The organism is Desulfotruncus alcoholivorax DSM 16058 (genome assembly GCF_000430885.1).
Lineage (GTDB): Bacteria > Bacillota > Desulfotomaculia > Desulfotomaculales > Desulfallaceae > Desulfotruncus > Desulfotruncus alcoholivorax.
In genome coordinates, this window is the sequence record NZ_AUMW01000009.1 from 1 (window position 1) to 115343 (window position 115343).

The 115343-nt window shown below is 47.4% G+C and carries 129 protein-coding genes and 1 riboswitch; of the genes, 85 read left to right on the forward strand and 44 right to left on the reverse strand.

Annotated elements, in window-relative coordinates:
• The 9 genes from H569_RS19135 to H569_RS21185 form a co-directional block, all read right to left on the reverse strand.
• A partial coding sequence (locus tag H569_RS19135) for a transposase (protein ID WP_034629480.1) occupies window positions 1–234 on the reverse strand: 234 nt, incomplete at its 3' end.
• Between the two features lie 83 nt (window positions 235–317).
• Window positions 318–1664: an SIR2 family protein gene (locus H569_RS0104270; protein WP_027363990.1), complete on the reverse strand. Its 1347-nt coding sequence runs from the start codon at window positions 1662–1664 to the stop codon at window positions 318–320.
• 221 nt (window positions 1665–1885) lie between these two features.
• Window positions 1886–2413, reverse strand: a complete 528-nt coding sequence (locus H569_RS19140; protein ID WP_207637519.1) for a GerMN domain-containing protein — start codon at window positions 2411–2413, stop codon at window positions 1886–1888.
• A 109-nt stretch (window positions 2414–2522) separates the two neighbouring features.
• Complete coding sequence (locus H569_RS0104280; RefSeq protein WP_027363991.1) at window positions 2523–3005, reverse strand: hypothetical protein; 483 nt, start codon at window positions 3003–3005, stop codon at window positions 2523–2525.
• Between the two features lie 198 nt (window positions 3006–3203).
• The gene (gene uppS / locus H569_RS0104285; RefSeq protein ID WP_027363992.1) at window positions 3204–3878 is read right to left on the reverse strand and encodes a polyprenyl diphosphate synthase; all 675 of its coding nucleotides are present in this window, start codon (window positions 3876–3878) and stop codon (window positions 3204–3206) included.
• Window positions 3879–4041: 163 nt separating this feature from the next.
• A complete protein-coding gene (gene htpG, locus H569_RS0104290; protein WP_027363993.1) occupies window positions 4042–5916 on the reverse strand; it encodes a molecular chaperone HtpG in 1875 nt (624 codons plus the stop codon).
• Between the two features lie 371 nt (window positions 5917–6287).
• Window positions 6288–6686: a hypothetical protein gene (locus H569_RS0104295; RefSeq protein ID WP_238492460.1), complete on the reverse strand. Its 399-nt coding sequence runs from the start codon at window positions 6684–6686 to the stop codon at window positions 6288–6290.
• 725 nt (window positions 6687–7411) lie between these two features.
• Window positions 7412–7957, reverse strand: a complete 546-nt coding sequence (locus H569_RS0104300; protein WP_027363995.1) for a BRO family protein — start codon at window positions 7955–7957, stop codon at window positions 7412–7414.
• A 97-nt stretch (window positions 7958–8054) separates the two neighbouring features.
• Window positions 8055–8870 carry a helix-turn-helix domain-containing protein gene (locus H569_RS21185; protein ID WP_051273237.1) on the reverse strand — a complete coding sequence of 272 codons (816 nt, stop codon included), beginning with the start codon at window positions 8868–8870 and terminating at the stop codon, window positions 8055–8057.
• 213 nt (window positions 8871–9083) lie between these two features.
• On the opposite strand from H569_RS21185, the gene H569_RS0104310 reads away from it, so the two are divergent.
• The 4 genes from H569_RS0104310 to H569_RS0104325 are packed head-to-tail and all read left to right on the forward strand — an operon-like array spanning window position 9084 to window position 9955.
• Window positions 9084–9281 carry a hypothetical protein gene (locus tag H569_RS0104310; protein WP_027363996.1) on the forward strand — a complete coding sequence of 66 codons (198 nt, stop codon included), beginning with the start codon at window positions 9084–9086 and terminating at the stop codon, window positions 9279–9281.
• A gap of 56 nt (window positions 9282–9337) precedes the next feature.
• Entirely contained in the window at window positions 9338–9553 is a 216-nt protein-coding gene (locus H569_RS0104315) for a hypothetical protein (RefSeq protein WP_027363997.1), read from the forward strand.
• 8 nt (window positions 9554–9561) lie between these two features.
• Window positions 9562–9753, forward strand: a complete 192-nt coding sequence (locus H569_RS22710) for a hypothetical protein (RefSeq protein WP_027363998.1) — start codon at window positions 9562–9564, stop codon at window positions 9751–9753.
• Entirely contained in the window at window positions 9746–9955 is a 210-nt protein-coding gene (locus tag H569_RS0104325) for a hypothetical protein (protein WP_027363999.1), read from the forward strand. Before H569_RS22710 ends, H569_RS0104325 begins: the two co-directional genes overlap by 8 nt.
• A 92-nt stretch (window positions 9956–10047) precedes the next feature.
• Here the strand turns inward: H569_RS0104325 and H569_RS0104330 are convergent, their stop codons facing one another.
• Entirely contained in the window at window positions 10048–10488 is a 441-nt protein-coding gene (locus tag H569_RS0104330; protein ID WP_027364000.1) for a hypothetical protein, read from the reverse strand.
• A 129-nt stretch (window positions 10489–10617) separates the two neighbouring features.
• Between H569_RS0104330 and H569_RS0104335 the strand changes: the two genes are divergently transcribed.
• The 30 genes from H569_RS0104335 to H569_RS23315 all read left to right on the forward strand — a co-directional run bounded on the left by H569_RS0104335 (window position 10618) and on the right by H569_RS23315 (window position 30439).
• Window positions 10618–12723, forward strand: coding sequence for a Mu transposase C-terminal domain-containing protein (locus tag H569_RS0104335; RefSeq protein ID WP_027364001.1), 2106 nt, complete (start codon window positions 10618–10620; stop codon window positions 12721–12723).
• A 15-nt stretch (window positions 12724–12738) separates the two neighbouring features.
• The gene (locus H569_RS0104340; protein WP_027364002.1) at window positions 12739–13713 is read left to right on the forward strand and encodes an AAA family ATPase; all 975 of its coding nucleotides are present in this window, start codon (window positions 12739–12741) and stop codon (window positions 13711–13713) included.
• 144 nt (window positions 13714–13857) lie between these two features.
• Window positions 13858–14019: a hypothetical protein gene (locus tag H569_RS22415; RefSeq protein ID WP_157833459.1), complete on the forward strand. Its 162-nt coding sequence runs from the start codon at window positions 13858–13860 to the stop codon at window positions 14017–14019.
• Between the two features lie 40 nt (window positions 14020–14059).
• Window positions 14060–14506, forward strand: a complete 447-nt coding sequence (locus tag H569_RS0104350; RefSeq protein WP_027364003.1) for a helix-turn-helix transcriptional regulator — start codon at window positions 14060–14062, stop codon at window positions 14504–14506.
• A 1-nt stretch (window position 14507) separates the two neighbouring features.
• Window positions 14508–14720, forward strand: coding sequence for a hypothetical protein (locus tag H569_RS0104355; protein ID WP_169726447.1), 213 nt, complete (start codon window positions 14508–14510; stop codon window positions 14718–14720).
• On the forward strand, window positions 14717–15154 hold the full coding sequence (locus H569_RS0104360; protein WP_238492461.1) for a hypothetical protein: 438 nt from the start codon (window positions 14717–14719) through the stop codon (window positions 15152–15154). The genes H569_RS0104355 and H569_RS0104360 overlap by 4 nt, the downstream gene beginning before the upstream one ends.
• 27 nt (window positions 15155–15181) lie before the next feature.
• Window positions 15182–15670, forward strand: coding sequence for a host-nuclease inhibitor Gam family protein (locus H569_RS0104365; RefSeq protein WP_027364006.1), 489 nt, complete (start codon window positions 15182–15184; stop codon window positions 15668–15670).
• A gap of 101 nt (window positions 15671–15771) precedes the next feature.
• Window positions 15772–16158, forward strand: coding sequence for a hypothetical protein (locus H569_RS0104375; protein ID WP_027364007.1), 387 nt, complete (start codon window positions 15772–15774; stop codon window positions 16156–16158).
• Entirely contained in the window at window positions 16064–16852 is a 789-nt protein-coding gene (locus H569_RS19150) for an ATP-binding protein (protein WP_081410874.1), read from the forward strand. The genes H569_RS0104375 and H569_RS19150 overlap by 95 nt, the downstream gene beginning before the upstream one ends.
• Window positions 16853–16866: 14 nt before the next feature.
• Window positions 16867–17271: a regulatory protein GemA gene (locus H569_RS0104385; RefSeq protein ID WP_034629484.1), complete on the forward strand. Its 405-nt coding sequence runs from the start codon at window positions 16867–16869 to the stop codon at window positions 17269–17271.
• Window positions 17272–17509: 238 nt separating this feature from the next.
• A complete protein-coding gene (locus H569_RS19155) occupies window positions 17510–17818 on the forward strand; it encodes a Mor transcription activator family protein (protein ID WP_051273241.1) in 309 nt (102 codons plus the stop codon).
• 53 nt (window positions 17819–17871) lie between these two features.
• Window positions 17872–18174, forward strand: coding sequence for a hypothetical protein (locus H569_RS0104395; RefSeq protein WP_027364009.1), 303 nt, complete (start codon window positions 17872–17874; stop codon window positions 18172–18174).
• A gap of 86 nt (window positions 18175–18260) precedes the next feature.
• The gene (locus tag H569_RS0104400) at window positions 18261–18578 is read left to right on the forward strand and encodes a hypothetical protein (RefSeq protein ID WP_027364010.1); all 318 of its coding nucleotides are present in this window, start codon (window positions 18261–18263) and stop codon (window positions 18576–18578) included.
• Between the two features lie 16 nt (window positions 18579–18594).
• The gene (locus H569_RS19160; RefSeq protein WP_051273243.1) at window positions 18595–18903 is read left to right on the forward strand and encodes a hypothetical protein; all 309 of its coding nucleotides are present in this window, start codon (window positions 18595–18597) and stop codon (window positions 18901–18903) included.
• The gene (locus tag H569_RS0104410; RefSeq protein WP_027364011.1) at window positions 18903–19451 is read left to right on the forward strand and encodes a phage protein Gp27 family protein; all 549 of its coding nucleotides are present in this window, start codon (window positions 18903–18905) and stop codon (window positions 19449–19451) included. Before H569_RS19160 ends, H569_RS0104410 begins: the two co-directional genes overlap by 1 nt.
• Window positions 19452–19453: 2 nt before the next feature.
• Window positions 19454–21217 (forward strand): phage terminase large subunit, encoded by a 1764-nt coding sequence (terL, locus tag H569_RS0104415; protein WP_027364012.1) that lies wholly within the window; start codon window positions 19454–19456, stop codon window positions 21215–21217.
• On the forward strand, window positions 21218–22783 hold the full coding sequence (locus H569_RS0104420) for a DUF935 domain-containing protein (protein ID WP_238492462.1): 1566 nt from the start codon (window positions 21218–21220) through the stop codon (window positions 22781–22783). It begins immediately after the preceding gene.
• Window positions 22776–23498 (forward strand): phage head morphogenesis protein, encoded by a 723-nt coding sequence (locus H569_RS0104425; protein WP_027364014.1) that lies wholly within the window; start codon window positions 22776–22778, stop codon window positions 23496–23498. Before H569_RS0104420 ends, H569_RS0104425 begins: the two co-directional genes overlap by 8 nt.
• Window positions 23499–23751: 253 nt before the next feature.
• Window positions 23752–24786 carry a phage protease gene (locus tag H569_RS0104430; RefSeq protein WP_051273245.1) on the forward strand — a complete coding sequence of 345 codons (1035 nt, stop codon included), beginning with the start codon at window positions 23752–23754 and terminating at the stop codon, window positions 24784–24786.
• Window positions 24786–25193 (forward strand): hypothetical protein, encoded by a 408-nt coding sequence (locus H569_RS0104435; protein WP_027364016.1) that lies wholly within the window; start codon window positions 24786–24788, stop codon window positions 25191–25193. Before H569_RS0104430 ends, H569_RS0104435 begins: the two co-directional genes overlap by 1 nt.
• Before the next feature lie 14 nt (window positions 25194–25207).
• The gene (locus tag H569_RS0104440; protein ID WP_027364017.1) at window positions 25208–26098 is read left to right on the forward strand and encodes a Mu-like prophage major head subunit gpT family protein; all 891 of its coding nucleotides are present in this window, start codon (window positions 25208–25210) and stop codon (window positions 26096–26098) included.
• A gap of 34 nt (window positions 26099–26132) precedes the next feature.
• A complete protein-coding gene (locus H569_RS19165) occupies window positions 26133–26360 on the forward strand; it encodes an HI1506-related protein (RefSeq protein ID WP_034629488.1) in 228 nt (75 codons plus the stop codon).
• Entirely contained in the window at window positions 26360–26785 is a 426-nt protein-coding gene (locus H569_RS19170) for a gp436 family protein (protein ID WP_051273246.1), read from the forward strand. Before H569_RS19165 ends, H569_RS19170 begins: the two co-directional genes overlap by 1 nt.
• Window positions 26785–27264 carry a phage virion morphogenesis protein gene (locus H569_RS0104455; protein WP_027364018.1) on the forward strand — a complete coding sequence of 160 codons (480 nt, stop codon included), beginning with the start codon at window positions 26785–26787 and terminating at the stop codon, window positions 27262–27264. The genes H569_RS19170 and H569_RS0104455 overlap by 1 nt, the downstream gene beginning before the upstream one ends.
• Window positions 27261–27761: a hypothetical protein gene (locus H569_RS0104460; protein WP_027364019.1), complete on the forward strand. Its 501-nt coding sequence runs from the start codon at window positions 27261–27263 to the stop codon at window positions 27759–27761. Before H569_RS0104455 ends, H569_RS0104460 begins: the two co-directional genes overlap by 4 nt.
• Complete coding sequence (locus tag H569_RS0104465; RefSeq protein ID WP_034629491.1) at window positions 27754–27966, forward strand: hypothetical protein; 213 nt, start codon at window positions 27754–27756, stop codon at window positions 27964–27966. The genes H569_RS0104460 and H569_RS0104465 overlap by 8 nt, the downstream gene beginning before the upstream one ends.
• The gene (locus H569_RS0104470) at window positions 27966–29381 is read left to right on the forward strand and encodes a DUF2586 domain-containing protein (RefSeq protein WP_027364021.1); all 1416 of its coding nucleotides are present in this window, start codon (window positions 27966–27968) and stop codon (window positions 29379–29381) included. Before H569_RS0104465 ends, H569_RS0104470 begins: the two co-directional genes overlap by 1 nt.
• Window positions 29382–29399: 18 nt before the next feature.
• The gene (locus H569_RS0104475) at window positions 29400–29831 is read left to right on the forward strand and encodes a hypothetical protein (protein WP_027364022.1); all 432 of its coding nucleotides are present in this window, start codon (window positions 29400–29402) and stop codon (window positions 29829–29831) included.
• A 72-nt stretch (window positions 29832–29903) separates the two neighbouring features.
• Window positions 29904–30230 carry a DUF6848 family protein gene (locus H569_RS0104480; protein ID WP_027364023.1) on the forward strand — a complete coding sequence of 109 codons (327 nt, stop codon included), beginning with the start codon at window positions 29904–29906 and terminating at the stop codon, window positions 30228–30230.
• 83 nt (window positions 30231–30313) lie between these two features.
• Window positions 30314–30439 (forward strand): hypothetical protein, encoded by a 126-nt coding sequence (locus tag H569_RS23315; RefSeq protein ID WP_257720087.1) that lies wholly within the window; start codon window positions 30314–30316, stop codon window positions 30437–30439.
• A 9-nt stretch (window positions 30440–30448) separates the two neighbouring features.
• Here the strand turns inward: H569_RS23315 and H569_RS0104490 are convergent, their stop codons facing one another.
• Entirely contained in the window at window positions 30449–30661 is a 213-nt protein-coding gene (locus tag H569_RS0104490; RefSeq protein ID WP_027364024.1) for a hypothetical protein, read from the reverse strand.
• Window positions 30662–30718: 57 nt separating this feature from the next.
• Between H569_RS0104490 and H569_RS19175 the strand changes: the two genes are divergently transcribed.
• The 26 genes from H569_RS19175 (at window position 30719) to H569_RS0104630 (ending at window position 53507) form a co-directional block, all read left to right on the forward strand.
• Complete coding sequence (locus H569_RS19175; protein WP_051273248.1) at window positions 30719–33289, forward strand: phage tail tape measure protein; 2571 nt, start codon at window positions 30719–30721, stop codon at window positions 33287–33289.
• A gap of 16 nt (window positions 33290–33305) precedes the next feature.
• The gene (locus H569_RS21190) at window positions 33306–34019 is read left to right on the forward strand and encodes a hypothetical protein (RefSeq protein ID WP_051273250.1); all 714 of its coding nucleotides are present in this window, start codon (window positions 33306–33308) and stop codon (window positions 34017–34019) included.
• Window positions 34012–34821 carry a hypothetical protein gene (locus H569_RS0104505; RefSeq protein ID WP_027364025.1) on the forward strand — a complete coding sequence of 270 codons (810 nt, stop codon included), beginning with the start codon at window positions 34012–34014 and terminating at the stop codon, window positions 34819–34821. The genes H569_RS21190 and H569_RS0104505 overlap by 8 nt, the downstream gene beginning before the upstream one ends.
• Window positions 34822–35334: a DUF2577 family protein gene (locus H569_RS0104510; protein WP_027364026.1), complete on the forward strand. Its 513-nt coding sequence runs from the start codon at window positions 34822–34824 to the stop codon at window positions 35332–35334.
• Window positions 35335–35347: 13 nt separating this feature from the next.
• Entirely contained in the window at window positions 35348–35776 is a 429-nt protein-coding gene (locus H569_RS21195; protein WP_051273252.1) for a GPW/gp25 family protein, read from the forward strand.
• Window positions 35773–36921 (forward strand): baseplate J/gp47 family protein, encoded by a 1149-nt coding sequence (locus tag H569_RS0104520; RefSeq protein ID WP_027364027.1) that lies wholly within the window; start codon window positions 35773–35775, stop codon window positions 36919–36921. Before H569_RS21195 ends, H569_RS0104520 begins: the two co-directional genes overlap by 4 nt.
• A complete protein-coding gene (locus H569_RS21200; RefSeq protein WP_027364028.1) occupies window positions 36918–38777 on the forward strand; it encodes a hypothetical protein in 1860 nt (619 codons plus the stop codon). The genes H569_RS0104520 and H569_RS21200 overlap by 4 nt, the downstream gene beginning before the upstream one ends.
• Window positions 38777–39160, forward strand: a complete 384-nt coding sequence (locus H569_RS0104530; protein ID WP_027364029.1) for a phage tail-collar fiber domain-containing protein — start codon at window positions 38777–38779, stop codon at window positions 39158–39160. Before H569_RS21200 ends, H569_RS0104530 begins: the two co-directional genes overlap by 1 nt.
• Before the next feature lie 12 nt (window positions 39161–39172).
• The gene (locus tag H569_RS0104535) at window positions 39173–39601 is read left to right on the forward strand and encodes a hypothetical protein (protein ID WP_027364030.1); all 429 of its coding nucleotides are present in this window, start codon (window positions 39173–39175) and stop codon (window positions 39599–39601) included.
• Between the two features lie 15 nt (window positions 39602–39616).
• Window positions 39617–39994 carry a hypothetical protein gene (locus H569_RS0104540; protein ID WP_027364031.1) on the forward strand — a complete coding sequence of 126 codons (378 nt, stop codon included), beginning with the start codon at window positions 39617–39619 and terminating at the stop codon, window positions 39992–39994.
• Complete coding sequence (locus tag H569_RS0104545) at window positions 39994–41523, forward strand: hypothetical protein (protein ID WP_027364032.1); 1530 nt, start codon at window positions 39994–39996, stop codon at window positions 41521–41523. The genes H569_RS0104540 and H569_RS0104545 overlap by 1 nt, the downstream gene beginning before the upstream one ends.
• A gap of 78 nt (window positions 41524–41601) precedes the next feature.
• Window positions 41602–41952: a diversity-generating retroelement protein Avd gene (gene avd / locus H569_RS0104550; protein ID WP_034629496.1), complete on the forward strand. Its 351-nt coding sequence runs from the start codon at window positions 41602–41604 to the stop codon at window positions 41950–41952.
• Window positions 41953–42271: 319 nt separating this feature from the next.
• A complete protein-coding gene (locus tag H569_RS19195) occupies window positions 42272–43312 on the forward strand; it encodes an RNA-directed DNA polymerase (protein ID WP_034629499.1) in 1041 nt (346 codons plus the stop codon).
• A gap of 31 nt (window positions 43313–43343) precedes the next feature.
• The gene (locus H569_RS0104560; RefSeq protein ID WP_027364034.1) at window positions 43344–43775 is read left to right on the forward strand and encodes a hypothetical protein; all 432 of its coding nucleotides are present in this window, start codon (window positions 43344–43346) and stop codon (window positions 43773–43775) included.
• Window positions 43776–44492 (forward strand): peptidoglycan-binding protein, encoded by a 717-nt coding sequence (locus tag H569_RS0104565; protein WP_027364035.1) that lies wholly within the window; start codon window positions 43776–43778, stop codon window positions 44490–44492.
• 30 nt (window positions 44493–44522) lie between these two features.
• Window positions 44523–44840, forward strand: a complete 318-nt coding sequence (locus H569_RS0104570) for a hypothetical protein (protein ID WP_027364036.1) — start codon at window positions 44523–44525, stop codon at window positions 44838–44840.
• A gap of 390 nt (window positions 44841–45230) precedes the next feature.
• Complete coding sequence (locus H569_RS0104580) at window positions 45231–45668, forward strand: DsrE/DsrF/DrsH-like family protein (RefSeq protein WP_027364037.1); 438 nt, start codon at window positions 45231–45233, stop codon at window positions 45666–45668.
• 248 nt (window positions 45669–45916) lie between these two features.
• Complete coding sequence (locus H569_RS0104590; RefSeq protein ID WP_309294771.1) at window positions 45917–46234, forward strand: DRTGG domain-containing protein; 318 nt, start codon at window positions 45917–45919, stop codon at window positions 46232–46234.
• Between the two features lie 22 nt (window positions 46235–46256).
• Window positions 46257–46682, forward strand: coding sequence for an ATP-binding protein (locus tag H569_RS0104595; RefSeq protein ID WP_027364039.1), 426 nt, complete (start codon window positions 46257–46259; stop codon window positions 46680–46682).
• Window position 46683: 1 nt separating this feature from the next.
• Window positions 46684–48018 (forward strand): [Fe-Fe] hydrogenase large subunit C-terminal domain-containing protein, encoded by a 1335-nt coding sequence (locus tag H569_RS0104600; protein WP_027364040.1) that lies wholly within the window; start codon window positions 46684–46686, stop codon window positions 48016–48018.
• Complete coding sequence (locus tag H569_RS0104605) at window positions 48015–48362, forward strand: DRTGG domain-containing protein (protein ID WP_027364041.1); 348 nt, start codon at window positions 48015–48017, stop codon at window positions 48360–48362. The genes H569_RS0104600 and H569_RS0104605 overlap by 4 nt, the downstream gene beginning before the upstream one ends.
• A 105-nt stretch (window positions 48363–48467) precedes the next feature.
• A complete protein-coding gene (gene nuoE, locus H569_RS0104610) occupies window positions 48468–48965 on the forward strand; it encodes an NADH-quinone oxidoreductase subunit NuoE (RefSeq protein WP_051273254.1) in 498 nt (165 codons plus the stop codon).
• Window positions 48966–48970: 5 nt separating this feature from the next.
• On the forward strand, window positions 48971–49543 hold the full coding sequence (locus H569_RS0104615; RefSeq protein ID WP_027364043.1) for an ATP-binding protein: 573 nt from the start codon (window positions 48971–48973) through the stop codon (window positions 49541–49543).
• Entirely contained in the window at window positions 49518–49877 is a 360-nt protein-coding gene (locus H569_RS0104620) for a (2Fe-2S) ferredoxin domain-containing protein (protein WP_027364044.1), read from the forward strand. The genes H569_RS0104615 and H569_RS0104620 overlap by 26 nt, the downstream gene beginning before the upstream one ends.
• Window positions 49878–49909: 32 nt before the next feature.
• Window positions 49910–51703 (forward strand): NADH-quinone oxidoreductase subunit NuoF, encoded by a 1794-nt coding sequence (gene nuoF / locus H569_RS0104625; RefSeq protein WP_027364045.1) that lies wholly within the window; start codon window positions 49910–49912, stop codon window positions 51701–51703.
• 82 nt (window positions 51704–51785) lie between these two features.
• A complete protein-coding gene (locus tag H569_RS0104630) occupies window positions 51786–53507 on the forward strand; it encodes an NADH-dependent [FeFe] hydrogenase, group A6 (protein WP_027364046.1) in 1722 nt (573 codons plus the stop codon).
• Between the two features lie 153 nt (window positions 53508–53660).
• Here H569_RS0104630 and H569_RS0104635 read toward each other — a convergent pair whose 3' ends face one another.
• The 6 genes from H569_RS0104635 to tatA all read right to left on the reverse strand — a co-directional run bounded on the left by H569_RS0104635 (window position 53661) and on the right by tatA (window position 59689).
• Window positions 53661–54590 carry a selenium metabolism-associated LysR family transcriptional regulator gene (locus H569_RS0104635; protein ID WP_027364047.1) on the reverse strand — a complete coding sequence of 310 codons (930 nt, stop codon included), beginning with the start codon at window positions 54588–54590 and terminating at the stop codon, window positions 53661–53663.
• A 200-nt stretch (window positions 54591–54790) separates the two neighbouring features.
• Entirely contained in the window at window positions 54791–55981 is a 1191-nt protein-coding gene (nrfD, locus tag H569_RS19200; protein ID WP_081410877.1) for an NrfD/PsrC family molybdoenzyme membrane anchor subunit, read from the reverse strand.
• A gap of 21 nt (window positions 55982–56002) precedes the next feature.
• Window positions 56003–56776, reverse strand: a complete 774-nt coding sequence (locus H569_RS0104645; protein ID WP_027364048.1) for a 4Fe-4S dicluster domain-containing protein — start codon at window positions 56774–56776, stop codon at window positions 56003–56005.
• A gap of 13 nt (window positions 56777–56789) precedes the next feature.
• Window positions 56790–58370 carry a [FeFe] hydrogenase, group A gene (locus tag H569_RS0104650; RefSeq protein ID WP_027364049.1) on the reverse strand — a complete coding sequence of 527 codons (1581 nt, stop codon included), beginning with the start codon at window positions 58368–58370 and terminating at the stop codon, window positions 56790–56792.
• 211 nt (window positions 58371–58581) lie between these two features.
• On the reverse strand, window positions 58582–59370 hold the full coding sequence (gene tatC / locus H569_RS0104655) for a twin-arginine translocase subunit TatC (RefSeq protein WP_051273256.1): 789 nt from the start codon (window positions 59368–59370) through the stop codon (window positions 58582–58584).
• A gap of 61 nt (window positions 59371–59431) precedes the next feature.
• A complete protein-coding gene (gene tatA / locus H569_RS19205; protein WP_051273258.1) occupies window positions 59432–59689 on the reverse strand; it encodes a twin-arginine translocase TatA/TatE family subunit in 258 nt (85 codons plus the stop codon).
• A 350-nt stretch (window positions 59690–60039) separates the two neighbouring features.
• On the opposite strand from tatA, the gene H569_RS0104665 reads away from it, so the two are divergent.
• The 5 genes from H569_RS0104665 to hydG are packed head-to-tail and all read left to right on the forward strand — an operon-like array spanning window position 60040 to window position 65498.
• On the forward strand, window positions 60040–60291 hold the full coding sequence (locus H569_RS0104665; RefSeq protein ID WP_027364051.1) for a TM1266 family iron-only hydrogenase system putative regulator: 252 nt from the start codon (window positions 60040–60042) through the stop codon (window positions 60289–60291).
• Between the two features lie 24 nt (window positions 60292–60315).
• Entirely contained in the window at window positions 60316–61773 is a 1458-nt protein-coding gene (locus tag H569_RS19210) for an aspartate ammonia-lyase (protein WP_034629503.1), read from the forward strand.
• The gene (gene hydF, locus H569_RS0104675; protein WP_027364052.1) at window positions 61766–62986 is read left to right on the forward strand and encodes a [FeFe] hydrogenase H-cluster maturation GTPase HydF; all 1221 of its coding nucleotides are present in this window, start codon (window positions 61766–61768) and stop codon (window positions 62984–62986) included. The genes H569_RS19210 and hydF overlap by 8 nt, the downstream gene beginning before the upstream one ends.
• Window positions 62987–63009: 23 nt before the next feature.
• Window positions 63010–64065: a [FeFe] hydrogenase H-cluster radical SAM maturase HydE gene (hydE, locus tag H569_RS19215; protein ID WP_034629506.1), complete on the forward strand. Its 1056-nt coding sequence runs from the start codon at window positions 63010–63012 to the stop codon at window positions 64063–64065.
• A 2-nt stretch (window positions 64066–64067) separates the two neighbouring features.
• Window positions 64068–65498 (forward strand): [FeFe] hydrogenase H-cluster radical SAM maturase HydG, encoded by a 1431-nt coding sequence (gene hydG, locus H569_RS0104685; RefSeq protein ID WP_034629508.1) that lies wholly within the window; start codon window positions 64068–64070, stop codon window positions 65496–65498.
• A 246-nt stretch (window positions 65499–65744) separates the two neighbouring features.
• On the opposite strand, the gene H569_RS0104690 is transcribed toward hydG, so the two are convergent.
• From H569_RS0104690 to H569_RS0104705, 4 genes are all read right to left on the reverse strand, one after another.
• On the reverse strand, window positions 65745–67343 hold the full coding sequence (locus tag H569_RS0104690; protein WP_027364054.1) for a methyl-accepting chemotaxis protein: 1599 nt from the start codon (window positions 67341–67343) through the stop codon (window positions 65745–65747).
• Window positions 67344–67472: 129 nt separating this feature from the next.
• A riboswitch (cyclic di-GMP riboswitch) is annotated at window positions 67473–67558 on the reverse strand.
• A 143-nt stretch (window positions 67559–67701) separates the two neighbouring features.
• Window positions 67702–68562 carry a methyl-accepting chemotaxis protein gene (locus H569_RS0104695; protein ID WP_051273262.1) on the reverse strand — a complete coding sequence of 287 codons (861 nt, stop codon included), beginning with the start codon at window positions 68560–68562 and terminating at the stop codon, window positions 67702–67704.
• A gap of 335 nt (window positions 68563–68897) precedes the next feature.
• Complete coding sequence (locus H569_RS0104700) at window positions 68898–69464, reverse strand: CBS domain-containing protein (RefSeq protein ID WP_027364056.1); 567 nt, start codon at window positions 69462–69464, stop codon at window positions 68898–68900.
• A 17-nt stretch (window positions 69465–69481) separates the two neighbouring features.
• Window positions 69482–69946 (reverse strand): CBS domain-containing protein, encoded by a 465-nt coding sequence (locus tag H569_RS0104705; RefSeq protein WP_027364057.1) that lies wholly within the window; start codon window positions 69944–69946, stop codon window positions 69482–69484.
• 230 nt (window positions 69947–70176) lie between these two features.
• On the opposite strand from H569_RS0104705, the gene atoS reads away from it, so the two are divergent.
• From atoS to H569_RS0104735, 5 genes are all read left to right on the forward strand, one after another.
• On the forward strand, window positions 70177–72027 hold the full coding sequence (gene atoS / locus H569_RS0104710) for a two-component system sensor histidine kinase AtoS (RefSeq protein WP_027364058.1): 1851 nt from the start codon (window positions 70177–70179) through the stop codon (window positions 72025–72027).
• Window positions 72005–73393, forward strand: a complete 1389-nt coding sequence (locus tag H569_RS0104715; RefSeq protein WP_027364059.1) for a sigma-54-dependent transcriptional regulator — start codon at window positions 72005–72007, stop codon at window positions 73391–73393. Before atoS ends, H569_RS0104715 begins: the two co-directional genes overlap by 23 nt.
• A gap of 251 nt (window positions 73394–73644) precedes the next feature.
• Window positions 73645–74034: a hypothetical protein gene (locus H569_RS0104725; RefSeq protein ID WP_027364060.1), complete on the forward strand. Its 390-nt coding sequence runs from the start codon at window positions 73645–73647 to the stop codon at window positions 74032–74034.
• Between the two features lie 15 nt (window positions 74035–74049).
• The gene (locus tag H569_RS0104730) at window positions 74050–74979 is read left to right on the forward strand and encodes a sulfite exporter TauE/SafE family protein (RefSeq protein ID WP_027364061.1); all 930 of its coding nucleotides are present in this window, start codon (window positions 74050–74052) and stop codon (window positions 74977–74979) included.
• On the forward strand, window positions 74979–75821 hold the full coding sequence (locus tag H569_RS0104735; protein ID WP_051273265.1) for a TIGR02186 family protein: 843 nt from the start codon (window positions 74979–74981) through the stop codon (window positions 75819–75821). The genes H569_RS0104730 and H569_RS0104735 overlap by 1 nt, the downstream gene beginning before the upstream one ends.
• 198 nt (window positions 75822–76019) lie before the next feature.
• On the opposite strand, the gene glnA is transcribed toward H569_RS0104735, so the two are convergent.
• The gene (gene glnA / locus H569_RS0104740) at window positions 76020–77342 is read right to left on the reverse strand and encodes a type I glutamate--ammonia ligase (RefSeq protein ID WP_027364063.1); all 1323 of its coding nucleotides are present in this window, start codon (window positions 77340–77342) and stop codon (window positions 76020–76022) included.
• Between the two features lie 297 nt (window positions 77343–77639).
• Window positions 77640–77795, reverse strand: a complete 156-nt coding sequence (locus tag H569_RS23555; RefSeq protein ID WP_114679251.1) for a DUF4309 domain-containing protein — start codon at window positions 77793–77795, stop codon at window positions 77640–77642.
• 211 nt (window positions 77796–78006) lie between these two features.
• On the opposite strand from H569_RS23555, the gene H569_RS0104750 reads away from it, so the two are divergent.
• Both H569_RS0104750 and H569_RS0104755 read left to right on the forward strand, forming a co-directional pair.
• Window positions 78007–78444 carry a DUF488 domain-containing protein gene (locus H569_RS0104750; RefSeq protein WP_238492464.1) on the forward strand — a complete coding sequence of 146 codons (438 nt, stop codon included), beginning with the start codon at window positions 78007–78009 and terminating at the stop codon, window positions 78442–78444.
• 141 nt (window positions 78445–78585) lie between these two features.
• Window positions 78586–80217 carry an NAD+ synthase gene (locus tag H569_RS0104755; RefSeq protein ID WP_027364065.1) on the forward strand — a complete coding sequence of 544 codons (1632 nt, stop codon included), beginning with the start codon at window positions 78586–78588 and terminating at the stop codon, window positions 80215–80217.
• Between the two features lie 13 nt (window positions 80218–80230).
• Here H569_RS0104755 and H569_RS0104760 read toward each other — a convergent pair whose 3' ends face one another.
• Window positions 80231–80833 (reverse strand): FmdE family protein, encoded by a 603-nt coding sequence (locus H569_RS0104760; RefSeq protein ID WP_034629511.1) that lies wholly within the window; start codon window positions 80831–80833, stop codon window positions 80231–80233.
• 211 nt (window positions 80834–81044) lie between these two features.
• On the opposite strand from H569_RS0104760, the gene dmpI reads away from it, so the two are divergent.
• Entirely contained in the window at window positions 81045–81233 is a 189-nt protein-coding gene (dmpI, locus tag H569_RS0104765) for a 4-oxalocrotonate tautomerase DmpI (protein ID WP_027364067.1), read from the forward strand.
• 463 nt (window positions 81234–81696) lie between these two features.
• Here the strand turns inward: dmpI and H569_RS0104775 are convergent, their stop codons facing one another.
• The 5 genes from H569_RS0104775 to H569_RS0104795 all read right to left on the reverse strand — a co-directional run bounded on the left by H569_RS0104775 (window position 81697) and on the right by H569_RS0104795 (window position 86923).
• The gene (locus H569_RS0104775; protein ID WP_027364068.1) at window positions 81697–82149 is read right to left on the reverse strand and encodes a hypothetical protein; all 453 of its coding nucleotides are present in this window, start codon (window positions 82147–82149) and stop codon (window positions 81697–81699) included.
• A 31-nt stretch (window positions 82150–82180) separates the two neighbouring features.
• On the reverse strand, window positions 82181–82930 hold the full coding sequence (locus H569_RS0104780; protein ID WP_027364069.1) for a hypothetical protein: 750 nt from the start codon (window positions 82928–82930) through the stop codon (window positions 82181–82183).
• Between the two features lie 99 nt (window positions 82931–83029).
• Complete coding sequence (locus H569_RS0104785) at window positions 83030–83230, reverse strand: CopZ family metallochaperone (protein ID WP_027364070.1); 201 nt, start codon at window positions 83228–83230, stop codon at window positions 83030–83032.
• A 32-nt stretch (window positions 83231–83262) separates the two neighbouring features.
• Complete coding sequence (locus H569_RS0104790) at window positions 83263–85659, reverse strand: heavy metal translocating P-type ATPase (protein WP_407638025.1); 2397 nt, start codon at window positions 85657–85659, stop codon at window positions 83263–83265.
• A gap of 343 nt (window positions 85660–86002) precedes the next feature.
• A complete protein-coding gene (locus H569_RS0104795; protein WP_027364072.1) occupies window positions 86003–86923 on the reverse strand; it encodes a 3-hydroxyacyl-CoA dehydrogenase in 921 nt (306 codons plus the stop codon).
• A 236-nt stretch (window positions 86924–87159) separates the two neighbouring features.
• Here H569_RS0104795 and H569_RS0104800 point away from each other — a divergent pair, with 236 nt between their 5' ends.
• Window positions 87160–88398: a (Fe-S)-binding protein gene (locus tag H569_RS0104800; protein ID WP_027364073.1), complete on the forward strand. Its 1239-nt coding sequence runs from the start codon at window positions 87160–87162 to the stop codon at window positions 88396–88398.
• A gap of 161 nt (window positions 88399–88559) precedes the next feature.
• On the opposite strand, the gene H569_RS0104805 is transcribed toward H569_RS0104800, so the two are convergent.
• From H569_RS0104805 to H569_RS0104820, 4 genes are all read right to left on the reverse strand, one after another.
• A complete protein-coding gene (locus H569_RS0104805; RefSeq protein ID WP_027364074.1) occupies window positions 88560–89882 on the reverse strand; it encodes an ammonium transporter in 1323 nt (440 codons plus the stop codon).
• Window positions 89883–89983: 101 nt separating this feature from the next.
• A complete protein-coding gene (locus tag H569_RS0104810) occupies window positions 89984–90322 on the reverse strand; it encodes a P-II family nitrogen regulator (RefSeq protein WP_027364075.1) in 339 nt (112 codons plus the stop codon).
• Window positions 90323–90576: 254 nt separating this feature from the next.
• Window positions 90577–93183, reverse strand: coding sequence for a bifunctional acetaldehyde-CoA/alcohol dehydrogenase (adhE, locus tag H569_RS0104815; protein WP_027364076.1), 2607 nt, complete (start codon window positions 93181–93183; stop codon window positions 90577–90579).
• An 18-nt stretch (window positions 93184–93201) separates the two neighbouring features.
• Entirely contained in the window at window positions 93202–93726 is a 525-nt protein-coding gene (locus H569_RS0104820; RefSeq protein WP_034629513.1) for a BON domain-containing protein, read from the reverse strand.
• A 214-nt stretch (window positions 93727–93940) separates the two neighbouring features.
• Here H569_RS0104820 and H569_RS19220 point away from each other — a divergent pair, with 214 nt between their 5' ends.
• Together H569_RS19220 and H569_RS0104830 are read left to right on the forward strand one after the other, a co-directional pair.
• On the forward strand, window positions 93941–94201 hold the full coding sequence (locus H569_RS19220) for a hypothetical protein (RefSeq protein ID WP_034629515.1): 261 nt from the start codon (window positions 93941–93943) through the stop codon (window positions 94199–94201).
• Window positions 94202–94213: 12 nt separating this feature from the next.
• On the forward strand, window positions 94214–94627 hold the full coding sequence (locus H569_RS0104830; protein WP_238492465.1) for a spore coat protein: 414 nt from the start codon (window positions 94214–94216) through the stop codon (window positions 94625–94627).
• Between the two features lie 187 nt (window positions 94628–94814).
• Here the strand turns inward: H569_RS0104830 and H569_RS0104835 are convergent, their stop codons facing one another.
• From H569_RS0104835 to H569_RS0104860, 6 genes are all read right to left on the reverse strand, one after another.
• Window positions 94815–95375 carry a TetR/AcrR family transcriptional regulator gene (locus H569_RS0104835; protein ID WP_027364079.1) on the reverse strand — a complete coding sequence of 187 codons (561 nt, stop codon included), beginning with the start codon at window positions 95373–95375 and terminating at the stop codon, window positions 94815–94817.
• A 25-nt stretch (window positions 95376–95400) separates the two neighbouring features.
• On the reverse strand, window positions 95401–96510 hold the full coding sequence (locus tag H569_RS0104840) for an ABC transporter permease (protein WP_027364080.1): 1110 nt from the start codon (window positions 96508–96510) through the stop codon (window positions 95401–95403).
• A gap of 116 nt (window positions 96511–96626) precedes the next feature.
• Window positions 96627–97544, reverse strand: coding sequence for an ABC transporter ATP-binding protein (locus H569_RS0104845; protein ID WP_027364081.1), 918 nt, complete (start codon window positions 97542–97544; stop codon window positions 96627–96629).
• A 1-nt stretch (window position 97545) separates the two neighbouring features.
• The gene (locus H569_RS0104850) at window positions 97546–98454 is read right to left on the reverse strand and encodes an ABC transporter ATP-binding protein (protein ID WP_027364082.1); all 909 of its coding nucleotides are present in this window, start codon (window positions 98452–98454) and stop codon (window positions 97546–97548) included.
• Window positions 98447–99448: an HlyD family secretion protein gene (locus H569_RS0104855; RefSeq protein WP_027364083.1), complete on the reverse strand. Its 1002-nt coding sequence runs from the start codon at window positions 99446–99448 to the stop codon at window positions 98447–98449. The genes H569_RS0104850 and H569_RS0104855 overlap by 8 nt, the downstream gene beginning before the upstream one ends.
• A gap of 449 nt (window positions 99449–99897) precedes the next feature.
• On the reverse strand, window positions 99898–100746 hold the full coding sequence (locus H569_RS0104860) for an MBL fold metallo-hydrolase (RefSeq protein ID WP_027364084.1): 849 nt from the start codon (window positions 100744–100746) through the stop codon (window positions 99898–99900).
• 303 nt (window positions 100747–101049) lie between these two features.
• Here H569_RS0104860 and H569_RS22420 point away from each other — a divergent pair, with 303 nt between their 5' ends.
• On the forward strand, window positions 101050–101193 hold the full coding sequence (locus tag H569_RS22420) for a hypothetical protein (protein ID WP_157833460.1): 144 nt from the start codon (window positions 101050–101052) through the stop codon (window positions 101191–101193).
• An 85-nt stretch (window positions 101194–101278) separates the two neighbouring features.
• Here H569_RS22420 and H569_RS0104870 read toward each other — a convergent pair whose 3' ends face one another.
• Window positions 101279–101473 (reverse strand): hypothetical protein, encoded by a 195-nt coding sequence (locus H569_RS0104870; protein ID WP_027364085.1) that lies wholly within the window; start codon window positions 101471–101473, stop codon window positions 101279–101281.
• Between the two features lie 202 nt (window positions 101474–101675).
• Between H569_RS0104870 and H569_RS21205 the strand changes: the two genes are divergently transcribed.
• Entirely contained in the window at window positions 101676–102977 is a 1302-nt protein-coding gene (locus H569_RS21205; RefSeq protein ID WP_051273271.1) for a glycosyl hydrolase family 18 protein, read from the forward strand.
• 72 nt (window positions 102978–103049) lie between these two features.
• Here the strand turns inward: H569_RS21205 and H569_RS0104880 are convergent, their stop codons facing one another.
• The 3 genes from H569_RS0104880 to H569_RS0104890 form a co-directional block, all read right to left on the reverse strand.
• Complete coding sequence (locus H569_RS0104880) at window positions 103050–103367, reverse strand: hypothetical protein (RefSeq protein WP_027364086.1); 318 nt, start codon at window positions 103365–103367, stop codon at window positions 103050–103052.
• A 303-nt stretch (window positions 103368–103670) separates the two neighbouring features.
• Window positions 103671–105200, reverse strand: a complete 1530-nt coding sequence (locus tag H569_RS0104885; RefSeq protein ID WP_027364087.1) for a long-chain-fatty-acid--CoA ligase — start codon at window positions 105198–105200, stop codon at window positions 103671–103673.
• Between the two features lie 18 nt (window positions 105201–105218).
• Window positions 105219–106772: an acyl-CoA synthetase gene (locus H569_RS0104890; RefSeq protein WP_207637520.1), complete on the reverse strand. Its 1554-nt coding sequence runs from the start codon at window positions 106770–106772 to the stop codon at window positions 105219–105221.
• Window positions 106773–107165: 393 nt separating this feature from the next.
• Here H569_RS0104890 and H569_RS0104895 point away from each other — a divergent pair, with 393 nt between their 5' ends.
• From H569_RS0104895 to H569_RS0104920, 7 genes are read left to right on the forward strand one after another with little or no spacing between them, the layout of a single operon-like run.
• Complete coding sequence (locus H569_RS0104895) at window positions 107166–108578, forward strand: OB-fold domain-containing protein (RefSeq protein WP_027364089.1); 1413 nt, start codon at window positions 107166–107168, stop codon at window positions 108576–108578.
• Window positions 108579–108591: 13 nt separating this feature from the next.
• Window positions 108592–109767: an acetyl-CoA acetyltransferase gene (locus H569_RS0104900; protein WP_034629519.1), complete on the forward strand. Its 1176-nt coding sequence runs from the start codon at window positions 108592–108594 to the stop codon at window positions 109765–109767.
• A gap of 13 nt (window positions 109768–109780) precedes the next feature.
• Window positions 109781–109999: a hypothetical protein gene (locus H569_RS19230; protein WP_034629522.1), complete on the forward strand. Its 219-nt coding sequence runs from the start codon at window positions 109781–109783 to the stop codon at window positions 109997–109999.
• A 32-nt stretch (window positions 110000–110031) separates the two neighbouring features.
• On the forward strand, window positions 110032–110481 hold the full coding sequence (locus tag H569_RS0104905) for an FAS1-like dehydratase domain-containing protein (protein ID WP_034629525.1): 450 nt from the start codon (window positions 110032–110034) through the stop codon (window positions 110479–110481).
• A gap of 37 nt (window positions 110482–110518) precedes the next feature.
• Window positions 110519–110947: a MaoC/PaaZ C-terminal domain-containing protein gene (locus H569_RS0104910; RefSeq protein ID WP_207637521.1), complete on the forward strand. Its 429-nt coding sequence runs from the start codon at window positions 110519–110521 to the stop codon at window positions 110945–110947.
• A gap of 27 nt (window positions 110948–110974) precedes the next feature.
• Window positions 110975–111799: an SDR family NAD(P)-dependent oxidoreductase gene (locus H569_RS0104915; RefSeq protein WP_027364093.1), complete on the forward strand. Its 825-nt coding sequence runs from the start codon at window positions 110975–110977 to the stop codon at window positions 111797–111799.
• Window position 111800: 1 nt separating this feature from the next.
• On the forward strand, window positions 111801–112943 hold the full coding sequence (locus H569_RS0104920; RefSeq protein WP_027364094.1) for an acyl-CoA dehydrogenase family protein: 1143 nt from the start codon (window positions 111801–111803) through the stop codon (window positions 112941–112943).
• A 61-nt stretch (window positions 112944–113004) separates the two neighbouring features.
• Here H569_RS0104920 and H569_RS0104925 read toward each other — a convergent pair whose 3' ends face one another.
• Window positions 113005–115080: a sigma-54-dependent Fis family transcriptional regulator gene (locus tag H569_RS0104925; protein ID WP_238492466.1), complete on the reverse strand. Its 2076-nt coding sequence runs from the start codon at window positions 115078–115080 to the stop codon at window positions 113005–113007.
• Between the last annotated feature and the right edge of the window lie 263 nt (window positions 115081–115343).

Genomic DNA, 115343 nt, shown 5'->3' on the forward strand with positions numbered 1-115343 from the left:
TAGGGTTATGGTTCCTACCCGGGTGGTTAGTTGGTGCGGGGATGTACCGTTACGGTACCCTTTCCTTTCGCTGGTACGCTCGTATGGCTCAGCTTGAAGTTGTTCGGTGGCTTGCGCCTGTAAGATTTGGTTCAATACGGATTCCAACAGGGCTGCTACTCCAGAATCTTTGTTATTGCTTAAAAATAGACGGTGCAAAAGTTCCTGATTTACGGTAATCTGGTATTGAGCCATGCAAATTCCTCCTTTGTTAGGTTTGTTTTGGCAATTCAATTCTAACTGAGGAATTTGTCTGGCTCCAGTATTTTTTTGGAAACCTATTTTACACAATTATACGGACTTAACTCCGCACCGGCCAATATTTGATAAGCCTTTTGCGCACCTTGATTGAATTTTTTATACCGGTCCCTTTCCTGGCACCAGATATCCTTAACGGCACCTTCGCACCAGGCACCCACCGGAATAATAAGTTTGCCTAGTTTCCTGGCGGTTTGATATTCTTTTTGCAGCATTTCCCTGTTAACTTGAATACCACCGCCACCGACAAAAATACAACACCCGCTTCGTTTAATCATATCTTCTCTATACTTTTGTAACAAATCCGGGGAACTGCCTGCAAATGGTGCCAGGCTAAACCTGGCAAAATACTCGGAGCTTTTACCGCTCCTGTATAACTGCTCCATTGCCCCTGCAAGCACATGGGCATCTATAGTTGAGTCAAAGCCGCAGGTTATATTGTAACCTTCCAGTATGGCATACTTGCCCAGCCGGCGTAAAAAATCATAAAAACTCCGCCCCGGTTCTGCATTTTCTTCACAATGCCCGGAAACATAAATATTTTTTTTATAGTATTCTTTCTCGATACTGCTTAATATATCAGCTATGCCGCCGTAATCATCAACCGGCACGGTTTGGATATTATACCGTTTAAGATCATCCACAAACAATTCAAATCGATTTTTTTCATAGAGATAATCGTCATCACCAGGCTGCGGGCGACGCATAATGGTGTAATGTTCCCTTGCATTCTCCCTGAAAATTGCTCTGATCTTGCCGAAAACCCTCTGCAAATTGGGATCATTAAAACTAAATCCCAAAAATAAAAAGGTATGTTCCACCAGGGCGCAGTAAAAAGCGCTGGACATGGCGGAGCGTCTGGTATCGTAAAACTCGTAATCATCCCTGGTCAGCACTATGCTGTTCAACTGGGATACGTCTCCATGCATCTTGTAGATGGTTACCGGAGCATTTACATTGGAATAAGCCAGGGCATCATCGTCCCGTACCACATTACAGCTAATGCCTGCCTGGCGAAAAGTCTCTTCAATAACAAGGTCATAATTGGTAGTCCAGATGTTTGATACCGGCAGCCTGGTAATAATCAGGTGACTGTCTGTTCCCGTTACATTCTTGCCGAAATGATTTAATATTTCTTGCGTTAAACCTCCACGGTTTCCCTTTCGCAATACGTACATTTGGGCCAGTCCTATCAGGTCATCCTCTTTCTCGACATTTAGGCCAATTTCTTTGGCCGGCTCCCTTAGAAGTTCCTTCCAGTCGAAAAAGCCCACCGGCTTGGACAGGCCTGCCCCTAAAAACAGCGCTGCCCTGCCACAGCGAAGCATATCTACGTATTTTTTAATCATTTGCTCCCGATCAATCATCCATTATTGACCCTTCCGTCTAAGCATAGTAAACCAAAGTATAGTAAACCGTCATATATATTTGAGAACTCTAAATTACCGCGCTGCGCTCGTAATGACAATTGTTAAACATCATAGGAAACGTAACAATTATTATTCCCGGGCACGGCTTTTTGAAATCTCAAAAATTTATAAAAAATAGCAGCCGGAATTGTTTTCCTGACTGCTATTTATCACATGATCTATTGTTTTACCAGACTGTAATCCGGCTCTATCGGTACTGAAGTATCCATATTACCATTTAAAATACTTTCTTGTTTGTTACCTTCCAGCAAGAATTGCACTTTTTTAATGCCCGGCAGCTTGCAGAGGGAGTCAACCACAGCATAAATGGTCATGGTTTCTCCTGCCGAACCACCCCAGTGATTATCACGAAACTCTTTGGAGAAATCAACATAGGCAACCCCGTCAACGACCTTGGAGGAAAGAAGTTTAGTTCCATCAGGAATCACCTGCCCCAGGTTTTTATTTGCCGGACCTTTAATTAATTCACGAATAACGGCACTTTCCATTGTTTCATCTTTACCTTTTGATACTTCCCGCACCTCGGGAACGAGATTCATCGACTGGTCGTCGCTGAAGTAAATAGTGACTTTTGGGACTGCACTGGTATCAGGATTATTCCCCAGTTCACTTTCCTGATTCACCCCGGGGTTTTGTGAGCCCGGAGAATTAGCAGGCTTTTTGCCGCAAGCGGCAAAAGACAACATTAGCAGCACCGCAAGCAGGGCAACGATCCCTTTTGACCAAAATCCGTTTGTTTTTCTAATTTCTAACATCTCCTTTCATAGAATCTCAACCCAGAAAAATTTAAGCAGTTTAGCCCATTCTTTGCCGCCTGGCTAAATAAGTAACAGCCACCAATATTACTGCCGGTAAACCCAATAATAAAGGTGTAATAACAGTATTTTTTTGTTGTGCCAAATCCGCCAGTTTAAATACCAAAGCAGCCAGGGTAGAAACATTTACGGCCAATGCCTTATTTGCTTCCAGGTAAGCACCGGCAATTAATATTGATAAATAATATAGCAACAGGAAAAAGTAATTGGGATAGATCCGAGAATGGTAATTGATTAAAGCTATTAATACAACATCACCAAAAAAAGAAGCATAATAGATTTTTTTATTTTGCATAAAAGGAAATTCCCTGAGCCGGATCCATATCACATAAACAACCATAAGGCCCAGCAGCGTCCCATATCTTTGCGCGCCTGCGTTTTCGATTCTTAAACCAAAAAAGAGAAGCACAACCAGCGCTATGTTTCTGGCAATCACCAGGTAATTTAACAGCTTTGGATTCAAGTTACGACCTCCGGATAACCACTTAACCCATTTTAACAGAGATCAGCCTGATGGTATATCCCCATCCTTAAAAATTGTGGTTGAGAATGCCGGTGGCTCCCCGCTGCGTTCGGAACTTTCGCGAGTCCAATCCGATACACCGGCACAAAAGAGAAACCCCGTAACCGGGGCGGGAACTAAAAAGGTGGTATTTTTTCGTTAACCGCCCAGGGTGATATCCTGGGTTTCATACCACTGCAATGCTTCATAAAAATGGTCCTTTTTAAAATCAGGCCATAAATCATCTATAACATAAAAGTCGGAATAAATGGATTGCACGGGTAAAAACCCGCTTAACCTTCTCCTGCCTCCCCAGCGGACAATTAGATCAATTCTTGATATATCCGATGATGCAATATAATGGTTGATATTGCGTGATTTTTTAGCATCATTATGATCGCCGGCATTAATAAAATGACTCAGGTCCCACTTCCACCCGTAATTGACAAGAAAATTAATTTTAATTAAACCTTTGCCAAAGGTTTTCCTTTGCTTGAATTCCAGAAGCTCTTTGGGAAAAAGCGAAGAAGAGTAATCACCAAGAACCAGCAGGGACGCATCCCGGTTGGCAAGCATTTGTACAGCATCCACGCAAGCCTTTTGGAATGCCTTAGTCTGAACAGCCGGCCTTTTGGTATTGTCCTGGGTAAAACCGTAAAAGGTTAGTTCCGGTATACCCAGTTCCAAACACATTTCGTACAGCATCATGCCCGGGCCCAGTCCATTCTGATACCCGTCCTGCTTGGCCAGGCCGTTCTGAACAGCCCACCTCCGGTTCCCGTCAGGTATTACCCCTACATGCTTCGGCACTCTTCCAAATCTCGGGCATGTCATATTGCTCCTCCAAATCTAAAGTTATGCAATTAATAACATGCCCATTTTGTCTTAAACTATCCATTTCAATTAATATTGTCTAAACCTGTCCTATCGTGAAAAATTGTGGTTTTAGTACCGGTGGCCCCCGCCATACTTTTTCATTGATCTGCCGGCGCCGCGCTTACTCATTGATAGCCCGCTCCAGTATGCGGTACATCCGGTCAACCATGGCGCGCGGGTCTACAACCAGGCCTGCCGCCGCCAGGGCGTTATCGTAAATCTGTTCCGCTGCCAGCCTGGCAAATTCCTCATCCTTCTGCCTGAGCAAATCCAAACCTATAATTATTTTATGCCGCGGGTTGATCTCAAGCGCTTTCCCGCCCATGGAGCCGAAATCCTTGTTGACCGCCTGCATAACCCGCTGCATGCTGCTGGTCATAAAGCCATTAAGATTAATGATCATGGCCGGGCTGTCGACCAGGCGCTTGGACTCCCTGACTTCCTCCACCCTGTCCCCCAGGGTTTGCTTCAACCAGGCTGTCAGGTTGCGTAAATCCAGGCCTTCAAGGGTTTGCTCTTCTTGATTGGCAGCTTCCTGATCCAACTCAGGCAGTTCCAGATCGGCCTGATCGGCTGAAACCAGTTTCTTACCCTTATATTCAGCAAGGTTGGTTAGGACAAAATCATCCACCGGCTCGTGGGTATAAATCACTTCTATATCCCTTATCCTAAATGCTTCCAAGTACGGCCCGGCCTCAATCAGTTCGCGGCTGGGACCGTTGATGTAGTAGATATTTTTCTGGTTTTCCGGTGCCCTTTCCACGTAATCATCCAAGGATATATATTTCCCCGGCTCAGATTTTGATGACTCAAATCTTAAAAGCGGAGCTATATCCTTATTGTAGGTGAAATCCGAAGCCGCTCCTTCCTTCAGGAAAATTCCAAATTTATTCCAGAATTCGTTATACTTTTCTGTGTTCTCTTTAGCCCGCTCGCCCAAAAATTTTAAGAACCGCCCCGTGATAACCTTGCGCAGCTTGGCCACCAGTGCGCTGTCCTGCATGGTTTCCCTGGAGATATTGATAGGTATGTCTTCACTGTCGACCACGCCCTTTAAGAAGCGAAGCCATTCAGGCAATAGCCCTTCGGCTTTTTGCTGGATCAATACTTTTCTGCAATACAGTGAAACTCCCGGCTCCATTTTGCCAAAGCCGAATCGTTCCAAATTCTCACCGGGCACAAAAAGCAGCGCGTTAATAGCTACAGGCGCATCGGCAGTAAAATGCAGTCTGAAAAGCGCATCGTCAAACGCATTGGCGATAAACTTGTAGAATTCGGCATATTCCTCTTCTTTTATTTCATTTTTATTACGGGTCCAGATTGCCTGCACCGTATTAACCTTTTCCCCCTCCAGCATAATGGGAAAGGGAACAAAATTGGAGTACCGCTGGACTATTCTTTTAATATTATCCTTTGAGGAGAACTCAGCTGCGTCATCCTTCAACTCAAGCATAATTGACGTACCACGGCTAAGACCATCAACCGGGGTAATGGTAAAACTGCCCACACCATCTGAAACCCACTCGTACCCCTGGGACCCGGCGCGACAAGACCTGGTAAGCACCCTGACTTTTTTGGCCACCATAAAAGCGGAATAAAAACCTACCCCAAATTGTCCAATTAAATTTAGATCCTTCCTATCCGACTCTACGAGGTGCTGGAAAAAAGCTTTAGATCCGGAATGAGCAATAGTGCCCAGGTTTTCTACCAGCTCGTCCCTGGTCATCCCAACTCCGGTGTCTTTTATGGTTAAAGTTTTGTCCTGATCATTTGGCTCAATAGTAATTTCGTAAGGCAAACCGGGGTCCAGCATGTCCTTATCGGTGATACTTCTGTACCTTAATTTTTCAAGGGCATCAGCAGCGTTGGAAATCAGTTCACGCAAAAAGATCTCCCGGTCGGTATAAAGTGAATTAATAACTATATCCAGCAGTTGCTTGACTTCCGCCTGAAATTCCAGCGTTTCGTTCTGATTTACCGCATTTTCAGCCGCCATATTTTCTACCTCCTCTTATTGTAGAAAAATTAACAGTAAGCCAAAAATTTTGTTAGCACTCCAACTTAATGAGTGCTAATTTTTTTGATATTACAATGACTATATCCTAAAATCAACCTTTAGGATAATTAAATTCTGTTAATTATTCCCCTTTCATAAGAATTATCTCCATCTAACTTTAAATTATATACTAAAAGAACGTTCAAACAGGCACTCTAAATGATAACTATCTCATTAATGGATGGCAACGGATGCTGCAAAAATTGCAAGGATAACTTGTGTAATAATTATTAAATTAATTAAGTAATAGCACGTGTATCAATAACGATCACACATGCTATTTTATTTTTGCTTTGCCAACGCGAATAAGATCAACCATTAACGCCGGGCGAACTATCAAGCCAGTTAAGGACTGCGGCTGTAACAAGACCGTAGATGATGGCGCCTATAACGTTAGATAATTGTGTATTTGGCCCTGTCTGGTATAAATGAGGGACTTGGAACAATACCGGAATAGAGAAAAGAATAAAAGAAACAATAAATCCGTAAAATGCACCTTTTATTAGGTAACCTCTCGAAGTAATTGTTAAAAACAGAAAAGATAAAATGATTCCTAAAAAACCGGACCATAATATTTGTGTAATTAAAGATACTATAGTTTCAGCCATATTTTCAGGCAGTTCGCCGTAGATCATCATAGCTGCCCAATCAAGGTAACGGAATGAGCCAAAATGCAAAAAGCGATTAGAAATCATGTCCCATACATTCATACATATACCGCCTGTAATTCCTGCTATCGTTCCTCTGAAAGTCCTGTCCATAGCTGTTAAGTATCAAATTATTTGAGAAAAGTGAGATTAGGTGAGACTAAGCGGGAAATGACGTGAAATGCAGTTGTATCAAGGGTTTAGATGTGATTTTGGTAACTGGAAATTCTCATTTTATGTGAGACAAAAATATGTCGAATGTTTGAAATTTGACCTGTCGTTGTATTTTGATGTTAACGGTAACAGGCTATATAAAAATGGGTGTTACTAAATTTTTAAGGCGTTTAGAAAAGTAGATATAATGCGCGTTACGTGGTGTTACTTAGTGTTACCAAGGCGTTACTGGATTAAAATTTTTATGGTCCGGTGGCGCTTTTTTATTTCAAAAAATAGGTCTGAGGTTGTAAACCTGAGGTTGTAAACTTGTAAAGTTGTAAACTTACCGTCAAAACGTTGCTACGCAAGGGATGCGGCGTTTAAATCTCTAAATGGTAACAATTCCCTGGAAATTGATTTCGACATGAAATTTTGCATAATTATGCGTATATTTTGCATAAAAGAATGTGTTGGTACTTTTATCAAATATCACTATGTAATTTATCTATTAACCTATAAAGACTAGCACGACTACCAACGCGCCAATCATGCTTATTTGCTTCTTTTTCTAAGTCTCTTATTGCTTTTGCTTTTGAGAGTCTGTGGTTTTCCTTAAATAATTCCCTTAAAAATTAGGCTGCTTCCAAGTCGGTGGCCCTGGCCTTAGAAGATGCTTTTGGCAAGTAGACTATTTTGCTCTGTTGCACATCGGCCAGGCGCTTAACTTCAAAGGCCAGCTCATCCAGGCGGCGCTGCACTTCTTGTAGTGCTTCGATCGGTACCAGCCGCTGACTCTCAACTGCTTCGTACAGATCAATAAGCATTTCCTGTACCTGTATAGCCTTTAGTTGGTTTGACTTCATGCAGATTTTTAAGGCCCCGCGCTTAGTAAAGAATCGTACCTGTTGTTCGCCCCCAGGTGTGGTCAAGTTGACTACCCCTGTATCGTAAGGAGGCGTCATATTGATGCCCCCTTTATGGCTATAGTCACATTGACGCTCCATTTCCTTAAAGCTATCTTTGTTACGGTTAAATAAAATGCGAACAGACCTTTCATGTGCATATCCCAATGCTTTTGCCAATACATTAGCGGTGACTACCGGTTGACCGTCAACAGATACCACTGCTAATTCTCCAGCCTGGGCAAGTACGGGAAGTAGATCATTATTATTTATCAAAGTGTTTCACCTCTCTTGAGTGGCCAGACCTCTGCCATAAATTATAACATAAAAAAACCGGAATATTTTCCGGTTTTTGTCTAAATAAAAAGCTCTACTAGGTTTCGCGGAGCTTGACTTCTCCTTCTGCTTTTTTAATAACATGGACCACTTTGCCAATGACGGAGATATTTTTAGGTGGTTGGATTTCAATGGGCTTGTACTTTGGATTTGCTGACTTGAGAAGTATTCTTTCGCCCTGTCGGTAAAAATATTTTATAGTAGATTCATCGCCGATCCGGACAAGGGCTGCTTCTCCTTGATCCACCATTGGTTGATGTCGGATAACAACAAAGTCACCGTCATTGATTCCCATACCTATCATGCTATCCCCTTTTGCTCGGACTATGAATGTCTTATCCATAGCGAACCGCTTGTCCACAGGAACATATCCTTCCAGGAGTTCATTAACCAGAATGGGCCGGCCGGCGGCTGAGTTACCTAAAAGCGGTAAGTAAACCTCGTCTGTTTCTCTAACCAATTCTTCCGCAACCTCCATGTGGTGCGTCTTTTTTTTGTGCTTCATTATTGGTGGACTTTCGTTTTGTATACCCTTTTCCTTTTTATGACGATACTCAAGAAACTCAATAATGGTTTGTAATTCCTTTTTTACCTCCTCGCTAAGCCCATTAATAAAGTCGGTAATATCGTCCTGGTCTGTGTTTTGAGGCTTATTGTCATTTCCTAAAAGCAACCAGTCAATACTTACTTTGAATTTTTTAGCAATATTAATAAGGGCCTTGGCACTAGGTAATACTTTTCCTAGTTCCCAAGTAGCTACATTTCCGGGAGATGCCTCTATTATCTCTGCAAATTGAGCCTGCGACAATCTGTGTTTACCCCTAAGAAGTTTTAACCGTTCAGAAATACTCATCTAAATTAATTCCTCCACTTCAAAATTGGAGTGTCTTGTGTTGATAATGGCTCTAATGTTTGATTTTCCTCTAAATTTGAAGCATTTATGTTGACGTTCGCTCTAATATTGAAGTATAATCATTAATAGGAAATATTTCCGCTTTTCATTCTACCATGAAAGCGGAAACCATTCCATTAAAACATATGTCGAAGCACGCCAGGGGGTGATGGTTTGAAACCCAAAGAATTGACACTATTCGGGATAGAAGTTAAAAAAAGGCTTTTGGAATTGCGGATGAGCCAGAAGGACTTTTGTAAGAAGCACAAAATACCGGAAAACCGCTTTTCGGAAATTATGTATGGCACCATACCTGGCAAAAAGTATCGTGATAAAATCGCCAAGGTGCTGGGTATTAAAGAGTCAGCTTAACACGAACCTAAGCGAAATATGTAAGAAAAAATGTTAAATGGTTGGAGGGGTTATGAATGGATAAGAAGGTTGCAAAGTTAGCTTTTGAAAGCTTGTACGGTCCAACTATTGAGTCGGTTTGTAGAGAGTTTGCAATGTCAAGGAAGTATCAATTTTCTGGCGGTCAAAATGAAGCTAATGCCGATGGGCAATTATTAGTCCTTTACCGGTTAGCACTACAGACCAAAGACGCAGCTTTAATCGCTGAAATGGAAGCTTTAGCAGGTTATTAAAACTGGAGGTGGTTGAAACAAGAAAATTTGGCATTGATCCTCTGGAGATTGCACCGGTTAACCCAATAGATTATCGGTGTGTAAACGGCAAGTGGGTTTATGATCCCGGCTGGTGGAGGGAGATACCTTTACAGCACAGGGATAAGGCGAAGGAGAAAAACCAGAGGAGCAAAACTGCAAGGAGGCGCAGCCGTGGTTAAGGTGTGTGAAAGGGTCCATAAGGTTGTATGGGACATAATGACTATGCCGTGTGAGCTTAAAGCAATAGCCAGGGAGCATGAAGCGGAAGGTTACAAGGTTGAGCGTGGCGCGGCCGGGGTGGTGATACTGAAGCTGGATAACGGCGAAGTGCACTACGTGCCGGCCGGCGCTGAAATTAGAAGAGTGATTTTTGCCTATTAAATGCGAGGGGGTTGAAGGCTTGAATAAAAAAGAAAACGCCCAAAGAGGGCGCGTGCTTACTTTGTTAGAGCTGGCAAAAGAACTTGAAATGTTTATCGAATCATACTCAAAGAAAATTCAGACACTGACAAACCCTTCCTTTCCAAAGGATCAACGAATATTTGCCAAGTATTATCGATCGCTTCAGCAAATGCAAGTCCAATAGGTTTAGTTGATTCAATTTTTACAGCATCAATTTTGTTTTTATCCAAAACAGTTGAAATTACAGCTAGTCGTTCAAATAAGAAAAATTTAATGTCAATGGGTTGAGACTTAATTACTTTTCGCATCTGATGTTCATTTATGCAACTTTTAAGCTGATTAATAACATTATTTATCCCATGCTTTAACTCTAACCTTTTTAGATCAACTGCTTCATGTGTAGGAAAGCAGGACGCATAATTGTCAATACCTTTAATATCAGCTTTTGTATAGCAACTTCTTAATAAGTCTTTGCAAGCGTGTGAAAGATAAAAAGTTTTAAAACCATCCACATATTTCACCCCCTCCCCTGTTGGTTTGGTTGGCACCTTGAAAGTTCGGCATGGGAGGCGGGTGCCCCTATGGGGGGATACTAGTGAGAATTTTCGATACATATAACCACCTTTAGAGGGGGGGAGAAAGTGAACACAGCGCGGCAGGAAATTGAAACCTGGCTTACTACCAGCCAGGCGGCACAGCTTGAAGGTATATCGCGCCAGGCGGCATATAGGAAGGCCAGCAATGGCGAGTGGATAGCGAGAAAACAAAAGATTACCACCGGTTGTGGTGGTGGCGGAAAGGGATATATGGTTGCACTCTCTTCCCTTTCCGCCACGGCCCGCCGCCGGTTCTATTTTAAAAACGGGCAGGAGCCGGCACCTGTGGAGCTGGTTAAAGATAAGCCGGAGGAAAAGCAGGAACCGGCTGCAAGCAGCGATACCCAGGTAATGAATTTGGCTGAGATTGAGGCTTTGGTGGGTAAAGTCCAATTTAGAAAAATGCTGAAAAAGGCTGAGTTTGATGCTAAGCCTGTGTTGGAATTTTTAGATGCTACAGGAAATAAGACTGACGCGGCGCTTGAGATAGCTGACAGGTACGGCATATCAACGGCCACGTTATACCGCAGAGTTAAAGATTACAAGCAAGGAGGTGTGGCAGCTCTTATGAGGCAGTTACCCAGTTTGGGCAAGGGCAAGATGCGCAGATCAGTGGACAATGATGTTGAAAAATTTGCCCGCGCTGAATGGCTGCAGCTGAACAAGCCCAAGGTGGCCCATGTGCATAAAAAGGTCAAGAAGTTCTGCGAGCAAAACGGGTACCCGGTACCCAGCCGGGCCACTATTTACCGGGTAATTGAAGACTTAAAGGAAAACGAGCCGGATTTGGTTTGTCTGGCCCGCGAAGGTGAAGAGGAATACATGAAGAGGTTTGCCGAGAAAGCCGTCCGGAATGATCCAGAGTACGTCAACCAGATATGGGAAGGCGATCATCATTTAATGGACGTTTTCGTGGCCTATCAAGGCAAGCCGGTAAGGCCCTGGCTGACCGCCTGGCTGGACGTGGCCTCCAGGACAATAACCGGCGTGACTTTGGCCCTGCAATGCAACGGCAGGACCATTGCCCTGGCGCTTAGACACGGGATGTTGCGCAAGAAGATTTCCGGTTGGGACGGGGCTATTAGTAAGCCGATGGCCGGCGCGCTCTATTCGCTGGGTTGGGATATAGCTGAGCTGGATGATTACGCCGGAACTGAAACGCCGATTTGCGGGATTCCGGAAGTTCTGTATATCGACAATGGTAAGGATTATGTGGCTCAGGTTAAGAAGGGGCGCAAAAGTAAGGATTGGGAATATTCGCGCGAGGTGCGCAGCGCCTGCGACATTCTTAACATCAAGGCCATGTTTGCAACCGCATACAGCCCGTGGGCCAAGGGTCATATGGAAAGATGGTTCGGTACCCTGACCGGTCAATTTTCCAGGTACCTGCCCGGCTATTGCGGGTCCGATAATAAGAGCCGCCCATACGGACTTGATGAAAAGAAAATGGCCGAGCGCGGCGAGCTGTTGGAACTGGAAGAGCTGTATGCTCTACTTGAAATTTACATTCATATCTACCATAACACGCTGCACAGCTCACTAGGCATGAGTCCCTATGAAAAGTACGAAAGACTGCCCAAGGCCAGACAGGGACTCCCGGAAGAACGGGTACTGGATATTTGCCTCATGGACGTGGACAAGGCCAAGGTACACGAAAGCGGCATCCAACGTTTCGGCACAGTGGGCAAGCGCCGCTGGTATACGCATCAGGCATTGGAAAGCTATGTCGGGCGTCAGGTGGTCATCAGGTACGATCCCAACCGGATCGGCGAGCTGCTGGTGTTTGATCCTACCACCGGAAAGTATGTATGCACAGCAACTAACAGGGAGTTAATGCAGTGGGGCGCATCACAAGACGATATCAAAGAGTTTCTTAAAAGGCGGGCACGCAGGAAAAAACAGATCAAGGCACGCCTGGCCGAGTATAAGGAAACTCTGGAGGATGTGGTGGCCAACCGCCAGGAAAGCGGCCCGGACCGGATCACCGGCAAGACCTCCGATCAGGGCGATGTGCGGATGATCACCGGTATGGAAGAAGCCTCTAAGGCAGATAAGAATACTACTGCATCCGGAAAGCGGGCTAAAAAGCAAGCTGCCAATAACGGCAGGTTCGATGAGTATATTAGGAAATTAGGCAACCAATCAAATTAAATAGGAGGGCTATTAATGGCTAATTTGGAAGATAACTGGTCTCATGAAAGGATTCTGTTAAAGAAACTCGTTAGCGAGGAAGGTACAACGGTTAGTGATATTGCCAGGGAAATAGGTTTATCCAGGCCGGCTGTGAGCCGGTATCTCAATGGTAATTATCCCGAGAGCGAAGAAATGCTAACGGCTGTACGCGGATATTTATCCAGGATCGGCAGATTGGGAGAAAGTAGTGATAATGCGGAAGTTGTTAAGCCAACTACACCGAAATTCAAGAAAAACATTAAAGAGTTAGGTTTTATTGTAACCGAAGATTCCAAGAGAGTGTATGGTACCTGCCAGGCGTGCCACCGAGACAACGAGTTCGGTTTGATTACCGGTAATCCTGGCACAGGTAAGACATTCGCTCTTGAAGCTTACCAAAGGGAGAATTTTTTGAATGTAGTTATAGTGACATGCGACAAAACAAGCACTGTTAAAAGCGTTTTGATTGACATAGCCGAGGCGCTAGAAACTGATCCTAAAGGCTCTTCATCAACGCTACTAAGAAAAATCGTTAAGGAACTTAAAAAACATAAGCGCCTGATAATAGTAGACGAGGCCGATTTGGTGACCGGACCTCAGGTGCTGGAAGTGATCAGGGCTGTCTATGACAAGTCAAAAAATTGCGGCATAATTCTTTGCGGCAACAATGTACTGGAAGAGCGGATTTTGATGTATGCCGAGGACAGGCCGGAAATGGCAAGGCTGAGAGATCGGATCGGATATTATTCCAACCTTAGCGGTATATCGGAAAATGAGGCCAACGAATTCCTGGACGGGGTTAACTTAGCTCCCGAAGCCAGAAAGATGTTGGCCAGCATAGGTCGCCGGCGCGGCATCAGGCAGCTGGTTAAGGCACTTGGACGCCTGCTGGATGTAACAGCCGGCGAACAGATCAAGCCTGACCTTGTCCAAGAGTTAGGCCAAATAGTGCTTAGCTTCAACGCCTAATGACGCGCAGATAAATACGCATCTAAATTGTATTGCAAATTACTGCAAATGGCAATTGAATATTTTACCGGTGCCGAAAGGCCCTCCCCTCGTCCGGGTTGGCACCCGGTACCTGAATGAGGAGCCACGAAAGGGGGATTGATTTTGACCAGAAAGCAGTTGAGTGCGGCAAAGTTGGAATGTAGAGATAGCAAGTGCAGGTATTATTATCGCTGCGCAATTTACTGGGGCCAAAGATGCAACCGAATGGGCGGCAGTAAAATTCCAAGGATCAAAGAGGTTAGGTTAAATTACTTTAACTTCTAGGTAGTGCCACCGGCCAAAACATTACCCGGAGGTGTGGAATGTGGCAGCAAAGAAAGACCTGATCGCTTGCATCAATATTGCAACCGGTGAGGGGTTTTGCAGGATCAAAGAGTTTTGGTTAAGTTTGGAGGTTGAGATTGTTTCAGCTGAAGACATGAAAGTTTTTGTTATACCGGTTCGTGAAAACAAAGAGGAAATTGCGCAGCCATTAAAGCAAGCGGCTATGGTCGCAAAGGATGCACCGATACCACTGCCAAAACCAGGTGAGTATCCCAATGTTGTTAAGCTTGGATCATGGACCAAACTTGAAAAGAAGCAGTTGGAATACCTGGTGGTGCAAGGTGTATCTGATGACGAGATAGCAAAGATGCTTGGTAGAACCCTGCAAGGGGTGAAGCGTATTAAAAAATCTATTATTAGAAAAAGAGTTTTCGGTAGTGGAGGTCGTAGCAAGCATGGTAAGGTGGTGAGCTTACTTGGCGGTTAATATGAGTTTTGGCGATACGGTTAGGGTAGCGGTTCGGAGCTTGCAGGGAAATTTGATAACACAAGATGAAGCAATTGAAACTATTATTGACGCCGCGCATAACCTGTGTGTTGATTGTGAAAATGAGACTAGAAATAATTTAAAGCTGGCAATGGCTACCCTGGAGCGAGCTGTGGAAGATGAAAGGCGCGGCCCGGCGGAGGTGACGGATTGAGTAATAGTTTAGAAAATAATGACAAGCCAAACGTTATAGACAAGGATGGTTGGCAAGCGATTAGAAAGTCTTTGGAAAACCTGCATACTCCGGTTGAGCTAAGATGTGACGGCTATAAAATAACGCTGGTTTTAACTCGACTTAGCCAGTTTTCGAATGGCATTGTGGTCTACGTTAATAACAAGATAAATATTAAATGGCTAACTAACGATTGCGAAGAACGGAGGCGATTTTACAGGCCGATACAAAGGTCACTATATACCCCAAAGCAGAAAAAGGCTTTAGGTAAAGTATCAAAGAGGATGCGCAAGCTCTCCGGGATACCTGATCCAGACGCTAAATTTACCAGCTACCGTCACTATTGGACGTCTTTTAATTCTTTAAAAAACCATTTAATTAAAAATAACAGTGTTATTGAATTGATTAAGGCATAGGAGAGCGAATAGCGAAGGAGGATGATTATGGCGAGAAAAAGGATGGAGGGGACTGCCCTTAAAAGCTGGGATGAGGTGAATTTAAACCTCAAAGAAATTTGCGAGTGTGAACTGGAACTGGAGTCCATTGAGGGTGAAATGAACACTAAAATCCAGGACTTAAAGCTTGATGCAGAGATGAAGGCCAAGCCGATCCAGGAGCGCGTTGCCAGGTTGGCCCAGGAAGTTAAAGAGTTTACCGAATTAAACCGTGATGATATTAAGGGTAAAAGCAGGAATTTGAATTTTGGCAAGGTTGGTTTCCGGCAAAGCACCAAGATTTTGGTGCGCAGCGCCAAGGCGGTTATAAACGCTTTGCGGTTACGCAAGATGGATGATTGCATTGTTGTTAAGGAGTCTGTTAATAAAGAGCGGCTGCGTGAGTACCCGGATGAGGTTATTGCATCCGTGGGCGCAAGGAAAACCGTGCAGGATGTTTTTTGGTACGAAACAGACCGGGAGAAGTTAATACCATGAGGTTGGCGGATAAATGCGCTTATGTTTTAATTGGGTTTACCGCCGGGTATCTTTTGGCCGCTGTGGTGGTGGCAAGGCACTGGATGCAGTGAGGTGCTAATATGGCAAGCACTAAGAAAAACCGGGGCTTTTCCGATTCGGAAAAAGCCCTGGTTGCATACTTAAAGGAAAAATTGGGCGAGCGCGGGGCGCACAAGTTTCCGCGCGACTGGCATTTAAAGCAGCTTACTACGGCAAGGCATATGCTGGCCGGGGATAAGGCCCCGTCGGTGGAGGAGTGGAAGGGCTGTATGGATTGGGCTTTTAAGGACAACTTTTGGGGCGATAAAGTTGACCACTTGGCCCGGATCGAAGCGTTTTGGCCAAAGTATATTTTGAAAGCTGGTGATAGTAATGGGCGGTCCGGTATCGGCAATAAAGGCGCTCCGCATCGTGGGAGCTACGGCCAGGGACTCAGCGCACTCTATGACGACGAGCTGCCAGTTTAATTTGTGTGACGGGACCGGGTGGATTATTGAGAATATTGATGGCACTGACACCTGCAGAGAATGCAGCTGCGTTAAGGCTAAAAGAAAGCAAGAGAAAATAGACAGGTTATTTCAAACGGCGAAGATTCCGCGCCGGTACCGGAGCAAGACGCTTGATAACTTTATTGTTGAGAGGCAGCCAAAGGCTCACCGCTCAGCCGTGAGATATGTTGACCGGTTTACGGAATTGCGCAATGAAAATAAGAATGGATTGTGTTTAGTCGGCCCGACCGGTACAGGAAAAAGTCATATAGCATTTGCAGTTTTAAATGCGCTGCTTGAAAAATCTGTTTCGGCTGTGGCCGGGGTGGTGCCTGATCTTTTAGATTCGCTGCGTCCTAAGTCTGGAAATGATAGACAAGCTGAAGCTGAGCAGCGCCTGGAGCTTTTAAAATCGGCCGACCTGGTTCTGCTTGACGACCTGGGATCAGAAAAAGGCTCTGACTGGTCGGTGGAAAGACTGTACCTGATTATTAACGCCAGGTATATTGAGCAGCTGCCAACGATTATTACGACTAATTTACCGCTGGAAAAGCTTATAATGGATAAAAAAGGCAACCCGGTGCTGGCATGGGAACGGATTGTCTCACGGATAAGAGAAATGTGCTATGTATTGATTATGGACGGAGAGGATTTCCGCTGTCCTTTACTGTAAAGGTGGTGTATATTGTGGCCGTGGTTAGTAAGGCTCAACTGAGAAGGATATGGGTGTCAGCTAAAGAATTAGAAATTGATGAGGATTTAATCAGGACAATAGTGAAAAATTTGACCGGCTCCGATAGTATCTCCGGCTTAACCAAGTCTCAGGCCGGCAGGGTTATTGATTATTTGGAGCAGCGCAAGGGTAATCAACCAGGTTTACATATGGCCTCAAAGCAGCAGCTTTGGAAAATTCAGCAGATGGCCAAGGAGCTTGGTTGGTCTGATAATCCCAAGCGGCTAATGGGTTTTGTAAAAAAGAATACCGGCATAGAAAATTTGAACTGGCTTGCTGCCGATATGGCCTGGCGCGTGATAGAAGGCTTGAAGAAAGTTAAGCAGCGTGAGGATCGTAAAAAGGATGCGAAGGGTTGAGGCTAATGACAATATGTATTTGGGATAAACCGCCAAAGCCAAGCCAGAGATATGGTTGGTGCAGTTATCACCGTTTATGGCTAACGTATAGGCAGGCCAGTAAGAAAAAATGTGTTGAAAATGGATGCAAGCATTTTCAGGAGAATTTTAACCATGAGCTATGGAGGCAGCGGGCGAAGTAAGGAACATGTCGATTGACAAAAAATGCTTTTGAATATATAAAAAGGTGGTGGTTTCAGTGGAAAAGTGGATGAGTGAGGTTCGCGCTGACGATCTGCCGGAGCCGTACCGTGAGCTTACTGACTTAATAGGTCTTGAGGCTGTTATGAAAATAGCTGATAGGTACCAGGGCACGGCTATGTATCTGCCTAAACTAGATATTATTATGCGTAGAATACGTGATGAAAAAATAAAAAATGATTTTAAGGAGATAGGAAACTTTAAAGAACTGGCCAGAAAGTACGGGTTAACCGAAGTTTGGATCAGGCAAATTGTGGCCGAGGATGAGAACTTGGGTCCTACTTTGCTTGATTTCGGGTTGGAATGAAATAGAAAATGTTAAAAAAATACGATTAGTTGCCTATGGAAGAGGTGGAATAAATGGGAGATAAAACGCAAGGCGTAACGAAAGTAGATAAATTTAAGATTAAGCTTCCTGACGGAAAGATAGTCACACATCCGGCATTCGTGAGGGATGGGGAGGAGATAGACTGCTTTTATGTAGGTCCTATAGTTAGCGAAGGAAAAGAGGTAGCTGAGATAGCAAAACGACAAAAAGAAGGCACCTTGCCGGAAGGAATGAGAATGCTAAACATGCTAGAAGCTGATGCCCTTGGCAAGGTGGAAAGAGGGGAAGTAGTGGGTGGATTGTGGATTCCTCCTGTCTTGAACTATAAAAATTAATTTAATTAAGAACTTTATTTGAATCAGGAAGTTGTTAAAAATAAAATCCCAGTATAGCTGGGATTTTTTATTTTTGGAGGTCTAAAATGACTGATTTACCTATTGAACTTTACAAGCCGGCGGTGACAATACTATTTGGTCTTTTATGTGGTTCGGCCGGGATTATCGCATACTTCCTGCGTGACATACGCCAGGCGGTAAAGGAAAAACATAAGGAGCAGGATGAAAAAATTAACAAGCTGCAAGAGGATTTTGCAGAAATGAAAGCGCAGCTGCCCCGTCATTATGTCCTGCGTGATGACTTCATTAGGGCCATAGCTGCCCTTGACTCAAAAGTTGACAATATCAGTAAGGAAATTGGAGAAATAAACAAGACCCTTAACCGGATGACCTTAACCGGATGATTGGAGGAGATAAAAAGTGAGTAATGGATTGCAGCGGTATGAAGCCAGAATTGTGCGCGGCCATCTAATGCAAGTTTTAAAGGTTGCGTATCCCGGACCGGCAAGCTTGGAACTGCTGGAGATTACGCTTAATGATCGCAGTTATTCAACTTCGCCTGCTATCCTCAAAGGATACCTGGATTACCTGGCTGATAAAGGTTATGTGAAAGTTTGGGAAGAGGAAGACGATCTAATGGGTGTCAATAGGACTTTGGCTAAACTCACTGCGGCAGGTGTTGACTTGCTTGAGGGAAACGTTCCGGCTGATCCCGGAGTGGTGCTGTAGTGGGCAGGAAAAAACGCAAACATTATAAGATAGAATCTCTACCCGACGAAGTTATTGAGGCTGTTAATCGAAAGCTTGTTGACGGCTACACTTACCAAGAGGTTGCCGACTGGCTTAATGGGATGGGCCATGATATATCCAGGAGCGCGGCGCATAGGTACGGTAGAGATTTTCTATCCAGACTTGAAAGACTGAAGGTTGTTAAAGAGCAGGCCAAGGCGATAGTTGACGTTAACCCGGACGCGCCGGCGACTGAAATAGCCGAGGCGGCAAACCAACTGGCAACGCAGCTGATTATGGAATTTTTAATGAAAGTTGATACCACTGACCTGGAAGGCGCAAAGATAACAGAAATTCTCAAAGCACTTGCGAATTTGGAGTCTTCCGGGGTGCGCCGGGAGACGTTGAAGTTTAACTTCAATAAGGGTGTTGACGCTGCGGCTAACCGGATTAAGGAGGCGCTGCGCGGCGAGATTAATTCCAATCCTGAACTCTTAAATAAGCTCACCAGCATAGTTGAGCAGCAGGCCAGAGAAGCGAGGCAATAAATATGGGCATTCTAAACGACCTTGTCGGTATTGGAGTAAAAGATAAAACCTCTGATGATTACGAAATAACCGTTAAGCTTTTTGAACACTATGTTAAGCGCGATATCAGCAAAGAGAGGCTGGAGCTATTAAAAGAATATCGCAATGGTGCAATGCTTACCGGGCCGGCTGGGTTGAGAAAGAAGCTTGCTGCTATTGACCTGGAGTATTTCGGCAGGGCATACCTGGGTCATTATTTTACCAGAGAAACGCCGGAGTTTCATAGGGAATTAGATAGAATCTGGCAAAACGGAGTGCTTAAAGGAAGGATACCTCTATCAAGTAATGAGGTTAAAAAAATACAGAGGATGCCCGGTTGTCGCCGTGCGGTGGCTGCGCCAAGGGGTCATGCAAAGAGTACTAACCTAACTTTTAAAGACACCTTGCATGCTATTGTCTATGAGTATAAGCCGTACATACTTATTCTTTCCGACTCATCCGATCAGGCTCAGGGATTCTTAGCCGACATCAGGGAAGAGCTAGAAGAGAACCAGGCTTTAAAGGAAGACTTTGGAGACCTCCAAGGTAATAAAGCCTGGCGCGAGGATGTGCTGCTAACTTCTACAAGAATAAAAATTGAAGCTATAGGTAGCGGCAAAAAAATACGTGGACGCAGACATAAGAACTGGCGTCCGGCGCTGATTGTTTTGGATGATATTGAAAATGATGAAAACGTCCGCACTCCCGAACAAAGAAAAAAGTTAGAGAACTGGTTTTTTAAAGCAGTCAGCAAAGCTGGCGACGATTATACGGACATTGTTTATATAGGGACAATATTGCATTATGATTCCCTGTTATCCAAGGTACTTAAAAATCCAGCCTATCAATCAGTTAAATATCAGGCAGTTATATCATGGGCCGAGAACAAAGAGTTATGGGATATTTGGGAAGAAATTTTTATTGACCTTGACAACGAAAACAGGGAACGAGACGCGCTGGAATTTTTTAAAGTCAATAAAAGAGATATGCTTGCAGGCACTAAGGTGCTGTGGGAGGACAAGCTTTCATATTACGAACTTATGGTTATGAGGATTTCTGAGGGTGAGGCTTCATTCAACAGTGAAGAGCAGAATGAGCCGATCAATCCCGAAGACTGCCTGTTTAACGAGGAATGGTTTGATTATTACAATGAGGCAGCTATTGACTTTAACGAAGACATATACCGGTTTTATGGTTTTGTAGACCCGTCCCTTGGCGGGAAAGGGCATAAAAAGAAAAGTGACTTCTCTACTATTATTACGCTGGCCAAAGATATTAAAACTGGTTACCTGTACGTATTTGATGCGGATATTGAGCGAAGGCATCCTGACCGAATTATTGACGATATTCTTGAAAAAGAACGCTATTTAAGAAAGTCATTTGGGCGCGGTTTTACATTATTCGGTTGTGAGACAAACCAGTTCCAGTGGTTTTTAAAAGAAGAGTTGGCCAAGCGCAGCGCAGAGGCCGGCATTTACTTGCCAATTGAAGAGGTTAATCAGATCAGTGATAAACATGGCAGAATTCAAACTTTGCAACCGAGTATTAAAAACCGGTATATCAAATTTAACCCACGTCATAAAAGGTTGCTGGAGCAACTGAGGCAATATCCAATGGCCAGTCACGATGACGGACCTGACGCTTTAGAGGCTGCGTTTAGTATAGCGCAAAAGTCTGCCAAGGCTGGCCCGGTGAAGTATGAAAAAGTTCAAAGTCGGCGCAATTTTAACGGCAAGGGGGCGTATTAATTGGCACAAATAGTTGGTCCTGACGGAAAGCCAATAAGTTCTAAAAAACCGATAACCAGAGAGATTGCGGTTGCCTCCGTGCGTGATAAGTTCTCCGGGTACCCGTCAAAGGGTCTTACCCCTGAGCGATTAGGCAGGATATTTCGCGAAGCTGACCAGGGAGACATTTACCGGCAGGCTGAACTTTTTGAAGAAATGGAGGAAAAGGATACTCACCTGTATTCCATTTTGCAGACCAGGAAAAACGCCGTGCTTGGATTGGATTGGGAGATTATGCCCTATTCAAATGATCCGCAGGATGTAAAAGCTGCTGATATGGTCAGGGAAATGTTTGAATTTGAAGGCTTGGAAGACGCTATGCTGGACCTTCTCGATGCCATCGGTAAAGGATTTGCCGTAACGGAAATAATGTGGCAGATAGAAAACGCCAGGGCCGTGGTGGAAAAGCTTAAATGGGTGCATCAAAAACGGTTTAGATTTGGTGACTTTGATGAACTGAGGTTGCTGACTGAAAGTGATATGGCCATTGGTATGGAGCTGCCGGAAAACAAATTTGTGGTGCATAAGTATAAGGCCAAGTCCGGGCACCCGTCCAGGGCCGGAGTGCTCCGGGTAGTTGCCTGGATGTACTTGTTCAAAAATTACGGTATCAAAGATTGGGTTGCTTTTGCTGAAGTTTATGGAATGCCGCTGAGGCTTGGCAAGTATGACCAATCGACTTCCAAGGAAGACCGGGACGCTTTGCGTCAGGCGGTGATGGAATTAGGCAGTGATGCTGCCGGCATTATCTCAAAGAGCACTGAAATTGAATTCGTTGAATCGGTCAGTCGCGCTGATAATATCTATGAGGCTTTGGCTGAATTTTGTAACCGCGAAATGTCCAAGGCAATACTTGGCCAGACTCTGACCACTGATGTTGGCAAAACAGGCAGTTATGCTGCCAGCCAAACCCATGAGGGAGTACGCCAGGATTTGGTTGAGGCTGATTGCAAGTCTCTGTCTGAAACCTTGCGCAAGCATGTAATTAAGCCACTGGTTAAATTTAATATTCCCGGAGCTAATCTGCGCCGGCTGCCCTGGCTGAAGTTTAATTATGAGCCTCCGGAAGACCTGGAGTTAACTTCAAAGATATATAAAACAGTTGTAATCGACATGGGGCTGCCGGTGGCTAAAGACCATGTGTATGACAAGTTTGGTATACCTAAACCTGAAAAGGATGAGGAATTATTAACAGCCCCCTCCCCTGCCCCGGCTGCGGCGCTGCCGATGAAGACGGGCAGCATTTTGGATGGATTGATTTTAGCGCTGGCTAATAAAGACAGCCCAATGGATGCGCAAAGAAATTTAGATGGACTTGCAGATAACTCGATCAAGATGGCCGTTCCTGTTTTAAAGCAGTTGGTGCAGCCGATTATTGAAGCTGTGCGCAGCGCATCTTCTCCGGAAGAACTGAGGGGTAAATTAATTCAAATATACGGAAGTATGCATACCGGTGAGCTTGATGACATTATAGCCAGGGCGATGTTTGTGGCTGACCTTTACGGAAGGCTGATGGCCGATGGCTGATAATATTTTTGATTCACTGCCGCTATTTGAGGAAGCTATCAAATTCTTTAAAGATAAGGTGCCGCTAACGCCAAAAGAGTTTTATCGGCTTGAACAAGAGTATAAAGCTAAGGCTTTTACGATAAGCGGAATTGTATCTCTGGATATTTTAAATGACATTTTAAATGAGTTACAAAAGGTGCTGGATGAGGGAATAACTTTTAACGAATGGCGCAAAAGCGTTAATGATCTATTGGAGCGTAAAGGATGGGACGGTCTTTCACCCTACCGGGCCGACAATGTATTTAGAACAAACATTCAGACTGCCTATTCAGTTGGCAGCTGGAAACGCATGAATGATGCTGATGTAGTTAAGAAACGTCCCTACGGTATGTACGATGCGGTTAATGACTCTCGAACAAGACCAACGCATTTAGCAATGGACCGCAGGGTATTCCCCCTGGATCACCCGATATGGGACACCTGGTGGCCCCCCAATGGATACCGCTGCAGGTGCGCGGTGCGCAGTTTGTCTGAAAGAGATGTACAAAGGATGGGGCTAACTGTTGAAACTAAAATACCGGAAATGGTGACGCCACCGGGGCAATTGGCAAGGCATTTAGTGCCAGACCCTGGCTTTGATCAAAACCCGGCAAAGAAAGCATGGGAGCCAGATATGAGCAAGTATCCGGATGATTTAAAAAGAGCATACTTGCGCCGGGCTGAAAGGAGTTGATAACACCATGTAACGCGCGTAAATAAAGGGTTTTTAAAATATTAAATTCTTTTGTAACGCTCATGTAACAGGCTAATGAGGTGCTTAAAAATCTAATATCTTTTTTAAGGCCGCTAGAATCTTTTTTAAGGGGAGGTTAACACTAATACAGTAGAAACTATGTGCTGTAAGTTAGTAACGCAAAATAACGCATATTATGCAAGAAATAACGCTATTTTGTAACACGGTAACAGTTAGTTAACGGGTTAGTCGATTGGAGGAGATTGCTTTCAAAAATAAACACAGGCTGTTACCACTAACAGGAACGCCTATTGAAGGGGCACCGGATGAGATACAAATTGTTCCATACGGAAATGTTCATAGCAAAAAAGGAGACTTTTTGGCAGACGAACTGGCGTACGAAGAAATAATGGCTCACTTCGCTAAGGAAAGCAATGACGTAGTGATTGACTATGAGCACCAGACACTTGAAGGTACTCAGGCTCCGGCAGCAGGCTGGATTAAGACGCTGATCAACAAAGGTGATCAAGGGTTGTGGGCAAGGGTGGAATGGACACCAAGGGCGTCTGAATATTTGGCGAATAAGGAGTATCGGTATCTTAGCCCGGTGATTTGGGTGCGCAATTCTGATAAACGCGCGGCAATACTGCACTCAGCCGCGCTGACCAATGTGCCGGCAATAGACGGAATGGTGCCTTTGGTTAATAAGGGCCTGGTGCCCAATGACGAGGAGGATGAAAAAAGAATGGAATTCAGGTTAATGGTTCTAAAGACGCTGGGACTTCCTGATAATGCAACAGACGAGCAGGTTTCGGCAGCACTGCAGAAAATGCAGGACGCCGCCCGCCGGCTGGAAGGTTTGACAACGTTTAAACAGGATGTTTTAAAGACTTTGGAACTTGATGATAATGCAACGTCCGATCAAGCCAGGGGTAAGATTGTATCTTTGAAAAACCCCTCCGGTTATGTTCCGGTAGAGCAGTTTAACGAACTCAAAAAACGGTTGGACCTGAAAGACCGTGACGAATTGGTGCAAATGGCGCTGAAGTCCGGTAAGGTAGCGCCGGCCCAAAAGGATTGGGCAGAGCAATACGCTTTGAAAGACCCGATTGGGTTTAAGGCGTTTCTGGAGCACGCACCCGTGGTTGTCCCTGTTGGTACGGAGATTGCCGGCGGCGATCCTCCCGCAAGTGGAGTGGGCAAGCCTGACGAAATGCAGATTTTAGTAAACAAAATGTTGGGCATTGATGATGATGCCTATAAGAAATTTTACGGGGGTGGAGAATAATGCCGGCATTAACCAAGGATAGGAACACGCCGCAGCGCAGCGGCGAGGTGCTTGCGCTTGATGTTGCGGCTAATGCTGAGATATTTGCTGGCTCTCTGGTAGTGCTGAATGCTACCGGATATGCTGCACCTGGATCAACTGCAGTTGGTCTGAAGGTTGCCGGTCGGGCTGAGGAGTATGTGGATAATTCCAGCGGGGCAGACGGAGACGCTATTGTGCGAGTTAAGCGCGGCGTGTTTAAGTTTGCCAATGATATTGGAGACCCGGTTGCCCAAGACGATCTGCTTGGCACCTGCTATATTGTGGATGACCAAACCGTAGCGGCAACAGACGGTGCCGGGACCAGGTCGGCAGCCGGCAAAGTTATTGCGGTAGAAGCTGACGGCGTTTGGGTCGAGATTGATTAAGGGGGAATTGAACTGTGATTGTTAACCAGGCAGCATTACAGAGTGTTTACAGGGGATTTAAGGTAATTTTCAACCAGGCTTTTACCAACGCCAAACCAATGTTCCAACAGGTGGCAACAGTGGTTCCCTCCTCTACCAAATCTGAGGAATATAAATGGCTTGGTAAGGTGCCGCGCATGCGCGAGTGGATCGGTGATCGTGTAATTCAAAACCTTTCGGCTTATGGGTTCACTATTAAGAACAAGCCGTTTGAAGCTACAGTAAGTGTGGACAGGGAAGACATTGAAGACGACACCATTGGCTTATATTCTCCAATGATTCAGGCGCTTGGCGAATCAGCAGCCATGCACCCGGATGAGCTTATTTTCGATTTACTGATTAATGGCTTTACGCACCTTTGTTATGACGGCCAGTATTTCTTTGACGAAGACCATAAAGACGGAAACGGTCCGGTGCAAAGCAATAAAGGTACGGCTGCACTATCACTGGATTCCTATGCTGCAGCCAGGGCGCAAATGATGACCTTAAAAGATGATCAGGGTAAGCCTTTGAATATTATGCCCAATCTTTTGGTAGTCAGCCCGCAGAACGACAAAACAGGACGCGAGATTCTTTTGGCCGAAAGAACCGCCGCTGGAGCAACAAACGTGATGAGGGGAACGGCAGAGCTTTTGGTTGTGCCAGCCCTGGCGGCACTGCCGGCAGCATGGTTTTTGATGGATACGAGCAAGCCGGTTAAGCCGCTTATTTTCCAGCGCCGCAAGAATCCTGAGTTTACATCTATGGACAAGCCGAATGATGAAAATGTATTCATGCGCAAAGAGTTTCTATACGGTGTGGACAGCAGGGATAACGCAGGATACGGGCTGTGGCAACTGGCTTACGGCAGCACGGGCGCAGCATAAGGACATTTAATATTAACCAGGAGGTATAAGGAATATGACTATTAAGATTATATCCTTGAAAGACAGGTTCCGGCGCTGCGGCGTTGAGCACCCGTCCAAGCCGGTTGTTTATCCGGATAATAAATTTACCAAAGAGCAACTGGAAAAGCTGAAGGCTGAGCCAATGCTGGTTGTGGAAGTCGTCAAGGAGGAAAAGAAACCTAATGGCGACAAAGGTGGAAGTTCCAATCCGGGTAATGGTAATGGTAAGGATGATAAGTAATGTACTGCACATTGGATGATTTGTTGGGCCGGGTACCGGAGCACGTTATTATTGACTGTACCGATGATGAGGATACCGGCCAGATAAATGAAGGCCGGGTTAATCAAGCAATCGAAGATGCGACAAGTGAGATTAATAGTTACTGTATGGCAAATTACGATGTGCCGTTTAACCCGGTCCCCAATGTAATTAAAAAGCACTGCGTGGATATAGCGCTTTATAATTTAATGTCCAGGCGCGGCTTTGATGAGGAAAAAGGTTCAGACCGGATTATCCAGGAACGCTACAAGTCGTCGGTTAGGGTGCTGGAAAACATAGCCCGTGGACTTATCACCCTGGGCGTTGCCAACCCGCCGCCTGAAAATGCGGTTTCGATTTTAAGTAACGGCAGAAAATTCAACAGGCACAGATTGGATGATATGTAATGAGTGGTATTCGTCTCGAAGGTGATTGGAGCAGGTTGGAAAGAGGTATGCACCGTCTGGCCAGGCTAAACTTTACAGCTTTGCATAAGGAGATCGGTGAGTACCTGGTAACGAGTACCGCTGAACGCTTCAAGACCGAGACCGGACCTGATGGCAGGAAATGGCCTCCATCTATCAGGGCCAGGACGGAAGGTGGACAGACGCTGACCGATACGACCACTTTGAAAAACTCCATTTCCTACCGGGCTAGGCCGGACAAGGTTATTGTCGGAACGATGGACAAGCGGGCATCTACACATCAAACAGGACGCAGGATTAAGGTTAAACGCTCCCGGTATCTGCACTTTAAAGTTGGCGGCAAATGGGTTAAGAAAAAAGAAGTGCAGATACCGGCCAGGCCGTTTATCGGCATTAATGATGACGACCGGACCGAGATTGACAAAATTATTAGTGATGCCATTGAGGAGTGCTTTAGATGATAAACGCCTGCCGGGATTACCTGGTTCAAAAACTGTACGCTGCTGGTATAGCTGATATACGTGTTGGAGCAGCTGAAGCCACTAAGCACCAGGCCAGGCTATTTGCCGAGATTGTTTTCGGGAAAGAATCTCTAAAGTATGACGGCAGCAAGGTGGCCGTATCGCAAGAAGGAGCAACCAAGACTTACAGGAGGAGGATTTATTCTCGAATTGTTCCGGCCAAAATTACTATTGCACACCGCGACGAAACGGAATTGCAGAGCATAACAGCTTTATTTCTGGCGAGCCTGGACAGAAGGCTGCTGGATGGCAATGGCAACTGCGTTTTAATTGATGTCAGCATGGGTGATCCTGAAGAGGATACCGGGGCAGCTTCCCAACGTGAACGAGCCGCCTATGTAATTGAGTTTTTAGGCGGTGTCTATAAGGACAATGTAACGCAATTATTAAACATGAATGAGGTTATGGTTATTGAGGGGGAAATTGAAAATGGCTAAAAAGGATGAGCCAACGCTTACTTTGAAGCAGGAGGACAAAACTTTCCCGGTTGAGGAGCTGGCTGACAAACATAATATGCCGCTATGGATGTTGGCAGGTTTGAAAGCTGCAAACAACTGGGGCCGTGGTAAAGAGCTTACCGAGGATGAGTTTTTAAAAGCCCGTGACAAATGGCTTGCCGGGCCGATAAGGAGGGTTAAATAATGCCTCTGCCGGATGTTAATATTAATATTTTGGATGGCGGCCTTGGTATGCTGCCATCAGGTTCAGCCGGGCTGCAGGCTAAGATCGGCGTATGTTCAGCCGGTACGGTTGGTCAGATTGTATCTGTCACAGACCCTGGAAAAATTAAAGATTTGTTTGGCACAGGTCCGCTGTGCGGTGCGCTTTATGACGCATTTGCCGCCGGGGCCAGGGTTGTGTATGCGGTTAAAGCCAGCAGCGATATAGCAGGTACCATTGGGAGTATTACGGCAACCAAGACCGGCCAGGGTAACATTACAGCCAGTGGCAGTCCGCTTGACGCTTATGAGGCGGTTGTGGTGATCGTTGATTCCGGTGCTAAAAATGCAGCTACCTTTAAATATAGTTTGGACGGTGGAGATAATTTCAGTGAAAAAATAACGGTTCCAACCGGGTTAAGTTATGTGGTGCCTGATACCGGAATTACTTTGGAGTTCACTGAATTTGCTACCTATCCGGACCAGTCATTTTTAGCTGACGACAAGTACGAATTTAAAACCAAAGCGCCTCAGGCAAGTGTAAATAGCGTTAATAATGCCATTGAGGTATTGCTGGATTCAAGCTATTTATATGAATTTATTCATGTTGTGGGAGAATCGGATGCGGCTATGTGGGCTGCTTTGGATGTGAAGGCTTTAGAAGCTGAGGCCAAATTTAGGTTTATTCACTTTCTGGCCGAGGCCGCAGCGCCTGCCGAAGGTGATACCGTTGACCAATGGGTTGCCGATCTGCTGGCAGCCAAGGCATCTTTTGCAAGCACCAGGGTTTCTATCTGCGCTGGCCAGCTGGAACTTATTGATATGGGTACCGGGCGCAGCGTAACCAGGAATGGAGCCGGGATATATTCAGGGCGTGTTAGTTCAATTCCGGTGCAGCAGTCACCGGGTAAAGTTATGACCGGAAGCTTGCCGGCGGTGATTGGTCTTAGACCGGTAGGAATAAATGACGGACACATACTGGCGCTGGATGAAGCAGGCTTTATAACTTTCCGGCAATATATCGGGCTGAACGGTTTTTATGTTACTAACGGCCGGATAGCTGCGGAAGTAATTAGCGACTTTAGATTTGTTGAAGTGCGCCGGCCAATGGACAAAGCTTGTTCACTGGTAAGGACTGCCGGATTAAGGTATGAGCATGCAGAGATTGACCCTTTAAACCAGGATAAGAGCTTATCGGCGATTGAGGCAAGCCTTACAGCACCCTTGGATATTATGGCTGGGAACGGTGAAATTGCCGGTGGCAGAGTGGTGATCCCGCGCGATCAGGATGTACTTGCCACTTCTACCCTGAGGGTGAAAGTTCGTATAGTGCCGATGGCAACCATGCGCTGGCTTGAACTTGAAATCGGGTACGAGAACCCGTTCCAGCAGTCTTAATAAGGGGGTTTGGGTTAATTGATTAACGGTAAAAAGTATAGCTGGGAGGATATTTCAGTTATGCTCCCGCACGGAGAAGCCGTTGATATTCAAGGTATTGAGTATTCTGACGGTAAAGAAATTGAAGCCGTATACGGCAAGGGTTCTAATCCTACCGGTTACGGTGCCGGAAACTATAGCGCCGAAGGAAAATTAACACTGTTAAAGGAAGAGCATGACAAATTTATAGCTTACGCCAAAAGACAAAAAACCAGTCTTTATAAACTTCCGCCCTTTCCTATTACTGTCAGTTATGCCAACGAGGATCAGCCCACCAAGACCGATGTGCTGAAGAGCTGCAAGATCAACAAGGTAAGCCATTCCGGCAGCCAGGGCGATAAACAGTCCAAGGTTGAATACGAAATTAATATTTTGGGCGGAATTGTCCGGGATGGACTGGAGCCTAATTAAAACTTGAGTATTGGTTCATCAAGTTGTTTTGACTAAATTTAGGATTTTATCAAGTAATGAGGAGGATTTGGGATGGAACAAGTTATCTCACAGGAGCAAATTGAGAAGTGGAAACAGGAACATGGTGACGTGTATAAGATTGAGGGTGATGAAGATTCCCTTTTGCCGGTTTGTATTTTTAGGAAGCCGGGCCGCCCGGATTTATCCAGGTTCACCAAGGAGTCTTTGAAAGACGTTTATAAGTCCATGAATAATCTGGTATACGGCTGTTTATTGTACCCGTCGGCTGATGTAGTGCGTAAAGCGGCAGAAGAAAAACCGGGCATAATTATTGCCTATGGTGGGGAATTACAAAAGATTGTCGGGGTAACTCAGGATTTTTTATCGACCAAATTGTAAGCCGGGTTGAGCAGTTACGCGAAGACGGCTTACACCAGGCGGAGGCAATTATACGGTACCACTTTGGAATATCGCCTGGGCAATTGGCTAAAGCAAGTGACGAGGAGTTTTTAGAGCTGGCGGCCCTTGCTTACTTCTACGAGGACCGCCGCGCTTTGGCAGTTAAGCGGGGCGTATTGATGGCGCTGGATGAGGCTTTTGGGAAATAAAAAACCGGCTTATGGCAGCCGGTGCATATTTTGTTTTGCGTCTTCCCAGCCCGCTTTCATTCCACCAAAAAGAGCTGAAAATATACCAATGATACCACCTAATATAACTTTAATTCCAAATATTATAATTGGTATTCCATAACGAATCGTAGCATATGTAAATCCAATAACCGCACCAAGTCCAAAGCAAGCAGCTAGAATGATAAACAAGGTCATAAACATGGTAATCAATCCCCCCTTTTAAGGTAGTTTATACCAAAAGAAGGAAGGAGTCAATACATGGAAGCTTTATATACACTGTCAGCCATATTCAGTGTTGTAGACAGGCTTTCTGGTCCAGTTCGGAATATGGCCAGAACGGTGATGAATTTGGAAGCCACTATGCAAAGAGCTAATTCAATGATTGATTTTGGCAACAGAATGGCTGTATCCGGTACCATGATGCAGGGAGCCGCATCCCAAGTGATGAGCGGCTTGGGAAGCATATTGAACGAGACTATAGCATCCCAAAAGGGACTTGGTGAGCTGGCTTCAGTTGGTGTAAAAGACCTGGATGCAATATCAAATGCGGGAACTGAATTTGCCTCGAAATGGTCTGGCACTACCGTGCCTGAATTTATCTCAGCCGCTTATGATATTAAGGGCGGGATTGCATCCTTATCTGATAGCGCTGTGGGTGAATATACGGCTATGGCAGCGCTGACCGCTAAGGCTACAAAGGCTACTGTCGCCGATATGACCAGTCTTTTTGCTACTGGTTATGGGATATATAAAGATATGTATTCCTCTATGTCCGACGCTCAATTTGGAGAAATGTTTAGCGCCGGGATCGCAGCCAGTGTGAATCAGTTTAAGTCTACCGGTACTGAAATGGCGCAGGCGCTTACAACTCTAGGGGCTGCGGCAACTTCTGCCCAACGTCCTTTTGAGGAGCAATTGGCTGTATTGGGGATGCTGCAAGCGACTATGCCTGGCGGTGAGGCAGGTACAAAATATAGAGCTTTTGTACAGTCTGCAGCAAAGGCCGGAGAACAATTGGGCCTAAGCTTTGTGGATGCCAACAACCAGCTGCTGGGCGTTGTGGATATACTTAATTTAATGAGAAGTAAGTATGGAGAAACGCTGGATGCGGTTGAAAAACAACAGATCGCCAAGGCATTCGGTACTGATGAAGCTGTAGCCATGATTGACCTATTGTATGGTAAGGTGGGATCTTTACAGGATAATATCGGTGCTTTGGGTGTTGCAACCAGCCAGGGCACAGCTTATGTGGAAACTATGGCTACAGCTATGAATAATGACCTGGGGTCCGGGCTGCAATTGGTAAACCAAAACTGGGGCATATTTAAAAAGACCTTGGGAGATGAGCTGGCTCCTTTAATTGTAGCCTTTGTCCCAACAATTAGGGACATGATTAATTCCTTTAAAGGTTTGGCTAAAGCGCATCCAACTATTGTGCGTACAGCCTTATTGCTTGCTACTATCGGAGCTGTATCATTGGCTATACTTGCACCAATACTGGCTATTGGCTCAGGCTTGGTTATGGTTGTCGGATATACGCTCATTGCTTTTGCTAAGATACGACAAGCATTGATTTGGACAAGTGGTAGGTTTGGTCTTTTATCTAATGCTGCTAGAAGTTTAGGACGTGTCATAGTCACTCGCGCTGCCCCAGCCTTGACTACCTTTGCCTCCCGCCTGTTGTGGTTTTCCGTGGCCGGAGCAGCTAAAGCGTACCTGGCGATCCGGTCCCTTATCACCGGCATTGCGCAGTTTACAGTAACCGCAGCCAGGTCGGCAGCAACGGCGCTGCCAAAGCTAATAGCTAGCGTTTGGAGCTTCACGGCAGCCCTTCTGGCCAACCCGATCACGTGGATTGTACTGGCCATAGTCGGGCTGGGTGTGGCGCTCTTTGCACTTTGGAAAAACTGGGATGCGGTAACGGCTTTTCTAGGTAGAACCTGGGACGCGCTTAAGACCAAATTTGCCGCAGCCCGTGAATGGTTTTCCGGAGTATTCCAAAGTATCATCGGAGTTATTCAACAGTACGGCCCAATGGTGCTGGCGGTATTGATGCCGGTTATCGGCATCCCGCTGCTGATTGCTCAGAACTGGGACACGATAAAGACCACTGCGGCTAACATATTTAATAACCTGGTGCAGCTTATACCTCAAAAGATTTCAGAGATCATTCAGGCAATTAGGGCCAAGGGAGCTGAGTTTTTAGCATCTGGACAAGCGTTGATCCAGGCGTTCACCCAAGGGATTAAAAATGTAATCAACGCGCCGGCGGAAACTGTAAAGGCAGGTTTGGCGAAGTTGCGCCGACTCCTCCCCTTCTCGGACGCCAAAGAAGGTCCTCTCTCCGCTCTCACCCGCTCCGGCGCGGCCCTGGTGGAGACCTTCGCCGGCGGGATAGCATCAAGATCGAGCTTGTTAAAAACTGCAACCGCAGCCGTATTGGCAGGCGCTGCACTAACTGCGCCGATAAATGCAGACGCCGCGCAAGCAGTTAAAAATCAAAGTATAACCGTACAGGTTGCCCCGGAGCTGGGAGATATACCGCAGCTGCCGGACTTTCCCGACTGGCCTAATTTTCCGCAGTTTCCGGACTTCCCTGCCCCGGATGTTAGTTCCGGTGAGAGTTTGGATAGAAAATTATTTGGCACTTCCGGGTCAAGCATGCGCGAGTATGTGCGTGAAACATCCGTTCAAAAGGAGAAGGAAACATACCGGGAAAGCAGGCAGCGCCCCTTGGTTGTGGTGGTGCAAAGTGATAAGGCAAACAAAGGCAACTATGACGACGTTATTGATATGGCTTATAGATACCTTGCTATGAGCGGGGATTAAGTAAGGAGGCGGGATAATGCCACTGCTGATAACAACCGACACCGGACAAGTAAAAGTGGGTAGCGTTATCCTGCCTGGCGTATTTGAAAGCATTGAGATAACAGGCGCTGTCAAATTGGACCAGGTTGAAATACAAGGTAAAAAAGACAAGGTAACGCAGGCAGTTGGCTTTGATAATGCAACAGTTCGGTTAACTGTTAACCTTCTGCCAGAGACCGAAGGCGGTGACTGCACCGAACAGATTGCGCAATTTCAAAAAATATTCCGGAGTTCTCCTGATCAGGAGAAACCTGGTGTGTATCAATTAATCAATAAACATGCTGCTGCAAGAAACATTTCCGAAGTTATATTTACAAATTTCAGGAGCTATGAAGACAACAAAAGCGACAAAATAATAGTCATTTGCGAGTTCTCTGAACATATTCCCATTAAGGTTCCGGTGGCCACCAAAAGTTCTGCCGCAGCTTCTCCGCCCCCGGCAAAACCAAAAGCGCCGGCCACCAAAAGTTCTGCAGCTGCTTCACCGACCGCGGCGAAGCCAAAAGCGCCGGCTAAGCGGATGAGTGTTGCTGACTTTAGAATGCTGGAAAATAAGCCAATTAAGCCGATGAGCGTTGCTGATTTTAGAATGCTAGAAAATAAAACAAGTAAAACCCCGGCCAAAGATGAGCGCAAGCCAGGTTTGGGAAGCAGAATTTTAAGCTGGCTGAGAGGTGCGAATAATGTCTGATATGTTCTCACCTTTTGTTGAGTTAAACACAAGCGGTGGAACGGTCCGAAACCTTTTTTCCAAGTTGGACATATGGCTTTCACGTAAGGAGCCGGCAGACATTGCCGAGTTTACTTTTAAGCTGGGCCTGCCTGATTTGGGATTAGCAAAAGATTCTGCCATTGATATTTCAATAGGCTATGACGGAAATAATTCCTGGAAGGTATTCTCCGGGTATGTGTCCGAACCTATGTCTCCGAGGTTTCTCTGTAAAGATGAAGCTATAAAGCTTTTTAAGACAAATATAACTAAAACTTTTTTAGACGTGGTACCGCAGGATGTAATTAAGTTCGGGCTGCAGCAGGCAGGTGTTTCAACGTTTAGTTTAGTTGAGGACGTTTACCCAAAGAAACCAAGCTTTGTTGCAGCCGGCGAAAATGTTTCCGATCTGGTAAAGCGGGTAAACACAACCTGGGGTTTAAACTTTGATCATTACTTCGACGGTGAGAAAAAGTTTTACTGGGATGCGCCAAAGCCAAGGCCGGGACCTGTTTACAGCTACCAGTACGGTGAAAATATCATTGAGCTTGAATTCAGCGCTGACCGTGAACCTTCCGGCCAGCGTTCTGCAGGAGATACGGCAGGCGGTGGCAGGTTGCTGACAGTTTCCTCACCGTTTGTAGGGCATAGCCAGGAGATTGAAATAATTTGGCCGGAGGTGGCCAGCAGCAGGTACATTACGGAAACAGTGCATCACTTCATTAATGAGCAGGGTTCTTTGAGGACGGAAATTTTCTTCCGGGAGCTGGCGGAGGTGGCTTAATTGGACAGCCGGGTTGACAAGTTGATGGAGGTAATTAGAAAGACCGTAATAAAGCTCTTTCCGGAACTTGCCGGCAGGTATCACCTAAGCGCAAGCGCACGGATCACGGCGCTGGGTGATGGCATACAGGCGCAGCCACTCACCAATGAGGGTAGCGACGATGCAAAAACCCCGGTAGTAAAATGTCAGCCCCTTCCCTACTCTCTTAAAGTAGGTAATGTTGTCAAGCTTGCTTTTATGTATGGTGATCCATCCGAGCCTTTTTTGATCACCAGGTCCACTGCTGTGATCGGGGCCTATGCCGGAGGCAAGATTACTATTGATGGATACGGCACCAAAGACGCATTGGTGGCAGAGTATTTAAAAGATCATACCAGGGAGGGAGATTTGACCCTTCCCGATGCCACCTTATCGGTAAAGATAAAGTTTAAAGCACCCCTAAAAGACGGCGACCAGGTTGCAGCCGTTCCGATCGAAGAGGGAGAGCGGTTTATTGTGATAGCAAAGTTATGAGGCGGTGGTTAGAATGGAAGACCTGATGTTGGACGCGCAGGGAAATTTCGTGGTCGCGGCTGACGGTGATGCCGAGACTGTGACAGACCTGGACTGCTTGATCCAGGATGCAAAGCATTTGCTGCTTACATTCCCCGGGGATTTATGGGCGCATGAGGATTATGGTGTTGGTCTGCAGTTTTTTATTCAAACGGAAAACACAGAGCTAAACCGCCTTGAGCTAGAGCAAACAATTAAGAATAGGTTAAGCCAGGATGAGAGAATCAAAAAGGAATCTATCAGCGTTGAAATTAGTAGCTGGGATTTGCAAAGGATTAAAATAACGGTTCTCTTCTCTCCAACCGATGATGCCTTTAATGATGAGCAAGACATACCGCAAGAGGTTGCAATTGTTTTGTTGGTTAGCCAGGAAGGGATAAGTATTGAGGGGGGCAGTTTATGAAGCCGGAAGAATTAATACCAATCAAGACATTTACCGAGTTAATGAATTCAACTGTTTCGGCTTTACGTAATTCGGCTTTTAGGATAACCAATTTTCGCCCCGGTGGTGTATTCTACACATTACTGGAAAAGTGCAACCAGGGCGTGGCTGATCTTTATGCGCTGCTAAAAAGTATTGCCCCGCAAATGTACCTTGATACAGCTACCGAAGACTGGCTTGATTTAAAAGCTGCAGAATACGGAGTTTTAAGAAAGCTGGAGCAAAAAACAATAGGGTTGGTGGGGTTTTGCCGAAACGCTGACGGTCCAAATGTGATTATACCTCCGGGAACTGTGGTAACTACTGAAACTGACAGGTACGGAGACAGGTTGAAATTCACAACCACAAGTCAAGCCGTGCTTACTGAAGGGTCATTGAGAGTTGATGTTGAGGTTACTGCCGAATTTGCCGGGTCAATTTATAACGTTGGCGAAGGGATGATAAACAAGTTATTAACCAACGTTCCCGGTGTCGATTACGTTACCAACAGTGAATCATGGGTCACTCGTGAAGGAACTGATACCGAATCTGATGATAGCTTGCGCCAACGTGCAAAAGACAGGTGGAGTCAGTTGTCACAGGGTGCCGGTGATGATGCTTACATTTCATGGGCGCAGGAAATACCAGGCGTTGTAGTGGTTAATGTGGATAGCCAACACCCGCGCGGCCAGGGCACGGTTGATGTAATTATTACCGGCACTGCCGGAATACCTTCCGATGATTTGGTGTCTACCGTGCAAGAGTATTTGGATAAGAAAAAGTCTTTAATAGCTGATTTACTGGTAATTAAGCCTGAGCCTGTGCAAGTTGATTTTGAGGTTATTTTATACCTTGACCCTGATTACGGGGATGAATCTGAAATTCAAGCAGAGGCCGAGAGCGTTATTGATATTATGTTCAACTATGGAGATATTGAACATCCGGATATTAAAAAAGTATCTCCTGAATATGGGTTGCTGGTGGACCAGGTAAGGTTTAATTTGCTGAGCATTGACTATGTTATTAAGGCTAATATTATCTCACCGATTGATGATATAGCTGTAAGTAAGAGGCAGCTATTGGTTAAGGGAGCGGTTAATGTAACGGTTCAGAGGGTGGTTGCATGAATTTTACCGAGTACCTTTACAGCTTAGCCCATGTGATTTTTAAGAGAAAATCAAAGCCGGAGGACACAGATATATATAAATTGGCATCTGCGCTGGGGCCTGGGCTGGATGATTTACAGGAGTCAATATTTTTACTGCGTGAGCAGTCACTGGTGACCACGACAACCGGTGCAGCTTTGGACCTTTTGGGTAAAGACAGAAAGATGCCCCGCTACCGTGGCGAGTCTGATGAAGAATACCGTCTGCGTTTGCTTGCCGCAGTTGAGATATATTCGGAAACTGGCACAAAGCCAGGCATGGAAAAAATACTAACATTATTGGGTTACCTTGATAGTGAGGTTTACCCTTTGTACCTTGAAAAATACAAATGGAGGTTTCTTGATTCTAATACAAGCCTGGACGGTGGTATAACTCTGGAGGCGCTTGACCCCACTGCAAGACTTGACTATCTTAACCGGTGGGCTGAATTCTTGGTAAAGATTAACCTGGGCGAAGGTTCGTTTATGGAGACCCAGTACCTGGTTACCAAGCAAATGATCAACAAGGTTAAGCCGTCCGAAAGTAAGATTTATGCTTTACAGTTTACATTAACAGCTAGGTTTGTGCTGCCTTTTAAACTTAGCGATTGGTTGAATATAACCGGTTATTTTGGTAATGAATTTAACCCCGGAATTAAACTGTTGGACGGTAGAAAAACACTTGCTCCAAACCCGTTTTTATTTGATTTAAACGGTAATTTCAGGCTAAACGGTGAGCTTAATATTGATAATTTCAGCGGCTGGGCTGACGGCACATGGTATTTAGCGGACACAAGAACCAGGTCGGAAATTAATTTACTGCAGACGGCAAATACAAGCCCCAACGTGATCCTTGCTCTTGATGGCCGCTACTGGCTAAACAATAAGGTTGCCATAGGCCGGAATAGCCATCCTATAACGGGGCGCTCATTGACAAACGTAAGCACATTTACGGATACAAAAATTCGTAACCTGTCTTTAAAAACCAGGTTTATTTTATCTGTCAGCAGTCCGCACCCGCGACAGCTTTTAGACGCTTTTTATCACGGGCTGGGCAATGACAGAGGTCTTGACGGTCAATGGTATATATCGGCCAATAAGCATATAGATGGCGCGTTTATTCTATCATTTGGTCATACCAGGATAACAGACAAAATTAATTTACTGCAGACGGCAAATACAAGCCCCAACGTGATCCTTGCTCTTGATGGCCGCTACTGGTTAAACAATAAGGTTGCCATAGGCCGGAATAGCCATCCTATAACGGGGCGCTCTTTAATTAGACCAGGTGCGCTAGTTGGTATAACGATAAAAAATAGCCAGACCAACAAAATGAGGCTGGCAGCTGCCGCACATAGCCCGCACCCGCTTAATTTCCTTGATGCCTATTATCATAAATTGTCCGGAGACAGGCTTTTAAATAGCAGCTGGACTATGCTGGCCAGTAAGCTTTTAAACAGCGGTTTTCAGTTATCTATTGGCAAAGTCCGCATTGCCTTAGCAAGCTTTAAGGTTGGTGCTGGGGTAATTGCCGGCAGTAATTTTGATCTCAGTACCGGCAGATGGCTTCTTGACGGCGGAAATTACAAGTACCGTCTGGATGGATTTTTAAAGCTATCACCTAGAAATTGGCTTGACGGAAGCTTACTTTTGAAAGGTGGTGAGAAATTATGTTATCGGGCCGGGCTGAGTGAAAAGATTAATACCCTCAGCGGCAGAATATTGTGGGGTGGTGAGTTACTAAACGGTTTCCGGCAATTAAAAACTTACCCAATGAGGCATAATGCCGGAGTTAAGGTTATGAAGGATGGACGCATAATTGAGCAAGGAGTGATCTAATGAATTCCATTACCACTAAGCTGGCCCGTATATCAATAGCCAGGGCCAGGAATGGAGAGATAGTTTTACCGACTGTTACGCATATTGCAATGGGTACCGGCGGCCATGATCCCGACGACATTACCAAGCCTATTCCACCAACTGAAGACGACATTCAATTGGAGAATGAAGTCATAAGGAAGCCAGTGGCCAGTAAAGAAAGGATAAACGACACTGCGGTAAGGTATTCCGTTATCCTTGGCACTGATGAGGGCAACGGATATGCCTTTACGGAAATGGGCTTAATCGACAGCGCCGGACAATTAGCTGCCCGTAAGACAATGGGGGCAAAAACCAAAGAGCCTGATGTTGAGATGGAATTTTACTTCGACGAGGAATTTTAAGGAGGTATTTGAATGCCTGATCTGTTAGGTCAAAACACTTGGAAAGACAGAGTGCGCCAGCTGGAGGAGACCGATCCGGCTGCGCCGAGTACCTGGGACCCGATTCACCAGGACTTAATTAATAATGACGTATACCTTAAGACACGGTTTGATGCTACTAAGACTGAAGTTGAAAATGCCCGCGGAGGATATGCCAACCTTGATGCAAGGTTAGATCAAATGGAGTTAGAAACTTTATCCGGTACCGGAAATTTTGCCGGGCCAACAGGTGCTACAGTTACACATAACCTGGGGCATACAAACTACCGGGTGCGTATTACGCCCACTCAAAACCCCGGTGGTTACCTGGGTGAGGTTTGGGTTGTCAAAGCCGCTAATACTTTTGTGGTTTACAACAGCGGCAAGTGGACAGGTGGATTTGATTATCAAATTTTAACGTAAAAGGAGGTCTTTAATGTGCCTATTATTGAAGTAAACGGTCCAAACCCTGCCGTTAGTATCGACGGAAATAAGCTCACTATTCAGGCGTTTAAGCTTGGTGATGTGCAAATTCCACAAAAGGAATGGGATTTGACAAAGTTCCAGGATTACGATGAAAAAACGGTCCGCTTTTATGCCGGCGTTGATGGCCAGTACCACATTGATGACAACAGGGATATTTTTTGGCTGGTGGCAGAGGTTAAGCTGCCTGGCATTAAATATAAAAATGCTCCAACCGGTGAAGCTGATGAGAACGGTCAGGAGGTCATGGAGCAGGTGGTTGTCGTTCCCGATATGGGCCAGGATGCGAAAATTAAAGTATGGGCTTTGCCCGACCAGGGAGGTAATAAATAATGCCAACTATTAGCTTGCAGGAATTGCGAGATCAAATAATGTCTGGTACCAGAGAACAGGTATTTTTGCACAACAGTAAGTCTGATGGAAGCGGCGTCACAGTGGCCAGTCATATGGTGTATGTTCCTAAATTCAGGGTTCCGACAGGAATTTGGGAAAGTGGTAATTTCCCGCCTAAAGACTTGATGTTAGGCGGGTTCTGGTTTGATAAATACCAGTGCAGCCAGCCTGATGCAACATCATTGTCCAGGGGCACGACAGGAGCAAACGCGCCTGGTTTGGTTGCGGCTGCAAGCCGGGCCGGAGTGGTGCCCTGGACGGATATTGATTGGAATAATGCCAAAACGGCCTGCGCCAACCGGGTTATTAATGGCCGTGCTTGTCATCTTGTAACAATGAGGGAATGGGCTGCAGTTTGCTTTTTAATTAAGCTGCTGGGGCATGATATTCGCGGCAACAACTTCTGGGGGCGTGATTACCGCGATCCGGACAGCTACGAGTATTATGGAGTTACTGACCCAATTCTGGCAAGTTACAATGCCAGTTATTCCAAAGCTTGCTCCAGGGTCCTTACTGGAAGCGGACCTGTTACTTGGGCGCATAATGGAATGGCCAACGGTATTTTTGACATTGTCGGTAACGTTTTTGAATGGGTCGATTTCCTTATTAATGCCGGCGTTTACCAGCATCAAAAACAGGCGTTATTAAATGATGCTGATGGAATTACTGCTGCTGATTCAGCCATTGTTATTGATAATATTCAGGATATTGACAGTTGGCCTGCTGCTAATGGGTTAATCCTGATCAAGGCCGAGGGCGTTAATACGGATGAATATATCATTTATGGGAACATGGTTAAAAATGGTGATGGATCGGCTACATTAACAGGCTGCCTGAGAGGGCAAAACGGAACTGCAGCCAGTGCGCATGCCGATAACGCAACAATTATACAGTTAACTGATTACTGTATTATCCCCGGTGGTTATTCGGCTAAGATCAATGGTGTCGGCCTTAATAACACCGATGCTGTATCAACCTTTGATTATGAAAGCCTGGTTCTTGGGCCAGGAGCAGCTAACCCGGCTGTTAATGATGTACTACAAATTGAAAATGAGCAGGTAACCGTAACCGCAGTTAATGGGACAAGCTTAACGGTTACCAGGGGCAGTAATGGTTCTACCATAGCAGCCCATGCAGACGGAGTTGCCATAGCTAAGTTATCTCCGCAGATGAGCAATAACAGCCCTTCATCTACTGGTGATTATGGTGCATCACAATCGGCTAGCTTTTTGACATTAAGGACAGAGACAAACCTTGTTGGCATGGGTTTACCTGCTACTGTAAGCAGTGGTGGAAGTGAGGAATATAAGGACATTTTTTATACCAGCATTTATGGCCAGCGGGCCGCGCACCGTGGCGGCAATTGGAGCAATGGGTCGGGTGCCCGTTCCGGCTTTGCCTTGTATTTGTACTTTCTCCCGTCGAGCACGAGCCTCAGCGTCGGGTTTCGCGCCGCTTTGTCTTTGTAATCTGGAATCTGTTACCAGTTAATCTGAAGGCCGGGTGATAGCCCGGCCCCTTTAGGGAACAATTTGAGAGGTGACATAATGTCAGCACCAGAAGAATTAAAAATACGCCAAAAGGTTGAAGACATGATCGCATATGGATATATAGCTTTGCGTCAATTTCCTAAGTCAGAAAAATTCACACTTGCAGCTGGCATAAAGCAATCCATGTATAGACTGCTGAATTTGGTTATAGTAACAAACAAAAAATACTACAAAAAGACAACCATGCAGGAACTTGACACAGAGTTGGACTTCTTGCGGTCGCTTATCAGAATATCAATGCAGTTGGGCTTTCTACCATTCAAAAAGTATGAAAACTGGGCCATTATGCTTAATGAAATTGGCAGAATGATTGGTGGCTGGTTTAAGTCTATTAAAAGAAATGAATAAGCTTTTAGGGGCCAGGTTGTAATGCGCGGGCCGCGCTCCGTGGCGGCAATTGGAACAATGGGTCGGGTGCCCGTTCCGGCTTTGCCTTGAATTTGAACAATCTCCCGTCGAACACGAACAACAACATCGGGTTTCGCGCCGCTCTGTCTGGTTGCCAGAAGTTAATATCCTATTGGGTTATTATCCAGTGCTCAGATAAAGGAATCTGGCTCCTTGTCACACTGCTATGCAGTCGGCAAAAAATATTAACAGATTACAGTGGTTAGTAGGGGTGAAAATCCCGAAAACCGCTGTAATCGCAATAAATCATGGAGGGTGCATGCCAAAGACATATACTAATTTATTTGAGAAAATATACCAATTTGATCATTTATATGAGGCATACCTTATGGCAAGGAAAAATAAGCGTAATAATGGTGAAGTGATAGAGTTTACAGCTAATCTGGAAGAAAATTTGATCGAAATTCAAAACGAATTAATATATCGAAAATATAAGACTGGAAGGTATAGAGAGTTTTATGTCAATGATCCTAAAACAAGGCTTGTGGCCGCTTTACCATTTAAAGATCGGGTTGTTCATCATGCGTTATGTGCTGTAATAGAGCCGATTTTTGAAAGAGCATTTATCTATGATAGTTACGCCTGCAGAAACGGAAAAGGGACTCATGCGGCAGCAGATAGGACAACGTATTTTGTAAGAAAGTTGCAACATCTTTACCCTCAGATATATTGTTTAAAATGCGATATAAAACAGTATTTTCCGTCTGTTAATCACAATATTTTAAAGAAAATAATAAGAAAAAAGATAGCTTGCAAAAGCACCTTATGGTTAATTGATGAGATTATAGATAGTGTTGCTGATGATAAAAACATTAACTCAAAAGGCATGCCAATTGGTAACTTAACAAGTCAATTATACGCAAATATTTATCTAAATGAATTAGACCATTTTGTTAAAGAAAAATTACAAATAAAGCACTATGTTAGATATATGGATGATTTTATTATTCTATGCCATGACAAGACAATTTTATGGTCAATTAAACGGGATATAGAAGTATTTTTACGGCATTACCTTGACCTAGAATTGAATGGTAAAACAGGCATATTTCCAATAAGTCAGGGCATTGATTTTTGCGGTTACCGGATTTGGCCAACCCATCGGAAAATTAGAAAAAGCAGTATTAAAAGAATGAAACGCAAATTAAAAGCTTTTCAGCGTAAATTTAAGGCTGGAAAAATAAGCTTAGAAAAAATAAATGCTACAATTCAAAGCTGGCTTGGTCATGTTAAGCACGGAGATTCCTATAACCTAAGGAAAAAGGTACTAGAAAGCTTTATCCTTACCAATGAAAAATGATGTGAGATTTTTGTTAACCGGAGGTGAGATTATGCCAGTAGATCAATATTATTCAACCAGCAGTTTTTATGAGTCACCATTCGTGCCATTAATCATAGGCATGATTGCATTAATTTTTTTAGCGCCTTTAATAGATACACTTTATAAGATGATTGAAGCCTTTATCCAGAAGGCATTAAATCGTTTCAGTTTTTTGCCTGACAATGTAGCTGATGAAATAGCTTTTGTTTTAGTGGTTTCAATAGGTTATGTTGTCTGCTGGCAAGGAGAATTCGACTTTTTTAGTTACTTAAATTTTAACTTTGATTCACATTTAGGGTGGTTTCTGACATCTTTATCTGTTAGCGGTGGCACCTCAGCTTTAAGGAATCGCTTTGACCTTATGAATTTAATACCCATGAGCATTGGAAGCGGTTTGTCATCAACCATGATGCGGATTATCGGTAAGAAAGGAGAGAAATAGATGTTAAACACTATCAGGCGCGGAAGTCGTGGACAAGACGTGGCTAATTTGCAAACATACTTGAATGAACTGGGTTATAATCCAGGACGTGTTGACGGAATTTTTGGTCCAGCAACCGAGGCTGCTGTTAAGAAATATCAGGCAGCACACAGATTGGTTGTAGATGGCATTGTAGGCCCGAACACCTGGTTAGTTATATTAAATGGCACTCCTAAAATGTATAGCGGCCCTGAGCCGGTATACTACAGCCAGGTTGACCAGCGTTGGAAAAACATCATGTTTAGCAGTCATAATGACCCACGGCAGACAATAGGTAGTTCAGGTTGCGGGCCAACATCAATAGCTATGATTCTGGCTACATGGATAAATAGGTCAATTACCCCGGTACAAGCATGTCAAATGGCTTTAGAGGGTGGTTTTCGGACCTATAATAGCGGCACAGCGTGGTCATTTTTCCCGTGGGTTGCCTCAAAATTCGGTCTTCATTTTTTGCAGACAGCCTCAACGAAGACGGTTATTGACGCCATTAATAAAGGCTCCTTAGTCGTTGCTAGTATGGGTCCTGGGTACTTTACTAGGAGCGGCCATTACATTATGCTTTGGGACGTGCGTGATAATTTGATTATATGTCACGACCCGGCAAATAAGAGTAGGGATCAAGCTAGTTTCGATGTATTCAATCAACAAGCTGCACAGTATTTCTGTTTCAATAAGTAAAGAATTTAATATTATGGAGGTATGATAACTATGCTAATATTAGGTTTTTTAATAGCGCCAAAGGTCTTGGTATCTTTGGGTTCAGCTCTTGGATTGATTATAGTTGATTTTTGCCTTGGGGTCTTTTTAGCACTAAAGCAAGGTGACTTTGATGTTAGGAAATTGCCCAAATTTTTGGAGACAGGCGTCATACCTTATGTTGGTGCATTAGTGCTATTAGCTTTGTTTATAGGTATATCACCGGGCTTAGAGGCTATATTTTTTGCATGCACTGCGGCCATAGGCTTAAAATACTTAGCTGATATTAAAGACAAATTGGCCAGTATATTCACTGGCATCCAAATTTAAATAAACAATCCACATCATTTAAGTGAAAGTTAATCAAATGTAATTTCGACAATAATAAAAGCGGAGCTGGATAAATGTTACTCCGCTTTTATACAATTTATTTACCAAAGAACTTTTCTCATTTTATGTGAGATTTTTTCTCAAAAAGTCTGGGACGCTTCAATAGCGCACCTCAAATCGTGATATATTATTAATTTGCGCCATTTATCAATTTTTATAATTTTTTTTTGAAAAATGGCATTCATAAAGCCCGCACGTTTTCATCCCAAAGATATTCGTTTTTAGTAAATTAAACCTTCATAATCCTCCATGTTATTTATTTACATTTGACACATTCACCAATTAATTGTAATATTAATATATTATAAATTTTATATGTAGGTGATAGGGATGAGCAGAAAGGCCAATTTTATATGTTCCAGAAACACCATAGACGGCGTCTATCCACCTCTGATACTTGCGCTGCAAGCCCAAAGAGCCGGTGCGGACACCATGATCTTCTTTACCTTTGACGGCATAGATGTTATTAGAAAAAACGGCGCCAAAAAAATAAAATATTATCCTAACGGAATGCTTGGAGCGATTCCGGGTGTTCCCGGCGTATCGGCAAGAATGATCACCAAACTGGCTGAAAACCGGGCGGGAGTGCCAAATATTGAAACTTTACTGGAAATGTGCCAGTTGGAAGGGGTAAAGTTTCATGCCTGTTTGATGACTCTGCAAATGATGGACATAAAAGACGAAGAGCTAATTGATGGTGTTGTGGTTTCAGACGCCGCGAGCTATATTAAAACAGCCCTGGAATCTGATGTTAACCTTTTTATTTAAAGTTCGGTTAATATTTTGGATAACTATTATTGAATTTGAAAAACATAAACAATGCAGGTCTGCTTAAAGGCCTGTCTTTTTTTATGACAATTTCAAAAATGATTGATTTTTTTAAATATATTTATTAATATAGATATATAATAATATTTTATCAATATTAATAATTGCAATTTATTAATTACAGTCTTTTTTAATAAGAATCGTTTATCGGCAGGTGAGCGCTTATTAAATTACATGAAGTTAAGCAAATTCTAAACGCTGAAGTAATTTCCGGTGAAACAATGCTTGACCTGGAAGTGAGTTCCGGCTTCGGCTGCGACCTGATCAGCGACTCCCTATGTTTTTCCAGGCCGGAATGTCTTTTAATCACCGGGCTTACCAATATTCAGATTATTAGGGTGGCTGATATGATTGAAGCCAGAGCCATAATGTTTGTCCGGGGCAAAAAACCGGGACAGGAAATAATTCGCCTGGCTGAAGAAAAAAAACTGCCGCTGCTGGTAACCAACAGATTTCTTTTTGAAAGCTGCGGGCTTTTGTACCAACACGGCCTGCGCAGCTCTTGACTGCGTTGGAGAGTGATCAATTTTGAAACTGGAATTTAAGGTTCAGGGTATGGATTTCACCCGGGGCGGTGAAGCAACTGCCAAAATTAAAAAAGCCCTGCAGCTGGTCGGCATGGAAGTTGATACTATCAGAAGAGCAGTTATTGTAGCCTATGAGGCCGAGTTAAACATTGTAATTCACGCAAAACACGGCAGCCTGGTCACCCACATCCATCCCAACCGGGTAGAAATTGAAGCCGTTGACGAAGGCCCGGGCATTCCGGATATATCCTTGGCCTTACAGGAAGGATACTCCACCGCCCCACCCCACATCAGGGAAATGGGGTTCGGTGCCGGTATGGGACTGCCCAATATTCAGCGCTGCTCAGATGAATTGCATATTGACTCGGAAGTTGATTCAGGCACTACGTTAAAAGCAATTATTATTAATAAAAGCCGTGGTGAATGAAATGCAGAAATACTTTCATTCGGTTATGCTCGACCAGGAAAAATGTAAAGGCTGCACCAACTGTATCAAGCACTGTCCTACCGAGGCGATCAGGGTACGCGAAGGGCGGGCCAGGATCATTGAAGAGCGCTGTATTGATTGCGGCGAATGCATCCGCATCTGTCCCAACCGCGCCAAACTGGCCATAACCGATCCGCTGGAACGGCTGCAGGAATTTAAATACACTATTGCCCTGCCCGCCCCTTCCCTATACGCGCAGTTTGGCCCGGCAGTAATGCCCCATAACATACTGGCAGCGCTGCTTGACATCGGGTTTGACGATTATTACGAAGTTGCCGTGGGTGCGGAAATTGTCACTAATTGCCTGTGTAATTATTTAAAGCGGGATAAACCAAGGCCTTTGATTTCTTCGGCCTGTCCTGCGGTAGTAAGGTTGATGCAGGTACGATTCCCCGGTTTGCTTGAGCATGTTGTTTTAATCGACACCCCTATGGAAATATCGGCACGAATTGCCAGGGAAAAAGCTACCCGGGTACATGGTTACAGCAGCGAGGAAATAGGCGTATTCTTCATCACTCCCTGCCCGGCCAAGGTTACAGCAATAAAACAGCCTTTCGGCAGCCGTTCCTACGTTGACGGGGCTATATCCATGTCTTCCATTTACGGAGAAATTCTCGGCCGGCTGGAATCTCCGTCCACCAATATCGCCCCAGGCGGCTCGCCGGCCATCGGTGTGGGCTGGGGCAGGGCCGGAGGCGAAAACCACGGCATCAAAGACCATTCCTTACTGGCAGTGGACGGGATTCACAATGTTATTAATGTATTTGAGGAAATCGAGCGCGGGGGACTCAGGGACATCGATTACATCGAGGCCCAGGCCTGCACCGGAGGCTGCATAGGAGGCCCGCTGGTCCCCCAAAACCAGTTCGTTTCCCGGGTGCGCATGGAAAACCTGGTTAAAAAACTCAGCCAAAATAATTACCGCTGCCCGGAAATAGATTGCAATTATGATTTTTGCGAACTGCCGGGGCCAATATTACCCCGCCCCGCGCTTAAGCTCAGCAATGACATCGACCAGGCCATCAGCATGCTCGAGCAGGTGGAAAAAATCACATCCGAACTGCCCGGCCTGGACTGCGGCTCCTGCGGTTCGCCAAACTGCCGGGCACTGGCTGAGGACATCGTACGGGGCTACGCGGAAACTTCTTATTGTGTGTTCAAACTTAGGGAAAAACTACAACGCCTGGCCAGAGAAATAGTGGACCTATCTCACTTACAACCACCTGCAATGGGGCGGGAAACCCAAAAAAGCGACGAGGGGGACGAAAAACAATGAATTTGTGGGACCAAATAATTCAACAACTTGAATTAACCCTGCAGGCCGGCCCCCTGACGTTCGGCCAGGTCCGGGGCGCTTTTTGCGGTGACCTGTTAAGCGACGTCCTGGCCAACGCAGCCCCCGGCGATCTGTGGATTACCATTCACCACCACCGCAACATCGTGGCAGTAGCATCCCTGGTAAACCTGTCGGGCATAATTATTTCCAATAATCGACTCCCTGATCCCGAGACTGTGGAAGCAGCCATTAAAGAAGGGATACCCCTTTTTACTACCCCGCTAAATAATTTTATGGCCAGCGGGGAATTGTTTAAAATTTTATCTGATAATTCAATAATTTAAATGTTTTAATAATATGATTTTTTGGGATTTTTTATTGCTATCGTATCCGCTGAATTTACCTGCAGCAAAAATTTAAACAAGCATACTAAAAAGGAGGTTAAAAAGATGTCACATGGTTGTTCGTGTCACGCTCAGTTCGGCCGGGAACAGTTGGAGGAGATTGAAAAACTGCTGGAACCGTACAGCGGACAGCCCGGCAGTTTGATCCAGGCGCTGCACAAAGCTCAGAACGTGGCCGGGTATTTGCCCAGGGAAGCACAGGTGCTGGTGGCCGAAAAACTCAATGTTCCATTAACCAGGGTTTACGGAGTGGTTTCCTTTTACTCTTTATTTACCACCAAACCCAAAGGCAGGCACAAAATACATGTGTGCACCGGAACGGCCTGTTATGTCCGCGGAGCCAGCCGGTTATTAAATCAGCTGGAAGATCAATTACAGATTAAGCCCGGCGATACAACCAAAGACGGACAATTTTCCGTTGACGTGGTACGCTGCCTTGGCGCATGCGGGCTTGGCCCGGTGGTAACCGTGGACGAAGACGTTTACGGCCGTGTAAACAACGGAAAACTTGATGATATCTTATCAAAGTACAGCAGGGAGTGACTAAATTGGAGGAGCTTTCCCAGCATTTACTCGACGTGGCAGTTAATTCTCTGGAAGCCGGAGCCACTGAAATCACAATTAATATCAACGAAAACATGCGAGCCAACACCTTACAAATTGAGGTGACTGATAACGGCCCGGGCATTACCAAGGCAGATATAGCCAGAGTTAAAGACCCATTTTACACAACCAAAAATAATAAGCGGGTTGGACTGGGTATACCGCTATTTATGGAGGCAGTTGAGAGATGCGGCGGCTCCTTTGATATTCAAGCTCAATCACAGCAAGGCACAGTTGTAACCGCCACCTTCCCCCATAATCACCTGGACCGGGTCCCGCTGGGAGATGTGGCGGGAACCCTGATTACCCTGCTTGCGGCAAATGATTTTGATTTTCAATATTGCCATCGTTATAATGACAAATCGTTTTATTTTAACACCAGGGATTTTCGGGTTTTGCTCAGGGATATACCGGTAAAAACCCCGGAAATTATGGTGTGGCTAAAAAATTATTTACACAACAACATCATGGAATTAAGGAGGGGAAAAAAAGTTGAAGAGTTTAGAAGAACTGGATAAATTACGTGACCGTCTCCAACAAGAAATGAAAATCAGGGACAAGGACTACGATGTTGCCATAACCGTAAGCATGGGCACCTGCGGGATTGCCGCCGGCGCCCGGGAAATCGTCAAAGCGTTGTTGGAGGAATTGAAACAGCAAGGCCTCAATAATGTGGCGCTTACCCAGACCAGCTGCGTCGGTCTTTGCCAGCATGAACCACTGTTAGAAGTTACCAGGGGATCGGAAAAAACCACCTATGTTAATGTTGACCAGGAAATGGCCAAAGAAATTGTTCGAAAGCACCTGGTTGAAGGCACCATAGTAAAAGATTGGACAGCGCCGAAAAAATGATTTGTTAACTGACTGCACAAGGAGGAAAAATAATGGAAATGTACAGGTCCCACGTACTGGTTTGCGCCGGCGCAGGCTGCATTTCTTCAGACTGCAAATCGGTACAAAGCGCACTCCGGGAACATATTGAAAAAACCGGACTGGAAAATGAAGTCAAGGTTGTCGAAACGGGTTGTATGGGTCCCTGCGACCTGGGTCCGGTAATTATGATTTTCCCGGACGGCGTATTTTACCGCAAATTAAAACCGGAAGACGCGGTGGAAATTGTCAACGAGCACCTGATCAAGGGCAAAGTGGTAACCAGGCTGCTGCACCGGCCGGTAGGCAGCGAAGAACGGGTCGCCGACTTTGGCCAGTTGGAGTTCTTCAAGCGCCAAACCAGAATAGCGCTGCGCAACACCGGAATTATCAACCCGGAATCCGTTGAGGAATACATTGCCCGGGACGGCTACCGGGCCCTGGGAAAAGTCCTCTCTCAGATGACTCCGCAGCAGGTTATCGACACCGTAAAAGAATCCGGTTTAAGAGGCCGCGGCGGGGCGGGCTTCCCCACGGGAATGAAATGGGAGTTTACCGCCCGTGCCAACGGTGACACCAAATATGTTGTCTGTAACGCCGACGAGGGCGACCCCGGCGCCTTTATGGACCGCAGCATTTTGGAAGGCGACCCTCACTCGGTATTGGAGGCAATGGCAATTTGCGGCTACGCCATCAGAGCATCCCGCGGTTACATATATGTCCGGGCGGAATACCCCCTGGCGGTGGATAGGCTGGAAACAGCCATTAATAAAGCACGCGAATATGGCCTGTTAGGTGAAAATATTTTTGGCACCGGCTTTAATTTTGATATTGAAACCAGGGTCGGAGCAGGAGCGTTCGTCTGCGGTGAAGAAACCGCGCTGCTGGCCTCCATCGAGGGACAGCGCGGCGAACCACGTCCCAAGCCGCCCTTCCCGGCGCAAGAAGGTCTCTGGGGTAAGCCCACCGTCATCAACAACGTTGAAACCTGGGCCAACATACCGCCCATTATCTTAAACGGGGCCGGGTGGTTTGCGTCAATCGGAACGGAAAAAAGCAAAGGCACAAAGGTTTTTGCCCTGGCTGGCAAAGTTAATAATACAGGTTTGGTTGAAGTTCCTATGGGCACTACGCTCAGGGAGATTATTTTTGATATCGGCGGAGGGATACCTGGCGGGAAGAAATTTAAGGCGGTTCAAACCGGAGGACCTTCAGGCGGCTGCATACCGGAAGAATACCTTGACACACCGGTGGATTATGATTCCTTAACTAAACTGGGCACCATCATGGGTTCCGGCGGCATGATCATTGTAGACGAAGACACTTGCATGGTGGACCTGGCCAAGTTCTTCCTGGAATTCGTGCAGGAGGAGTCTTGCGGCAAATGCGCCCCATGCCGGATTGGCACCAAGCGTATGCTGGAAATACTACAGCGGATAACCTCCGGCGACGGCCGCCAGGGTGATATAGAACTGCTGGAGGAACTGAGCCGTGGAATAAAAAGCTCGGCCCTTTGCGGCCTGGGGCAAACCGCTCCCAATCCCGTACTGAGCACCCTTCGCTATTTCCGCCACGAATACGAGGCGCATATTAACGATAAAAAGTGTCCGGCCGGGGCCTGCCAGGCACTGCTCACCTACTACATCAACCCCGAAACCTGCCGGGGCTGCGGCCTGTGCAGCAAAGAGTGCCCGGCCGGGGCCATCACCGGGGAAAAGAAAAAGCCGCACGTTATCGACCCGGCCAAGTGCATCAAGTGCGGTTCCTGCAAACAGAAGTGCAAGTTTGGATCTATTATCACGGTTTAAAGGAAAGGGGACACACGCCTTCGAGGAAGGTCCCCAATTATATATTTGAAATACTGCCTCAGGCATAAATGGAGGAATAGTTATGTCACAGGTTAGCTTAACCATAGACGGCATCGAAGTCCAGGCCGCCCCCGGCACTTCCGTGCTGGAGGCCGCAAAAAAAGCGGGCATTAAAATACCCACTCTTTGTTACCTGGAAGAAATAAATGAAATCGGCGCCTGCCGGATTTGCCTGGTTGAAGTTCAAGGTGCCAGAACCTTGCAGGCATCCTGCGTCACCCCGGTGGCTCCGGGCATGGTGGTGCGGACCAATACCCCGGCCGTCCGGCACGCCCGCAAACTAAACCTGGAGCTGATTATGTCCAACCACCCGCAGGAATGTTTAACCTGCCCCCGCAGCACCAATTGCGAACTGCAGCAGCTGGCTTCGGAATTGGGCATTACCGAGATCAGATTTTCCGGCGCCAATCCTTCCTATGAGCCGGATCTGTCCAGCGCTTCCCTGGTGCGCGACCCCCGCAAGTGCATCCTGTGCCGCCGCTGCGTCAGCGTTTGCGAAAAAGTGCAGCAGGTAAGCGCTATTGCCCCACAGGAACGCGGCTTTAATACCATCGTCGCCCCGGCGTTTCTCGAGCCACTGGGCGATACCGCCTGCGTAAACTGCGGCCAGTGCGCCCTGGTCTGCCCCACCGCCGCCATCCATGAAAAGGATCAGACCGCCGAGGTGTGGGCTGCCCTGTCCGATCCCCGCAAGCACGTTGTGGTCCAAACCGCTCCGGCTGTCAGAGTCAGCATCGGGGAAATGTTCGGCCTTGAGCCGGGCAGCGTGGTCACCGGGCAGATGGTTGCGGCCCTAAGAAAACTGGGCTTTGATAAAGTCTTTGATACAGATTTTACGGCTGATTTAACCATCATGGAAGAAGGCAGCGAGCTGCTGCAGCGGATTCAGAACGGCGGCCGGCTTCCGCTGATCACCTCCTGCAGTCCCGGCTGGATTAAATTTATTGAGCATTTTTATCCCAGACTGCTGCCGCACCTGTCCACCTGCAAGTCGCCCCAGCAAATGTTTGGCGCCCTGGCCAAAACCTATTACGCTGAAAAATCGGGCATCGACCCGGCAGATATCTTTGTCGTGTCAATCATGCCCTGCACCGCTAAAAAATTCGAGGCCGGGCGGCAGGGAATGAACGGCAGCGGTTACCAGGATGTCGATGTTGTACTTACTACCCGGGAATTGGGCAGAATGCTAAAAGAGGCGGGAATAGACTTTAATTCGTTAACAGAGGAAGAATACGACCACCCACTGGGCATCTCCACCGGGGCCGGGGTCATCTTCGGCTCAACCGGCGGCGTGATGGAAGCCGCCCTCAGGACAGCTTATGAGCTGGTTACCGGCCGGACCCTGCCTACACTGGATTTTAAAGAAGTGCGCGGGTTGGCAGGTATCAAAGAAGCGTCAGTTGATTTAAACGGAACTGTTTTAAACGTTGCGGTAGCCAACGGGCTGGCCAACGCCAGGGAAATGATGGATAGAGTTAAAAACGGTAAACGGTACCATTTCATTGAAATCATGTGCTGCCCGGGCGGCTGTATCGGCGGGGGCGGACAGCCCATACCCACTAACAAAGAAATCCGTACTAAAAGAGCAGCCGGCATTTACAGCGCAGATGAAAGCATGCCACTGCGCAAGTCGCACGAAAACCCAGCAGTCCAAGCATTGTACAAGGAATTTTTGGGTGAGCCGCTGGGTCATAAATCCCACGAGCTGCTGCACACCCGCTATACAGCCCGGGGGAAATACTAATTGCCGATATAGACTCCCATGTCGCTAAACGTGGTACCAGCAGAGGATGAAAATATAGTTAATCTGTCATTGCGAGGAGCGAAACGCTCGCAATGACAGATTATAAGGCCCCCGGCTTACATCACAAGCGTGATTTAACCGGAGGCCTTATAACTATTTATGGTTATAGGGCATGTCACTGATTAGTCTTTGCACAATTTCTTCGTCCGAAATAAACACTCTAAAGGCCCTGGCGGCGAGGCTTTCTTTATCCGGGCGATTCCAGGCCAGGTAAAACTCATAGCTTAAATTTAACCCGTGTACCCGCACTTCTCCCAGATCACCTTTCTTCAACAACTCCCCTGCCGCCCAGCGGGACACAACCCCGATCCCAAGTCCCAGCCTAACCGCATTAATGACCGCCTGTGCGCTGCCCAATTCCAGTACGCTGGTAAACTGGTCCAGCGTTATATTGTGTTTTAAAAACTGTTGTTCCAGGGCTTGCCTGCTGCCTGACCCCACTTCACGTACAACTATTGATTCATTGGTCAGTGCAGCAAGCGGCACCTCCTCTCCGCATAACGGGTGCCACGGAGGCGTTATCACCAGCAGCCGGTCGGTCAGCCAGGGCCGGCACTCCACCCCGTCGGCTTTAACCGGATACCCGGCAATGCCGATTTCAACATCCCTGTCCTTAATCCACTGGGCGACTTGAGCACTGCCCCCTATTTGCAGGCTAACTGTTACAGCAGGGTGCTGCTCTCTGAAGCCCCCGATAATTACGGGCAGCAGGCATTCTCCCGCTACGGGGGCAGCGCCCAGTTGCAAGTGACCCGCCTTGACTTCCCTTAAATCATCAATACCGGCCCTGATCTTGTTATACTGGCGGATCATCTGCATGGCCACCGGGAAAAGCAGCCTGCCCGCTTCAGTTAACACCACCTTTTTCTCGGCCCGCTCAAAAAGAGAGATATTTAATTCTTCTTCCAATGATTTAATCTGGAAGCTGATGGCCGGCTGGCTCATATCCAGCTGCGCCGCCGCCTTGGTAAAATTCTTAAGCTGGGCAATCAGCAGAAAAGCCTCCAATTGTTTTATATTCAATTATGACCACCACTGTTTCGTTGATTTAGCTGGTATACTAGCCTATAATACCATAAAAATTTAAAAAAAACAGGCGAATGGAAAGGGGATTGTATCCATTCGCCAGTATACGGGATATCTGTCCCAGCCGGGTTATTGCGCAGCTACCGCCGGCCGGGCTATATTTAAAGAGGTCAAGAGACCTGCCAAGGCAAATAATATTATGCGGAATATTTAACGGCTTGATTTGTGGCTTTCTTTTCTTTAACCAGCGGCTTTGCGCCGGTTTGATGTCCCTGCAGGATATTAAAGTTTTCTACAATAAACAGGTACCCCAGTACACCGGTGGCCACCAGGCCGATACTCACAGCCCATTCAATAAAGGACGGGAAATAAAAGCCGCCCGAGGACTTGGCCATACCGGTGAAAACCACGTTCATCCGGTTGATGATGACGCCGGCCACCACTAATACGCTGAAGGTTGCCAAACCGGCTGTTGTTTTGCGCAGACCGGGCGTGAAACAAATAATCAACGGTATGATAATACCTGCCACCATTTCCAGCAGGAACATATTGCTTTCGAGATTCCCGCCAAACACCAGTCCTGTTGCACCGCGGTAGTATAGATCAACAATCTTCAACACCAGGTAAACCAGCATCAGGTAACCGGAGACTTTGATCAGGGACTGCAGCACCCCCAAATCCACCTTATGCCCGTGGGCCCGTGAACCCAACAGCGTTTCCACTGTAACCATGGCAGGGCCGACAAAAAAGGAAGACATCAGGAAAAACACCGGCAGCAGCATCGACCACCAGAGCGGGTACAGTTTGCCCACCTCGATCACATAAAGGGAACCCAGCGAGGACTGGTGCAGCGTGGGCAGTACAATCCCTATGATAAACAACACCGGCATGATTTTTTTGAAAAAGCCGTGCCAGGGCTTTTGCACTTTTTCAGTGGCAATTTCACCGAATTCCAGTAATTGAATCATTGTATAAAGAGAAACGCACCAGAAAACTTCAAACAACACGCTGGTATATCCCCATGATACAAAAGGGCGCCAGAAGTTGAACCAGCGGCCTATATCCATGAAAAGACCGGCCATAACCAAAAGGTAACCAATTAATGAGGTAAGCATGGCGCTTCTGGCAATTGGGGTGAACTTCTTTACCCTCAATACATGCACCAGCAAACAGGTGCTATAACCGCCACCGGCCAGAGCCACACCGGTCAACACGTCAAACCCGATCCAAAGGCCCCACGGCCAATGGTCGTTAAGGTTGGTGGCGCTGCCCAGGCCAAATACCAGCCTGTACAACATCAGCACCGCGCCAAGCAGGCCAAGCGCAGCCAGCACATACCTGGTTGGCGTCATTTTAAAAGTCCATTTATTGGCATTGACAGCGGACATCGGTTAAACCTCCCCAGCAGTTTATCTTTTCTCTTTTTCTTCCCTGGCAATTTCATTTCTCCGCCTGTTGTACACGTAAAGACCTGTGAGCACGGCACCCCAACCCAAACCAACTGCGGGAGTCAGTCTGAGGATACTTTCCGAGTACTGGGGCAGCGGCTTGGTCGTGACATTGGTCCTAAAGCCAAGCTGCTCAAAGGGCAAGTCGGACAGGTACAGCCATGAGGTGCCGCCCGCTTCCTTTTCCCCAAAGATGTGGTTTATGTACCCACCCCCGCTAATTCTTTCTTTGGCCGCCTTGATCATTTCCTCATGTTTGCCATAGGTTAAAGCTCCAGCCGGGCATACCTCCACGCAGGCCGGCTTTTCACCTTTGGCGACGCGGCCGGCACACATCTGGCACTTGCGCACCCGGGGGAAAGTTTTATCCCACTCATATTTGGGAATGCTGAAGGGGCAGGCCAGCATACAGTAACGGCAGCCCACGCACAGTTTCTCATCGTAAACAACGGGGCCTTCCTTGGTCTTTTTAATGGCCTTGGAAAAACAAGCCGAAGCACAGGCGGGCTCATCACAGTGCAAACACTGCTCTTTAACAAACCGCCATACTTTTTCGCTTCCTTTTTTGGATTCCACCTTTTTTACCGCAGTCCAGTTTTCCGCTGCCAGTACTGCTTCACTGCCGGTGGCGGGGGCATCCTGACGGTACTGCAGTTTGTTCCACAGCTTACAGGCAACCACACAACTTCCACAACCCACACAGCGGGTTATATCTACTAAAACAGCTTTAGACACTGTACCTCACCTCCTAAACCATTCCGGCCGCTTTGACTGAAGCTGCCAGGTGATTATAACTTTTCCCGCGGTCAACGTATTTTGTATGCAGCAATTCTTCAGCCAGTTCACTCATAGGATGTTTGAGGAAATTCCGGTACAGCGCCAAAACTTCGGAGTTCTCATGGCTTTCACGCCACTCCATCTTGGCGTCGGCCTGGTACAGGCTATTGATCCTCTGCACCCGCACTTGATCGGAGGGGGGTACTGCCGACCTGGGCTGTCCGCCACCACTGATACAGCCGCCGGGACACGACATAAACTCAACAAAGTGCCAGGGCGACTCGCCTTTGCGCACCGCTTCCAGTATCTGCCTGCCGTTGCTCATACCATGACAAACCGCAACTTTTACCAAACCGACACCGGGCACATCCACAGCAGCTTCTTTGACTCCGGTTAAACCGCGGACCGGTGTCAGCTGAAGCAAATTGGCGGGCGGTTCCTTTTCCGTAATAAAGAAATACGCTGTCCGCACCGCAGCTTCCATTACGCCCCCGGTGGCTCCGAATATGGTCGCCCCGCCGGTGCTTTTGCCCAGCAACGGGTCGTATTTTTCTTCCGGTAGCCTGGTTAAATCAATATTTTGCTGTTTTATCATCCTGGCCAATTCCCTGGTGGTCAGCACGGCGTCCATATCCCTCAGGACGGGGTTTTTCCAGTAACGGCCGCTGCTATTCATCTCCGGGCGGGTAATTTCGAACTTTTTGGCTGTGCAGGGCATAATGGCCACGGAGAATATTTTCTCCGGCTTGATCTTGGCAGCCTTGGCATAATACGTTTTTGCCAGCGCTCCCAGCATCTGCTGGGGCGACTTGCAGCTGGACATGTGGGGCAGAAGATCGGGGTAGAAATATTCGCAAAATTTAACCCAGCCCGGGCTGCAGGAAGTAAATTGAGGCAGTGGCCTTTTGATGTCCCCCTTAACCCGCTTGATTAGTTCTGTGGCCTCTTCCATAATGGTCAGGTCGGCCGTAAAGTTGGTATCGAAAACAGCGTTAAAGCCCAGCCGCCTGAGGGCCGCCACCTGCTGGCCCATAACCCAGGTGCCGGGGGGCAAACCAAATTCCTCGCCCAGCGCGACTCTGGTGGCCGGGGCCGTCTGGACAACAACAAAGGTGTCCGGATCATCCAGGGCTTGCTTGACCCTTTGGGTATCGTCACGTTCGGTAATAGCCGCGGTCGGGCACCACAGGGCACACTGGCCGCAGTTGATGCACACGGTTTCATCCACTATAGGAAATCCGTAATGACCAAAAACCGTCTGTGTATTTTTACAAACCTCCAGGCACTGGCCACAGAGTACACATTTCTCGTCATCCCTGACAATGGAGGGATTAGCGGGATCGATGGGCACCCTCCCCCGCACCTGGGCCGGCCAGGTGCCCGGCACCTGGTACTGCTGCGGCAGCCAGCCTTCGCCGCCGGCTTGTCCGGCAACAGAAACCGCGCCACAGCCTGCCAGGCTTGCTGTTATACCTGCGAGGCCCAGTCCACCCATCATGCGCAGGAAGGACCGTCTCGTAATTCTTTTATCCATCTTAAGTTGGTCTTCCATTTATGCTCCTCTCCTCGTAAACATCTACAAAGAAAAATTCTCACGTTACTAGTAACTGGCACTCGGTGGTTCCCTCCGCGCGCTGCGCAATTTCCCTTGTATCTTTTGTAGTTACTTGTAGCTAACGCTTACAACAAACTGCCTGGCAAAACTTTACGCCCTTCCGGGGTCAAGCTTTAGGGATATGACGGCGCGCGGCAACATGGGTTGCCTATTTAGCGGGAACCATAAAGTCCCTGGCCCTCTTCATCAATCTTTTTACCGGGGCCGGCAGGTCAAAGGTCTTGCCTGACATCTTCAATCCCATTGTCCATTCGGTGACGCGCACCACTGTGGCGCTGATTTCATACAGCAGGTATATAGGTGAAGCGAAAAGCAGCACCGAGAATATATCAGGACTGGCAACTACCGCCGAAGCAACTATCACAGCTGCCAGAACGGCAAACTTCCTGACCTTGACCATAGTCCGGTAAGAGATAACCCCTAACCTCGCCAGAAAATAACTGGCCAGGGGCATCTCGAAGATTAAACCAAAAGGAAGTAAAAAATTTAGAGTAAAAGAAACATAATTACCTATGGTGAGCATTGGTACCAGCTCAGCGCCGCCATAGCGCATTAAAAACGAAACGCACATTTTAAAAACCACCAGAAATCCAAAAGCAATGCCACCAATAAAAAGAACAAATGAAGTAAAAACAAAAAGGGTAAAATACACTCGCTCAACCTTGCGCAAGGCCGGTAAAATAAAACTCCAGAACTGCCAGAGAATCACGGGCAGGGAAGCCAAAAATCCAAGGAAAAATGCCAGCTTAATTTTTGTAAAAACAGCTTCCGTAACTCCGATATAAATTATCTTATTACCTGTTTTTGTCACGGGCTCGAGCAGGATTTTCAAAAATGCGTCGCTGAAAAACCAGCATACCACTGCCATGACCAAAGTCGAAACAATGGAAATGATCAGTAACCGGCGCAATTCCTCAAGGTGCTCTACCACGGTCATTTCTTCATGTCCGGATATTTGACTCTCCCCCTTCCCACTGTATTAAGAAATTTCTACCTAACTAATTGACTTCTTTGGATGCGTTGGCAGAAACATTTGAAGTGCCGGCGGCAGCGGAAGCGGCAGCAACACCATCAATGCTGTCGCTTTTCTGTTGGGCCTTATCGTCACCTTCTTCTCCTGCAAAAGCGTTTTTCATATCTCGCGCTGCGTTGCCCAAAGCTTTACCCACTTCCGGTAATTTTCCGGGCCCGAAGATAATTAAAACAACTACCAGGATTAAAATCAGGTGCGTCGGCTGAAAAAGACCGTTAAACATGCTATCTTCCCTCCTTTAAAAATTTTTTAATAGCTTAAAAACGGATCATAAATAAATTTAATTAAAAACCAAACTTTTTAATAAGATATAATTATTGTTTTTAATTAAATTTTTTTATTAATATTATTGCTTTTTTTCACAAAAATCAATATACTTTTAAAAAATCCTAAAAAATTTCAGAGCCTGACCGCCAGGGTTTAAATTCCCGCCGGAAGGGCTTATGTTGCTCGAACCCTGCGGCAGCGGCGCTTAGTTACTGCGGTCAAGGGGCAATGAGTTATTAGCATTGCCTTGCCGCGACCTGTTTTGCCGAACCAACAGGTCGTTATTTTTTGAGGAGTTGATGTTTTTTGGCCAAAGAGCAGCGGATCGGTGTGATTGGCATAGTCATTGAAGACAGGTCCCAAGCCCAGCGGATCAACAGCATTTTAAGCGCCCACGGCGATGTTATAGTAGGGCGAATGGGTATCCCCTACCGGGAAAAAGGGCTTTCGGTCATCTCATTGATCGTAGACGGAAATACTGACGAAATAGGAGCTTTAACCGGTAAACTGGGTACTGTTGACGGGGCAAAAGTTAAAAGCGCCCTGGTTACCAGGTAGCCGTTTAATAAAAGGGTGATGGCAATGACAAATTTTCGGCTGGAAAAAGATTTACTGGGCGAGCTGCCGGTGCCTGCCCGGGCTTATTACGGCATCCATACTATGCGAGCCTCTAAAAATTTTAATGTTAGCGGCTGTAATGTCCACCCCCAGCTGGTGCGGGCACTGGCCGAAGTAAAATGGGCCGCCGCCCGCGCCAACCACCAGGCAGGCTTGCTATCCGCCACTGTTGCGGAGGCTATATGTACCGCCGCCAGGGAAGTGGCCGAAGGTAAACTCGCCGATCAATTCATCGTAGACGCTTTTCAGGGCGGGGCCGGGACATCAACCAATATGAACATGAACGAAATCCTGGCCAACCGAGCCATTGAATTGCTGGGCGGCCAAAAAGGCGATTATGACATAGTCCACCCGCTCAATCACGTTAACCTTTCGCAATCCACCAATGACGTTTACCCCACTGCCCTCCGCGTGGCCGCCATCAGGCTGGTGCTGGATCTGAGCGAAGCTATGGCGGAATTGCAGGCGGCCCTGCAGGAAAAAGAGGCACAGTTTGCCGGAGTACTCAAGCTGGGGCGCACTGAATTACAGGACGCTTTACCGGTGACACTGGGCCAGGAATTCAGTGCCTACGCCGAGGCCATCGCCCGGGACAGGTGGCGGCTGTATAAGGTGGAAGAACGCCTGCGACAGGTAAATTTAGGCGGAACGGCCGTGGGAACGGGCTTAAACGCCCCCAAAAAGTATATTTATCAAGTATTGGAAGAATTGCGCCGGATTACTGGATTGGGCCTGGCCAGGGCTGAAAACATGATTGACCTGACGCAAAATGCCGATGTTTTTGCCGAGGTTTCGGGACTGGTGAAGGCAGCCGCGGTAAATCTGTCCAAAATCGCCGGTGACCTGATGCTGTTATCATCAGGTCCGGCCGGAGGGCCTGCGGAAATCAATTTACCCCCGCTGCAGGCGGGGTCCTCCATCATGCCCGGCAAGGTCAACCCGGTTATTCCTGAAATGGTCAGCCAGGTGGCCTGGCAGGCCATGGGGGCCGACCAGGTAATTTGCCAGGCCTGCGGGTCCGGCCGGCTGGAATTGAACTCTTTTTTGCCGCTGGTGGCACATAACCTCTTGCGTACCCTAGAGATGCTGGCTAAAACCGCAAGAATCTTTGCCTATGATTGCATTGCCGGCATCAGCGCCAACGAGCAGCGCTGCCTGCGCTGGCTGGACGAAAGCCTGACAATGGTTACAGCGCTGGTGCCATACCTCGGCTATGAGCAAGCCACTGAATTGGCTCAAAAAGCTCTTAAAGACAGAAAGACCTTAAGGGAACTGGTCATGGAAAAAGGACTTTTTTCCGAGGAAGAATGGCAGGCAATATTTAAACCGAGCCAGCTAACCCGGCCCGGCATTGCCGGGGCGCGCAAGCTCGCGGGCCGGCTGGAACAAAAAAGACCGGGGGGAGCTGAAAACAATGAATGAAACACCTCGCAGCGGCAGGCTTCATATTGCCCTGTTCGGCAGGCGGAACGCCGGAAAGTCAAGTTTAATCAACGCACTGACGGGGCAAGAACTGGCCATTGTCTCGCCGGTAGCCGGAACCACCACCGACCCGGTATATAAGTCCATGGAAATACTGCCCATCGGGCCGGTGGTGTTAATTGACACCGCCGGGCTTGACGATGAGGGCGAACTTGGAGCCAAGCGGGTTGCCAAAAGCATGGCGGTGCTCGCCAAAACCGACCTGGCCCTGCTGGTGATTGACCCGCAGCAGGGCATCAACCGGACCGAGCTGGAACTGGTTGAAACAATTAAACAAAAACAGCTGCCTTTAATTGGCGTTATAAATAAAACCGATCTTGATGAAGTAGATTCCGATTTTTCCGGACAGCTGCCCGCCATCCCCACTGTTAAAGTGAGCGCCCGCACCGGGCGCGGCCTGACCGAGCTGAAGCAGGCGATGGTGCAACTTGCCCCCAAAGACTGGACGGCGCCCACTATTGCCGGGGACCTGGTGCCGCCGGGCGAACTGGCGCTGCTGGTTGTCCCCATCGACCTGGCCGCGCCGAAAGGGCGGCTGATCTTGCCCCAGGTGCAGACAATCAGGGATATGCTGGACCACGAATGCCTGACTATGGTGGTTAAGGAAAGGGAATTAAAAGCCGCGTTAAACAAGTTACAAAAGCCCCCGGCCCTGGTAATCACAGATTCGCAGGTCTTTCTCAAGGTGGATGCGGACACACCACCCGGAGTGCCCATGACCTCCTTTTCCATCCTGTTCGCCCGCTATAAAGGGGACCTGGCCACTTTGGTTTCCGGCGCGCTGGCTGTGGAAGACCTGGAACCGGGGGATAAAGTTTTAATTGCTGAGGCCTGCACCCACCACCGGGTGGCTGATGATATAGGCACGGTCAAGATCCCCCGCTGGCTGCGGCAGGCGGTGGGCGGAGAGCTTGATTTTCACTGGTCCAGCGGCATCGAGCTGCCCTCCGACCTGGCAAGCTACAAACTAATTGTTCACTGCGGCGCCTGCATGATTAACCGGCGGGAAATGCTATCCCGGATCATGGCCGCCAATGCCGCGGGTGTGCCGGTTGTTAACTACGGGGTGTTGATTGCCTATGTGCTGGGGATTTTGCGCAGGGCCCTGGGGCCTTTTCCAGATGTACTGGCGCTGCTGGATAATCGTATTTAGTTAAAGAACGGAGCTAGCTATTGATGCATAACTTCAAAAACGCCCTGGCTAAAGCAAAGTCCGGGGAAATGCTTAACCGGCAGGAAATTTGCGCGCTGCTGGCAGCCGGCCCGGAGGAGTCTGAAGAGCTGTTCGGAGCCGCCGACCGGGTAAGACATGACCATGTCGGTGACGAGGTGCACCTGCGGGCGATTATCGAGTTTTCCAATTACTGCCGCAAGAACTGCCTGTACTGCGGGCTGCGCCGGGATAATCATTCAATTCCACGTTACCGGCTAACTGAACAGGAGATACTGGAGGCGGTAAAAAAAGCACGGGAACTGGGTTTCCGCACCGTTGTCCTGCAATCCGGCGAAGACTTATACTACGATGCCAAAACTATAGCCAAGCTGGTTGAAACGATCAAAAACCGGCACGACCTGGCCGTAACACTATCCCTTGGGGAGCGAAGCCGGGAGGATTACCTGGCCTGGCGCGAGGCGGGCGCCGACCGCTACCTGTTAAAACAAGAAACCGCGGATGAACACCTCTTTAGCATCATTAAGCCGGACGGGAACATGCAGCAGCGGGTTCAGTGCCTGCAGTGGCTGAAAGACCTGGGGTACCAAACCGGGTCCGGCAATATGGTTGGCTTGCCGGGTCAAACCCTTGCAACACTGGCGGAGGACATTATTTTAATGCGCAAGCTTGATGTGGAAATGGCGGGCATCGGCCCTTTCCTGCCCCACCCCGCCACACCGCTGAAAGCCGCAGCACCCGGGTCCCCGGCCCTGACTTTAAAAACACTGGCTGTAACCAGGCTGTGCCTGCCGCAGGCACACCTGCCCGCCACAACTTCACTGTGCACACTAACACCGGACGGGCGCAAGCTGGCGCTAAATTGCGGAGCCAACGTAATTATGCCCAACCTTACCCCGGCCGGTGTACGGGATAAATATCTCATTTACCCGCAAAAAGCGGACATCATTGAAAAACCCGAGGCGGCGCTAAATAATATTCAAGCGCTGCTGACCGAACTGGCAAGGCCGCCGGCACAAGATTACGGCCATGCCAAAAAACCACCTGGAAGGAGTTTTTAATAATGGAGACCAAACAGGAGACCATGCGCGCCGATTTCATCAACGATGAACAAATTAATGCCTGGCTGTCCGAAGCCGGGCAGGCCGGGAAAGAAGAAGCCCGGGCGATTATCCAAAAAGCCGGCGGCGCAAAAGGGCTGACGCCCTATGAATGCGCTGTGCTCCTTCATCTTGAAAACGATGAACTGCTGGAAGAAATGTACCGGACCGCATATAAAATTAAAGAAAAGATTTACGGCAGGAGACTGGTCTTGTTCGCACCTCTTTACATCAGCGACTTTTGCGTCAATAACTGCGTCTATTGCGGCTATCGCAGGGATAACAAATTTACCAGGCGCAGGCTGAGCATGGATGAAGTGCGGGAGGAAGTTAAAATATTGGAAGCCCTGGGCCACAAGCGGCTGGCGCTGGAAGCCGGGGAAGACCCGAAAAACTGCCCTATTGAATACGTTCTGGAAACAATTAAAACAATCTACGAAGTCAAGGAAGCCAACGGCAGCATCAGGAGAATCAATGTCAACATAGCCGCCACCACAGTGGATAACTACAGGAAACTGAAAGAAGCCGGCATCGGCACCTATATTTTATTCCAGGAAACTTATCACCGGGAAACTTACGCCGCCATGCACCCAACCGGGCCCAAGCGGGATTACGACTACCACACCACGGCTATGGACAGGGCCATGCGGGGCGGCATTGACGACGTCGGCGTAGGTGTGCTGTTCGGCCTGTATGACTATAAATACGAAGTAGTGGCTATGTTGATGCATGCCCTGCACCTGGAAGAAACTTTCGGCGTGGGACCCCATACCATCTCCGTACCCCGGATCAGGCCCGCTGAAGGCGTGGATTACGATCATTTACCGAACCTGGTCGATGACCGGGATTTCAAAAAAATAATCGCGGTGCTGCGCCTGGCCGTACCATATACCGGCATGATTTTATCTACCAGGGAAAGACCGGAATTTAGAGACGAGCTGCTTAATGTGGGCATATCACAAATCAGCGCGGGATCCTGCACCGGAGTGGGAGGATATAAGCAAGAGCATGACCCTAAAGCAGCCTGCGATAACACCTGCGATGAAGCGCCTCAATTCCAGGTTGAAGATCACCGCAGCCCGGACGAAGTCCTGCGCAGCGTGTGCAATTCCGGCTATATCCCAAGTTTTTGCACCGCCTGCTACCGCAGCGGCCGTACAGGCGACCGGTTCATGCCCCTGGCCAAAAGCGGCCAGATTCAAAATGTCTGCCAGCCAAACGCCATACTGACTTTTAAAGAGTACCTGGAGGACTATGCTTCGCCGGAAACCAGGGAAGTAGGGCGCCAAACCATTGCCAAACACCTCGGCGAAATCACCAACCCCCAAATACGCCGGCTGACCGAGGAACGATTAAAGCTGATTGAACAGGGGCAACGGGATTTATATTTCTAGTTAAAATGCCGCCCCTCCGGGCGAGTTGCCTTAGGAAATTATTACCCCGGAACTGAAGTGAAGCCTCTCTAATCAGAGGCTTCTTTTTACAATTAGGGGAGGAATGCATAATACACTATTAAACATTATTAACAATATATGGCTGCACACATTGGCAGTTAAACCCACATGAGCCCGTTGGGGCGCACCGGAAACGCCACCGCCGGCTTTCCCGCATCAATTTTAGGCGCAGTGATAGTTTAGTTTTTACATTTTAAATCTATCAACCAAAGCTTCCAGCTCCGCAGCAAGTTTGTTCAGGTTCTCAGTGGCAGCACTGACTTCCTCCATCGCCGCCGTTTGCTCCTCGGTAGTGCCGGCAACATTTTGGACCCCTGCGGAAACCTGCTGGACAGAAGCGGCTACATTTTGAACCCGATCGGACAGGTCCCGGACCGCTTTAATAATATCGGAGAAGTTTTGACCGGCCTCGGTTACAACCCGGCTGCCGCGGGCAACCTTTTCAGCACCGGCGGACATGGCTTGGACAGCTAGCTCCGATTGATCCTGAATCTCTTTAATCAGCTGGGTAATTTCTTTTGTCGACTGGGCGGACTGTTCGGCAAGCTTCCTTACTTCCTCCGCCACCACGGCGAAACCCCTGCCCGCGTCGCCGGCCCTTGCGGCCTCAATGGCGGCATTCAAAGCCAAAAGGTTGGTCTGGTCGGCAATATTAGTTATAACTTCAATAAACTGACCTATTTTATTAATAGCCGAACCAAGGGAAACAATAGACGTATTCACTTGTTCGGCAGATGTTGCTATCTCCTGCATCTGGCCGGTAACCATTTCGATCCCCCGGTAGCCATTCTGTGCATGTTCAGCGGCCACAGTCGCTTGTTGCGAAACATCCTGGGTATTTTGGGACATATTATCTACGGCGGCAGCTATTTCATTCATGGTTGATGCCGTTTCAGCCGCCCCGGCTGATGTTTGCTGGGCCTGGGAGGCAAGCTGTTGAGCTGATTCATTCAACCGGGCGGAGCTTTTTTGAATACCCTCCAGGACAGTTTTAAAATTATTTTTCATGTGCTGCAATGCGCTCAGCAGTTCGCCCATTTCATCATTGGAATTAATCTCCACGTGCCCGGTGAAGTCGCCGCCCGCCAGCTTATTGGCTTCCGCCACCAACATTAAAACAGGTTTGCGGACCATCCTGGTCAAGAAGAAACTCAGGATTACCCCGATAATAATCGCAATAACCGTGACAGTCAGCGAAGTGGCAATAACTTTACCGGCCGCTTCCTCTGTTGACTTTATTTTTGACTTAACAATGTTGTCATTTTCCGAAACGAAAGTGCCGACTGTTTTGGTTATCTCGCCGGTCATAGCTGCATAGCCTGCAGCTATACCGTTCATCTGTTTAAAATAAACGTCCGCCTGTTCTTTATTGCCGGCGTTTAATTCCTGGTGATACTGCCGCACTACCGGCGCCAATTCATTCAGCACGCCGTCCTTATATTTAGTGGTGGTGTTGATCAGGGTTTGAACATCTTCCCTTTTATCTGTTCTCGCTATTTGCAGCAACTGGTTTTCCAGTTCCAACGTTTTATTTGCGGCATCTTCAGTTTGTTTGTAATACTTTTCATCTCCGTAAGCAATAAAGCCCCTCATCGCCAGCGCAAATTCCTTTAAAGTACTTTCAATTTTCATTTCTAAAAGCAATCTTTGATTTGCAGCGTCTAAATCTTCAATCCGGGTTAGTGTGGATTTTTGGGAAATAAATGAGTTGCTCCCCAGTATAAAAATCATTACCAGCATTAGTATAAAACCCAGACTTATCTTGGCGCCTATTTTTAATCTCATATTCCACCCTCTCCCTTTTCCGGGCTATAGTAAGGTAATTGTTAATGCCGTTTTAAATCGCCGTGAAGCACCTCCTTGGTAATAAATTAACGGCCTTTTTAGGCCGCTAAATGATGCACTTAAGCATATTTAAGCAGCCTGGCGACCATAGCTTTTAAAGCTTTAGGCCCATAGCTTTGTGCCCCAATCTTTCGATTGGTTTACCCGTTTTTAAAATATAGAAAATATTCTTAACAGCACAATTAAATAGAAATTACTTAATTTAAAAAAAACAGGAAAAATTAAAATAATCCAAATTAAAATAATCCTTTAGTAAAGAGAAATATTATCGAAAAAACTTACATAGCCGGCGGTTCCCCTAATTCAACATTTGTTCTGATATTTGGGCCAGTTCTTCGGCCATAGCTCTAATTTTTTCCATATTGGCTGCTATCTCTTCCGTGGTGGCGGCTTGCTGCTGGGAGACAGCTGATATTTCATGTGTATGGGTTGCAAAGCCAAGTACTGTTTCCTGAATATGCTTTAGCTTATCACCGATTTCTTTAACAGACGTGTTTGTTTTGCTCGCCAATTTGCGTATTTCCTCCGCCACCACATTAAAGCCGCGCCCCTGGTCCCCGGCCCGGGCCGCTTCAATGGCAGCATTTAAGCCCAGCAGGTGGGTCTGGCTGGAAACCTCTTTAATTAAAGCAATAACAGAGTCCATGTCTTTGATGTCCTTTTCAATTCCGGAGGTGTTGTCGGCCAGTTCCTGTGCGGTCGCGGCCAATTCTTCCGATGCGCTCATTAAATTGCTGCTGGTTGTGGATATGTTACCAAGAAACGCATTTAAATCCACGGCCATATTGCTGATCTTTTCCTGCGTTTCTATGGAAATACCGATAGCGATAGCGCCGATGACATTCCCCGTATCATCGGTCACGGGAATGCCTTTTCCTATGTAGGGAGTGCCCAGCACCTCCTTGGGGATTCTTTTCACTGTCGTCTTTCCCGATTTCAAGCTGGTATCGGCAATACTACCGGCTTTGATAGGGTCGCCGTCATTTACAGGTAATTTCAGCTTTGTCCCTTGGTAAACACAAAGATATTTTTCCGTGCCAGCCAAGGTGAACACATTATCCAAACCCACTATTTGGTGCAGATAAGGCGCAACTTTTAATAACGCTTGTAGGTTATTAAATTTATTATTATCATTGTTTGAATTGCTTGGATCGTCCATTATTTACCCTCCCCGGAAATTTGTTTTTGCAATAAAATAGTAATTACTATAAAAATCAAAATAATCCTTTAATATTAAAAAAAGATAAAAATATTATCGGAAAAACGCACAGAACCACGAAACGTTACGCTTGTGGAGCTGATCCGTTAGGGTTACGATGAAACAGGAAACCCACGATTTCGTTTTGTAACAGGAAGCCCGTGCCTTTCGCGGAGCGAAGAGAGGAGTAGTTCAGACGGGACTTTACTTAATAACAGCAAGCAAAAAAGCCGGGCTTATACCCGGCTTTTTTGCTTACTTCTTTGTTTTTACAGTCATTAGTTTATACAATTCGCTTATACAACTGCATACCCCTTAGCCAGCTTTCCGGCTTCTGGATGTCCCGCCTCCGATTCTTTTGCAATTTTGAATCGGTTCAATTCATAATAACCGAAAAACAATTCCCGTGAATTTAATATTCCATAAACCTTCCCGCCTTCCGTCACAGGCAGATAATTATAGCCGCACCGGGAAAAAAGCTTTGCTGCCTTGTAAATTGAACAATTGTAATCAATACCTATGGCTCCTATAGGTCTCATAATTTCTTTTACCGTCAATTGGCCTCCGCTTGCCGCGTGTTCAAGAAAATACCAGCTGTCGTATTCAGCTTTATAATAAGTGTCATTTACCAGTTTTTTAACTTTTATCGCTTTTAAGATATTTCTGACAGTTAACAGCCCAGTATGTTCGTTCTTCTCATTAACTACCACCACCAGGCGATAGCCTTGCCAGGCGCCGCCTTTTTCCGATTTGTGCAGGGACTCTTTAATTACACGTAACGCCCCGGTTAAAGTCTCTTTTTCTTTAACAGTCGTGTATTGAGCAATTGGAGTCGCATAATAACCCGCAAACTCTTTGTTCATAGCAAGCCCCCCGGATGTTAAATCATTTCATCCATAAACCACAAGAGATCGATTGCCCTGATAACGCCCACTATCTTATCGCAGTCAACAACAACAACTGAATTAACCTGGTTATTAATGATCACATCCACTGCCTGATTAATATCGTCGGTAATATTGATTATCCTGTCATCCAAAGGCCGCATGAAGTTCCGAACTTGTAATGAAACATTTTTGCTTTTGATTAAAAACAAATTAGTCAAGATATTTAAACTATCTATATCATTTAACCCTAAAGCTTTCAGCAATGAACGCAAGGTAAAAAAACCCACTATTTCATTATAATCATTTTTAACAAGCAAGGCTTCATAGCCCCGCCAGGTGCCGTCTTTATCCCGAAAATTGCTGACAAGAATATCTGCGGCTTCGTTAATGGATTCATTTTCATTAATAACCGGGTAGTCGCCAGCAGGCACCATCACCTCGGCAGGCGTCGTATTCATTACAGCACCCACCTCGCCGTTATTGCAGTTATTATTGCGTTAATGTTATTTCGCAAGAATTATGCCACTTGGGCCCCAAAGCTTATTGGGGTCAACCACACGTAAAGCCGGTAATTATCCTATTGGAAATTTTTTTAGAGCATTTTTTGCCCGCAATATGAGCAAAAAATACCCACAATCCCCGCCAAAATGTTATAATAGTAACAAATAAAAAATAAGCGAGGAATATTATGATTACCTTAAATATTAAAAGAGGTTTCATTAATCAACTACTTGTTTTAATAGCAGTCCTGTTGCTGATCCCAATTATTCTGGCAATATATCTTTTCCACATGGTTCACGCAACCGAGCTGGGGATGATTAAAAGCCATCGCAAGGTTCTGGAAGAAGCTATGGATTACCTGGACAATTCTCTTGGCAATACGTCCTTTGAAGAAACCCTGGCGGGTCTAAACGTAGGGAATTTGCAAAGGCGTGACCAGGAAAAAGCGTTAAACCAGGCTTTAAAACCCATCGTAGATAGGGCGAGGAAGAAATACCCGGATCTGGATATCGGGTTTTACTCCAGTTCATTTGATGTTATCCTTGACGGTAATAACGATCATCTGCACGAAAACTTTTCCACCCGCCGCAAAAGGAATTTCGACGATACCATCGAAAGCAAAAAACCTGTATTTGAGGTTTTGGGACAGTCCGGCAGCGGACAGCTGGAAACCTACCGCCCGCTGGTAAGGAATGGGAAAATCATCGGCGCAGTTTGGGCCAATGAAAACATCAACCAGATCTACAAGAGAATTGACGCCATTCAGAAAGACGCCTACGGCATTATCTTAGTTGGTATTTTTCTCGGTTTTGGAGGAGCATTTAGCGTAATCAACAAATTTGCCCGCAGCGTCGACGATATCAAGGACGGCCTGGAAAAACTCGGCAATGACCCCACCTACGTCCTCCCCAAAGCATCCGGCGAGTTGGGGCAAATAACCGATGCAGTTAATGCCATGTTTAAAAAACTAATCGACGTACAGCAATATAACGATCTGATTCTGACCAATATTGACGATGGTACGGTTTCCATCGACACTAATGAAAACATTATTAGTTTTAACCCGGCGGCAGCCAGAATACTGAATCTTGATAATTCCTGTCTGGGAAGTAAAGTCGACGAGGTTTTTGACAACTCTACTCCATTTGCCGGCCTGTTAAAAAGCACCTTGGACAAGAAGCCGGTAAAGGACCTGGATGTCATTTACGGCAACTCGCCGGAAAAATCCCGGCACCTGCTTGTCAGCACCTCTCTGATGATTAACGTCAGACAGGAACTGGTGGGAGCGCTGCTCCACTGCAGAGACATAACAGAAATAGTTCGGCTGCAGGAAAGCGTCAGCCGCCAGGAAAGACTCGCCGCACTGGGTAAACTGGTGGCGGGGGTGGCCCACGAAATCAGAAGCCCGCTTACTTCCGTAACAGGTTATATGCAGTTTTGGAATAAAGGCCACGCCCCTTCGGCAAAGTCCCTAAACATTGTCAACCAGGAACTGCGCAGGTTGGCTACAATGACAGACCAATTACTGGAATTTGCCCGCCCGTCCAAAGCTGTTTTTACAGAATGCGACCTGAACAGGTTAATTAACCGGAGCGTTCAGTTTTTCGCCGACGCGCACGGCGGGGATGTTCAAATATACTGTAAAATGCAGGATGACCTGCCCCCGGCGTACGTTGACCCTCGTCAGATTGAGCAAGTGCTCTCCAATATTATGTACAACGCTTACCAGGCCATGGAAAGCGGGAAAGGGATCATGGAAATAACAACCTGGCACGAAAAGGAAACAGGCATGATCGGCACAGCCATAAAGGATAACGGCTGCGGCATGCCTGAAGAAGTGGTAGCCCAAATATTTGAGCCCTTTTTTACGACAAAATCCAAGGGCACCGGCCTGGGCATGGCCATAGCCCATGAAATCATTAAAGCACACAAAGGATCGGTAACGGTCGAAAGCGAGCTCAACCGCGGCACTATCATCAAGTTTTTTTTACCGGAATACAAGAGAGGTGACAGCTGTGTGGAAGGTTTTAATTGTTGATGATGAAGAAGGAGTTTGCGAACTGCTTCGAGATGTACTGGAGGACGCAGGCTTTGAAACCTGGATTGCTTACACTGCCAGGGAAGCGATCAGCATATTGGAAAGCAAAACCCCGGATACCATCCTGCTGGACATCAGGCTGCCTGATGCAGACGGCATTCAATTAATCAGCGAATTTAAGGATATGGGTATACAAGTGCCCATTATCCTGATGACGGCTTTCGGTACTACGGAAATTGCCATCCAGGCTATGAAGCAGGGCGCGCATGATTATCTCAACAAGCCTTTAAACCTGGATGAATTGCTGCTAACCGTTCAAAAAGCGGTAAAGATGCAGCAGCTGGTATCCGAGGTGGCCACCCTCAGGGAAGAACTCGACCAGGAAACTGATGCTGTTGATAACCTGATCGGCCAATCCAGGCATATGCAGGATGTTTTTAAGCTGATAGGCAAAGTCGCGGACAGCGATATTACCGTTTTAATCCAGGGCGAAAGCGGCACCGGCAAAGAGGTTGTCGCCAGAGCCATTCACAATAACAGCCGGCGCAGCAACCGCCCTTTTATTAAAATTAACTGCGGCAGCATACCCGAGCACTTAATGGAAAGCGAGTTGTTCGGCCACGAAAAAGGCGCTTTCACGGGAGCGATTTACCAAAAGCCGGGTAAATTTGAGCTGGCCCACAGCGGCACCGTTTTCCTCGATGAAATCGGCGAACTTCCCCTGCATACTCAGGTCAAGCTTTTGCGCGTATTGCAGGAAAAGGAGTTCGAGCGGGTCGGCGGCACCAAGTGCATTAAAGTGGACGTAAGGATACTGGCCGCCACCAACAGGAATTTAAAAGCAATGGTGGAAGAAGGACATTTTAGGGAGGACCTTTACTACCGGATAAACGTTGTAAATATCAAGATCCCCCCGCTGCGGGAACGAAAGGACGATATTTCTCTGCTGGTCAACCACTTTCTAAATAAGTACGCCAAAAAATACAACAAAGAAATTTCCGGCATTTATCAAAATGCCATGACTTCTTTGATTAATTATAACTGGCCAGGCAATGTGCGCGAGCTGAAAAACATTTGCGAGCAGGCCGTGGTAATGAGCCGGGGTCCAACGATTATGTTTGAAGACCTACCGTTGCCCTTAAACGGTGACTTAATGCTTGGCAATAATAATTCAGACACCTTGCCGCTGGTTATAAATAAAAACAAAACTCTCAAAGAAGTAGTTGCCGAAGTGGAGAAACAAATGATACTGACAGCTTTAAATGAAAACAACTGGAACCGCCAGGAGACAGCCAAAGCCCTTGGTTTAAACCGCAGATCGTTATATGCTAAAATGAAAGAGTTTGATCTCCTTGATGGGCAATAATTGCCCAAAAAATGTGCATATTTTACTCATTTAAAAAGTAATCAGGATGTTTGATTAACCCTGATTACTTTTTTATTTTTGAAAACGCTTGCAGATTGTGGTGCAAATCCGCCAACCTGCCTCTGGCATACCCTTTGCTTAAATTAATGACAAAGATAATTCTAAAATTCACTTTCACAAATGGGGGTGGTGCTGCAGCAAACAAAGCTTTTGATTAATACGTACCGGAAATGATTAAGGAGGGTTTAACAATGACCGAAAAATCCAGGGAAAAATTAAATAAATTCAGTACATGGTTTAGTGTGGCCACGCTGATCTTTTCTATCATTTTATTCTGGGCGGGCATGGATTTTCTAAAAGCCGAGGTTTTTCCCCATTACTATAATCCACAAAAGCACCAGATTGTTAAACAGAATCCGGACACCAAAGAAATATATGCTTGGAAGGACGCCGGCGGCAACGTTTACACTCCTGAAGACGCACAGGTCAAAAACTTTACCTGGGGTATTACAGCGCTATTACTGTTTGTTATGCTGACCTGTACAGCTATTTATAACAAAGCTACCAAATACTACACCGGTGTTTTACTGGCCAGAGAACCTGCGAGGTCTAATCAAAACTATGTACCACGGCTGCAATAAGAAAGGGGGATTTTAGTGGAAATATTCTTCCCCATAGCCAGAATGCCGATATCGATTTTTGCAATCCTTGGGCTTGGTGGAACAGTTGGGTTACTTTCAGGACTATTTGGAGTGGGCGGCGGCTTCCTGATGACCCCCTTGTTAATGATGATGGGAGTTCCACCGGCTGTGGCGGTAGCCAGCGATACCAATCAAATTGTGGCCGCTTCTGCGTCGGGCACCCTGGCCCACAGCAAACAAAAGAACGTTGACTTTAAACTTGGGTTTATCATCCTGGTGGGCGGCTTAATCGGAGGAAGTCTGGGCACCGTTCTGGTCAAAATATTAAGATCTCTGGGTAATTTTGATTTCGTTCTAAAAATCTCGTATGTGGTAATGCTGCTTTTAGTCGGCTCGTTTATGCTGGTTGAAAGCATCAACTCATTAAAGAAGCTGCGCAAAAAAGACACCAATGCTGAGCTAACGATCAAAAAGACTTCAGCGGCAACCAGATTTATGCAAAGTTTGCCCATGAAAATGTATTTTGAGGTTTCCGGAATTGAAAGTTCGGTGCCGGCACTGCTGGCGCTGGGTCTGCTGATAGGTATACTATCGGCTCTAATGGGGGTAGGCGGCGGGTTTATCATGCTACCTGTTATGATTTACCTCATCGGCATGCCCACCCACAACGCAGTCGGCACCAGCATATTTGTAATTATTTTCACTGCAATCAATGTCACCCTGGCTCAAAGCACCTTAAATCACACTGTAGACCTTATGCTTGCCATGGTGCTGCTGATTGGTTCATCGATCGGCGCCCAGTTCGGCGCCAAGCTGGGCAAAAAACTTAAAGGTGAGCAGTTAAGGGTCGTATTCAGCTTGATCGTACTATTGGTTATGGTAAAGATGCTGGTCGATTTACTCGTTACTCCTGCCAGTTTAATCGGACTGGGAGGCGGTCATTAATGAGATTAAAAAGGTTTACAAAAACGGTTCGTTTGGCGGCTACTGCGCTGATGATTGTGCTTGTGTGCGCAATTCCCGCCCTGGCGGAAACAGCACCGGTTGTATCGCCACAGCAAGTGAATATTGGGTTGAATTTCAAGGGTGCTGATTTAACAGTTTCGGGTGCTGTCCCGGAAGGAGCAGATGTTTACATCAAAGTTACCTCGCCAAACGACTCGGTGCTGGAGCTCAATAAGAAGGGCCGGGTCGGGGGTATGTGGATGAACGTCGAGAACACTGAAGTCAGCAATGTTCCAAAACTATATCAAATCATCTCTTCACAAAAAATAACGGTTTTACCGCAAGAACTCCGGGAGGAACTGGGACTTACCCAGGATTTTGAGCCAATTTATCAAAACGCCATTGTGGAGAAAAAAACCGATAGCGGAAGTGTGCCGCTTTCCGGTTCGGAAGCAAGAAGTTTCGTCAGCTCTTTAATCAAGATTTATCAAAAAAGCGGTTTGTATGCCGTCAATGAAAACGCGGTAAAAATTGAACATGGCCAATACCGGGCAACAATTCAATTACCTCCCAATATACCCCAGGAAACTTGCCAAGTAACTGTTTACACCGTCAAAGGAGGCAGCTTGCTGGGGTCGGCCGTTAAGACCTTTAACGTTAACACCGTGGGCATAACCAGCTGGTTAAACCACGAAGCCATAGTCGACGGGCCTACCTACGGGTTGATAGCAGTTTTGATCGCTCTGTTTTTCGGCACTGGAATTGCATTTTTATTCGGTTATATTGAAAAAATCGTCAGCGGAGGCAAAAGCAGTGGTTTTAATGCCGGTGCCAGTCACTAGTCCCCCATCCATTATTTATATAGCAAGCCCACCCTTGTTCCGGGTGGGCTTTTTTTAGCAATATCCCTGAACGGTGCAAAAGGCAGCCCCAAAATCGTCACGCCCAGCGGCATGGAAGACGGACCGCAAGAGAAGTCCCGGCACTGTTTACAGTGCCGGGACTATGACGTCAACTTAAGCATGTTGATTTACCGCGAATTAGAACATAGTCAGGTATTGGTCAATCTCCCACTGGTGTACTCTTACGCGATAACTGTCATACTCCTTGGCTTTGGCTTCGGCCAATTTTTCATAAATATGTGGCCCAAGCGCACCTTTGATGACTTCATTTTGGGCAAGTTCGGCATAAGCCTCCTCCAGACTGCCGGGCAGTGATCCTATACCCAGTTCGTTGAGTTCAGTGCCGGTCATATGGTAAATGTTTCTGTCGCAAGCCGGCGGCGGATCAATCTTATTGACAATACCGTCCAGGCCGGCCGCCAGGCAAGCTGCCAACGCCAGGTACGGATTGCAGGAGGGGTCGGGATTCCTTAATTCAACCCTGGTGCTGGAACCGCGCTTGGCCGGTATTCTAATCAGCGGGCTGCGGTTCCGGCCGCTCCAGGCCAAGTAAACCGGCGCCTCGTAACCGGGCACAAGCCTTTTGTAAGAGTTTACGGTGGGGTTGGTTACAGCCGCTAAAGCTCTGGCGTGCTTTAACAGTCCCCCGATATAGTAATACGCTTCCTTGCTGAGCTGCATAGGGCCGTCCGGGTCAAAGAAAGCATTAGTGTCACCCTTGAACAGTGATTGGTTGGTATGCATGCCGCTGCCGTTGATGCCGAAAACCGGCTTGGGCATGAATGTGGCGTGCAGGCCGTGCCGCTGGGCGATGGTTCTGACAACAAATTTAAAAGTAACGATCTTGTCGGCGGTATCAAGCGCATCAGAATATTTAAAATCAATCTCATGCTGGCCGGGCGCAACCTCGTGGTGCGACGCCTCAATTTCAAACCCCATCTGTTCCAAAGTTAAAACGATTTCCCTGCGGGCCTGTTCCCCCAAATCAACCGGTGAAAGATCAAAATAACCGGCATTGTCGTGGGTGGTCAGGGTGGGAACCCCTTCCTCATCAAGACGGAACAGGAAGAATTCCAATTCCGGCCCCACCTGCATGGTGTAACCCAACTCAGCGGCCTTGGCCAAAGTACGTTTCAAGGTCACCCTGGGGCAACCGTCAAAAGGAGTGCCGTCGGGATTATAAATATCGCACATTAACCTGGCCACCCCGCCATCCCTTGGCCGCCAGGGGAAAACAACAAAAGTATTGGGGTCGGGACGCAGGTACATGTCCGATTCCTCAATCCGGGTAAACCCGTAAATGGAGGAACCGTCAAACATCAGTTCATTGTCCAGGGCTTTTTCCAGTTGGTCGATGGTAATGGCGACGTTCTTCATCACCCCAAGCAGGTCGGTAAACTGCAATCTGATAAACTTGACTCCCTTCTCCCTTGCTTCTGCAATCACATCGTTTTTGTTCATGTTAAACCACCTTTCAATTAATCAAGATAATAAAAAGCATATACCATAAAAGCCGGCAAAAAGGTTGTTAAAACCCTTCCGCCGGCCCCTTCGCCGTAATGTACCGACATCTTCGTCGGCGTATTAGTCTGTAAAAATACCAAAGCCCACAAACAAATTATATACAACTATAATTTGTTTGTGGGCATCATTGCCGTTAATTTAATACAACACTGTATTAAGGTTATTTAATTTTTAATGTGTAAATTATAAATCATTAATTACATTAAAGCAATAGTTTTTTCGTGAACGGATTTTCTAATACCTTATTCCCGGGTCATCTGCCATCAGGTTGGCAGACCCACTTGGATAAAAAACATTATAATGATCCAGTTGAGGGTCGGAATTTTGCTGAGTGGCTTTGGGGAAGATGAATAACAGCTGATATTTTTCTCCAGCCTGATAAACCAGCATATCTTCGGTATTACAATGATGAATGAGCCCGGTGTATGTTCACTCTGTGATAATGTCACCTTAAAGTCTTTCTGAGAAAATGCCACCTCAGTAAGTTAAAAAAAATGGAAAGCTGCAACATTAGCCTGTTTGCAATTTATTGCCAACAATTAAAGTATGCGATAAAATACTAGCAATTAACTTTATTTATAAAATACCGGAGGACAATAAATTGATTATAATTTATACTATTGGTTTCTCGAAGAAGAATTTAAGACAGTTCATTACTAGATTAAAAGACGCTGGTGTAAATAAGTTAATAGATGTGCGACTTAATAATACGTCACAATTGGCAGGTTATGCCAAAAAAGATGACCTGGAATATATCCTCAGCCTTGTCGGTATTGATTATGAACATCACCCGGAATTAGCACCGACCGAAGAATTAATGAAAAAATTTAAGAAGAAACAAATAACCTGGCAAGATTACGAAGAAGAGTATAATAACATACTACTGCAAAGAGATCCGTTGAAAAGTATAGATTTCGAAAAGCAAGATAGTCCTGTTTGCTTGCTATGCTCTGAGGACAAACCGGAGGAGTGCCATAGAAGACTATTGGCTGAATATTATTCGAATTTATTGCCGAATGTAAAAATAGGACATTTGTAAAAAGACTCATAAAGTTTTGGGGACCTTTTAATGAATTGCATATAAAACTTGTGATTTCGGTTATTAGTCTTGGGGCAAAGACGCCCGGTATGTTCTAAAAAAATACCGGGCATTATTTATTACGAACGGAGTGATTACAAGATGAAAATAGCCCTGGCCCAAATAAACCCGGTTGTTGGTGACCTGCCATACAACGCCGGAAAAATTATTGCTTATACTGAAAAAGCCGTTCAAGAGGGGGCCGGTTTGGTGGTTTTCCCGGAGCTTTGCTTAACCGGCTACCCGCCCAGGGATCTATTGTTATCCAGCCGGTTTATTGATGCTGTGGCCGGTAAGCTGAAGGAAATTACCGCGGCATGTGGAAATACAGGAGTCCTGCTGGGCGCGCCGCTGCACCGGGACGGCCGCCTGTATAATTCCGCCGTTTTGTTGGAGAACGGCCGTATTTCCGGTATCCAACACAAAACACTGCTGCCTTTTTACGATGTTTTCGATGAAAAAAGGTACTTTGAACCGGCAACCAAGCGCCTGTGTATTGATTACAGAGGAATTAGGCTGGGTATAACGGTATGCGAGGATATCTGGAACGATAAGGATTTCTGGCAGCGGCAATTATATGATATCGACCCGGTTGAAGAATTGGTTGCACAGGGAGCGGATTTAATTATCAATCTGTCCAGCTCACCTTACAACTTCGGCAAGCACAGCTTGCGGGTCGAAATGCTGGGCATGACGGCCAGAAAGCACCGGATCGGGGTTTTATATGTCAACCAGGTGGGCGGCAACGACCACCTGGTGTTTGACGGCTCCAGCTGCGCGGTTGCGGGGAACGGCACGTTAATCGTTCAAGCGAAAAGCTTCCAGGAGGAGCTGGTTTTCTGCGAAACGGAAATGCTTAACACCAACCCCGCCCCGCCCATTGAAACCGGCGAAGATATCAGTTGGGTTTACCGGGCGCTGGAACTGGGAACCAGGGACTACCTGCACAAAAACGGCTTCAGGAGGGCCTTGGTAGGACTGAGCGGCGGTATCGACTCATCGGTTACGGCTGCGGTGGCAGCCGGTGCGCTTGGCCCTTCCAATGTAATCGGCGTTTCCATGCCCTCACGCTATTCATCCCGGGGAAGCGGGGACGACGCCCGCGCCCTGGCTGAAAACCTGGGCATCGAATACCGGGTTATTCCTATAGAAAATATTTTCCAATCCTATATCCGGGAGCTTAACCCGGCAGGCGAACCGGTTATTGACCTGGCTGAAGAAAATGTTCAGGCCAGGATCAGGGGCAATATTTTAATGTTCATTTCCAACCGGGAGGGTCCCATGGTCTTAACCACCGGCAACAAATCGGAGATGGCCATGGGCTACAGCACACTGTACGGCGATATGTCGGGCGGACTGAGCGTCCTGGCGGACGTGCCCAAAACAATGGTCTACCAACTGGCTGAATTCATAAACAGGAAAAATGAAATCATCCCCCGCAGCGTTATAGACAAGCCCCCTTCAGCAGAGCTGAGGCCCGGCCAAAAGGATGAGGACAGTTTGCCCCCCTATCCTGTGCTTGATCAAATTCTCAAAGCTTATATTGAAGATATTAAATCCGTAGACGAAATAGCAGCCATGGGTTTTAACAGGCAGCTGGCTGCCGGTATCGCCCGCCGGGTGGATAATGCCGAATACAAGCGGCAGCAGGCGCCTCCGGGCATCCGGGTCACTTCCCGGGCTTTCGGACCGGGCCGGCGCATACCCATTGCCCAGCGCTGGCGTTCAGATTAAGGATGTCAATAAGCTACCAGCCCCTGGAATAGTCATCAAAACAATCCAGGCAAACAAATTCACCATTCTTCACCCTTAGCCGCGGCTCCATTACCATTTCCCCGCAGGTGGCGCACTTAATTGACGGAAATATTTTGGCTTTGGGGGGAAATTTGAAATCAATTTCTTTTATCGTACAAAATTGGCTTTCATCCATTTGGAGAATCTGTTCAATTCTCCTGCCCTGGGCCAATTGGAACTTGGCCCGTTCTTCCTGTGAAGCCGAACCCGAAAATACTTTTTGGCGCAACTCCTGCATCTCCGGGTCAGGGCGCCTGGCGTCGCCATTGACGGAAATCCTTAGCGCCCTGTTACCGCTGCGGCTGCCGAAGGTATAGACCTGCTTGCCCAAATCACGATATATCAAATTTCCCTTGCCCAGGGTGCATCCGGTTAAGACCTGGACGGCATCGACGCTGCAGGAATCGTTTTCTACAATCGCGACCAGTTCTTCATCCCGCGAACGCATTTCCCGCAAATGCTTAAGCGCTATTTCAGCAACTTTGCAACCAATTGCCAAACCGGGACAGGAATGGCCGTGGAACTCAACCGCTTTTTCCCAGGGGGTTCTTTCCATGCACACAGTTATCACCTCAATATAAAAAGTCTAAAGTTGAAAAATTTCGGGGAAACAACTTAAAGGCCATGCTAAAAGTAACTTTCATGGCCCCTTTGCTAACCGGCCAATACATGAATCCAGTAAATTTTTTTCAATTTTCATGCTATATGGTTTTTTATTCTTTGTCAATGTGGTATGCTACTTTAAAAAGCAAGGGAGGGCAGTGCTAATGCCTGTGATTACTATGGACGGGCCCAAACTTTCCCTGGAACAAAAGGCGGAATTAGTTAAAGCTTTTACCAAAATAGCTGCGGAAGTAACCAAAATCCCAGAGAAATCTTTTATTGTCTTAATTGAAGAACGGGAGCGGGATAATGTTGGCGTCGGCGGCGTACTGCTGTCGCAGATGCAAAAGTAAAGTCGGCCTGTAAAAAAAGAACCTCGGGTATAGTGAATACACGAGGTTCTCGCAATCAATGCTCAATTCGGTTGGGTCAACTTCCTGTTCCTGGGCTTAACCTGTTCCACTGCTGCAAAAGATGGAGAGGTTTTGCCTTTATAAAAGAATACTTTCGCAACAAATACGAAGTTAACAAACACCATAAAAAGGGATAGTAAAGTGATAATTAATAGTGGCGACGCGCCATCGTCCATAGTAATGGATCCACTCTCCTTAAGTATAATTTACAGGTTTCTAAATTATAATAACAGATTTCCCTCCTTGAATAAAACCTCCTTTTTGATCCCTGGCAGCAAACCGGCGCTGTCTGGTCAATTATTTTGGCTTTATCTTGCCCTTATGTCCATTATCACACCCGCGCGTAACCAAGGAATAATGTAACTGTATTAAATGTTTATGCATGGTACGGGTTAAATTTGACTTACATAATCCTTAAAATATCATCAATAATCTGTTGGGCGGTTTTCTTAATGTCAAGATCATTAAGGACTGCCTGCCAAATTTCTTCTTCACAATCAGTTGGCCGCCATGCATGGTCTTTCTCTGGTATGAACCTGTATTTTTCCACCGCCTCTTCCACCGGCAAGAATAAAATTTCCGGAACCGGCTCACAAACAACAGTTAAAACAAAAGGCAGACCGTCCAGGTAAAGCTCCACCCAGTAGTAACCGGCTTGTTTGCCGTTAACATTAACATTCCCTTTTTTTATAAAAACGTCGTTGTCCTTCAAAAGCAATAACCCGAAAATAACTGAGCTGGCTTTAAAACTTATTATTGTAGAATCAAAGGGTGCTTGTTGATCCTTGCACACAGCATCCTTTACCGCCCCGGCAACATTGAGAATTTCACCCACCTGATCCAGTTGGCAATACATTGCTCCACCCCTTCATTAATCTTTAATTATTTCATTTAACCGGACCCGCTGCACACGGCCCCACAGCGCACTTGCCACAGACATCGCATAATTCTAAATCTGCAAATTCACGATCCACTTCCAGCAACCGCCGGTAACAAGTATGCTTATCAATCCCACCGGTTTTTAAAGCTCCCGTGGGGCAATGCTTCACGCAATAAAGGCATTTGCCGGCACTATAATAGCCACAGTATTCCTCCTGCGGCTTTGGGCTGGGCGGGATAACCGCTGAGGTAACAACGCTGCCCAAACGGCCGGCACAGCCCGCCCGGGTAATCAGCATTCTGTTGACACCAAAGGTACCCAGACCTGCAACAAAGGCGACACTTTTATGAGACCACCCCGCGGTCAGGTCATCCTCATTAAAATTGTGGGTGGGTTTTTCGGCCAGCGCACTATACCCCTCTCTTTCAAGTAAATTGATAATCTGCCCGCAAATCCCAGTGATCAGCCGGTTGGTTTCAATATAGGCCTCCGCCCATTCCCGGGCTACCCCGGGTGTCTTTCGGTTGGCACTGATAATCACATCACTAAACGGAATAAAAAAAGCCACTACTGTTTTTGCCCCGGGCAAAAACTCCCTGGGATGCAGGTGATGGGGACCCACTATTTGTTTAATTTGAGTAAATAAATGATCGTCTGCAGAAGCAAAACCAAGCAGGGGCTCACGATAATATTTTTCTATACCAAATTCCACAATGGACTTCTTTATTTGTAAATCAATCAGTTCACTTAAATTCAAAATTAACCCCACTCCTTTAGCAACATTATTTCTATATTATCATAAAGTTGCGGCAGAAAAATAAATGACCCGCCCTTTAGCGGGTCTCGCGCTTAATACCTACTTTACCACAGTGTAACCGGCATCTTCAATGGCTTTGGCCAGCTTGTCCCGATCGGCTGTACCTGTTACCACAACTTCTTTTTTGTCCAGGTTCACCTGGGCGTTTTCCACGCCGCTAACGGCTTTCAGCGCTTTCTCCACGGCCATTTTGCAGTGATTGCAGCTCATACCTTCAACTTTTAATACTGTTTGACTCATTTTGTTAACCTCCTTAGTTTATAATTTTTCCATTAGCGCTCAGGGTTGTAACGCTTCAACAAAAGAGAATTGGTTACAACGGAAACTGAGCTGAATGCCATTGCCGCCCCGGCCATAACCGGCGTAAGCACGCCGAAAGCAGCCAGCGGAATGCCAATAACATTATAGAAAAATGCCCAAAACAAATTTTGTCTTATTTTTTTTAATGTTTGCCTGGAAAGTTTTACAGCATGGACAATAGCCCGCAAATCCCCGCGGATTAAGGTTATGGAAGCGCTTTCCATGGCCACGTCCGTCCCTGTGCCAATGGCCATGCCGACATCCGCCGTGGCCAGGGCCGGCGCGTCATTAATCCCGTCGCCCACCATAGCCACAACTTTTCCAGCCTCCTTTAATTTTGTCACTTCTTGAGCCTTATTTTCCGGCAGTACCCCGGCAATTACATCGGTTATCCCCACCTGTTTGGCAATGGCACGAGCCGTTCTAGCCTGATCCCCGGTCAGCATATAGACATCCAAACCCAGGTCTTTAAGCCTGGAAATGGCCTCATTGGCATGCTCTTTGATAGTATCCGCCACAGCAATCATGCCGGCCAGCCGGCTGTTGGAAACCGCCAGCATCACCGTTTTCCCCTCTTCTTCCCAGCGGTTTTTATCCGGCAAAACCTTTTCTATATTGATGCCTTGCGCCTTGGCCATTTCTTCGTTGCCCACCTGCCATTCCCTGTCGCCCATTTTGAAACGGATACCTTTTCCCGGGACGGCTTGGAATTCTGTAACTTCGGCATCAGACATCACCCCGCCGGCCACGGCATAGCTGACCACCGCCTGTCCCACCGGGTGCTCCGATTTTCTTTCTCCCGCCGCTACTGCTGCTAAAAGCTCTCGTTCATTAAAGCCCGGCAGAACCAGCACATCAGTAACGGAAGGTTCACCCCTGGTTATGGTGCCGGTTTTGTCCAAAACCACGGTGTTGATTCTACCGGCACGCTCCAGGTGCTCACCGCCCTTGATTAAAATTCCCTTTTCCGCGCCAACGCCTGTACCCACCATTATGGCAGTGGGGGTGGCAAGCCCAAGCGCGCAGGGGCAGGCGATCACCAGTACCGCTGTCATTTTAATCAAGGCAGCGGTGAACCCTGCGCCGGACATATACCAGCCTGCAAATGTGATTAAAGCAATGACAATTACCAAGGGAACAAACACAGCTGATACCCTGTCGGCCAGCCGCTGAATGGGAGCCTTGGACCCCTGGGCCGCTTCCACCATCCGAATAATCTGGGCCAGGGCGGTATCTTCCCCCACCCTGGTGGCCCGGAAAGTAAAGCTGCCCTGCTTATTGACCGAGGCGCCTACCACATCGTCTCCCGGAACTTTATCCACGGGTACGCTCTCTCCGGTTAACATGGACTCGTCCACGCTGGAAACCCCTTCAATAATAACCCCGTCTACCGGTATTCTTTCACCCGGTCTAACCAGGACGACATCACCCACCTCAACTTCTTCAACGGGAACATCCTCTTCTATACCGTTGCGTATTACTCTGGCGGTTTTGGCCTGAAGACCCATCAGCTTCTTAATGGCCTCAGAGGTTTTTCCTTTAGCTACAGCCTCCAACAGTTTACCCAGCAAGATCAGCGTGATAACGACAGCAGCCGATTCGAAATAAAACACCCGCCAGCCCGCCAAAACAGATACCAGGCTGTAAAAATATGCTGTCGAAGTACCCAGGGCCACCAGTACGTCCATGTTGGCCCCACCTGTTTTGAGGGCATGGTAGGCCCCCCTGTAAAACTGCCAGCCCGCGATAAATTGCACCGGGGTAGCCAGGGCCAACTGCAATACAGGACTAAGCATGAAATTATGCCAACCAATGGCCTCAGTGAACATCATCATTAATAAGGGTAGTGATAATACCAGCGCCAGGACAAATCTGGCTATTTGCAAGCGTATCTCCTTCTGCCGGGCCAGTCCTTCCTCGTCCCGCGAAATATCAGCCGCCCGGCAGGCTTTATAACCAAGGGCATCTACAGCCTGCTTTAACTTATTTACTGTTATCAGACCCGGAATAAACCTGACCATTGCCCTGCCTGTGGCCAGGTTTACAGCGGCTTCCCGGACACCCGGCAAAGAAAGGAGCTTCTTTTCAACCCGGGCCGAACAAGCCGCGCAGGTCATACCGGATATCAACAGTTCCACATTATCCTCAGGTACCTCATACCCGATATCTCTGATTTTGGAGATTATATCCCCCGGAGTAACCCGGGTGGGATCATAGGTTACGGTTCCCTTTTCCAGGGCCAGGTTAACACCTGCTTCAATAACACCCGGCATTTTGCTCAAACCTTTTTCGACTCTGGCTGAACAGGCGGCGCAGCTCATGCCTGAAATGGGAAGTGTCAGCACTTCTTCAGTTTTTAACTGATCCATATACATGCCTCCCCCGGTAAAGCCCGGATTTATTATACCCTTTAATCCAACCAGTTATTTTCAGCCGGGAAACAGTGGAACCCAGGTCATTATAATGAGCCGGCTCAACAAGTAAAATGGCGAAAGGTTATTTGGGGACATCAATCAATTAAAATTGCTTTAATTATTAATTTATCCACACCACCATATATTCAAATAATATTATATAACAAAGGGGCTTATAATTAAAGCACAGGCTTTATTAAAATGTGCCAAAAACCAAAAATTTTATGCAAAAGCTGCTCTTACTTACGAGCAGCTTTCTATTTCCCAGTTCCCAACACAGCATTTGGTGCGAGTTCAACTAATCCCCTTTTTCAGATTCAGCGTACAGGAAATCTTTTTTTGAATATGCGGGGTTTGGATAGGAGTAAAAACCCTGCATCGTCTTGTATCCCAGCATACCCTTGTCCACATACTGCTTTAAAAAGTCGGCGTTGGCCTGGGCCTGCCTGTCTCCTTTCTTTTTAGCCCAGTAGTCGGTGATGTCCCAAACCGTTGACAGGCCTACTTGATCCATGATACCGAAAGGCCCGATTGACATGCCCGTGACCCCCATCCAGGCCCGGTCAATATCTTCAATGGAAGCAACATTTTTGGAGGCCAGGGTCAGGGCTGATAAGAACAGGCTCGAAAGCATGGTGTTAAAAACATAACCACTGTTTTCCTTTTGAAGCAGGATAACAATTTGACCAATGCTCCTGGCAAAATCCTGTACCAGCTGTGTAACTTCGGGTGCGGTGCCCGGGTGAGGCATGACGTCTACCACGTTGTTGGACCGCAGATCATGGAAATGCAGAGCACAAAGTTTCTCGGGCCTTCCGCTGGCCTGAGCAAACATGGAGGGCAGCAGTAAGGAGGTATTGGTGGTAAAAATGGTGCGCTCCGGGCAGAGCTTGTTGAACTGGGCCAAGATTTTACCCTTGATAACCGGGTCCTCGGGCACCGACTCGCTTATTAAATCAACCTCCCGGGCGGCCTCAGCCGGGTCCGGGGTCATGGAGATTCGAGACAGTGTCTGCTGGAGCTGCTCTTCGGTAAGACGGCCAGTGGACGCATACCAAGAGGCAAGTTTGGTCATGCTTTTCCCAGCCTTATCCAGAATTTCCCGGGACAAATCATAGTACACCACCTCATATCCATGCATGGCGCATTGCAAACCAATTTGCTGCCCCATTGTACCGGCGCCCAGGATTAGAACTCGCTTAATATCGGCTAACTGCATAAATAAATCCTCCTGCGTTTTGAGTCTTGTAGTGTCAACAACTGACAATATAGATCATCTTATTTAACGAAAGACTTGCCAATTCCTCTTTTTTAATGTTTATATCGCAATGCCATATCAATGCCATTTGCATTTTTCCCCCTGACATGGACAAAGGAACCAATATTGTTAATTGACATTATTTCATTATGGTTTTAAACTAATGTTAATTAACTATTCAGTAAGGGGGAAAAAAAGTGAGTGTAATCTTTGCCAACAAACTAGACCCCAACTTTATGCACGAAGTCGTTTCCAAAGCCTGTACAACCAGCGATCGCGAACAATTCTACAATTGCCTGTCATGCGGTATGTGCAGCGCAGGGTGTCCTTACAACGGTGTTCACGATAACGCCGACCCCAGGAAGTTTATCCGGATGCTAACCCTGGGCATGCGCGAAGAGGTATTAAATTCCGACTTTATCTGGGCCTGCACCCAGTGCGGGCGCTGTACCTACGAATGCCCCATGGGTGTGGAAGTTTTGACACTGGTCAGGACGGTCAGGGGTAATTTTGGCCTCAGGGCGCCGGGCTTCTTACAGGATGTCGTTGATGCCCAGATTAAAACCGGCAACCAGATGGAGGTTTCAACCGAAGATTACCTGGAAACGCTGGAATGGATGGAAGAAGAGCTGCAGGAAGAAGTCGGCGATCCCAACGCTAAAATACCGATCGATAAGGAAGGTGCTGAATTCTTATTCCTTTGGGACCCGCGTGAAATTAAATACTACCCTCACGATGTCCAGAGCATCGCTAAAATAATGTGGTACGTTGGCGCTGATTGGACCTGCAGCAGCAGGTGGTGGGACGCAACCCATTATGCGCTGTTTAACGGCAATGATGAAGAAGCCCGTATAATCACTCAGAGATACGCCGATGAAGTCAAACGCCTTAAAGTAAAAGAGCTTGTTGTAACCGAATGCGGCCACGCCACCCATGCCAACAAGTGGGGCCCTAAAGTTTGGCTGGAAAAAGACAATACATACCCGGTAAAAAGTATTGTTGAAAAATACGTGGAATGGTTTGAAGCAGGCCTGCTTCACGTGGATCCCAGTATAAACACCGAGCCGATTACATTGCATGACCCCTGTAATTCTGTGCGCAAACAGGGGCTGGGTGACGCTATGCGCTACGTTTTAAACAAAACAGTCACAGATTTCAGGGAAATGCATCCTCACGGAGTAATGAATTACTGCTGCGGCGGTGGCGGCGGCCTGCTGGCCATGGGTAAAGACATCTATCCCTACCGGATGGCCAAGGGCAAGCTGAAAGCCGACCAGATCAAGGATACGGGATGCCATCTTGTTGCCTGTCCCTGCCACAACTGTTTCGACCAGCTAACCGACATTATTAAATACTACGAACTGGATGCCAAGGTAATTCACCTGCACCATTTAATCAGCCACGCTTTAATCATGGATAAAAAACCCCAAAAATAATAAAAAAACACGCCTTCAAATAGTTCATAAGCGCACGCGATTATTACTTTTGTCCTTAACTCATGCCACACATATGGCAAATATTCATTGAAAAAAAGTGAAAGAAAACGGTGTCAAAATTAAACTTTAATTTGACACCGTTTTCTTTGCATTTTTTAAATTTAGCGTACCGTTATAGTATTAGTCAATGGCAGGCCAACTCCTTCCGGGTGGTGCGCTGCACCGTGGCCAACCCCTTTTAATGCACCAGTCACAAGATCGGAATAAGCGGTTATTCCATGCTCGTTCAGGTCGAGCCCTTCAAATTCTTCCTGCCGGGTGACACGAATTCCCATAATTGCCTTTAACAAGACAAATACCAGATAAGTCATGCCAAAAGCCCAAACGGAAACACCAAGCACGCCCAAAGTTTGAACCACCAGCTGGTGAATGCCCCCACCAAAGAAGAGACCGCCTTTGGTTGCAAAAAGCCCCACAGCCAGTACCCCCCAGGTCCCCCCGACTCCATGCACCGCAATGGCACCCACCGGGTCATCGGCCTTGACCCTGTCAAAAAATTCCACCGCCAAAACTACTAAAATTCCTGCCACTGCACCAATAATAGCTGCACTGCCGGGACTTACAGCAGCGGTTCCGGCCGTAATGGCAGCCAGGCCGGCCAGCGCGCCGTTAATAGCCATACTGGGATCGGCTTTGCCATAGCGGCGCATGGTAAAGAGAATTCCGGTTGCGCCTCCTGCTGCCGCCGCCAGGTTGGTGGTCAGCGCTATGTGAGCAATACTTGAATTCAAACCTGATAAGGAACTGCCGGGGTTGAACCCAAACCAGCCGAACCAAAGAATGAACGTGCCTAAAAAGGCCAGGTGCATATTGTGTGCCGGCAAAACATTTGCACTGCCGTCTTCATTATATTTGCCTGTACGTGGTCCCAGAACCAGAACAGCCGCAAGAGATGCCCAGCCACCAAAGGCATGAACTGCCGCGGACCCTGCAAAATCAATCATTCCCAGCTTGTTCAGCCAGCCTCCCACACCCCAGATCCAGTGCCCGGCAACCGGATATAAAAAGGAAGTGCATAAAAAGGTAAATATGATATAAGCGCTAAACTTCATCCGTTCGGCCACCGCGCCTGATACGATCGAAGCCACAACCATGGCAAAAGCAGCCTGGAATATCCAGAATGCGGGTATGGGAATACTTAAATCAATGTGCTGCAAATTACCTGTCAAAAAGAAGCCGCTGCTCCCAACAAGGCCGGAAACATTCATTCCGTACATCAGGCCAAAGCCGATGGCCCAAAAGCCAAGCATACCAAAAGTACAATCAGTAAAAACCTTCATCACAATATTCAAAGAATTTTTAGCCCTGATAAATCCGGCCTCCAAAAAGGCAAAACCAGCTTCCATAAAAAGCACCAGGGCCGCACAAAGCAACACCCACACCGTATCTATGCCCGAGGCAAGTTCATTTAAACTGATATGCACAACACACACTCCTTCAAAAATAAATAAAAGCGCAAGTAACGATAAATCCCGCTACGAGCGCCCTTGCCCTTATTCCAACACTGGAATTACTTTATTTACTTTTAAATTGCATCCTCGTGTTTTTCCCCGGTTCGAATGCGCACTGCGTCTTCCACCGGGTAGATAAAAATTTTTCCGTCTCCGACATCACCGGTCCGGGCTGCTTCACTGATAACCCGCACAACTTCGTCCACCCAGATGTCTTTGGTAACAATTTCCAGCTTCACTTTGGGCAGCAGGTTGATGCTGTACTCGTGCCCCCTGTACACACCTACCCAACCGCCTTGCAGGCCGCACCCAAAAACCTGGCTAACCGTCATACCGTGTATGTCGAAGCGTGAAAGAGCTTCTTTGACATCTTCCAGCTTGGCCGGGCGGATTATGGCTTCAATTTTTTTCACTTGGCTTATACCTCCCAAATAAAAAAGCCCCAACCCGCGCACAACGGTATCAGGACCTTCTTTGGCCATGACTTAGATACTTCATCGTATCTGATAATTATTAATTATATTCTACAAGGACTGCACGTGCAAGCTAATATTTTTTGTCATTGCGAGCGCACGAAGCAATCCCTGAAGGGTAGTTGTGTCCCCTTTCCTATAAGGATTGCCACGTCGCTTCGCTCCTAACAGTAACATGAATGATCAATTTATGCTCAAGCCTTGGCGTTATCATACGCCCGCAGCAGAATAGCCGCCAGTTCCTCAATTAACGGCATCCTGGGATTGGCGGTGGTGGACTGGTCGTCAAAGGCCTTTTCCGCCAGCTCCGGTACCTTCTTTTTAAATAATTCGGCGTCTACCCCGCATTCGGCTATTGTGGCAGGTACACCAACCGCGGAACGCAATTTCTCCACCGCGTCAATCAGGCTGTCAACACCCGACCGGACATCCGACGCCGGCAGCCCCAGCAGAGCTGCCAGCTGCCTGTATTTTTCCGGTGCCTGGTAATATTCGTACTGTGGAAAAGAGGCAAATTTGCTGGGTATCTCGGAATTATACCTGATTACGTGCGGCAACAGAACAGCATTGGCCCTGCCGTGCGGGATATGAAATTCACCGCCAATTTTGTGGGCCAGACTGTGACATACTCCCAGGAAGGCATTTGTAAAGGCCATCCCGGCAATACACGAGGCGTTATGCATTTTGCCCCGCGCTTCCAGGTTATCTTTGCTTGCATAACTGGCAGGCAGGTACTTGAAAACGAGTTCAGCAGCTTTTTGCGCCATAGCATCTGTATAATCTGAAGCCATTACCGATACATATGCTTCCACGGCATGAGTTAGGACATCCAAACCTGTATCGGCGGTTACTGCGGGCGGCATGGTGCTCACAAATTCAGGGTCGATGATGGCCACGTCGGGGGTCAGTTCGTAATCCGCCAGGGGATATTTGATATCCCGGCCCCTGTGCGTAATAACCGCAAAGGCACTGACTTCCGAACCGGTCCCGCTGGTTGTGGGAATGGCAACCAGCCTGGCTTTACGCCCCAATTTGGGATATTTATAGGTGCGTTTACGAATATCAAGAAATTTTAACTTCAAAAATTCAAATTCTACTTCGGGATGCTCATAGAAAAGCCACATAGCTTTGGCCGCATCTATCGGAGAGCCGCCGCCCAAAGCAATAATGGTGTCGGGTTGAAACTGCTTCATCACCTGACAGCCTTTTTGAACTGTATCCACCGAAGGATCCGGCTCCACTTCGGAAAAAATCTCCATTATAACCGGGTTATTGCGCTTTTTGAGGTGGTAAATAACTTTGTCCAAAAAACCCAGCTTAACAATCCCGGGGTCGGTAACAATGATAACCCTTTCCACCCCTTGCATTTTTTCCAGATACTGTACCGAACCAGGTGAAAAATAAATCCGCTCGGGAACCCTGAACCACTGCAACTTTTCCCTTCTGCCGGAAACCCGCTTGATATTTATCAAATTGTCCACGCTGACATTGGAGGTGGTGGCGTTATGGCCCATAGAACCGCACCCCAGGGTCAGTGAAGGAACGTTGACGTTATACAGGTCCCCTATGGCCCCGTGCGAGGCCGGAGAATTAATAATAATTCTCCCCGCGCGCATGCGCCTGGAAAAAAGGTCAACAACTTCCTTGTTTTCAGAATGAAGCACCGCCGAGTGGCCCAGCCCGCCGAAACCGATGATTTCCTCGCACCTTTTGATGCCGTCCCTGTAGCCGTCCACCTGGTAACAGGCCAGTACCGGGCTTAATTTTTCCATGGAAAGGGGATACTGCGGGCCGACGCCCTGCTGGGGAGCCACCAGTATTTTGGTGCCCGGAGGCGCCTCGAAACCCGCCATTTTGGCAATAGCACAAGCCGATTGTCCCACTATGGCGGGGTTCAGGCTGCAATCCCCGCCCTTGACGGCTAATTTTTCCAGTTTGGCAGTTTCTTCTTCATTTAGGAAGTAGCAGCCATAATGCTGCATTAATGAAGTGACTTCTTCATAAATGTTCCTGTCGATAACGACGGATTGTTCCGAAGCACAGATCAGACCGTTGTCGAAAGTTTTGCTCAGAATAAGATCGGTTACAGCCCGCTTAACTTTGGCCGATTTTTCAATATAGCAGGGAACATTACCCGGTCCGACACCCAGGGCCGGTTTTCCCGTACTGTAAGCCGCACGGACAAGGCCGGCGCCACCTGTAGCCAAAATTAAGTGCACCCCGGGATGGTTCATCAGGTAACCGGTGGCCTCGATACTGGAATGCTCTATCCAGGTGATGCAATCCCCGGGGGCGCCAGCTTCCACTGCCGCGTCAAGCATGGTTTTAGCAGCCGCGGCGCTACATCCCCGGGCCCCTGGGTGAAAGCTGAAAATCACCGGGTTGGCCGTTTTCAGGCAAATTAATGATTTAAACATGGTAGTAGATGTCGGGTTAGTGACCGGGATTACGGCGGCAATAACCCCAACAGGCTCGGCTACCTCCATGTAGTCCTCTTCATCGTTGACACTGATAACACCAACGGTTTTCTTATATTTTATGCTGTGATACACCGACTCCGTGGCAAAAATATTCTTGATCATTTTATCTTCATAAACGCCCCGCCTGGTTTCTTCCACGGCCAGCCTGGCCAGTTCCATGTGTTTATCCAGGCCGGCCAGCGCCATGGCCTGGACAATGCGGTCTATCTGTTTTTGATTCAGCTTAACAAGCGCCTGGCGCGCCTTTTCAGCCTTTTCGACAAGCTTGTCCACCATTAACTGTTCCTCATCACCGGTAAATTCCGGCTCTTTCCCGCCCATCACAACCACCTCCGTCCTTTAAAAAATCCTGGCTTCTCCTTCGTCCTCCGCGTCATTATTAACCTGGTGATGGAAAATAGCTTCCAAGCTCTCATCATCGTATCCCCCAGGCCGAATTTTTAGCTGGCTGATAACATTCTTTACTCCCCGGGCCTTTTCAGCTGATTTGACAGCCTCCCGTTCCTCGTCTTCACTTTCTACCGTACCCATAAGGAACACCGTCCCATCAACGGACCTGGCGCCGACATGCCGCAGGTTCACCCCGGGATTGGCATTTAATTCTTCAATTACTTCCGCGGTAACGGACTCATCATCTATGGCACCGTCGGTGCTGACAGCCAGGCCAAGCTCAATGCCCTTGACCCCGTCCAGGCCCTGCAGTTTTTCCCTGAGCCTGTTTTTTTCAGACAGCGTGTCTACTATTCCAGTTATCTCAACCTTACCGTCTATTACGTTGGCTTTAAGGCTGTAATTCCTTAAATCTTTATCTTTATCCAGCATTGCTTGAATTTTCCGCCGCAATTTCAGGTCTTTTTCAGACATAATGTCACCCCGCAATAAAATATTTATGGGCTTATTATTACCTTGTCCCTAAATTTGTATGTTAAAGCCGCCATATAAAAAAACATCGCCTTCAGCAGATACCAAAAGATCCTACTGTGCTTTGATGCTGCTTTTATTTTTTATAAACCCCTTACATAACTATCCTCATATTAAGAAAATATAAAACAAAATCTGTTTGAAAGGAGACTTGGGTATGCTTAACCAATATCAGCAGCGGCAACAATTCGGGCAAATCATGCCGGAACCGCCCAACGTTATCAGCACCAAGGACCATCTTTATTTAAAGGACGCGCTGTCCTGGGAATTGGCCTCCATGAAGATGATGCATCACGCCTCTCTAAACTGCAAAGACCCGGAAATAAAAGATTTTTTAAATCGAGTTGGCCGGATGCACCAGGTTCATTACCAGATACTGCTAAGACACACGGACCCATATAATGTGGATAATCAATAGGAGGTGGGAGAAATGCAATTTAATCAATACATGGGAGAGATACAGGGGATGCAGGGTAACCCGTTGATGGGACAACAATATCTGCAGCAGAACCAAAACCAAATTAAAAACCCGCAAACAGGGCTACCTGAAACAAAGGGGCCGAAGATCAACGACAGGGATTCGTTGAATCTGGCGCTGGCTCAGGAAAAATATTTAACAGACAACTTGAATGTTTTCGTGCGTGAAGCCAGCCACCGGCAGCTGCATAATGATTTAATGCGCATTTTTACTGAAACCCATGCCATGACCCGGGAACTTTTCAACCTGATGTTCCGCAAGGGCTGGTATACGCTGGAGGCGGAACAGGCGCAAAAGCTTGTCCAAACGCACCAAAAATTCACCGGCTATAGCTCGCAATTCCCCTATTCCAATTACCTGCAGTAACCAGACATAAAAGGCGTGTCCGTTTATTGGACACGCCTCTCGCGGGCATCACGCCCGCTAGTCCGGTTTTGACCGGCGCTTCGCCGGGTGCTGTTGCCGGCGCTTTCGCACATCACTTGCGGGAGCCGGCCCTTCGCCATAATTTTTCCTTGATCAACTGGTACCGCGCCAGCGGCATGAAGGTTTTTTACTTTTCTTTCAGAAACCCGTGCACAAACAATTCCACAAGCTGTTTTACCGCTTCGTCAAAGGTCAGGTCATTGTCCAGGATAAAAACTGGATTGATCACTGCCTGAATGGAGGCAATGAAAGCAGCAGTAAAAATGCGCGGGTCTATGTCCCGCAGTTCTTCCTTTTGTTCTCCCTTTACCAAAAACCGGATAAAACCTTGTATTTTCTCGGCCCTAAAACGATCAATTTTTTGCCAAAGTTCCGGATAATGGACCTTTAAATCCTTCAAAACCAGCGGGTTAATAAAGGTTGGGGCGGTTTGAGTGATGTAATGGACCATGCCGGCGATGATAGCTGCCGGTTTTTTTTCTTTTGCTATTATTTGCCCTATTCCACCTGCAACTTTACTCATAAATTCATCCAGGACTGCTTCAATTATTTCTTCCTTGCTGTGAAAATAGCGGTAAATCGTCCTTTTGCTCATGCCGGCCCGGTTCGCCAGCTCGTCCATGGTTACGTTGTAAAAACCCATGGTGGAGGATAAATCCATAAAAGCGCTGATTATTCTTTCTTTCAATTTTTATCAACACCACCCGCTTATTTTATGCGACTTTTTTCTTGAATTTAATTACACTCATAACCAGCAACACCACAGAGAAAACCAGCAGGGACGCAACCTGTCCGACCAGGTATTGAAATCCGATGCCTTTTAAAACTATGCCCCTGATGATATCCAGATAATAAGTCAGAGGTATCAGGTTGCTGATAAAATAAATTAATCTGGGCATGGCATCCCTGGGAAACATAAAACCAGACAACAGGATGCTCGGCAGCATGAAGAAAAACGACATTTGAAAGGCCTGCATCTGAGTTTTGGCAATATTGGAGATAAAGATCCCAACCCCCAGTGAAGCGGTAATAAAAAATAAGGTTAATAAATAAAGCTCCACTAAACTGCCGCGTACGGGCACACCGAAGACAATTACCCCCACCAGCAGGGCCACGGTAATTTGCACGTAACCCAGGGCAATATACGGCAATATTTTTCCAATCATCAATTCATAAGATTTAACCGGCGTTACAATAAGCTGTTCCAGGGTGCCCCGCTCCCTTTCCCGTACTATGCCCATGGAAGTCATAATCACCATGGTCATGGTCACAATAATACCCAGGATTGCCGGCACCATATAGTAAGCAGTAATGCCGTCGGGATTATACCAGGGCCTGACCCTGATATCATATGGCGGCCCACCAATGTTTTTTAGCCTGGTTAATATCTCCTGCGATTTAATCAATCCGATGGAATTGGCGATGGCCACCGCCTGGTTGGCCACCATATTATCGCTGGCATCGACTATTACCTGGGCCTGGGCAGGTTCGCCCCTTTTAACACTGCGGGAAAAATCGGGCGGAATAATTATCCCAACCTTGGCCCTGCCGCTGTCAATCATCCTGCTGACCTCATCATAGCTGCCGGCAGTGTAATTGATGTCAAAATAGCCTGACGCACTGAAGGATTGCAACAGGTCACGGCTTTCCGCCGAAAGGGACTGGTCAAAAACCACCGTTGATATGTGCCTGACCTCGGTTTGAATGGCATACCCGAACAGCAATAATTGAACCAGGGGCAGCATAAAAACCAGGGCCAGGGTCATCCGGTCCCTGCGCATTTGTAAGAATTCCTTGTGCAGCACCGCCAGTATTCTGTTCATCTTCAAACACCTCTCTCCTGAAAAATCGTGGTTTGAGGGCCGTTGGTCCCCGCCATACGTTATCATTAAATTGCTGGTACTCTGCCAGATACATGTGGGCTTTCCCCATTAGTTCCTTAATTACCGCTCCGTGTTTTTCGCGCCAGCGCAATAAACACGTCCTCAAGTGACGGCGTCACACGCTTTATTGCCGCGCCCGTAAATTCAGCCAGGAGCGCTATATTTTGCTCATGCTCCAGCAAAACGTGCAGCACCGGGCCATGGACCGAACATTCTTTGACGTAAGGCAAAGCCTCAATTTTATTAATCCAGTCTATTGCATCCGGCAGTTCTGCTTCCACCAAACAGCCTTCGATGACACTTCTTTTCAAATTATCCGGGGTATCTACCGCCATCAGCCGGCCGGCGGAAATAAAAGCGATATTGTCGCAATACTCGGCTTCGTCCATAAAATGAGTGGTCACCAAAATAGCCGCTCCCTCACCCGCCAGTTTGCGGATAATATTAAAAAACAGGCGCCTGCTGGTTGGGCTGACCCCGCTGGTCGGCTCATCCAAAAAAATTATGGAAGGCTTTGAAATAATGGCACAGCCAAGGGCCAGCCTCTGTTTCCAGCCGCCGCTGAGGTTGGCTGTGAGTTCGTTCTCCCTGCCGCGCAGCCCGGCCATATCAACCATAGCCTGGACCCGGGTTTTCCGGAGCGTCCCGTTTACGCCATACAGGCCGGCGTAAAAATTTAAATTTTCCCGCACGGTGAGATCATCATACAGGCTGAATTTTTGAGACATGTACCCTATTTTTTGCTTTATTTTCTCCGGTTCCCTGACCAGGTCATAATCAAGAACCCTGCCGCTGCCTGAAGTAGGCTCCAGTATGCCGCAGAGCATCCGGATGGCCGTGGATTTACCGGCCCCGTTGGGACCCAGGAAACCATATATTTCACCGCGCCGTATGTTCATGGTCAGGCTGTCGACAGCTGTAAAATTGCCGAAAACTTTGGTCAGCTTATCCGTGGTTACCACGTATTCTTCCATTTCAAAGCACCTCTTTTTCCGCCAGGGAGACAAAAACATCCTCCATCGATGGTTCGACTTCCTTGCAAGACATCATTTCCACGTTTTTGCCTGCCAGCCATTCCCCAATGGCAGGCAGGGCTGCAGCAGGGTCTTTAACCGCCACATGGAATTTATCACCGTAAAAAGACACATCCTTCAATACCGGCAGCCCGTTAAAAATCTCAGGATCCCTGGTGCCGGCCCTAATTTCAAAAATTTTAAACCCAAAGTCTTTTTTGAGGCTTGACGGGGATCCTATGGCAGTGATTTTGCCTTTGTTGATAAAAGCCACTTGTTTGCACAATTCCGCTTCATCCATATAGGGAGTTGAAACAAGGATAGTCATCCCTTCCTTGTTCAGCCGGTAAAGAATTTTCCAGAATTCTTTTCTTGATTCGGGGTCAACACCGTAAGTTGGTTCGTCCAAAACCAGCATACCGGGCCTGGTCACCAGGGAACAGGTAAGGGCCAGCTTTTGCTTCATCCCACCGGACAGGTTATCGGCAAACCGCTTTTTAAAATTTAACAGGCCTGTGACGGCAAGGATTTCGCCGGCTCGCCGGTTGATTGTATCCCTATCTAACTTATAAAGAGAGCCGAAAAAATTGATGTTTTCCATAACCGTAAGGTCGCCATACAGGCTGAAACGCTGGGGCATATAACCCATGGATTTCCTGGCCTTTTCAATTTCCGCTGCAGGATAGCCCATCAGGGAAACCTCTCCACGATCAGGAGTGATCAACCCGCAAATCATTCTGATTAATGTGGTTTTGCCGGCCCCGTCAGGCCCCACCAGGCCGAAAATAACCCCTTTGCCCACCTGAAGGCTAACCCCGTCCACAGCGACTGTTTTACCGAAAGTTTTAGTCAGGCCGGCTGCTTTAATCACCCGCCACCCCTCCGTTTGAAAAAGTAACGTCAGCCGGCATGCCGGGCTTTAATGTGCCATCGCTGTTGTTAATCTTAATCTTAACCCCGTAAACAACATTGGTTCGCTCTTTCTTGGTAAGTATTGTTTTGGGAGTAAATTCTCCCTTGGAAGCTATTTCGTCAACCACTCCGTTGTATTCGGTTGAAATACCGCTAACAGTAAATTTCACCTTCTGTCCAAGTTTGATCAACGGCAAGTCATCCGTGGGGATATACACCTTAATCCACAGGTCCTTTAAATTTGCCACCGTGGCCAGGGAGGCTCCCACCTGGATGTACTCCCCTTCCTCATAATTTTTGGTCAAAATCGTTCCTTCAATGGGGCTGTAAATCTTTAAATCCTCCAACATCGCCTCAGTGGTTTTTAATACAGCTTTGCTTCTCTCAACCTCCGCTTGAGCCGCGGCCACCTGTTGGGGGCGGTTGCCTGAATTAACCAGGCTCTGTTGGGCTTCGGCAATTTCCAGTTGGTTTTGGGCCAGATCCATTTTGGTTTTGGCATTATCGTATTCAACCCGGGGAATGGCCCCTTCTTTATAAAGTGCTTCCGCCCGGTCAAAATCATCCTTGGCCTTTTGATAATTGGTCCTGGCAATTTCCATGCCGGCGGCTGCCTCTTTTTTTTCCTGCTGCCTGGCGCCGGATGCAATGTCAGCCAGCTGAGCCTCAGCTTTTATAACGGCCAGCGCATCCCGCTCACGCTGGGCCAGCAAGTCACTGCGTGATAGCTCTGCCACGAGCTGCCCCTTGGCCACTTCATCACCGGCGTTAACTTTCAACATTTTAATAGTTCCAGGTAATTTCGCGGTCAACTCAACCGTAGTAGCCTCTATGGTGCCGGTGGCCTGAATCAGTGAGCTGTCCCGGGCATAATAATTTCGGTAGACCCAGTAAGAGGCGCAGGCAACGGCAACAACAAGTAAGACAATAACCGGGATTTTTTTTCTGTCCATGTTTATTACTCCTTTCACTCCATGTTAAAGAATATTTTTTCTCACGGGCCGGTGTTCTTCCCAGCTTGCGGGGAGCCACTGGCCCTTCGCCCTACCTTTTCATTGATCTGCTGGTACCGCGCTAGCAGCATGGAAGTTTCTAATCAGTTAATTGATGGAAATGGTAATTACAAGGTAAACTATTGTTACTAATTTGGTTTACTTAGTGACATAATACCCTTGCGCAATGACAAATGCAATAGTTTTTTATCCAAGAGTGTTCTGTTTAAGTTTCGCACCCAATCAAACCGCTTAAATTTAAGCTGGAAAAGAGTCAAAAAGGCAATAAAAATCCGCATGAACACTGGTTTGGCTTGGTATAATCAGAGTACCGAACCAAACTATACCAAACTGAAGTGTTATCATGCGGAAGAATATAAACGGGGATTCAAAACCTGCCCCCAACCCCTTTAAAGTTCAACCACTGTTCCCGCATTATTGAAAAAGAACCTGTCACCAAATTCCCGGGCCAGCACGGCGGCGGCAGCAAGGCCTGTGCAGTGGGATACACCTATTTTTTCAACACCGAATTCTTTTAATGCCGCAATGGTTTCACTTATCTGGTCGTTTTTGGCGCTGATAAGATGGGTTCCTCCGATAACCGCGTAAATTTTGTCAATGCCGGTCAGGTTTCTGGCATGAAGCATGGTATTCACCAGTCCCCGGTGTGCACAGCCAAGCAACAGCACCAAGCCTTTTTCCGTTTTGACGATGATACCCTGGTCATCTGCCAGGGCGTCAGGCAAAAAGCCACCATCCGTCTTAACGAACATATTGTTGTCCACACCCTCGAACCTGGTGGCTAGAGGCACTTCACCGGTGGTCACCATGTTCTCGGCCAGCCATACCGGCTCCTTGCTTAATACAAAGGAGGCACCAAGTCCTTCCAGTTCCTCACGACAAAACGGGATACCGATAAACCGGTGCAAGCTACTGCCTCCGGGAAGGTTTACGCGGATATATTTTTTCTCCCAAATGCCGGGGTGCGCATATATCTCCACCCTCTTCCGCAGCATTTGAAGTAGGAGGCGCAATCCGCCGGTATGATCGCAATGACCGTGGCTCAAAACAATTTTGTTGATTTTGTTTAGATTAAAACCTCCTGCCAGAGTATTGCGCAGTAAAGAATCACTAAAACCAGCATCCAGCAAAACCGCATCATTTCCGTATTCCACCAGTATACTTAGTCCCCATTCACCGGTAAATCCAATTATACCGGCCGTGTTCTCACACAAAGTCGTCAACCGCAAGGAATCCATAATTTTTCACTCCTTAAACTGGAAAATCTTTAAAACAATTATATCTAATGACATGTTTAAGACAAACCTAATTTTAAACATAATGAAAATTATTTTTATTACTATTCAGGTACTCAGAATTCAGGAGTCAGAATTCAGAATTTAGAATACTTAGAAACGATAAACCCTTCTCTCATCCTGACTTCTGACTCCTGAGTAGTTAATAATCTTAATTAATAGCTAATATTTAACAACAGCTGCCTGGTAATTATCCGGGTTAATAATTTTAAAATGGTTCACACTAAAAGCAGGAGGTGAGCAATAATGTCAAAAAACGAGGATTTATATATTGCCGGCGCGGAAATGGATATTGCAAATAAGGAAGCAAATGAAAATGCGGCCCAAGACTATATACGCATACACACCAGTCCGGAAGAGCTGGCTGAGAGCCGCTACACGAAGTATTAAACATCGCCATTGGTTAGTCTTGACCCATGAAATTAACAATTAAACTTAAAACACCGGTCAGATCCCGGTGTTTTGGTTTTTAATGCTAATCATTCAAATGTCCTGTTTTTTTGTTCATTCCCAATTTTATACCCTTTTCTGTGCCAGGCCGGTGCCCGCTATTGAGCTGGGCTTTTTGCGACTTGATTTCTTTTGGCCTGGGCGCCCCGACCGGCCGGTGCAGATCTTGCTGTAATTCCGGTTCCCTGTAATGATGGCCGGGGTGATCCGGTTTTTCCAATTTTCTACCCCCTTCAATTTTAGTTGTGACACCATAAATTAGTTTTACCATGTTCTTTGGGGTTATTCGGGGCGTCTTCAATTCACCGGTTGACGCGAAGAAAAGATTTGACAACTTAGTATAAATTTTGGGTATGTCATTGAAAGTTAGCCTATTATATAATTTTATGCATAAAAAAAAGATTTTGTATCAGGAGGCTATAATGACATCAAGGTACAGACAGCATGTAGTTATGGTAATTGTTTTCTTGACTTTTTTTCTTATCCTCAATGTCCAATCCTCAGGAGCTTTTAACAATTTAAAACAGGGTAACCAAGGGCCCGATGTACTTGCCCTGCAGCAGCATCTGCAACAACTGGGCTATTTTTCCGGTAAACCAACAGGTTATTTCGGTACTGTGACGACGTACTCTGTAAAAAAATTTCAGCTTAATTATGGTTTAAAGCCGGACGGCATAGTCGGTGTGCAAACCAATTCACTGATTAACAGACTGCTTGGTTTAAACAATAATAATCACAAAGAGGTTCTCGGTTTTTATACCGCAGACGAACCCGGAATGCCATCTTCTTTGGCCACAGTTAAATCCCATAGTAATCTTTTAACTTCAATTTCTCCTTTTTGGTACCGGTTGAACAGGAATGATCCAAGCAGCCTGGAATTATACGCCGGTCAAACCTGGCAGGAAGTAACCGAATTGCTTAATTTCAGCAAAAAGAATAATATCGGCAATTATGTTTTGATCCACAATCTGCTTTACGGCTCCTCAACTATTAGTAAAGACGTAGTGCATTCGGCACTGGTTAATCCCCAAAAACGCTGGAAACTGGTTATGAATATATACAATCTGGTTAAGAACCAGGGTTACAGCGGAGTAACCATAGACATCGAAAATATTTATTCCGGCGACCGTGGTCTATACATACAATTTTTGAAAGAATTATCATCACAGTTTAAACCGGCCGGACTTAAAATAATTTCCTGTGTTCCTTCCAAAACTACGGATAAACCCCAGGGTGGATGGGGTGATAGTTTTGATTACTCCACAGAAGGCCTTTACGCTGATAAATTAGTTGTTATGGCCTATGATGAGCACAGCAGCGGCAGCAGTCCGGGCCCAATTGCCTCAAAACAGTATGTTGAGAACGTGGTTAAGTATGCGTTGACCAAACTGCCACCAGAAAAGATTCTGCTTGGGGTTGCGGGGTTCGGGTTCGATTGGAACACCTATACCGGGACTTCCCGCTATATCTCCTACCAAATGGCTGCAGATACGGCCAGACAATACAACAGGTGGATCCAGTGGGACGCCAACCAGCAGGTTCCCTATTACGGCTACACCGATAAATTTGGCTTCTGGCATAGTGTTTACTTTGAAAACGCCAGCAGCCTTGCTGCAAAATTGGATATTGTAAATAGCTATAATCTGGGGGGAATCGCCATATGGCGCCTTGGATTGGAAGACCCCTCAAGTTGGAAAGTAATCAGCGATAAATTTTACTCATGAAAAATGTTCAAAAAACGGGCATTTAAAAAAGCGGAAAACTATACTGTACTCTTCCGCTTTTTTTCTATGATACTAAAAACGTTTTCTTAAATAATTAATCAGCAATGACAAAACAATAATTCCAGTAACGGTATAAATCACATTTAAAGCTGCTGGATTAATTGAATTATCCCTTTTTTGAAAGCTTTGTACTACTTCACGTTGGTCTTCGTTCCATTCCTTGCCGGCAGCCAGCAGAACAGGCATTTCTCTACCGGAATCAAACATATCAGATGCAATCATACCGGCAGTGCCATCTGCAATGTTAGTTTTGTGCTGCCTGGCCAGCGCAGTGCTCCCCCAAAAAACAATTATGAACAAGACTATCAAGGCAATGAGGTATTTTCCCATTTAATCCCTCCATTTTTGCCCAAAATAGTTTTACTAGCTTCATTTTATCAGAAACGGTAACTATATATAACTAGGATTTTTACACTGTTTAAAAAAGCGCGCTCAATCAGTTCCCTTAGCGCGCGCTTTTTTATACTTTAGTTCCGGCCATAAATATGGCCGGGGATACTTTCGCTAAAGTGTAAAAATACAAAAAAAACACCCCGCTTAACGTAATTTAGGCCTTGACAAATCTCTTATTTGTCACATGCCAACCGGTTAAGACAGGGTTTACCCATAAATGAGAGGAGTACAAATAAGGGGTTATAAAACCTCCCTGTACGTATCCCGCAATACTCTTTTCAGCACCTTGCCCGAAGCGTTTCTTGGCAACACCTCGATAAACTTGTATATGCGGGGGATCTTGTAATCAGCCAGACGGCTTGTGCAAAATGCTTTTAATTCTTCTTCAGCTAATATATTACCCGGCTTGGCACATATAACCGCGGTAACTGTTTCCCCCCAAACCGGGTGCGGCAGCCCAATTACCGCCGCCTCCAATACTCCCGGGTGCTGGTATAAAACTTGTTCAACCTCAGTGGAATAGACATTCTCCCCGCCGGTTATGATCATATCTTTTTTACGGTCGACCAGGGTAATATAACCCTCATCATCTATAGTCGCAAGGTCGCCTGTGTGCAGCCAGCCGTTGCGCAGAGTTTCCGCCGTTGCCTCCGGGTTCTTGTAATAACATTTCATAATGGTCTCACCGCGTATAATAAACTCACCTACCTGCCCCGGCGAAATATCATTACCCGCATCATCCACCACCCTGGCCTCGGTGCTGATAATGGCTTTGCCACCGGACCCGGGTTTACGCAGCTGGTCTTCCGGCCCCAGCAAAATTCCTCCCGGACCTCCTTCTGTCAGTCCGCATAGATTATAAAACTGATCTGTTGAAAATTTAGTTAATGCCTGCCGCACCAATTCCGCGGGCATAGGTGCGGCGCCATAGCCGTATCTGGTCACCGAACCAAGGTTAAAACTTTCAAAATCAGGCACCTGCAGCATAAAATTATACATGGTGGGCACGCCAAAGAACAGGGTAATTTTTTCTTTCTCTAAAGTTTCCAGCACTGTATTAGGTTCAAATACCCTCAGAACCACGTGGGTTGCTCCCACATACATCCCCGAAACGAGAAACAGGTTCAGCTGAGCCGAGTGGAAAAGCGGGGCCAGGTGCAGCAAACGGTCCCCGGGGTTGACCCCCATATGCACCACCATTACCATGCCCACGTGCAAAATACGGTGGTGATCAAAAAGCGCCCCCTTGGGCCTGCCGGTGGTACCGGAGGTGTAAAGGATCTCGCAGTCATCCCATTCCTCCACCAGCACTCCTGGTTCCGACGTGGAAGCATTTGTCATCAAATCATCCCATTCCATTGCTTCCGCACTGTTTTCACTTTGCCCGGCACTGATTAATTGACGCACTCCGGTAATTTTTCCTTTGAGCGAAGCCACCATCTGATCATATTCCGGGTCAAAGAAAAACACCACGCTGTCTGAATGGTTGATGATATACTCAACCTCGGGCGTAGCCAGGCGGAAATTAACCGGCACCACCACAGCCCCAACTTTCATGGCCGCCATAAAAGCAATAATATAGCGGTCGGAGTTCTGCATCATCAGGGCCACTTTTTCACCTTTGCTTAACCCCAGCACCAACAGGGCATTGGCCAGCCTGTTCACTTCCAGGTTCAGTTCTGCGTAAGTGTAGCGCTTGTCTCCATAAACAAGGGCCTCTTTGATGGGGTGCCGGCGGGCATTACGGGCCAACATTCCACCGATATCCATAATTTCACCTCCAGGTTTTTAATTTTGTTTGTACCATTGGCGCAAAGTATTTTTGAGCACCTTGCCCGAGGCGTTTCTGGGCAGCGCCTCCACAAATTCCACCGAGCGAGGTTTTTTGTAACCCGCCAGATGCTGCTCACACCATGCCACGATTTCCTGTACCGTAATAAATGCGCCCGGTTTTGGGACAACCACTGCATGCACTCTTTCGCCCCATTTTTCATCCGGCATGCCGATGACAGCGGCCTCCATTACCTTTTCATGGCGGTAAAGGACCTCCTCCACCTCGGCCGGGTAGACGTTTTCTCCACCGGAGATAATCATATCTTTTTTGCGGTCAACCACAAAAACGTAGCCTTCTTCATCCATGCGCACCAGGTCGCCGCTGTGGAACCAGCCGTCCTTAATCGCAGCAGCCGTTGCCTCAGAGTCGTTATAGTATTCTTTAAGCATTGTCGGGCCGCGGTAAACAATCTCCCCCACCTGGTTCGCGGCAACATCCCGACCGTTTTCGTCCACCACCCTGACTTCGACGTTGACAACCGGGCGGCCCACCGATGCACCTTTGCGTATAATATCCTTTGGTTTAAGCAACGTGGTAACCGGACTCATTTCTGTCTGGCCAAAGGCATCCACAAGCCCCACCCCGGGCAGGCGCTTTAATATCGTTTCTTTCAAGGACAGCGGCATAACCGCGGCTCCTGTGATCACAGTTCTCATGCTGCTCATCTTTTCTTCCAGGCCCGGCACCGTCAACATGGCATTCCACATCGCCGGCACCAGAAAAGTGAGAGTAACTTTCTCCCGGGCTATCAGTTCCGCCACGGCGCCGGGGTCAAACTGCTTAACCAGCACCGTGGTATTGCCCATTAACACCATCATCAGCATCACTGCCAGCGCAGCGGTGTGAAATAACGGCGGAACGCAGAGATAAATTTCATTGTCTGTTATGCCGATTTCAATAATGCAGTTTAAGGCATTGATCACTTCGTTCTTATGGGTCAGGACCGCACCCTTCGGCCTCCCGGTGGTTCCCGAGGTATACATAATAAAAGCCGGCTCGTCATCCTCCACCGGGACCAGAGGCTCCTCCGCATTTCCAGTGGAAGCAATATCAGCGTAACCCAGCGACCAATCCTTTGACTCCCCAACAGCAATATAGTGACTTACACCTGGCAGATCCCCCCGCACCGCATCAATCATTTCATTGAACACGCTGTCAAAAACCAGTGCCTTTGTGCCGGAATGGTTTAGGATGTAAGCCACTTCCCGCCCGACAAAACGAAAATTAACCGGCACGGCAACAGCTCCCAGCTTGGCCAGGGCAAAGTAACATTCCACCATTTCCAGGCAATTAAAAAGCTGCAGCGCTACTTTATCCCCCCGGCCCAAGCCCAGTGAGCCAAGTGCCCCGGACAGCCTGTTAACCCGCTGGTTCAGTTCATCATAGGTCACCCTGCTTTCCCCTTCCACCAGCGCCGTCTTATTTGGGTTCTTCCTAGCCTGCCGGGACAGCAATTCACCGGTTACAAGCTGCCTTGACAGTACGTCCTGCGCATTAATAACAAGCACCTCCCTTTGTTTCCCCTGGTATAACGGTTTAATACACCGCCTTAGCTCCGGCGCAGCATAAAGATTAAACAGATGCTTCGCCGGTTCTGTAACGCAATAATCATGCCGAAACATGCTTTTCTTTATTTTGTTTAATTTTGAATTTTTAGAATACTTCATTTTGTCCATCTTTCGGTACAGATGTCCTGTTTTCGGGACGGACAAACCATACAACAAACCATACTTGCAGCTCTTAAAACCTTGTTTTAATGCAAGTCAGAGCCGACTGACAGTTGGCACATACTTTGCGGAGAATTAAAGGGGACACACCTACTTCGGAGGTATGTCCAACAGAGGTCAGGGGACACACCTCCTTCAAAGGAATGTCCCCAAATATAAGGAGGTATTTGCATTATGGTGGGTATAACCGCTTTCGGCGCCTATATCCCCTTTAACCGCATGGAGCGCAAACGCCTGGCCGAAGCCTTCGGCGAGCCGGCTCCCCCGGGGGAAAAAGCGGTTGCCAATTACGATGAAGACAGTGTAACCATGGCGGTTGAAGCAGCAAGGGACTGCCTTACCGGCATCGGGCCTGCCGCCCTGGGCGGGGTGTTTTTCGCCACCACCACGCCGCCCTACCGCGAAAAACTGTCAGCCACTACAATAGCCGCTGCCATTGACGCGCCGGACACAATTCGCACGGCAGACTATACGTCCACTTTACGGGCGGGCACCACCGCCCTTTTGGCGGCTGTTGACACCGCCAAATCAGGGGCAGGCAGCGTACTGGTTACAGCAGCCGACTGCCGTCTCGGCGCGGCCAAGGGACAATTTGAGCAGATCTTCGGTGACGGGGCGGCTTCATTTGTCGTCGGAACTGAAAATGTGCTGGCGGAAATCGAAGCCGCCTGCACCGTGGCCGGCGACGTGATTACACAGTGGCGTGACGCCGGAGACAAGTACGTGCGGGCCTGGGAAGACAGGTTTGTGACCACCAGGGGCTACGGCGCCATGGTTAAAAAAGTGCTGACAATTCTGGCCGGCAAACAAAAAATTATGCCCTCAGAGATCAATAAGCTTGTTTTATACGCGCCTTCCCTACGGTACCAGGCAGGCACGGCCATGTCCATGGGCTTCCGGCAGGAACAGGTCCAGGACGGGCTTTTTGCCACAGTTGGCCTGGCCGGCGCAGCCCACGCCCCGCTAATGCTGGCCGCGGCCCTGGAACAAGCCGGGCCGGGGGAGCGGATATTAATGGTTGGTTTCGGAGAAGGGGCCGACGCAATTTTGTTTAAAGTCACGGAGAATATTAAAAACTTTGCCCCGCGGCTGGGAGTCGCCAGGTCCATGGCATCCAAGAAAAATACCATGAACTACCTGACCTACCTGCGCTGGAAAAATATGTTGGACTTTGAGCCGCCCAGGCGCCCGGATCCGGACCGCCCTTCAGCCCCGGCCATGTGGCGCAATTCAGCCAAGAACCTGGCCTTTTACGGCAGCCGCTGCACTAAATGCGGCACGCCTCAAATCCCGGCCCAGAGGGTCTGCGTGCACTGCCGGGCTTTTGACGAGATGACACCCTACCGCTTTGCCGACATCAATGCCAGGATTGCAACCTATACCATAGACCACCTGACTATTTCCCAGGATCCTCCCACTGTATTTGCAGTTGTTGATTTCGAGGGGGGCGGCAGGCTGCTTTGTGAAATGACGGACTGCGAACCCGCCAAAGTGGAAATAGGAATGGAAGTCGAAATGACTTTCCGCAAGCTCTACCAGGCCGGCGGCATCCACAACTATTACTGGAAGGCAAGGCCCAAGAGGTAAAGGAGGGATAAAGATGAGCATCAGAGATAAAGTGGCCATCATAGGTATGGGCTGCACCCGTTTTGGCGAACACTGGGATAAGGGCATTAACGATATGCTGGTGGAAGCGGCCTATGAAGCATACAACGACGCGGGCCTCAGCCCCGGCGACGTTCAGGCCTACTGGTTGGGAACCTGCGCTTCGGGCTGGGCTGGTATCAGCCTGTCGGAGCCTTTAAAAATTCAATATAAGCCTGTTACCCGGGTGGAAAACTTTTGCGCCACCGGCACCGATGCTTTTAGAAACGCCTGTTACGCCGTAGCCTCGGGGGCTTATGACATAGCTATGGCCATAGGTGTTGAAAAATTAAAGGATTCAGGGTACAGCGGTTTGGTTATCACCCCTCCCCCCGGTGACGGAACCGCCCCCAATTACTCGGCCCCGGCCGCCTTTTCCCTTTTGGCCCCGGCTTACTTTAAAAAGTACGGGCTGGACCCGGAAACCGGTAAAAAGGTTTTGGCCAGAATAGCTTATAAAAATCATAAAAACGGCGCCCTCAATCCCAAGGCCCAATTCAGGCAGGAAGTGCCGTTGGAAAAGATACTTAAATCCCCCATTGTGGCGGCTCCGCTGGGTGTTATGGACTGTTCCGGCGTGGCTGACGGCTCGGCTGCGGCCATTATCGTGCGGGCTGAAGACGCTCATAAATACCGCCAAGACCCCATCTATGTCAAGGCCCTGTCTGTGGTATGCGGGCCCGGGCACGGCGCCATGCACCAAGATTACGATTTCACCTCAATCAGGGAAACTTATTATGCAGGAGTTGACGCCTACCGCCAGGCAGGGATTACCAACCCCCGTAAAGAAATTAGTATGGCCGAGGTGCACGACTGCTTTACCCCGACGGAACTGGTCATCTACGAAGACCTTGGTTTCAGCGAGCGCGGCAGGGCCTGGCAGGACGTATTGGACGGCGTATTCGACTTGGACGGTGAACTGCCCGTAAACCCGGACGGCGGGCTTAAGTCCTTCGGCCACCCCATAGGGGCGAGCGGCCTGCGCATGCTCTATGAAATGTACCTGCAGCTCAGGGGCCAGGCAGGCCCGAGGCAAATCAACAAACCCAGGCTGGGCCTTACTCACAACCTTGGAGGCTTTCCATGGGAATCGGTATGCTCAGTTTGCATCGTCGGCAAGGAACCCGGCTAGGGGGGCGCCCGCAATGAGAACCCTGGTGGAAAGCACCCGCTTATGCCCGGAAACCGGCCGTGAGGTGCGGGTTGAAGAATTATACGAACTTGAGGGCACCTGCACCTGCCAGGTGGATACCCGGCTGCTTTCCTGGCGGTGCTTGGAAGACGCGGACTGCCGGGCCAAGGCGGACTGCCCCCTGTACCGGGAATACGCCGGGACCGGGGAAAAATCCATGCTGGATCGGTAATTATTATTAATACAGCGCAAAGGAGGTATAAAATGAGCGACCGCAACTCTTTAGTCGACACCGAACTCTCCCGCCATACCTTCACGGTGGAGCGGGGAAAAATCAGGGAGCTGGCCCTGGCCATAGGCGACGACAACCCTGTATATACCGACCCGGAATACGCCCGCTCCCTGGGCTACAGGGATGTTATCGCACCACCCACTTTCGGCACCTGCATTGACCTGTGGGGAGGATTGGACTTTATGGAACTCTGCCGCAAGCTGCAGCTCAACCCGGTTAATGTATTGCACGGAGGTCAGGACTACGAGTACTACGGGGCAATTTACCCGGGCGACGTGATCGAGGCCTGCAGCGTTTTGAAAAAACAACTTCATAAAAGCAAAATGAGTATTCTTATTCTTGAAACCACCTACCGCAACCAGAATGGCGATACCGTCTTAACCTGCCGCAAAACCATCATCGAACGGGGTCAGGTGCAATAACCACATATGCAAATTATTTAATAAAGAGGTGGTAACTTTGAAAACCGAAGTATATTTCGATGATTTTCAGATATCGGATCAACTGCCCCCGCTCACCAAGCCTCCGATTGACCAAATTCAACTTGTTAAATACGCCGGCGCGTCGGGTGATTTCAACCCGTTGCATTACATGCCGGAGATCGGACAAATGGCCGGAACAGGCGGCGTCATTGCCCACGGGATGCTGATTATGGGCTTTGCCGGCCAGGCCGTGGCCGGGTGGATACCAAACCGGTACCTCACCCGCTTTTCGGTGCGTTTTGTAGGCATGACCAAGCTGGGAGATACAATCACCGTAACCGGCACAATAACCGGCAAACGTGAAGAACAAGAATTTGGAATTATTACCGGTGAAGTTATAGCGGCTGATCAAAACGGCGAAATAAAGCTTAAAGGAACCTTTGAGGCATCACTGCCTAAGAGGTAAGGGGAGAAAGAGGAAGGAGGAATAATCATGGATTTAATGCTAAAAGATAAGTGCTGCATTATTACCGGGGCGGGACGGGGCATCGGCCGCGAAACCGCACTGCTTTTTGCCCGGGAGGGCGGCAGGGTGGTTGTCAGCGATTTGGACGAAGCGCCTGCGCTGGAAGTTGTCGAAGAAATCAAAGCCCGCAGCGGCCGGGCCGTGGCCTGCGTTGGTGACGTAACCGCCGATGGCTTTGCGGAAAAACTTATTGCAACCGCTGTTGAGTCCTTCGGGCCGAGCATTGATGTTATTGTAAACAACGCCGGTTATACCTGGGACGGTGTTATTCATAAAATGACCGACCAGCAGTGGGAAGCCATGCTAAAAATTCATATAACCGCCCCTTTCAGGATCATCCGGGCGGCAGCGCCGTACATCCGGGATGCCGCCAAAAAGGATAAAGAAGAGGGCAGAAGAGTGACCCGCAAGATCATTAATATTTCTTCCATTGCCGGCTTGGACGGAAACGCAGGCCAGGCCAATTATTCCAGCGCCAAGGCGGCAGTCGTAGGGCTTACCAAAACGCTGGCCAAGGAATGGGGCTCCTTTAACGTTTGCGTAAATACCGTGGCCTTCGGCTTTATTGAAACCCGGCTGACCCAGGCCAAGGAAAAGGGAGAAGCGATTAAGATGGAAGACAAGGACGTTTCCATCGGTATTCCCGAAAGCGCGCGGCAGATGTTTAAAGCGATGATTCCGCTGAGACGGGCCGGCACACCCGAAGAGGCTGCAAACGCGATCCTGTTAATGGCTTCGCCGCTTGCCGATTACATCAGCGGAGAAGTTTTACGGGTCACCGGAGGTCTGTAAAATGGCCCTGGATTTAAATACCGGCGATTATAAAATTTTTCGTGATGCCTTTAAAAAATTTTTGCAGGCGGAGATAATACCTGATTACCCAACGTGGGAAAAAGAGGGCCTGGTACCCCGGAAAGTGTGGAGCAAAGCCGGGGACAACGGCTTCTTATGCCCCTGGGTGGAAGAGGAATTCGGCGGGGCGGGAGCGGGTTTTGAGTACTCGTTGATCATCACCGAGGAACTGGCCCGGGCCGGAACCCACGTCATGTTCCCCCTGCACAGTGATATTGTAGTTCCGTATATCGCCTCCTACGGCACCCCGGAGCAGAAACGAAAATGGCTGCCCGGGTGCGTTTCGGGCGATATCATTGCGGCCGTGGCCATGACCGAACCGGACACCGGCTCCGACCTGGCCGCCATCCGCACCACTGCCGTTCGGGACGGTGACGATTACGTCATCAACGGGGCCAAAACGTTTATTTCCAGCGGAATCCTGGCTGATTTAGTGATAGTGGCATGCAAAACAGATCCCGGGGCTAATCCCCCGCACCGGGGCATCAGCCTGATTGTGGTTGAACGGGACACCCCCGGCTTTCTCCGGGGACGCAAGCTGGACAAAATGGGGCTGCGGAGCCAGGACACATCGGAGTTGATCTTTACGGACTGCCGGGTGCCGGCGAGCAATATTCTGGGCCAAGAAAACGCCGGGTTCACCTACCTAATGGAAAAGCTGCAGCAGGAACGCCTGGTTTGTTCGGTGATGGCCCAGGGCGTAGCCGAGAGAATGATTCAGTACACCATTGAATACTGCCGGGACCGTAAAATCTTCGGCAAGCCGGTTTCTTCTTTCCAGCACAATTCCTTTAAAATTGTGGAGATGGCCACGGAAATAGAGCTGGGCCGCACTTTCCTCAACCAGCTGGTTGAAAAGCACCTGGCCGGGGAGAGAGTGGTTAAGGAAGTATCCATGGCCAAGTGGTGGATAACCGAAATGGTCAACCGGGTGGCCTACCATTGCCTGCAGCTGCACGGGGGTTACGGTTTTTGCGACGAATACCCCATCAGCCGGGACTTTAGGGACGTGCGCATATTCAATATCTTTGCCGGCACCACCGAAGTAATGAAAAGCATTATTGCCAAAGAATTAGGGTTGTAGCAATTAAAGGGGAAATTCATAAGTTGGGGACATACCTCCGCAGGAGGTGTGTCCCCTTTCCTCAGATCCCCAGTTTTTTCAGCTTTTCGTATAACCGGGAGCGGCTTATGCCCAGCATGCGTGCAGCCCTGGTTTTATTCCCCCCGGAAGCCTTCAATGCGGAAACAATGATTTCCCTTTCAGCACCTCCCAGCCGGTCACGATAGTTCCCTCCCGGATTTGAGCCTTCTTGCCCGGGCTTGTCCCCGCGCAGGTAGGCCGGCAGGTCTTTTACCCGGATTACACTGCCCGAAGCAAAATTAACCGCCCGCTCAATGATATTCTCCAACTCGCGAACATTTCCCGGCCAGTGATAGCCATTAAATATACCCAGGGTTTCCTCATCTATATCCGCAACTATGGTCCCAAATATTTCATTGTACTTGCGCAAAAAATAGTGCACCAGGGGCAGGATGTCTTCCGGACGTTCCCTTAATGGAGGTATGGTAAGCTCAATCACGTTCAGCCGGTAAAAAAGATCTTCCCTGAACTCGCCCCTGGCCACCATTTCTTCCAGGTCACGATTGGTTGCCGCCACCACCCGCACGTCCACCTGAATTGGGCGCGTTCCGCCCACACGGTCAAACTCTTTATCCTGCAGCACCCGCAGCAGCTTGGCCTGCAGACCCGGGCTCATATCCCCGATTTCGTCAAGAAAAATTGTGCCGCCGTCGGCCAGCTCAAAGCGCCCGGGCTTGCCTCCCCGCTGCGCCCCGGTAAAAGCACCAGGTGCATAGCCAAAAAATTCAGATTCCAAAAGGTGCTCCGGAATGGCAGCACAATTAACTTTAACAAAAGCACGGCTCCGCCTGGGACTGGCCGCATGAACAGCCTGGGCAAAAAGCTCTTTCCCCGTGCCGCTTTCCCCCCGGATCAAGATAGTTGAAGTACCCCGCGCGGCCTGAAGGGCTTCCTGTTTGAGCTTAATCACCGCTGAACTGACTGAAATAATACTGTCAAAAGTATAGTATGTACTTCCTTTCTTCTCCAATTCCGTACGGTAGTAATTCAGCTGATTTTCAAGGGCATCCATACGCTTGGCCATTTCCCTGATCTCTTCCAGGTTGCGGAACATCATTTTACCAACTGCCCCGACCACTCTGCCGTTTTCCACTATGGGCAGGCGGGAAACCACATAATAACTGCCTCTCACCTGCTGCAATTGCCCCGTTTCCGGAACCCCCGTGCGGGCAACTATATGCAGCCGGCTGTTATCCAATACCTTGGTAACGTGCCTGCCAATGGCTTCTTTGGGGTCAAGGCCGAAAAAATCAGCCAGGGACTGGTTTACAAAAGTTATGCAGCCATCTTTATCAACCACCACTATCCCGTCATATGCAATATCAAGAACCGTCCGCAGAGTATGCTGCAGTGTCCGGACACTCTCCAACTCGGCCGCAACCTTTTCCAGTTCAGTAAGGTCCTGCAGAATAGCCATGGCCCCGGCGGTACGCCCGCGATCAATTACCGGCGTAAAGTTGACCAGCAGCGCCCGGCCGGCCACCGTACACTTTTTGCCAATCTCCACCCGCCCTGTTTCCATCACCCCGGTAAAATTTAAGCCCGGCAGCACATGTTCCGCAGAAACGTTCAGCACTGCCTCTTCCCTGACCCCCAAAAGCGCTTCCGCGGCCGGGTTAAGCAAAGTGATCAGCCCTGACCTGTCAACCGATACCAGTCCGTTATGCATGGCCTGGTAAACGGCTTTAAGCCTGGCATTTAACAAATCTGCCTGTCTAAACAAAGCCATAATCATGTCAACTTTGGTAAAAACCCCACGCACCCGGTTATGTTCGTCGACTACAACTCCCATCCCCACCGGACTGGTTTTAACCACGTTTTCCACATAATGATAAGGGGCTTCCATTTCCACTGTCACTACCTTGCGGGTCAGAAAACCGCTTACCGGCCTGTCCAATGAGCAGCCCTCCAAAATAGCATTATATAAATTCACTTTGGTCAGCAGGCCTGTCAGCCTGCCGTTTTCATCAACAGCAGGTATGCCATCCAGGCGGGTTTGGCGAAAAAGTTCAACAGCCCGCTTGATACTATCCCCCGGATTTAAAGCAGGCACATCCGTCGTCATAAAGTCTCTCATCCGCAAAGCGATCCCCCCTTTCGCCGCAGCTACAAATATTATATCGCATATCTTTGGTTAGTTGGCACGCATTACCTGATATATCCAGATAGTAATAAATATTAATATTTGGCACAACTAATAAATAATATAGTACAAAAAACAACTCCCGTGTTGTATTAATTGAGAGCCGGTAAAAAGCTAAGACAAATGATTTGTTAAATAATGGCTATAAGTAAATAAAATAATTATATTATATTTACGGGTGTATAATTGGACATATT

Coding starts and splice junctions, on each gene's coding strand:
- H569_RS21185 (WP_051273237.1), bottom strand. CDS start 8,870: ATGAGTATTTCTGAACGGTTAAAACTTCTTAGGGGTAAACACAGATTG.
- H569_RS0104700 (WP_027364056.1), bottom strand. CDS start 69,464: ATGAACAAAGAGTTTGCGGGTTATTATGCGACTCCAATTGCTCAATAC.
- H569_RS0104900 (WP_034629519.1), top strand. CDS start 108,592: ATGAGCATCAGAGATAAAGTGGCCATCATAGGTATGGGCTGCACCCGT.
- H569_RS0104315 (WP_027363997.1), top strand. CDS start 9,338: ATGGATAAGAAGGTTGCAAAGTTAGCTTTTGAAAGCTTGTACGGTCCA.
- H569_RS0104535 (WP_027364030.1), top strand. CDS start 39,173: ATGCCTGATCTGTTAGGTCAAAACACTTGGAAAGACAGAGTGCGCCAG.
- H569_RS0104650 (WP_027364049.1), bottom strand. CDS start 58,370: ATGGAAGACCAACTTAAGATGGATAAAAGAATTACGAGACGGTCCTTC.
- adhE (WP_027364076.1), bottom strand. CDS start 93,183: ATGGGCGGGAAAGAGCCGGAATTTACCGGTGATGAGGAACAGTTAATG.
- H569_RS0104545 (WP_027364032.1), top strand. CDS start 39,994: ATGCCAACTATTAGCTTGCAGGAATTGCGAGATCAAATAATGTCTGGT.
- H569_RS21190 (WP_051273250.1), top strand. CDS start 33,306: ATGCCACTGCTGATAACAACCGACACCGGACAAGTAAAAGTGGGTAGC.
- H569_RS0104520 (WP_027364027.1), top strand. CDS start 35,773: ATGAAGCCGGAAGAATTAATACCAATCAAGACATTTACCGAGTTAATG.
- H569_RS0104530 (WP_027364029.1), top strand. CDS start 38,777: ATGAATTCCATTACCACTAAGCTGGCCCGTATATCAATAGCCAGGGCC.
- H569_RS0104460 (WP_027364019.1), top strand. CDS start 27,261: ATGATAAACGCCTGCCGGGATTACCTGGTTCAAAAACTGTACGCTGCT.
- H569_RS0104395 (WP_027364009.1), top strand. CDS start 17,872: ATGGGAGATAAAACGCAAGGCGTAACGAAAGTAGATAAATTTAAGATT.
- H569_RS0104570 (WP_027364036.1), top strand. CDS start 44,523: ATGCTAATATTAGGTTTTTTAATAGCGCCAAAGGTCTTGGTATCTTTG.
- H569_RS19220 (WP_034629515.1), top strand. CDS start 93,941: ATGCTTAACCAATATCAGCAGCGGCAACAATTCGGGCAAATCATGCCG.
- tatA (WP_051273258.1), bottom strand. CDS start 59,689: ATGTTTAACGGTCTTTTTCAGCCGACGCACCTGATTTTAATCCTGGTA.
- H569_RS0104895 (WP_027364089.1), top strand. CDS start 107,166: ATGGTGGGTATAACCGCTTTCGGCGCCTATATCCCCTTTAACCGCATG.
- atoS (WP_027364058.1), top strand. CDS start 70,177: ATGATTACCTTAAATATTAAAAGAGGTTTCATTAATCAACTACTTGTT.
- H569_RS19170 (WP_051273246.1), top strand. CDS start 26,360: ATGTACTGCACATTGGATGATTTGTTGGGCCGGGTACCGGAGCACGTT.
- H569_RS0104925 (WP_238492466.1), bottom strand. CDS start 115,080: ATGAGAGACTTTATGACGACGGATGTGCCTGCTTTAAATCCGGGGGAT.
- hydG (WP_034629508.1), top strand. CDS start 64,068: ATGGAGACCAAACAGGAGACCATGCGCGCCGATTTCATCAACGATGAA.
- H569_RS0104435 (WP_027364016.1), top strand. CDS start 24,786: ATGCCGGCATTAACCAAGGATAGGAACACGCCGCAGCGCAGCGGCGAG.
- H569_RS0104465 (WP_034629491.1), top strand. CDS start 27,754: ATGGCTAAAAAGGATGAGCCAACGCTTACTTTGAAGCAGGAGGACAAA.
- H569_RS0104355 (WP_169726447.1), top strand. CDS start 14,508: ATGAGTTTTGGCGATACGGTTAGGGTAGCGGTTCGGAGCTTGCAGGGA.
- H569_RS0104470 (WP_027364021.1), top strand. CDS start 27,966: ATGCCTCTGCCGGATGTTAATATTAATATTTTGGATGGCGGCCTTGGT.
- H569_RS0104790 (WP_407638025.1), bottom strand. CDS start 85,659: ATGGATCAGTTAAAAACTGAAGAAGTGCTGACACTTCCCATTTCAGGC.
- H569_RS19165 (WP_034629488.1), top strand. CDS start 26,133: ATGACTATTAAGATTATATCCTTGAAAGACAGGTTCCGGCGCTGCGGC.
- glnA (WP_027364063.1), bottom strand. CDS start 77,342: ATGAACAAAAACGATGTGATTGCAGAAGCAAGGGAGAAGGGAGTCAAG.
- hydF (WP_027364052.1), top strand. CDS start 61,766: ATGAATGAAACACCTCGCAGCGGCAGGCTTCATATTGCCCTGTTCGGC.
- H569_RS0104295 (WP_238492460.1), bottom strand. CDS start 6,686: ATGAATGTATGGGACATGATTTCTAATCGCTTTTTGCATTTTGGCTCA.
- H569_RS0104725 (WP_027364060.1), top strand. CDS start 73,645: ATGACCGAAAAATCCAGGGAAAAATTAAATAAATTCAGTACATGGTTT.
- H569_RS0104860 (WP_027364084.1), bottom strand. CDS start 100,746: ATGGATTCCTTGCGGTTGACGACTTTGTGTGAGAACACGGCCGGTATA.
- htpG (WP_027363993.1), bottom strand. CDS start 5,916: ATGGCGGCTGAAAATGCGGTAAATCAGAACGAAACGCTGGAATTTCAG.
- tatC (WP_051273256.1), bottom strand. CDS start 59,370: ATGACCGTGGTAGAGCACCTTGAGGAATTGCGCCGGTTACTGATCATT.
- H569_RS0104270 (WP_027363990.1), bottom strand. CDS start 1,664: ATGATTGATCGGGAGCAAATGATTAAAAAATACGTAGATATGCTTCGC.
- H569_RS23555 (WP_114679251.1), bottom strand. CDS start 77,795: ATGCTGGTTTATCAGGCTGGAGAAAAATATCAGCTGTTATTCATCTTC.
- H569_RS0104340 (WP_027364002.1), top strand. CDS start 12,739: ATGGCTAATTTGGAAGATAACTGGTCTCATGAAAGGATTCTGTTAAAG.
- H569_RS0104830 (WP_238492465.1), top strand. CDS start 94,214: ATGCAATTTAATCAATACATGGGAGAGATACAGGGGATGCAGGGTAAC.
- H569_RS0104365 (WP_027364006.1), top strand. CDS start 15,182: ATGGCGAGAAAAAGGATGGAGGGGACTGCCCTTAAAAGCTGGGATGAG.
- H569_RS0104705 (WP_027364057.1), bottom strand. CDS start 69,946: ATGAATACGACGCCTGCCGAGGTGATGGTGCCTGCTGGCGACTACCCG.
- H569_RS0104880 (WP_027364086.1), bottom strand. CDS start 103,367: ATGGGAAAATACCTCATTGCCTTGATAGTCTTGTTCATAATTGTTTTT.
- H569_RS19140 (WP_207637519.1), bottom strand. CDS start 2,413: ATGTTGTCTTTTGCCGCTTGCGGCAAAAAGCCTGCTAATTCTCCGGGC.
- H569_RS0104795 (WP_027364072.1), bottom strand. CDS start 86,923: ATGCAGTTAGCCGATATTAAGCGAGTTCTAATCCTGGGCGCCGGTACA.
- nrfD (WP_081410877.1), bottom strand. CDS start 55,981: ATGTCCGCTGTCAATGCCAATAAATGGACTTTTAAAATGACGCCAACC.
- H569_RS0104820 (WP_034629513.1), bottom strand. CDS start 93,726: ATGTCTGAAAAAGACCTGAAATTGCGGCGGAAAATTCAAGCAATGCTG.
- H569_RS0104920 (WP_027364094.1), top strand. CDS start 111,801: ATGGCCCTGGATTTAAATACCGGCGATTATAAAATTTTTCGTGATGCC.
- nuoE (WP_051273254.1), top strand. CDS start 48,468: ATGTCACATGGTTGTTCGTGTCACGCTCAGTTCGGCCGGGAACAGTTG.
- H569_RS21200 (WP_027364028.1), top strand. CDS start 36,918: ATGAATTTTACCGAGTACCTTTACAGCTTAGCCCATGTGATTTTTAAG.
- H569_RS0104400 (WP_027364010.1), top strand. CDS start 18,261: ATGACTGATTTACCTATTGAACTTTACAAGCCGGCGGTGACAATACTA.
- H569_RS19230 (WP_034629522.1), top strand. CDS start 109,781: ATGAGAACCCTGGTGGAAAGCACCCGCTTATGCCCGGAAACCGGCCGT.
- avd (WP_034629496.1), top strand. CDS start 41,602: ATGTCAGCACCAGAAGAATTAAAAATACGCCAAAAGGTTGAAGACATG.
- H569_RS0104630 (WP_027364046.1), top strand. CDS start 51,786: ATGTCACAGGTTAGCTTAACCATAGACGGCATCGAAGTCCAGGCCGCC.
- H569_RS0104755 (WP_027364065.1), top strand. CDS start 78,586: ATGAAAATAGCCCTGGCCCAAATAAACCCGGTTGTTGGTGACCTGCCA.
- H569_RS21195 (WP_051273252.1), top strand. CDS start 35,348: ATGGAAGACCTGATGTTGGACGCGCAGGGAAATTTCGTGGTCGCGGCT.
- H569_RS0104480 (WP_027364023.1), top strand. CDS start 29,904: ATGGAACAAGTTATCTCACAGGAGCAAATTGAGAAGTGGAAACAGGAA.
- H569_RS0104905 (WP_034629525.1), top strand. CDS start 110,032: ATGAGCGACCGCAACTCTTTAGTCGACACCGAACTCTCCCGCCATACC.
- uppS (WP_027363992.1), bottom strand. CDS start 3,878: ATGACATGCCCGAGATTTGGAAGAGTGCCGAAGCATGTAGGGGTAATA.
- H569_RS0104425 (WP_027364014.1), top strand. CDS start 22,776: ATGGCTGATAATATTTTTGATTCACTGCCGCTATTTGAGGAAGCTATC.
- H569_RS19210 (WP_034629503.1), top strand. CDS start 60,316: ATGACAAATTTTCGGCTGGAAAAAGATTTACTGGGCGAGCTGCCGGTG.
- H569_RS0104560 (WP_027364034.1), top strand. CDS start 43,344: ATGCCAGTAGATCAATATTATTCAACCAGCAGTTTTTATGAGTCACCA.
- H569_RS0104915 (WP_027364093.1), top strand. CDS start 110,975: ATGGATTTAATGCTAAAAGATAAGTGCTGCATTATTACCGGGGCGGGA.
- H569_RS0104455 (WP_027364018.1), top strand. CDS start 26,785: ATGAGTGGTATTCGTCTCGAAGGTGATTGGAGCAGGTTGGAAAGAGGT.
- H569_RS19195 (WP_034629499.1), top strand. CDS start 42,272: ATGCCAAAGACATATACTAATTTATTTGAGAAAATATACCAATTTGAT.
- H569_RS0104605 (WP_027364041.1), top strand. CDS start 48,015: ATGAATTTGTGGGACCAAATAATTCAACAACTTGAATTAACCCTGCAG.
- H569_RS0104845 (WP_027364081.1), bottom strand. CDS start 97,544: ATGGAAGAATACGTGGTAACCACGGATAAGCTGACCAAAGTTTTCGGC.
- H569_RS0104775 (WP_027364068.1), bottom strand. CDS start 82,149: ATGTATTGCCAACTGGATCAGGTGGGTGAAATTCTCAATGTTGCCGGG.
- H569_RS0104375 (WP_027364007.1), top strand. CDS start 15,772: ATGGCAAGCACTAAGAAAAACCGGGGCTTTTCCGATTCGGAAAAAGCC.
- H569_RS19175 (WP_051273248.1), top strand. CDS start 30,719: ATGGAAGCTTTATATACACTGTCAGCCATATTCAGTGTTGTAGACAGG.
- H569_RS0104855 (WP_027364083.1), bottom strand. CDS start 99,448: ATGGACAGAAAAAAAATCCCGGTTATTGTCTTACTTGTTGTTGCCGTT.
- H569_RS0104690 (WP_027364054.1), bottom strand. CDS start 67,343: ATGAGATTAAAAATAGGCGCCAAGATAAGTCTGGGTTTTATACTAATG.
- H569_RS0104840 (WP_027364080.1), bottom strand. CDS start 96,510: ATGAACAGAATACTGGCGGTGCTGCACAAGGAATTCTTACAAATGCGC.
- H569_RS0104565 (WP_027364035.1), top strand. CDS start 43,776: ATGTTAAACACTATCAGGCGCGGAAGTCGTGGACAAGACGTGGCTAAT.
- H569_RS0104600 (WP_027364040.1), top strand. CDS start 46,684: ATGCAGAAATACTTTCATTCGGTTATGCTCGACCAGGAAAAATGTAAA.
- H569_RS0104580 (WP_027364037.1), top strand. CDS start 45,231: ATGAGCAGAAAGGCCAATTTTATATGTTCCAGAAACACCATAGACGGC.
- H569_RS19150 (WP_081410874.1), top strand. CDS start 16,064: ATGGGCGGTCCGGTATCGGCAATAAAGGCGCTCCGCATCGTGGGAGCT.
- hydE (WP_034629506.1), top strand. CDS start 63,010: ATGCATAACTTCAAAAACGCCCTGGCTAAAGCAAAGTCCGGGGAAATG.
- H569_RS0104785 (WP_027364070.1), bottom strand. CDS start 83,230: ATGAGTCAAACAGTATTAAAAGTTGAAGGTATGAGCTGCAATCACTGC.
- H569_RS22420 (WP_157833460.1), top strand. CDS start 101,050: ATGTCAAAAAACGAGGATTTATATATTGCCGGCGCGGAAATGGATATT.
- H569_RS0104490 (WP_027364024.1), bottom strand. CDS start 30,661: ATGTTTATGACCTTGTTTATCATTCTAGCTGCTTGCTTTGGACTTGGT.
- H569_RS0104760 (WP_034629511.1), bottom strand. CDS start 80,833: ATGGAAAGAACCCCCTGGGAAAAAGCGGTTGAGTTCCACGGCCATTCC.
- terL (WP_027364012.1), top strand. CDS start 19,454: ATGGGCATTCTAAACGACCTTGTCGGTATTGGAGTAAAAGATAAAACC.
- dmpI (WP_027364067.1), top strand. CDS start 81,045: ATGCCTGTGATTACTATGGACGGGCCCAAACTTTCCCTGGAACAAAAG.
- H569_RS0104885 (WP_027364087.1), bottom strand. CDS start 105,200: ATGGATATCGGTGGAATGTTGGCCCGTAATGCCCGCCGGCACCCCATC.
- H569_RS0104735 (WP_051273265.1), top strand. CDS start 74,979: ATGAGATTAAAAAGGTTTACAAAAACGGTTCGTTTGGCGGCTACTGCG.
- H569_RS21205 (WP_051273271.1), top strand. CDS start 101,676: ATGACATCAAGGTACAGACAGCATGTAGTTATGGTAATTGTTTTCTTG.
- nuoF (WP_027364045.1), top strand. CDS start 49,910: ATGGAAATGTACAGGTCCCACGTACTGGTTTGCGCCGGCGCAGGCTGC.
- H569_RS0104505 (WP_027364025.1), top strand. CDS start 34,012: ATGTCTGATATGTTCTCACCTTTTGTTGAGTTAAACACAAGCGGTGGA.
- H569_RS0104695 (WP_051273262.1), bottom strand. CDS start 68,562: ATGGACGATCCAAGCAATTCAAACAATGATAATAATAAATTTAATAAC.